The 115,343-nt window shown below is 47.7% G+C and carries 94 protein-coding genes and 1 tRNA gene (2 of these 95 cut by a window edge); 38 read left to right on the top strand and 57 right to left on the bottom strand.

Annotated features, from left to right (window positions below; genetic code table 11):
* From ACNI29_RS13620 to ACNI29_RS13610, 3 genes are all read right to left on the bottom strand, one after another.
* On the bottom strand, window positions 1–1,923 hold the 5' portion of the coding sequence (locus ACNI29_RS13620; protein WP_419778915.1) for a methyl-accepting chemotaxis protein. 243 nt of this gene lie to the left of the window's left edge; only the first 1,923 of its 2,166 coding nucleotides appear in the window; it begins with the start codon at window positions 1,921–1,923; its stop codon lies off the left edge, out of view.
* Window positions 1,924–2,119: 196 nt separating this feature from the next.
* Window positions 2,120–3,226 (bottom strand): acyltransferase family protein, encoded by a 1,107-nt coding sequence (locus tag ACNI29_RS13615; RefSeq protein WP_419778914.1) that lies wholly within the window; start codon window positions 3,224–3,226, stop codon window positions 2,120–2,122.
* 161 nt (window positions 3,227–3,387) lie between these two features.
* Complete coding sequence (locus ACNI29_RS13610; RefSeq protein WP_419778913.1) at window positions 3,388–5,553, bottom strand: methyl-accepting chemotaxis protein; 2,166 nt, start codon at window positions 5,551–5,553, stop codon at window positions 3,388–3,390.
* A 220-nt stretch (window positions 5,554–5,773) separates the two neighbouring features.
* On the opposite strand from ACNI29_RS13610, the gene ACNI29_RS13605 reads away from it, so the two are divergent.
* Together ACNI29_RS13605 and ACNI29_RS13600 are read left to right on the top strand one after the other, a co-directional pair.
* Window positions 5,774–6,493 (top strand): phosphorylase family protein, encoded by a 720-nt coding sequence (locus tag ACNI29_RS13605; protein ID WP_419778912.1) that lies wholly within the window; start codon window positions 5,774–5,776, stop codon window positions 6,491–6,493.
* Window positions 6,494–6,612: 119 nt separating this feature from the next.
* Window positions 6,613–7,269 carry a hypothetical protein gene (locus tag ACNI29_RS13600; protein WP_419778911.1) on the top strand — a complete coding sequence of 219 codons (657 nt, stop codon included), beginning with the start codon at window positions 6,613–6,615 and terminating at the stop codon, window positions 7,267–7,269.
* A 65-nt stretch (window positions 7,270–7,334) separates the two neighbouring features.
* Here the strand turns inward: ACNI29_RS13600 and hpnH are convergent, their stop codons facing one another.
* From hpnH to ACNI29_RS13575, 5 genes are all read right to left on the bottom strand, one after another.
* Window positions 7,335–8,351: an adenosyl-hopene transferase HpnH gene (hpnH, locus tag ACNI29_RS13595; protein ID WP_419778910.1), complete on the bottom strand. Its 1,017-nt coding sequence runs from the start codon at window positions 8,349–8,351 to the stop codon at window positions 7,335–7,337.
* Between the two features lie 39 nt (window positions 8,352–8,390).
* Window positions 8,391–9,116: a tetratricopeptide repeat protein gene (locus ACNI29_RS13590; RefSeq protein ID WP_419778909.1), complete on the bottom strand. Its 726-nt coding sequence runs from the start codon at window positions 9,114–9,116 to the stop codon at window positions 8,391–8,393.
* On the bottom strand, window positions 9,116–9,895 hold the full coding sequence (locus ACNI29_RS13585) for a phosphate/phosphite/phosphonate ABC transporter substrate-binding protein (RefSeq protein WP_419778908.1): 780 nt from the start codon (window positions 9,893–9,895) through the stop codon (window positions 9,116–9,118). Before ACNI29_RS13585 ends, ACNI29_RS13590 begins: the two co-directional genes overlap by 1 nt.
* Window positions 9,896–9,898: 3 nt before the next feature.
* Window positions 9,899–12,592 (bottom strand): MMPL family transporter, encoded by a 2,694-nt coding sequence (locus tag ACNI29_RS13580; RefSeq protein WP_419778907.1) that lies wholly within the window; start codon window positions 12,590–12,592, stop codon window positions 9,899–9,901.
* Between the two features lie 138 nt (window positions 12,593–12,730).
* Window positions 12,731–14,113 (bottom strand): aspartate aminotransferase family protein, encoded by a 1,383-nt coding sequence (locus ACNI29_RS13575; protein WP_419778906.1) that lies wholly within the window; start codon window positions 14,111–14,113, stop codon window positions 12,731–12,733.
* Between the two features lie 209 nt (window positions 14,114–14,322).
* On the opposite strand from ACNI29_RS13575, the gene ispH reads away from it, so the two are divergent.
* Window positions 14,323–15,171, top strand: coding sequence for a 4-hydroxy-3-methylbut-2-enyl diphosphate reductase (gene ispH, locus ACNI29_RS13570; protein WP_419778905.1), 849 nt, complete (start codon window positions 14,323–14,325; stop codon window positions 15,169–15,171).
* A gap of 234 nt (window positions 15,172–15,405) precedes the next feature.
* Window positions 15,406–15,678 (top strand): DUF4242 domain-containing protein, encoded by a 273-nt coding sequence (locus ACNI29_RS13565; RefSeq protein WP_419778904.1) that lies wholly within the window; start codon window positions 15,406–15,408, stop codon window positions 15,676–15,678.
* 109 nt (window positions 15,679–15,787) lie between these two features.
* Here ACNI29_RS13565 and ACNI29_RS13560 read toward each other — a convergent pair whose 3' ends face one another.
* From ACNI29_RS13560 to ACNI29_RS13550, 3 genes are read right to left on the bottom strand one after another with little or no spacing between them, the layout of a single operon-like run.
* Window positions 15,788–18,871, bottom strand: coding sequence for an efflux RND transporter permease subunit (locus ACNI29_RS13560; protein WP_419778903.1), 3,084 nt, complete (start codon window positions 18,869–18,871; stop codon window positions 15,788–15,790).
* Window positions 18,868–19,947, bottom strand: coding sequence for an efflux RND transporter periplasmic adaptor subunit (locus ACNI29_RS13555; protein WP_419778902.1), 1,080 nt, complete (start codon window positions 19,945–19,947; stop codon window positions 18,868–18,870). Before ACNI29_RS13555 ends, ACNI29_RS13560 begins: the two co-directional genes overlap by 4 nt.
* A 13-nt stretch (window positions 19,948–19,960) precedes the next feature.
* A complete protein-coding gene (locus ACNI29_RS13550; protein ID WP_419778901.1) occupies window positions 19,961–20,626 on the bottom strand; it encodes a CerR family C-terminal domain-containing protein in 666 nt (221 codons plus the stop codon).
* Window positions 20,627–20,877: 251 nt separating this feature from the next.
* On the opposite strand from ACNI29_RS13550, the gene ACNI29_RS13545 reads away from it, so the two are divergent.
* Window positions 20,878–21,408: a cysteine hydrolase family protein gene (locus tag ACNI29_RS13545; protein WP_419778900.1), complete on the top strand. Its 531-nt coding sequence runs from the start codon at window positions 20,878–20,880 to the stop codon at window positions 21,406–21,408.
* A 58-nt stretch (window positions 21,409–21,466) separates the two neighbouring features.
* On the opposite strand, the gene ACNI29_RS13540 is transcribed toward ACNI29_RS13545, so the two are convergent.
* Window positions 21,467–23,635: a RelA/SpoT family protein gene (locus ACNI29_RS13540; protein ID WP_419778899.1), complete on the bottom strand. Its 2,169-nt coding sequence runs from the start codon at window positions 23,633–23,635 to the stop codon at window positions 21,467–21,469.
* A gap of 2 nt (window positions 23,636–23,637) precedes the next feature.
* Window positions 23,638–25,302: a peptide-binding protein gene (locus ACNI29_RS13535; RefSeq protein WP_419778898.1), complete on the bottom strand. Its 1,665-nt coding sequence runs from the start codon at window positions 25,300–25,302 to the stop codon at window positions 23,638–23,640.
* Between the two features lie 240 nt (window positions 25,303–25,542).
* Between ACNI29_RS13535 and ACNI29_RS13530 the strand changes: the two genes are divergently transcribed.
* From ACNI29_RS13530 to ACNI29_RS13510, 5 genes are all read left to right on the top strand, one after another.
* Window positions 25,543–28,752, top strand: coding sequence for a DEAD/DEAH box helicase (locus ACNI29_RS13530; protein ID WP_419778897.1), 3,210 nt, complete (start codon window positions 25,543–25,545; stop codon window positions 28,750–28,752).
* Between the two features lie 90 nt (window positions 28,753–28,842).
* Window positions 28,843–29,490: a PilZ domain-containing protein gene (locus tag ACNI29_RS13525; protein ID WP_419778896.1), complete on the top strand. Its 648-nt coding sequence runs from the start codon at window positions 28,843–28,845 to the stop codon at window positions 29,488–29,490.
* Window positions 29,491–29,637: 147 nt separating this feature from the next.
* Window positions 29,638–29,937, top strand: coding sequence for a hypothetical protein (locus ACNI29_RS13520; RefSeq protein WP_419778895.1), 300 nt, complete (start codon window positions 29,638–29,640; stop codon window positions 29,935–29,937).
* Between the two features lie 543 nt (window positions 29,938–30,480).
* Window positions 30,481–30,765 carry a hypothetical protein gene (locus ACNI29_RS13515; protein ID WP_419778894.1) on the top strand — a complete coding sequence of 95 codons (285 nt, stop codon included), beginning with the start codon at window positions 30,481–30,483 and terminating at the stop codon, window positions 30,763–30,765.
* Window positions 30,766–30,800: 35 nt separating this feature from the next.
* Window positions 30,801–31,331, top strand: coding sequence for a tetratricopeptide repeat protein (locus ACNI29_RS13510; protein WP_419778893.1), 531 nt, complete (start codon window positions 30,801–30,803; stop codon window positions 31,329–31,331).
* 204 nt (window positions 31,332–31,535) lie between these two features.
* On the opposite strand, the gene ACNI29_RS13505 is transcribed toward ACNI29_RS13510, so the two are convergent.
* From ACNI29_RS13505 to ACNI29_RS13470, 8 genes are all read right to left on the bottom strand, one after another.
* The gene (locus ACNI29_RS13505; RefSeq protein ID WP_419778892.1) at window positions 31,536–32,099 is read right to left on the bottom strand and encodes a single-stranded DNA-binding protein; all 564 of its coding nucleotides are present in this window, start codon (window positions 32,097–32,099) and stop codon (window positions 31,536–31,538) included.
* 11 nt (window positions 32,100–32,110) lie between these two features.
* Entirely contained in the window at window positions 32,111–32,464 is a 354-nt protein-coding gene (locus tag ACNI29_RS13500) for a hypothetical protein (protein ID WP_419778891.1), read from the bottom strand.
* Between the two features lie 72 nt (window positions 32,465–32,536).
* Entirely contained in the window at window positions 32,537–33,187 is a 651-nt protein-coding gene (locus ACNI29_RS13495) for a biotin attachment protein (protein WP_419778890.1), read from the bottom strand.
* A gap of 246 nt (window positions 33,188–33,433) precedes the next feature.
* Window positions 33,434–35,686, bottom strand: coding sequence for a carboxyl transferase domain-containing protein (locus tag ACNI29_RS13490; RefSeq protein WP_419778889.1), 2,253 nt, complete (start codon window positions 35,684–35,686; stop codon window positions 33,434–33,436).
* Window position 35,687: 1 nt separating this feature from the next.
* On the bottom strand, window positions 35,688–37,106 hold the full coding sequence (locus ACNI29_RS13485) for an ATP-binding protein (protein WP_419778888.1): 1,419 nt from the start codon (window positions 37,104–37,106) through the stop codon (window positions 35,688–35,690).
* 20 nt (window positions 37,107–37,126) lie between these two features.
* Window positions 37,127–37,492: a PilZ domain-containing protein gene (locus ACNI29_RS13480; RefSeq protein WP_419778887.1), complete on the bottom strand. Its 366-nt coding sequence runs from the start codon at window positions 37,490–37,492 to the stop codon at window positions 37,127–37,129.
* A gap of 136 nt (window positions 37,493–37,628) precedes the next feature.
* Window positions 37,629–38,378, bottom strand: a complete 750-nt coding sequence (locus tag ACNI29_RS13475; protein ID WP_419778886.1) for an OmpA/MotB family protein — start codon at window positions 38,376–38,378, stop codon at window positions 37,629–37,631.
* A gap of 3 nt (window positions 38,379–38,381) precedes the next feature.
* On the bottom strand, window positions 38,382–39,134 hold the full coding sequence (locus ACNI29_RS13470; protein ID WP_419778885.1) for a motility protein A: 753 nt from the start codon (window positions 39,132–39,134) through the stop codon (window positions 38,382–38,384).
* Between the two features lie 108 nt (window positions 39,135–39,242).
* Between ACNI29_RS13470 and ACNI29_RS13465 the strand changes: the two genes are divergently transcribed.
* On the top strand, window positions 39,243–40,070 hold the full coding sequence (locus ACNI29_RS13465; protein ID WP_419778884.1) for a purine-nucleoside phosphorylase: 828 nt from the start codon (window positions 39,243–39,245) through the stop codon (window positions 40,068–40,070).
* Between the two features lie 183 nt (window positions 40,071–40,253).
* Window positions 40,254–40,931, top strand: coding sequence for a hypothetical protein (locus ACNI29_RS13460; RefSeq protein ID WP_419778883.1), 678 nt, complete (start codon window positions 40,254–40,256; stop codon window positions 40,929–40,931).
* Window positions 40,932–41,044: 113 nt separating this feature from the next.
* On the opposite strand, the gene ACNI29_RS13455 is transcribed toward ACNI29_RS13460, so the two are convergent.
* The 5 genes from ACNI29_RS13455 to ACNI29_RS13435 form a co-directional block, all read right to left on the bottom strand.
* Window positions 41,045–41,854 (bottom strand): ATP-binding protein, encoded by an 810-nt coding sequence (locus ACNI29_RS13455; protein ID WP_419778882.1) that lies wholly within the window; start codon window positions 41,852–41,854, stop codon window positions 41,045–41,047.
* Between the two features lie 395 nt (window positions 41,855–42,249).
* The gene (hcp, locus tag ACNI29_RS13450) at window positions 42,250–43,851 is read right to left on the bottom strand and encodes a hydroxylamine reductase (RefSeq protein ID WP_419782111.1); all 1,602 of its coding nucleotides are present in this window, start codon (window positions 43,849–43,851) and stop codon (window positions 42,250–42,252) included.
* A 251-nt stretch (window positions 43,852–44,102) separates the two neighbouring features.
* Entirely contained in the window at window positions 44,103–44,294 is a 192-nt protein-coding gene (locus tag ACNI29_RS13445; protein ID WP_419778881.1) for a ferredoxin, read from the bottom strand.
* Between the two features lie 155 nt (window positions 44,295–44,449).
* Window positions 44,450–45,757, bottom strand: a complete 1,308-nt coding sequence (locus ACNI29_RS13440) for a 4Fe-4S binding protein (protein ID WP_419778880.1) — start codon at window positions 45,755–45,757, stop codon at window positions 44,450–44,452.
* Between the two features lie 28 nt (window positions 45,758–45,785).
* The gene (locus ACNI29_RS13435) at window positions 45,786–46,409 is read right to left on the bottom strand and encodes a 4Fe-4S binding protein (protein WP_419778879.1); all 624 of its coding nucleotides are present in this window, start codon (window positions 46,407–46,409) and stop codon (window positions 45,786–45,788) included.
* Window positions 46,410–46,519: 110 nt separating this feature from the next.
* On the opposite strand from ACNI29_RS13435, the gene ACNI29_RS13430 reads away from it, so the two are divergent.
* Complete coding sequence (locus tag ACNI29_RS13430) at window positions 46,520–47,200, top strand: Crp/Fnr family transcriptional regulator (protein ID WP_419778878.1); 681 nt, start codon at window positions 46,520–46,522, stop codon at window positions 47,198–47,200.
* On the opposite strand, the gene ACNI29_RS13425 is transcribed toward ACNI29_RS13430, so the two are convergent.
* From ACNI29_RS13425 to ACNI29_RS13405, 5 genes are all read right to left on the bottom strand, one after another.
* Window positions 47,197–48,201, bottom strand: a complete 1,005-nt coding sequence (locus tag ACNI29_RS13425) for a chemotaxis protein (protein WP_419778877.1) — start codon at window positions 48,199–48,201, stop codon at window positions 47,197–47,199. The two genes, ACNI29_RS13430 and ACNI29_RS13425, sit on opposite strands and share 4 nt — an antisense overlap.
* Window positions 48,202–48,324: 123 nt before the next feature.
* Window positions 48,325–49,731, bottom strand: a complete 1,407-nt coding sequence (locus tag ACNI29_RS13420) for a tetratricopeptide repeat protein (RefSeq protein WP_419778876.1) — start codon at window positions 49,729–49,731, stop codon at window positions 48,325–48,327.
* The gene (locus ACNI29_RS13415) at window positions 49,728–51,011 is read right to left on the bottom strand and encodes an HlyD family type I secretion periplasmic adaptor subunit (RefSeq protein ID WP_419782110.1); all 1,284 of its coding nucleotides are present in this window, start codon (window positions 51,009–51,011) and stop codon (window positions 49,728–49,730) included. The genes ACNI29_RS13420 and ACNI29_RS13415 overlap by 4 nt, the downstream gene beginning before the upstream one ends.
* Before the next feature lie 5 nt (window positions 51,012–51,016).
* Window positions 51,017–52,717 (bottom strand): ATP-binding cassette domain-containing protein, encoded by a 1,701-nt coding sequence (locus tag ACNI29_RS13410; RefSeq protein WP_419778875.1) that lies wholly within the window; start codon window positions 52,715–52,717, stop codon window positions 51,017–51,019.
* 107 nt (window positions 52,718–52,824) lie between these two features.
* On the bottom strand, window positions 52,825–54,162 hold the full coding sequence (locus ACNI29_RS13405) for a TolC family protein (protein ID WP_419778874.1): 1,338 nt from the start codon (window positions 54,160–54,162) through the stop codon (window positions 52,825–52,827).
* Window positions 54,163–54,347: 185 nt separating this feature from the next.
* Between ACNI29_RS13405 and ACNI29_RS13400 the strand changes: the two genes are divergently transcribed.
* From ACNI29_RS13400 to ACNI29_RS13390, 3 genes are all read left to right on the top strand, one after another.
* Window positions 54,348–56,708, top strand: a complete 2,361-nt coding sequence (locus ACNI29_RS13400; RefSeq protein ID WP_419778873.1) for a CHASE2 domain-containing protein — start codon at window positions 54,348–54,350, stop codon at window positions 56,706–56,708.
* 95 nt (window positions 56,709–56,803) lie between these two features.
* Window positions 56,804–58,042, top strand: coding sequence for an AAA family ATPase (locus ACNI29_RS13395; protein ID WP_419778872.1), 1,239 nt, complete (start codon window positions 56,804–56,806; stop codon window positions 58,040–58,042).
* Complete coding sequence (locus tag ACNI29_RS13390) at window positions 58,035–58,451, top strand: hypothetical protein (protein WP_419778871.1); 417 nt, start codon at window positions 58,035–58,037, stop codon at window positions 58,449–58,451. The genes ACNI29_RS13395 and ACNI29_RS13390 overlap by 8 nt, the downstream gene beginning before the upstream one ends.
* 302 nt (window positions 58,452–58,753) lie before the next feature.
* Here ACNI29_RS13390 and ACNI29_RS13385 read toward each other — a convergent pair whose 3' ends face one another.
* Window positions 58,754–61,048, bottom strand: coding sequence for a cysteine synthase (locus tag ACNI29_RS13385; protein ID WP_419778870.1), 2,295 nt, complete (start codon window positions 61,046–61,048; stop codon window positions 58,754–58,756).
* A gap of 182 nt (window positions 61,049–61,230) precedes the next feature.
* Between ACNI29_RS13385 and ACNI29_RS13380 the strand changes: the two genes are divergently transcribed.
* Both ACNI29_RS13380 and ACNI29_RS13375 read left to right on the top strand, forming a co-directional pair.
* Window positions 61,231–62,997 (top strand): motility associated factor glycosyltransferase family protein, encoded by a 1,767-nt coding sequence (locus ACNI29_RS13380; RefSeq protein ID WP_419778869.1) that lies wholly within the window; start codon window positions 61,231–61,233, stop codon window positions 62,995–62,997.
* A 181-nt stretch (window positions 62,998–63,178) separates the two neighbouring features.
* Window positions 63,179–63,700: a hypothetical protein gene (locus ACNI29_RS13375; RefSeq protein WP_419778868.1), complete on the top strand. Its 522-nt coding sequence runs from the start codon at window positions 63,179–63,181 to the stop codon at window positions 63,698–63,700.
* 41 nt (window positions 63,701–63,741) lie between these two features.
* On the opposite strand, the gene ACNI29_RS13370 is transcribed toward ACNI29_RS13375, so the two are convergent.
* Together ACNI29_RS13370 and ACNI29_RS13365 are read right to left on the bottom strand one after the other, a co-directional pair.
* The gene (locus tag ACNI29_RS13370; protein WP_419778867.1) at window positions 63,742–65,025 is read right to left on the bottom strand and encodes a sulfotransferase family 2 domain-containing protein; all 1,284 of its coding nucleotides are present in this window, start codon (window positions 65,023–65,025) and stop codon (window positions 63,742–63,744) included.
* Window positions 65,026–65,082: 57 nt separating this feature from the next.
* Entirely contained in the window at window positions 65,083–66,237 is a 1,155-nt protein-coding gene (locus ACNI29_RS13365) for a TMEM43 family protein (RefSeq protein WP_419778866.1), read from the bottom strand.
* 145 nt (window positions 66,238–66,382) lie between these two features.
* On the opposite strand from ACNI29_RS13365, the gene ACNI29_RS13360 reads away from it, so the two are divergent.
* The 4 genes from ACNI29_RS13360 to ACNI29_RS13345 all read left to right on the top strand — a co-directional run bounded on the left by ACNI29_RS13360 (window position 66,383) and on the right by ACNI29_RS13345 (window position 70,282).
* The gene (locus ACNI29_RS13360) at window positions 66,383–66,610 is read left to right on the top strand and encodes a hypothetical protein (protein WP_320005856.1); all 228 of its coding nucleotides are present in this window, start codon (window positions 66,383–66,385) and stop codon (window positions 66,608–66,610) included.
* 4 nt (window positions 66,611–66,614) lie between these two features.
* Entirely contained in the window at window positions 66,615–67,241 is a 627-nt protein-coding gene (locus tag ACNI29_RS13355) for a phosphatase PAP2 family protein (RefSeq protein WP_419778865.1), read from the top strand.
* A gap of 3 nt (window positions 67,242–67,244) precedes the next feature.
* Window positions 67,245–68,882, top strand: coding sequence for an ArnT family glycosyltransferase (locus ACNI29_RS13350; RefSeq protein WP_419778864.1), 1,638 nt, complete (start codon window positions 67,245–67,247; stop codon window positions 68,880–68,882).
* Between the two features lie 179 nt (window positions 68,883–69,061).
* Entirely contained in the window at window positions 69,062–70,282 is a 1,221-nt protein-coding gene (locus ACNI29_RS13345) for an HDOD domain-containing protein (protein ID WP_419778863.1), read from the top strand.
* A gap of 62 nt (window positions 70,283–70,344) precedes the next feature.
* Here ACNI29_RS13345 and ACNI29_RS13340 read toward each other — a convergent pair whose 3' ends face one another.
* Window positions 70,345–71,994, bottom strand: a complete 1,650-nt coding sequence (locus ACNI29_RS13340) for an NAD+ synthase (protein WP_419778862.1) — start codon at window positions 71,992–71,994, stop codon at window positions 70,345–70,347.
* Window positions 71,995–72,304: 310 nt separating this feature from the next.
* Here ACNI29_RS13340 and ACNI29_RS13335 point away from each other — a divergent pair, with 310 nt between their 5' ends.
* Window positions 72,305–74,986, top strand: a complete 2,682-nt coding sequence (locus ACNI29_RS13335) for a hybrid sensor histidine kinase/response regulator (RefSeq protein ID WP_419778861.1) — start codon at window positions 72,305–72,307, stop codon at window positions 74,984–74,986.
* Window positions 74,987–75,088: 102 nt separating this feature from the next.
* Window positions 75,089–75,439 carry a hypothetical protein gene (locus ACNI29_RS13330; RefSeq protein ID WP_419778860.1) on the top strand — a complete coding sequence of 117 codons (351 nt, stop codon included), beginning with the start codon at window positions 75,089–75,091 and terminating at the stop codon, window positions 75,437–75,439.
* A gap of 58 nt (window positions 75,440–75,497) precedes the next feature.
* On the opposite strand, the gene ACNI29_RS13325 is transcribed toward ACNI29_RS13330, so the two are convergent.
* Window positions 75,498–77,957, bottom strand: coding sequence for a glycogen/starch/alpha-glucan phosphorylase (locus ACNI29_RS13325; RefSeq protein ID WP_419778859.1), 2,460 nt, complete (start codon window positions 77,955–77,957; stop codon window positions 75,498–75,500).
* 210 nt (window positions 77,958–78,167) lie between these two features.
* On the opposite strand from ACNI29_RS13325, the gene ACNI29_RS13320 reads away from it, so the two are divergent.
* Complete coding sequence (locus ACNI29_RS13320) at window positions 78,168–79,811, top strand: DUF4301 family protein (protein ID WP_419778858.1); 1,644 nt, start codon at window positions 78,168–78,170, stop codon at window positions 79,809–79,811.
* On the opposite strand, the gene ACNI29_RS13315 is transcribed toward ACNI29_RS13320, so the two are convergent.
* The 3 genes from ACNI29_RS13315 to ACNI29_RS13305 all read right to left on the bottom strand — a co-directional run bounded on the left by ACNI29_RS13315 (window position 79,745) and on the right by ACNI29_RS13305 (window position 82,043).
* Window positions 79,745–80,392 carry an ABC transporter ATP-binding protein gene (locus tag ACNI29_RS13315; RefSeq protein ID WP_419778857.1) on the bottom strand — a complete coding sequence of 216 codons (648 nt, stop codon included), beginning with the start codon at window positions 80,390–80,392 and terminating at the stop codon, window positions 79,745–79,747. The two genes, ACNI29_RS13320 and ACNI29_RS13315, sit on opposite strands and share 67 nt — an antisense overlap.
* Window positions 80,392–81,087: an ABC transporter permease gene (locus tag ACNI29_RS13310; protein WP_419778856.1), complete on the bottom strand. Its 696-nt coding sequence runs from the start codon at window positions 81,085–81,087 to the stop codon at window positions 80,392–80,394. Before ACNI29_RS13310 ends, ACNI29_RS13315 begins: the two co-directional genes overlap by 1 nt.
* Window positions 81,088–81,218: 131 nt before the next feature.
* Window positions 81,219–82,043 (bottom strand): ABC transporter substrate-binding protein, encoded by an 825-nt coding sequence (locus ACNI29_RS13305; RefSeq protein WP_419778855.1) that lies wholly within the window; start codon window positions 82,041–82,043, stop codon window positions 81,219–81,221.
* A 255-nt stretch (window positions 82,044–82,298) separates the two neighbouring features.
* On the opposite strand from ACNI29_RS13305, the gene fdhD reads away from it, so the two are divergent.
* From fdhD to ACNI29_RS13285, 4 genes are all read left to right on the top strand, one after another.
* Entirely contained in the window at window positions 82,299–83,084 is a 786-nt protein-coding gene (gene fdhD / locus ACNI29_RS13300; RefSeq protein WP_419778854.1) for a formate dehydrogenase accessory sulfurtransferase FdhD, read from the top strand.
* Window positions 83,085–83,283: 199 nt separating this feature from the next.
* Window positions 83,284–84,225, top strand: a complete 942-nt coding sequence (locus tag ACNI29_RS13295; RefSeq protein ID WP_419778853.1) for a formate dehydrogenase accessory protein FdhE — start codon at window positions 83,284–83,286, stop codon at window positions 84,223–84,225.
* 1 nt (window position 84,226) lies between these two features.
* On the top strand, window positions 84,227–85,219 hold the full coding sequence (gene moaA / locus ACNI29_RS13290) for a GTP 3',8-cyclase MoaA (protein WP_419778852.1): 993 nt from the start codon (window positions 84,227–84,229) through the stop codon (window positions 85,217–85,219).
* Window positions 85,186–86,112: a transposase gene (locus ACNI29_RS13285; protein ID WP_419778851.1), complete on the top strand. Its 927-nt coding sequence runs from the start codon at window positions 85,186–85,188 to the stop codon at window positions 86,110–86,112. Before moaA ends, ACNI29_RS13285 begins: the two co-directional genes overlap by 34 nt.
* 96 nt (window positions 86,113–86,208) lie before the next feature.
* Here the strand turns inward: ACNI29_RS13285 and ACNI29_RS13280 are convergent, their stop codons facing one another.
* From ACNI29_RS13280 to ACNI29_RS13250, 7 genes are all read right to left on the bottom strand, one after another.
* Window positions 86,209–87,072 (bottom strand): AraC family transcriptional regulator, encoded by an 864-nt coding sequence (locus ACNI29_RS13280; RefSeq protein WP_419778850.1) that lies wholly within the window; start codon window positions 87,070–87,072, stop codon window positions 86,209–86,211.
* Between the two features lie 169 nt (window positions 87,073–87,241).
* Window positions 87,242–88,693 carry a sensor domain-containing diguanylate cyclase gene (locus ACNI29_RS13275; RefSeq protein WP_419778849.1) on the bottom strand — a complete coding sequence of 484 codons (1,452 nt, stop codon included), beginning with the start codon at window positions 88,691–88,693 and terminating at the stop codon, window positions 87,242–87,244.
* Window positions 88,694–88,767: 74 nt separating this feature from the next.
* Window positions 88,768–89,754, bottom strand: a complete 987-nt coding sequence (ruvB, locus tag ACNI29_RS13270; RefSeq protein WP_419778848.1) for a Holliday junction branch migration DNA helicase RuvB — start codon at window positions 89,752–89,754, stop codon at window positions 88,768–88,770.
* Between the two features lie 24 nt (window positions 89,755–89,778).
* Window positions 89,779–90,390: a Holliday junction branch migration protein RuvA gene (gene ruvA / locus ACNI29_RS13265; protein WP_419778847.1), complete on the bottom strand. Its 612-nt coding sequence runs from the start codon at window positions 90,388–90,390 to the stop codon at window positions 89,779–89,781.
* Window positions 90,387–90,893 carry a crossover junction endodeoxyribonuclease RuvC gene (ruvC, locus tag ACNI29_RS13260; RefSeq protein ID WP_419778846.1) on the bottom strand — a complete coding sequence of 169 codons (507 nt, stop codon included), beginning with the start codon at window positions 90,891–90,893 and terminating at the stop codon, window positions 90,387–90,389. Before ruvC ends, ruvA begins: the two co-directional genes overlap by 4 nt.
* Entirely contained in the window at window positions 90,894–91,640 is a 747-nt protein-coding gene (locus tag ACNI29_RS13255; protein ID WP_419778845.1) for a YebC/PmpR family DNA-binding transcriptional regulator, read from the bottom strand. It lies immediately after the preceding gene.
* A 223-nt stretch (window positions 91,641–91,863) separates the two neighbouring features.
* On the bottom strand, window positions 91,864–92,469 hold the full coding sequence (locus tag ACNI29_RS13250; RefSeq protein ID WP_419778844.1) for an RlmE family RNA methyltransferase: 606 nt from the start codon (window positions 92,467–92,469) through the stop codon (window positions 91,864–91,866).
* A 107-nt stretch (window positions 92,470–92,576) separates the two neighbouring features.
* Here ACNI29_RS13250 and ACNI29_RS13245 point away from each other — a divergent pair, with 107 nt between their 5' ends.
* Together ACNI29_RS13245 and ACNI29_RS13240 are read left to right on the top strand one after the other, a co-directional pair.
* On the top strand, window positions 92,577–94,055 hold the full coding sequence (locus ACNI29_RS13245) for a glycosyltransferase family protein (RefSeq protein WP_419778843.1): 1,479 nt from the start codon (window positions 92,577–92,579) through the stop codon (window positions 94,053–94,055).
* An 82-nt stretch (window positions 94,056–94,137) separates the two neighbouring features.
* Window positions 94,138–94,788, top strand: coding sequence for a BON domain-containing protein (locus tag ACNI29_RS13240; RefSeq protein ID WP_419778842.1), 651 nt, complete (start codon window positions 94,138–94,140; stop codon window positions 94,786–94,788).
* Window positions 94,789–94,810: 22 nt separating this feature from the next.
* Here ACNI29_RS13240 and ACNI29_RS13235 read toward each other — a convergent pair whose 3' ends face one another.
* The 3 genes from ACNI29_RS13235 to ACNI29_RS13225 all read right to left on the bottom strand — a co-directional run bounded on the left by ACNI29_RS13235 (window position 94,811) and on the right by ACNI29_RS13225 (window position 100,319).
* A complete protein-coding gene (locus ACNI29_RS13235) occupies window positions 94,811–95,440 on the bottom strand; it encodes a GntR family transcriptional regulator (RefSeq protein WP_419778841.1) in 630 nt (209 codons plus the stop codon).
* Between the two features lie 447 nt (window positions 95,441–95,887).
* Window positions 95,888–97,975, bottom strand: a complete 2,088-nt coding sequence (locus tag ACNI29_RS13230; protein WP_419778840.1) for a methyl-accepting chemotaxis protein — start codon at window positions 97,973–97,975, stop codon at window positions 95,888–95,890.
* Between the two features lie 181 nt (window positions 97,976–98,156).
* Window positions 98,157–100,319 carry an ATP-binding protein gene (locus ACNI29_RS13225; RefSeq protein WP_419778839.1) on the bottom strand — a complete coding sequence of 721 codons (2,163 nt, stop codon included), beginning with the start codon at window positions 100,317–100,319 and terminating at the stop codon, window positions 98,157–98,159.
* 367 nt (window positions 100,320–100,686) lie between these two features.
* Between ACNI29_RS13225 and ACNI29_RS13220 the strand changes: the two genes are divergently transcribed.
* Window positions 100,687–101,730 (top strand): hypothetical protein, encoded by a 1,044-nt coding sequence (locus ACNI29_RS13220; RefSeq protein WP_419778838.1) that lies wholly within the window; start codon window positions 100,687–100,689, stop codon window positions 101,728–101,730.
* 17 nt (window positions 101,731–101,747) lie between these two features.
* On the opposite strand, the gene ACNI29_RS13215 is transcribed toward ACNI29_RS13220, so the two are convergent.
* Complete coding sequence (locus ACNI29_RS13215) at window positions 101,748–102,209, bottom strand: Lrp/AsnC family transcriptional regulator (protein WP_419778837.1); 462 nt, start codon at window positions 102,207–102,209, stop codon at window positions 101,748–101,750.
* Between the two features lie 231 nt (window positions 102,210–102,440).
* Here ACNI29_RS13215 and ACNI29_RS13210 point away from each other — a divergent pair, with 231 nt between their 5' ends.
* Together ACNI29_RS13210 and tdh are read left to right on the top strand one after the other, a co-directional pair.
* A complete protein-coding gene (locus ACNI29_RS13210) occupies window positions 102,441–103,631 on the top strand; it encodes a glycine C-acetyltransferase (RefSeq protein WP_419778836.1) in 1,191 nt (396 codons plus the stop codon).
* A gap of 17 nt (window positions 103,632–103,648) precedes the next feature.
* Complete coding sequence (gene tdh / locus ACNI29_RS13205; RefSeq protein WP_426803762.1) at window positions 103,649–104,686, top strand: L-threonine 3-dehydrogenase; 1,038 nt, start codon at window positions 103,649–103,651, stop codon at window positions 104,684–104,686.
* Window positions 104,687–104,866: 180 nt separating this feature from the next.
* On the opposite strand, the gene ACNI29_RS13200 is transcribed toward tdh, so the two are convergent.
* Entirely contained in the window at window positions 104,867–105,136 is a 270-nt protein-coding gene (locus tag ACNI29_RS13200) for a hypothetical protein (protein ID WP_419778835.1), read from the bottom strand.
* Window positions 105,137–105,292: 156 nt separating this feature from the next.
* On the bottom strand, window positions 105,293–107,479 hold the full coding sequence (locus tag ACNI29_RS13195) for an AsmA family protein (protein ID WP_419778834.1): 2,187 nt from the start codon (window positions 107,477–107,479) through the stop codon (window positions 105,293–105,295).
* 226 nt (window positions 107,480–107,705) lie between these two features.
* On the opposite strand from ACNI29_RS13195, the gene ACNI29_RS13190 reads away from it, so the two are divergent.
* Window positions 107,706–108,494: a hypothetical protein gene (locus ACNI29_RS13190; protein ID WP_419778833.1), complete on the top strand. Its 789-nt coding sequence runs from the start codon at window positions 107,706–107,708 to the stop codon at window positions 108,492–108,494.
* Between the two features lie 61 nt (window positions 108,495–108,555).
* Here ACNI29_RS13190 and ACNI29_RS13185 read toward each other — a convergent pair whose 3' ends face one another.
* Window positions 108,556–108,960, bottom strand: coding sequence for a MerR family transcriptional regulator (locus ACNI29_RS13185; protein WP_419778832.1), 405 nt, complete (start codon window positions 108,958–108,960; stop codon window positions 108,556–108,558).
* Between the two features lie 246 nt (window positions 108,961–109,206).
* On the opposite strand from ACNI29_RS13185, the gene ACNI29_RS13180 reads away from it, so the two are divergent.
* A tRNA-Val gene (locus tag ACNI29_RS13180) sits at window positions 109,207–109,281 on the top strand.
* Window positions 109,282–109,642: 361 nt separating this feature from the next.
* On the opposite strand, the gene ACNI29_RS13175 is transcribed toward ACNI29_RS13180, so the two are convergent.
* From ACNI29_RS13175 to ACNI29_RS13165, 3 genes are all read right to left on the bottom strand, one after another.
* Window positions 109,643–110,656, bottom strand: a complete 1,014-nt coding sequence (locus ACNI29_RS13175; protein WP_419778831.1) for a tyrosine-type recombinase/integrase — start codon at window positions 110,654–110,656, stop codon at window positions 109,643–109,645.
* Between the two features lies 1 nt (window position 110,657).
* Window positions 110,658–110,909 carry a helix-turn-helix transcriptional regulator gene (locus ACNI29_RS13170; RefSeq protein WP_419778830.1) on the bottom strand — a complete coding sequence of 84 codons (252 nt, stop codon included), beginning with the start codon at window positions 110,907–110,909 and terminating at the stop codon, window positions 110,658–110,660.
* Window positions 110,910–111,141: 232 nt separating this feature from the next.
* Window positions 111,142–111,699 (bottom strand): tyrosine-type recombinase/integrase, encoded by a 558-nt coding sequence (locus tag ACNI29_RS13165; protein WP_419778829.1) that lies wholly within the window; start codon window positions 111,697–111,699, stop codon window positions 111,142–111,144.
* 824 nt (window positions 111,700–112,523) lie between these two features.
* Between ACNI29_RS13165 and ACNI29_RS13160 the strand changes: the two genes are divergently transcribed.
* Complete coding sequence (locus ACNI29_RS13160; protein WP_419778828.1) at window positions 112,524–113,459, top strand: hypothetical protein; 936 nt, start codon at window positions 112,524–112,526, stop codon at window positions 113,457–113,459.
* Between the two features lie 706 nt (window positions 113,460–114,165).
* Here the strand turns inward: ACNI29_RS13160 and ACNI29_RS13155 are convergent.
* Window positions 114,166–114,597, bottom strand: coding sequence for a hypothetical protein (locus ACNI29_RS13155; protein WP_419778827.1), 432 nt, complete (start codon window positions 114,595–114,597; stop codon window positions 114,166–114,168).
* 282 nt (window positions 114,598–114,879) lie between these two features.
* Here ACNI29_RS13155 and ACNI29_RS13150 point away from each other — a divergent pair, with 282 nt between their 5' ends.
* Window positions 114,880–115,343, top strand: the start of a protein-coding gene (locus tag ACNI29_RS13150; protein WP_419778826.1) for a hypothetical protein. The gene runs 763 nt beyond the window's last position; the window shows 464 of its 1,227 coding nt (coding positions 1–464); its start codon is at window positions 114,880–114,882; its stop codon lies off the right edge, out of view.

Here is a 115,343-nt window from a genome sequence, read left to right as displayed (position 1 = left end):
GGCCTTGCTTGCGAACTCGGTGCTCTGTTCAACTTCACCTGCCGCACGAGACATGCCTTCAATATTATCGCGGGTTCCTTTCTGGATGGCATTAATAAATCTACCAACCTGACCAGTGGCATCCATGGTCTTTTCTGCCAGCTTACGGACTTCATCGGCAACGACAGCAAAACCGCGTCCGGCTTCACCTGCCCGGGCTGCTTCGATTGCTGCGTTCAGAGCCAGAAGGTTGGTCTGGTCGGCAATATCAGTAATCACATTCATAATCTGCCCGATACCTTCAGCCTGTTCACCAAGCTTGCCAAGTCCGGTTTCCATTTCAACAGTCATTTCCTGAACACGATTAATACGATTCACAACGTCATTTACAATTTCACCGCCGTTTTCAGCTTCAGATTTAGCATTATCTGCCAAATCTGCTGCCTGCCCGGCATTACGGGCGACTTCCATGACACTGGCATTCATCTGCTCCATAGCGGTTGCGGACTCGGCTGTTCGCTCACGCTGACTCTCTGAACCACGGCTGGACTCATCAATCTGAGCGGTCAATTCCTGAGTAGCACTGGAAACCTGCGAAACAATGCCGGAAAGTCTCTCTGCTGCCTGCAACATGCCTTCACGCTTGGCAGTCTCAGCTTCAGCTCGGGCTTCATCAGCCTCTTTAAGTGCTACTTGAGCCTTATCAGTCTGCTCCTGGGCCTCTTCCCTCATTTTATCAGCGTTGGATATGTTCTCCACAAGTGAAACAAGCATGTCCCGCAAAGAAATGTTTAAATCATACAACTCACCACCGAACATTCTCTCATCAAGTCGGACATCGAAATTACCACCCGCAACTTCTTTTGCGGCATCGGTAATTACAACAATAGGCTTGGAAATGGAGCGGGCAACGAAGAAGATTGCAATCAGGACCAAAATCAGGGCAACACATCCGATTACCAGTAAATCAAAATTCAGTGCAGTTGCATCGGCAAGGATCTTATCCATCGGAGCGGAAACTACAAGATACCAGCTTTGACCGGTTCCAGTAAATTTGATGGGAACGTATTGGGCCATTGAAACATCGCCGGTGGCGGCAGAAACACGGATTTCCTGAAACCCCTCACCACCGCGCATGGCAGATTTCAATCCTTGTTCATCTTCAAATTTAGCGACATCGAACATATTCTTTCCGATTATGTCCGCCGAGGGATGATAAAAAATGCTGCCATCAGAAGACATGAGCGCAACGTACCCGGTTCCGTAAGGACTGATACTTGCGAGCATCTCATTAACTTTGTCAATCGGGAGGTCAGCACAAACCACCCCTTTGAAAACCCCCTCAGATATGATCGGCGAGCACAGGCTGACCATCTTTATTTCTTTTCCACCTACATTATAAGAATAAGGAGGGGTGATGTATGTTTTGAGCCGCTGTTTGGGAATCTGGTAGTAATCTCCATCGCCGGGAGTATCGTACCCAACCAGAGGCTCAACTTTAATAGTTCCTCCATCGCGGTAGATATATGGAACAAAGCGACCTGAACTATCATGGAACTCTTTACCGGCATATTCACTGTCTTTACCATCAAAAGCATCAGGCTCCCATGCAATGCAGGCCCCGACCACTGCCGGATTACTCTTCACAAGACTCTTGAACATTGAAATGACCATTGCCCGGTCCATCAAAACATCATCATTGTTCAACCCGGCAAAAAGATTCGCTACGGCTTCAACCTCATGTTGTGTTTCTGCTATGTATTCATATACTTTTGCGCCATATTCATTGGCAAGCGCTGTAACCTCCCGGCGTGCGACACTTTCAATCGCATCAGAGCTTTTCGAAGTTGCAAAATACTCTATCCCCAACAAGGTTGTCGCCATCAAGACAGCGACTGGCAGCATAATCTTATAAACCATTTTAAGATTATTAAAAAAAATCATACACTCTCCTTTAATCAAGAAAACCTAAAAATAACCTCCACCTAGCATAGTCTCACATAGCAACTCACAAACAAAGAATAAACAAAAATATCAATATTACTGCTAAAAACTTTTCATTTATCAAAAAAAAGCCCCGCCCTTAAAAAAGGCGAGGCATAAACTGATAATAGTGATGAACTGGAGAGGGTAATTCTGATTACAAAATCCCGGACACTCCCTTGACCTTCTTCAACGCAACAGTCAGCACCCAGCAGCTGAATGTAGAAACCAGCAATAAAAGAGGAGCCTTGATAAACGGCGAGGCTTCCACTCCGACCAGGTAATAAGCTCCGTAATAGACTGCCAGAGAATGGAAAAGATATATTCCGTATGAACTGGCGGAGAATGATCTCCAGAAACCGTTCGAACTGTTCACATAAGACTTGAATAGAGCAGTCCCGGTCATAAGCACGCTATAGGCAAAAACGTTGAAACCGAGGGCATTCCCGAGTTGCACAGGAAATTCACCACCCCGTGTAGCCATCATGCCCTTGAAAGTCAGATAAAAAACAGCTGACACAACTGCAACAATCAACCATGGCAAAGCTTTCGGCGTGTACCCCTGCCGAGTAAACCAGTTTCGCTTCCAAGCAAGGATACCGAGCCAGAAATAAAGCAGGTACACAAAAAACCTCAGAGGCTGAAAAACGAGCAGGTAATAGTCGGATATCCATGTATCAACAGGATAGAACTGATTCATTCCCAAAAAAAAGCCCGCTGCAACAGAGATGTACAGAATGGGGAACAAGGGAGAAGGATTGCGGCTTTTCCGCGGAGGAGTCTGCAAACTGGGTAAAAACCTGTAACAGATGCTGAGCATTAAATAAAAAACGGTCAGCAGCCCCAGAAACCAGAACACGGACTGGCTGTACATGGAACCCCAGAACTGACCGGACCAGAAATCCAGATAACCGGGAGCCTTTCCGCGCGAAAGCAGGATCATGTACATGGCTGGGGGCGAGAGGAAAAGCACTCCAAGTACCCAAGGAATAATAATCCGTTTAAATTTACCGATCCAGAATCCGGGCAGACCATGTTTCTGCAAAGACGGCAGGGCAAAGTATCCGGCCAGAAAAAACATTACGGCCATGATGGGTACATCTATAAGCATGACCGCATAGGTAAAGAACATGCTTTGGGCCGGATCAATTACAAACCACCACGCAGGGGCAAACTTCATATAGCAAAGCGAAACATGCAGCACCACGACCAGCAAAATGACCACAGCCCGCAGGTTATCCAGAAAGTACATACGTTGATTCATAGCAGTTACACCTTTTCGTTATTCACGTGAGTAACAGACTGTTTTTTATGCTTCCACAGGGACTAAGTCAAACTTAACAACCCAATAAAAGGCACTCCCCAGCTACAAAAAAGGCCGGAGGAATCTCCCCCGGCCCTGATTTCAACTTATCCGGCCCGCTGTTATGAATTGCGCAGTTCTTCAATAAGAGCGGTCAGTTCTTCACCAAGACGCATGAGTTCTTCAACTGCTGTTGTTGATTCACGCATGGCCTGAGCATTGTCGTTGGCAATAAGGTTAACTTCCTCAATACCACGGTTGATCTGTTCACTGGCTGCGGACTGTTCTTCAGAAGCAGTTGCGATACTGCGAACCTGACCAGCTGTTTCCTCAACAATCTCGACGATACCCATCAGAGCATCCCCAGCCTTGTTGGCAGACTCGGTGCTGGCAGAGACCTCGGCTGCAGCCTTGGTCATGCCATCAATGTTTTCACGGGTTCCACTCTGGATGGCAGAAATAAAATCACCGACTTCCTTGGTGGCATCCATGGTCTTTTCAGCAAGCTTGCGGACCTCATCAGCAACTACGGCAAAACCACGTCCGGCCTCTCCGGCACGTGCAGCCTCAATTGCAGCATTCAAAGCCAGCAGGTTGGTCTGATCGGCAATATCAGTGATAACATTCATTATCTTACCGATTCCGTCGGCCTGTTCACCCAGTGTACCCAGACCTTTTTCCATCTCAACGGTCATTGCCTGAACACGGTTGATGTGTGTGACAACATCGTTGACAATAGTCCCGCCTTTCTCAGCTTCACCACGTGCATTATCAGCAGAATCTGCTGCTTCGGCAGCACTGCGGGCAACTTCCATGACACTGGCGTTCATCTGTTCCATGGCTGTTGCAGATTCGGAAGTGCGCTCACGCTGGGTTTCAGAACCCCGGCTGGATTCATCAATCTGGGCGGTAAGTTCCTGACTGGCACTAGCCACCTGCGAAACAATTCCTGCCAAATGATCAGCAGCCTGCAGCATACCTTCACGCTTGGCATTTTCCGCCTGGGCACGTGCTTCGTCAGCTTCTTTGAGTGCAAGCTGGGCTTTTTCGGTCTGCTCTTTAGCCTGCTCCGCCATTTGTTCAGATTTGGAAATATTCTCAACCAGACCGGTCAGCATATCACTCAGAGCTGTATTGAGCTCCAGAAGTTCACCGCCGAACATAGACTCATCAAGACGCACGTCCATCTTGCCCCCGGCAACTTCTCTTGCGGCATCAGCCAGAACCCCGATAGGTTTCGAAATGGAACGGGCGACAAAATAGATGGCCAGCATGACCAGCAGGAGGGCAACCCCACCCATGACCAAAAGATCTCGAGTGAGAGTATGCGCATCGGCCAGAATTTTATCCAAGGGAGCACTTACAGCCAGATACCAACGCTGCCCACTATCCTTGAATTCAATAGGGACATACTGAATCATAGACCTCTGCCCGTTAGCAGCAGCTACACGTATTTCAAAGAAAGATTCCCCGTCCTGCAGCGCCCGACGCAGATTGGTCTTGTTTACAGACTCGTCAACATCGAACATATTTTTACCGATGCGTTCTTCAGACGGATGATAAATAAAGTCTCCATCTTGCATCATCAGCCATGCGTAGCCTGTTTCATAAGGACGTATTCTGGAGACAATATTACTGATGTTTGTAATGGGCATATCCACACAGACAACACCAAGCGGACGGCCATCAAGCATGATAGGCGCTCCGATGGTAGTCAGCATTAGCCTTTTGCCATCAACATCATAAGGATACGGCGGTGTAATGTATGTCTTGCGCCTTTCAATCGGCTTCAAATAATAATCGCCGTCCCCGGGAACAAAATATTCTGCAAGGGGAACAACTTCTATACCGCCGCCGGCACGGAAAACATAGGGAATATGACGACCGGTTTTGTCATGCAACTCAGTGTTTGCATACTCGGCATCACGACCGTCAAAAGCATTAGGTTCCCAGGCGTTACTACCGCCGATGAAGTTATCATCACCCTTTATAAGGCCGATCAGCATGGAAATAGCGTCTTTCCTGCTTAAATCAATATTTTCACGCCTGAACTGTGCAAAGGTACTGGCCAACCCCTCGGCCTGCCCCTGAGCATGAGTCATATAGTTAAGAATCAGGCCGCTGTACTCACCGGCAAGAGCAGAAATCTCTTTCTTTGCAACCTTTTCAATAGCTTTCGAGCTGCTGTCGGTTGCGAAAATTTCCATACTGCCTACAGTAATCAGGAGCAATGCTCCTATCGGCAGCATGATCTTGTACATCATCCGTAAATTTTTATACCATCTCATTCTAGGCACCACCTTAATTAAGTTATAAATGGTCCCCTCACGATACCCCATGAGGTTGTTATTTTCATTTTCGTTCCATGTCAACTTTTGATACTTTACGACGTATATGGCATATAAAACTGCTTTTTATGCAAATATACATGCTATTTATTAATTATATACATGCGTTGCATAATTATTCACCCGACTAAAAATACATGCAAGCCACCAAGGATATACCATGACTACAAGAAAAATTGCCATCGTCGCAGCCATGGAGCAGGAAGCTCAAGCAATCTGCCCTGCCCCAAAAAATGAAACCATCGGAAAATTCGCAGCCCTAAGCGGAAAACTCTCAAATGGAGCCGGTTACCGCTGTATCGTCTCCGGCATAGGGATAGCACGGGCTGCAGAAGCTGCGGCCCTGCTTTGTGCAGAGAAACCGGACCTGCTGCTCAGCATCGGAGTTTCCGGCGGTCTGGCTCCGGGCATTGATACCGGATGCCTCATCGCAGCGACAGCTATCCATTCCGACATTGCAGATTTCGATTCGTGGCATGAAGCAGATAGTGATGCAAAACTGCGCAGTGAGCTGATCTCAGCCTGCGGAAAAATTCAATGCGGCAAACTAATAACCGCAACAGAACCAGTCCTCACACCGCAGGATAAACTTTTCATGTTTGAACGCACCGGGGCAATGGCTGTCGACATGGAGTCTATAGCTGTTGCTAAGGCCGCAAAACAGGCGGGAATCCCTTTCAGCTGCATCAGGGCCATCAGCGACGACGCCAAACGTGGCATTCCTGAAGAGTCTCTGGCAGGAGTTGATGAAAGCGGTAAAACACAGCTTGGCCCGATTCTGAAAGCAATCGTGAAAAAACCCGGTCTGATTCTTGAGCTTATCCCTATGGGGCGTGATTATTCCAAGGCTTTGAAAGCACTGGGGCGGATATTCAAATAAGCACCATATCTGTGGTGCTATTTTAGCCCGCCGGACTTTACATATCTAAACAATTCTTTACCTTGACTCGCATTGCATGCACATATAAATATAGACAAAACTATTGTACGGAGACCCCAATGAAAAGAATTTACGTTCTTGTTTTGCTTCTGCTTACAATCACGTGCACAGGATGTGTTGAAAAAAAAATTGCCGTCAAAAACACGTTTTGCTCCACGCAAGCACCGGCCCTGAGTGTAACAATGCCGGAGGATGTACAATTCATTGGTGAAACTTCCAGCTATGCACATAAATCAAGCATCAAAAGATATTATTATGCAGCAGAGAACGAGACCCACCATGCTGACAGGATCAGTATTTTCGAAACCCTGACAATACCGCGAGGATACTATTGGCAGCCTAAACACCTACCCGTTGGAATAGGACCGCACACTAACATCTACACCAAGGATGTTGACGGGGAGCCTTATTACTGCCGCCTGTTTTTGACTACTCCCGAAGATGAATTGTATGATGAATTTAGCAACGAATTCGCAATAAGAATCCCCGATGTTGCAGATGTTATGGTCTGCACCAAACTCATATCAAGCACTAAAAAAATCATGTTTGCTTACATACGCGAAACGGATACCGATAAACTCGATGGCGTATTCGATTACAAACGGTACAATCCCAACGCCATGACCAGCGAACAGACTCATTACTTCAATGACGTTGACGAAGAGTTGTCTTCGGAATTCATCATGAATAAATTTCAGGATAGCGATCTGAACTAATCGTTTTTAACCATAAAAAAAGGCCCGTTGAAGCAAACTTCAACGGGCCTTTTTAATTGTCTGAATTACTTAACACTGACACCCTTAAGGGCCAGCAGTGCTCCTTTGATGGGACGCCTTACGGAATCGGCTACCGCAGTGGGTTCGAAACCGCAGTGAACCATGCAATTTGCGCAGCGGGGATCGTTACCCACGCCGAATTTATCCCAATCGGTCTGCTCCATGAGTTCCTTGTAGGAGGAAACGAAACCGTCTTCAAGCAGGTAGCAGGGACGCTGCCAGCCGTGAACGGAACGGCAGGGGTTACCCCACGGGGAGCATTTATAATCCGGCTGGTTTCCGGCAAGGAAATCGAGATAGAAACTACTATGGCTGAAATCCCAATTCTTGTTCTTGCCGATGGTGAAAATTTCACGGAAAAGCTTTTCACTCTGCGGGCGGGTCAGGAATGCATCCTGATCTTCGGCAGCTTCGTAGCTGAATGCAGATGAAAGGGTCATACCGTCAACTTTGAGGTCCATGAGAAAATCAAAGAAATCAGCTGCTTTTTCGGCAGTCTGTCCACCGAACAGGGTGGTGTTGGTGTTCACACGGAACCCCTTGGACTTCAGCAGCTTGATGGTACGCACAGCGGAATCAAAAACGCCCTGCTTGCAGACAACCTTGTCATGAACTTCTGCCGGTCCGTCCAGATGAAGGTTGAAAGTCAGGTAAGGGCTGGGCTTGAACTCATGGATACGCTCGGGCATGAGGATGCCGTTGGTGCAGAGGTATACGAATTTCTTACGCTTAATCAGTTCGCTGACGATGATCGGGATTTCCGGGTGCAGCAGAGGCTCACCACCGGGAATGGAAACGATAGGTGCGCCGCACTCTTCCACCGCCGCGACACATTCATCAACGGAAAGACGCTTATTGAGGATTTCCGGCGGCTGGTTGACTTTACCGCAGCCCTTGCAGCGCAGGTTGCACTGGAAAAGGGGTTCGAGCATAAGCACCAGCGGGTAATGCTTGTTACCCTTCAAAGTCTGGGTGAGAATGTACTTGCCGAGTCTAGCTACTTGAATTGCGGGAATTGCCAAGGTCTTAACCTCTTTTCCGCCACGTGGGGACGGGTTTTATTATTCACCGGCCTTTTTGCCTGCACAGGCTTTAGCCAGCTTTTTATAAAAATCAACTTTTAATAATTTGTCACTGAAGCCATCAGCACTTTGAGCTTTTCCATACTGAACACAGGCTTCCTCCGTCTCATCATCTTCCAGCAGAGCGGAAGCAAGCCCGAGACGGTTCAATGCGAAGTCCGACGCGACCTCAACGGCCTTTTCATAATGCTCCAAAGATTTATCCATATCTCCGATGCTGATCGGCGCGGAAGGTGCTTTCAAATAAAGTTCGCCCAGAAAACGATCCGGGCCTCCGCGGTCTAACTCCGGGGAAAATCTGGAAGCTTTGAGTGCTTCTTGCTCCATCAGAGGGACAAGGTCAATCCCCTTCATGGGAGCAAGCTGAGCCTCTTTAGCAATTAAATAAGCCAAAAGATAGTGTCCCAGACCTGATTGGGGATTTTTATCCAGAAATTTCTTCAGCCGGACCTGAGAAGATTTCGCATAATCAGCGGAACAGACCACCCCACTTTCCAGCAGCCATGACGAACATGCAGCCCCCTGCAGGATATCCTTATCCTTCACTGAACCGGAAAGGACCTCAGCCTGAGCAGGAGAACATGATTTCCAGAGTATTACACCATCGGCATCATATTCATATAGCGGCAGCCCGGACGTAGCCGAACATCCGCAAAGCATAACCAGCAGAACAACCAGCAGGACAGGAATGCGTAAAGTCTTCATTAGTGCAGAACCTTATCAGCAGGATTGAAGCCGGAAGTCTGCAACAGTTTAAGCAGTCCTTTTGCTTCGGGGTCTTTGTTCATATCAAGCAACACGCCCTGTAAACGCAAAGAATCATCGTTCGTCTTACCGAACCAGACCACAGGACTGGTCGGAAGCTCCGGGGAAGTATAAATAACCTTGGTATTGGCGTAACGGTCCGAATCCTTGATCACAGAATACTGGACTGCATCAAGCACCACTCCGGCAATTTTCCCTTTATTAACCTTGCGGAGCATGCGCAATGCCTTGTGTGTTCCTTCTGCGTTAATGTCCGCACCTTTGGTTCCTTGAAACAGGATTTCCATCCCCTTAGGGGTATAAAGCATGGAACCGTAAACAGTACCCTTCACACTCTCCGGATTATCCATCCCAGCTGCGGGAACAATTAAACGCCACACATCTTTTTTCATACCCTGTGGTAGAGTTGAAGCTACCGGAATCATGCTGAAATCGTTTTTGTAGGATTCAAAAAAAGTCAGCCCGGCAATTGCCCATGCAGGAGTCCCCCTGCTAAGAGCATCAAGGGTCGCTTTCAGATCGTTGTAATAAACACCTTGAACATTTTCACCCAGCTTGGCGGAAAGGTATTTTGCCAGTTCATCCATCACCGGCTGGGCATCAGCAGTACTACCCGGCTGACCGGGCTGGATAATGGCAAAATCAAACCTACCTGCAGATGCAACCGAACTGAGCGCAAGCACCATAATAAATGCGCATACAATAACTCTTCTGAACATAAACTACTTCCCTTTAATCCTTTCAATCAGTCTGAATACTGCGGGCAGAACCACCATACACCCCACAAGGCAGGTAGCAGATCCGGTGACCATGATACCCCCAAGGGAGGCGAGCCCTCTATGGTGGGCCAAAAGCAGCCCGCCAAAACCGATCATGGTGGTACAGAAACTAAGCCCGACCGCCACAGGAGTGCTGGTATAGTACAACCGTTCTCCTTGGGAGAGCTCTTTCCAACGAGCCAGAAAATGAACACCGCCGTCAACACCGATAGCTATAAGCACAGGAATAGCAAAGAAATTGGCTAAATTGAAGCTCAACCCGGTAATACCCATGATCTCCAACAGCCAGAATATCCCGGCAAAAAGCGGCACAAGGGTCAACAACACGTAGCTGATGCTGAATGAGCTTAAGAACAGGATCAGCGAAACCAGAAGAATGGTCAGCCCTGCGGCCTCCAAAAAAGTCTCGCGCATGAGCAGGGAAGATTCATAAACCACCACCGGAACCCCGGTAACTTCGGGGTCAATATTGCGCAGATCAGCCACAAATCCGGTCAATTCATCAAAATCCCAAACATTGCCCACCGGGGAGACCTTGACCATGAAACGGCCGTCCTTACCGACATAAAGTGATCGCAGTTGTCCGGGCAGATCATCTGGAGTGACGGACTGAACCTCAAGAATTTCCTTGAGCCAGGCAAAGGAGCTGGAAAGTTCACTGATCATGCGCTCCTGAAGCGGGGTCAAATTGACTCCTTCTGCCGGATTTTTATCCAGAATATCCAGACACATCTCCGCACGGTCAATAATTACCGAAACCTGCTCCAACTCCTCTTTAGCTCCGGCGGAAAAAAGTTTTTCCTCCAGATTTTCAAGGGCATCAATCAGGTTTTCAAGTCCGGCAATAACATCTGCCGGAACAAGCGATGAATTGCGTACTTCGAAATTAAGACCCTGCAATGCAGTTGCTTCACCGCGCAGAATTTCCGCTTTCTCTCTTTGTCCTTCAGGCAGAAAATCAAGAATGGAATCAATGCGCCCCACAGACGGAATTTCTTTCAAACGCCCGATCAAAGCTTTAACAGACTCAAGATCCGGGCAGGTCATGACCGCGAACCATGTGGATTCATCGGATTCATTGATCAACACATGCTCGTATTCAACGGACTCGAGGCCTTTCGCCTGCAACTCAAGCAGGTTATAGTTGAACCCGGCCTTCTGGAATCCGGGGAAAGCCAGTGCGGTCAGTGCTGCGAAGACTAACAGGACAGTCACCGGACGGGAAATAACCTTTTCCATGAACGGCATGGTCGCCATGCGCGGACGAGAAGAAGGAAACCAGTTGCGCCGTCCGGCAATGAGCATCGCGGAAGGCAGCACGGTAAGCATTGAAATCAGGCAGAAGATAATCCCTGTTCCGCCGACCAAACCCAGCTCGGCAAGTCCGACAAACTCCTGTCCCAGAACGGCGTAGAATGCGCAGACCGAAGTCAGACCGCCAAGCAACACACCGGGACCGGTATGAATTAAAGCTTCTTCAACAGCTTCATCCGGGGTCATACCCGAATCGGAAGCCTCTACATAGCGCATGACAATATGGATACCGAAATCCACCCCGATACCGACAAGAACAAGAGCGAAAACGATAGAGAGCAGGTTCAGGCTGCCCAGCGTGACCAGAGTAAAACCGAAGGTCCACGCCATAGCGCAAAAAAGCGAACACATGACCAGCATGGGCCGCAACCAGCCATGCAGGATAAACATGAACAAAAGCCCGACCACCACAACGGAAATGACAGCCGCAATGGTCATATCCTGATCCGTAGTGTGCATCTCATCAGCGGAAAGCACCGGGCGTCCGGTAAGTCCGGCTTCAACTTCCGGATACTGCGTCCGCACTTCTTCAAGTGAAGAGCGTACAAAATTAAGTGACGGCCCGATCACATCCATAGCCCCGAAATCTTTCTTGGGCAGGATGCGCATGATCAGCAGTTTACCGTTGTCAGTGAAAAAATAATGGATTCCGGCTTTGTCGAGGTCAAACACCGGTTCACCCATTTTTTCAAGATCGGGACCGGACACAAGCGATGTCTCCATCTCGGAAACCACTTTATCCAACGCTTCCATGAACGGTCCGAACATTTCAGGATTGGCTCCGCCGTCCTCATTGCCCTTTTCGCCATTCAGAAGTCCGGCGGTCATATTCAGAAAACGGGACAAACCCGGCTTCTCGAACCACTCCCGGCCCAAGGGACCGAAATCACGGGCAAGAGCGACAAATTGGCGCAATTCATCCGGGGAGGCAAACATGAGCACTCCCGGTCCCATATCACGGGCGGACATGGCGTAGTGCACTTCCCTGACCAGATCAGGATGTTTCGTAAGCTTATCGGCAAGCGTACCTGCAAACTTAGAAGCCTTGACCTTGCCTTCTTCAGTCCCTCCGGTCTTGATGACCACGAACATATATTCCTGATCGCCGAAATTTCTAATCTGCTCGATATTGCGTTTCTGGAAAGGAAGTTCATGAGAAATAAGGTTGTCCTGATCGCTGTCCAGCTTCAGCCAGAGAGCGGATGAACCGGCACAGACCGTGGCGAGCAGCACAGCACAAACAACGACGGCAACAGGTGCTTTACGGACCAGCTTCCAGATAGAACGGATTATCTTTTCCAGTACATTGTAGAAAATATTCATTAAAATATGCCCGCTGCGGATTAAATAACAGGGGTCTTTTTTAGTGGCAGATAATTAAAGGAGGCAAACCATGCATATTTGTACAGTCTGCCTCCCATAAATTCCACGTATTTCGATCTTCGCCTGCAGGCGGGACAGCTATGAAGTCTTTGCGGTGCGTATGCCGAGATCCTTAACGGTTTTCCATGCCGATCCGGTGATCTTATGCGCTTCTTTGAGCACATCATCCATAGCGCCGAGGAATTTATCGACATCATCGTCATTAATCATCAGCGGGGGCAGGATTTTAACAGTATCAAGACCGTGTCCGGCAACCTGACTGAGGATATTGTGTTTTTCCAGCAGCGGCATGGTGATCATCTGACAGAAAAGGTCATCATTCATTTTATGCAGCAACTTCCAGCTGGCTTTAAGAGCCATGGACTTGGGTTCGCCGAACTGCATACCGACCATAAGCCCCTTTGCACGAACCTCGGTCAGCATCTCATACTTATCGGCAAGTTTCTGCAGACCTTCTTCAATGCGCGCGCCCATTCTGGCAGCGTTCTCCACCAGATTCTCCTTCTCGAGAATCTCAATTGTTGCCAACCCGGCCGCCATAGCCAGATCATTCTGCCCAAAGGTATTGGAGTGGGCAAAGCAGCGTTCCATGGAATCGAATATCTTACCGTGAATTTCACGGGTAGTGATGATCGCGCCGACGGGAATGTAACCGCCGGAAAGGGCCTTGGAGATAACCAGAATATCAGGCTTCACGCCCCAGTGGTCAACAGCGAACATCTTCCCGGTACGGCCCATGCCGCACTGAACTTCATCGGCAATCATGTAGGTTCCATATTTATTGCAAAGTTCGCGCACGCCTTGGAGGTAACCGTCTTCAGGGACAAAAACACCCTTGCCCTGCACAGTTTCAAAAATAAAAGCGCCCACGTCGCCGCCTTTCAGCGCATATTCCAACGCCTCAAGATCATTGAAAGGCACAGGTACGCAGTCAGGAAGCAAAGGTTCATTGCGATCCCTGAATTCAGGGTTCGCATTGACGGAGAGGGAACCGAGGGTCAGCCCATGGAATGCGTGGTGACAATGAACCAGCTTGTGCTTGCCACTGGCCTGACGGGCGAATTTAAGTGCACCTTCCACGCCTTCTGTACCTGAGTTGGTAAAAAAGACAGCTTCAAGATCACCGGGAGCAAGCTCAGCCAGCTTTTCAGCCAGCATGCCGGACATGACACCGAGATCCATCTGCACGATGCTGGCGGTTTTCTCATCCATCACTTCCTTAAGCACATCAGCCACATAAGGATGGTTACGCCCGATATTATAAACACCGAACCCTGACAAAAAATCAAGGACCTTGACGCCCTTGGCATCGGTCAGGTAGGCGCCTTGGGAAGAAACATAGTTGCGGTCGTATCCGATAACTTCAAGAACCCGCACAAACTGGGGGTTAACATATTTGCGGTGCAGCTCGTAGGCTTCCGCCATTCTATTTCTGTATTTCTTTACAATCTCAGAACTCATACTATCAGGCTCCAATTTATTCCAAAATTAACTGCGAAATTTATTTTCGGGGAAAATACCCCCCTTCCCCCTTGCGGTCAATGGGTTATCAGCTTGTTCACCCAAAACTGTCCCATTGCCAAATGAAAGGATGAAATGTAATATAAACAAGTTAAATCGTGGAAGAATCAACATGGTCATAAAGACTATGAAATATTTGGAGGCCGTAAATGGTTGAAGTTATCAGGGCTAAGACAGCCGGATTCTGCATGGGCGTAGACCTTGCCCTCAACAAACTTGATTCCCTTATCGAAAAAAATGAAAACGGGAAAATATATATCCTCGGACCTATTATCCACAATCCGCAGGTTCTGGAAGACTATGAAAAACAAGGCGTTGTTACCGCCAAAACCCCGGACGAAGTTCCTGAAGACGCATACGTAGTAATCCGCGCGCATGGTGTTCCCAAATCTGTGGAAGACGATCTGCGCCAACGCGGAGTATATGTAATTGACGCCACCTGCCCGAAGGTAAAAAAAGCCCAGCTGCTCATCCAGCGCAATACCGAAGATGACCGTATCCTGCTTCTCTACGGCGAAGACAGCCACCCGGAAGTAAAGGGGCTGCTCAGCTACGGTCCGGCCGGTCCGCACCTCTTCGACTCGCTTGAAGAACTTCAGGCAATCAATCTGGACCCGAACAAGAAATACTGTCTGGCTGCCCAGACCACGCAGGACCGCGCAGTCTATGCCGACTGCATTCAGTACCTTGAAAGCAAAGGCATCGACTTCGTAACCCTGAACACAATCTGCGATGCAACCCGCCAGCGTCAGGATGAAGCGATCTCCCTTTCCGGCAAGGTCGATCACATGATTGTTGTAGGCGGACGGATTTCCGGCAACACCCGCCGCCTTGTACAGGTGGTTGAAACCGCGGGAACTAAGTGCACCCACGTTGAAATTGCCGATGAACTTCCTCTGGATGAGCTGAAAAAGATTAGTAGAATCGGCCTCACCGCCGGAGCTTCCACTCCTAAACGTCTGGTGGACGGTATCCAGCAGATTCTGGAAAATTTGTAGGAAAAATTAACATCCGTTACTCAAAAGCCCGAAGCGCAATATGCGCTGCGGGCTTTTTCTGTCTAAAAAAACTTCCTCAATTTCTTGCCTTTCAATCGCTCCTTCGTTGACAACTCCCCGGCTCTTCACTACCTAAAATAACAGGCCCTAGTCTTATCTACTTATTAACACATGTCAGAGAACAGACCTTAGAGCCGACCGGCGAACAACACTTACCGTTATCAGGAGTGTCAAATGCCTAAATATGTCATCGAGAGAGAAATTCCGGGAGCAGGAGATTTAACACCGGAAACTTTGCAGGAAATTTCGCAAAAATCATGTTCAGTCCTGAATGAGCTCGGACCGCAGGTTCAGTGGGTGCAAAGCTACGTTACTGACAACAAGATTTACTGCATCTACATTGCCCCGGACGAAGCGTCAGTCCGCGAACATGCAGAAAAAGGCGGATTCCCCGCTAACAGTGTTGCCGAAGTACGGACCATGATTGACCCGACCACAGCTGAATAAAAAAATCGCACACAGCAGAAAGAAGAAACCCCCGGCTTTGAAAAGCCGGGGGGTTCTTAATTTGAGGGTCTGCTATAAATAAGCAGGCATTTTTTAGCACAATTAGTTTTTACAAATCACTGCCCTGCTCAACCACAGCCTGATCCCATTGGTACTTCTTAAAACTCTGTTTGAAGAAGAGAGAATAGAGCACCGGGCAGAGAATCAGCGTCAGTACGGTGGCGAACATAAGCCCGGACATAATGCAGTTGGCCATGGGACGCCACATCTCACCACCCTGCAGGGACAGCGGGACCATGCCGATAATGGTCGTGGTGGCGGTCATGATAATCGGCCTTGCACGCTCAAGGGATGCTAGCACAATGGAGTTATCAAGCCCCATCCCGCGACCGCGCAGGATTTCAATACGGTCAATGAGCATAATTGCATTGTTAACGATAATCCCAAGCAGACTGATCATCCCCAGCATGGGCATGAATCCGAAAGGCGAATTGGTCAGGATCATCCCCGGCGTAATACCGCACATCATCGGCGGCAAAGTAAGCAGGATGATCAGCGGACGGCGGAAGGAGTTGAACTGAAAGATCAGCACCAGCACCAGAAGCCCCATGGCAAGAGGCATGTTGGCGTTGATGGCTTCCTGGCTTTCCTGACTCTTCTCGAACTCACCGCCGTAAGCAACAGAATATCCCATAGGCCAGCTTTCGGAATGCATCATCTTTTCGATTTCAGGCCGCACCGCATTCAGGGTCTGCATGGCAAAATAACCGTCGAACAAGTCAGCCTTGACTGTCATGGTCCGTGTCTGGTCCCTGCGCCGGATATCCGAGGGCTGCCAGACCAATTCAGATGATGCGATCTGGCTCAGGGGAACATTTTTCTGATCCTGATAGGAATAGACATTCAAACTTTCAAGTTTATCCAGACGGTCACGGAAATCCCCTTCACTGCGCAGCATGATGGGAATATTTGTATCACCGTCGCGATAGGTTGAAGCCTGATATCCGCTCATACTTGATTGTAGACTGAGTGCCACATCGGAACTGGTCAGTCCGGCCTGACGGGCCTTATCCTGATCAACATTCACTTCCATCTTTTTGGTCCACTGTCCCCAGTCATCCCATACACGGGCAACGCCGGGTGTATGCTCCACCAGCGCGGCAACCTTATCACGCAAATGATAAAGGGTTTGCTGGTCAGGACCGGAAATACGAATCTGGACCGGAGCACCGACCGGAGGACCGTTCATCAGCTTTTTGAGACTGAAATCGGCATCCGGGAAATGGGCTTTAAGTTCATTACGGGTGCGGTCAATGACTTCATCAGTAGCTTCAACACTCTTGGTATTAACTACGAATGTGGCAAGGTTGTCGTTGCGCTGTTCAAGGTTCAGCGGCAGATACCAGCGAGGTCCGCCGTGACCGATAAAAGTTCCCACACTATCCACGCCCTCGTCAGCAAGCAGGAATCTCTCGAGCTTACCCACTTCGTCAGCGGTGGAGGTGATGTCAGTACCAAAGGGCTGCCAGAAATCAATAGTGAACTGGGCGCGCTCGTTGGGCGGAAAGAACATCTTGGGTACAAACTGGAATCCCCAGAACGCGGTCATGCAACCGATCAGCACCACCGCCAGAAAACTGGGGCGATGCCTGAGGCAGAAGAGCAGCATGGACCTGTAAATTCGGTACATGCGGCTGGAAAAGGTCTGTATAACGACCTTGGGCTTAAGCACGTAGTAGCAGAGCATGGGAACCATGGACATGGACAGCCCCCACGAGCAAAGTAGGGTCAGGCTGACTACGATGAACAGGGAAAAGCAGTATTCCCCGGTGGTGTTCTCTGCCAACGGAATGGGCAGAAAGGCGAAGACAGTGGTCAAAGAAGCTGCCAGCAACGGCATCCAAAGCTCGGATACGGCCCCGGCAACAGCCTTCAACCGTTCCTCACCGGAAGCAAGGCGCACCAGAATGGCCTCGGAAACAACAACCCCGTTATCAACCAGAATACCCAACGCGATAATCAGCGAAGCAATGGAAATACGCTGCAGTCCCACATCAAAAAGAGGCATCAGCCCAAGACAGCCGAGCATAGCCATTGGAACAAGTGAACCTGCAACCAGACCAGTCTTAAAACCGGCAAAAACGAGGATTACGATTACAACGAAGATAAATGATTCGAGCAGGTTGATCATGAAGTCGGTGACTGCCGTATCAACATAATCCGGCTGATAGACAACCACGTTGTATTCCATGCCGTGATAAAGATCTTTGGACAGTTTTTCCAGCTTGGCAGAAACTAGCTCACCAACTTCCATGATGTTGTTACCGTCGGCCATAGAGATAGCCAACATGATGCACGGATCGCCGTTGTAGCGGGCCATTACTCCCGGCGGGTCCGCAAAACCACGGGTAATATCTGTTACATCGGAAAGCTTAAGCGAGGTCCGCATGCCTTCGACGCGCAGGGACATATCTTTAATGTCGTCGACTGATTTAAATTCCCCGGTAGGCTCAATATAGATGCGCTCCGGCCCGACTTTTGCCGAACCACTTGGGCGGATCATATTCTGCTGGCTGAGCATCTGGGCCAGAGCAAAGGGCGTGATTCCCGCTGCAGCCATGCGCGAATTGGAGAAATCAACAAAAACCCTCTCATCCTGCAAACCCCAGCGGTCAACTTTACCGACACTTGGTATGGAAAGCAGTTCATCACGGGTATAGTCAGCAACATCTTTAAGCTCACGGTAGCTGAAACCGTCCCCGGTAAGTGCGACCACAATACCAAAAACGTCCCCGAACTCATCGTTGACTATCGGCTCATAAGCCTCGGCAGGCAGATCCTTTTTGGCATCGAGCACTTTGTTGCGCAGCCGCTGCCAGATCGGGGTCATATTTTTCTGGCTATCCTGAAATTCCACCTCAATGATGGAAAGTCCGGTCATGGATTGGGATTTGACGTTCTTGATGACATCAATTTCCCTGATCTTTTCTTCAAGTTTATCAGTAACCAGCTCTTCTACCCTCTGCGGGGAAGCTCCGGGAAAAACAGTCAGAATAACAGCGGTCCTGATGGTAAAATCAGGGTCCTCAGACTTGGGGATACTAAAAAAAGTGGACACCCCGGCAAAAGCGATAAGCACAAACAGGGCAATGGAAGTCCTATTGTTTTCTATGCACCATCTGGCGAGGTTCACGACAGCCCCCCGACATTACGGACCTTGAGACCTTCCTTAAGAGAATGGACTCCGCGAGTAACCACGGTATCGCCGGACTTAAGACCATTTTTAATCAGGATACCCTTCGCTGAAATGGGACCAACCTCAACATCACGGCGTTTAACTACTGAACCGTTCTCAACCACCCAGACATGTTTGGTTCCGTCAGGATTACCAACGATTGCAGAAGGAGCCACGAAGACGTTCGTTCCTGCGGAACGTCCATCAAAACGGACATTGCCGGACATACCGCTACGGACTATCTGCTTGGAATTATCAAGGTAAACTTTGACCGGAAATGAAGCTCCCTCGTTAGTACCGATACCAACTTCCATGATCACGCCCTTCATTACTTTACCGGGCAGGGCATCAAAAGCAACCTGTACTTCCTCGCCCTCTTCCACTGTGGAAATCAAAGTATCGGGCAACGAGATATGCATCTTCATCTGCTTACCGGCATTGAAACCGATGACTTTCTGACCGGATTGCACGTTCTGGTGAACGTTCACGGCTACGGCTCCAACCCAACCGTCAAAGGGTGCCTTGAGTACGGTATAGCGCAGGCGTTTGCGGGAAATATCTAGTTTCTTTGCTGAAGCATTCAGCTGCGCCTGATAGGATTTAAAGTCAGCTTCTGACTGGTCGAGTTCGGACTTGGAAACAACCTTGCGCTCGTAGAGCTGGCTGATACGCTTAACATCAGCCTTGGCGCGAACGAAGTTAGCGCGGACCTGCTCAAGATTTGATTCCGCCTGTCTAACTTCCAGCTCGTAATCTTCAGGGTCCAATCGGGCGAGAACTTCCCCGGCCCGGAACTTGCGTCCGATCTGGTCACCGGGGAAAGAAACAATCTTTCCACCTACACGAAAGGACAGATCAGACTGCAGGGCATCCTCTGCTGTGCCGGAAAATACCCAGTTTCTGCCGGAAGCACCTTCGCCAACCTGCATGGTTTTGACCGGACGCAAAATTTCCTGCACCGGGGCAGGCTTTTCCTTGCAGCCTGTCAAAGCAAAACCGAGTACCAATATTGAAATAATTATCAGTTTTTTCATTTTAAAATCCCTCCTAGCAGCAAACGAATGCCACGACCCTTCTGGACAGAATATTAATAAGTTCTTCAATCCGCTCCGGAGTCATTTCATCCCAGCCTACTCGATCAGTAAACGCCTTGGCCTTAACGAACTTCAGAACAATACCGATCAAAGCAGTCCCGGTAGCCAGAACCTCAGTATATGAAGCTCCCTCCGGCATGGCGGCTTGCAGCAAAACATTCATGGATTTTATGGAAGGTTCAAAGAAATCCTTATCCAAAATCGGGTATACTTCACTGGGAGCAGCCATTTCGCGATTTATCAGCATGATGCCCCAGATAGTAATCGGGTCACTAAGTATTCCTTCCATCTGTGAACGGAAAAACCATGCCACCATTTCTTCCTTGGAAATCTCACCGGACTTGTACTGCTCAACATGCTCCCGGACAACTTCAGGGCTGGGCATAAACTCATCACGAAATTTAATAATTTCCCTGAACACAGCTTCATAAAGCCCCTGCTTGCCTCCGAAATGATAACCGACGGTTGCAAGGTTCACTTCAGCCTCTGAAGCAAGACTGCGCATGCTCACGCCGTTAAAACCGTTCATGGCAAATAGCCGCAGGCCGACTTCAATCAACTTCTCGCGGGTCTCTTCACCACGGGCCTTGTTCGTTTTTCCTTTTGGATGGACTGTCATATTTAAACCTCTCAGCTGAGAATTTCTCATTCTTATTAATGTGAGATTTAAACGCAGGTTAAACCAAAGTCAAACGTTTGTTTAAATAATTCGTTTTAATTAAATGTTTAAAACTTTTGTTTATCTAAATTAATGCTTGATAACAGATAGTTAAGAAATAAAATCTAAACTTTCATTATGGATAAAAATAAAATAAGTACTGCTTAGAATCAGTTTTTCAATCAACTATCCCGAAAAAACAGGAAATCAGCATGAAAGCCCTACTGGTCATTGATATGCAAAAAGCATTGTTCGCTGCCGGAAACCGCTATGACGCAAATGGCGTCATCGGCAGAATCAATCAACTCATCGAAAAGTTCCGCAAGGATGGGATGCCGCTGATATTTATCCGCCACAACAGCGAAGAAGATGGACTAGGGGCAGGAACGGAAGGTTGGCAAATTATGAGCGAACTTGATTATCGCAAAACAGATTTAACCGTCGAAAAAGTCCACTGCGATGCTTTCTGTGAAACTCAGCTTGCCGAAACACTGGCAGAATTGAAGATAAACGAGTTGATCATAAGCTGCTGCTGCACCGATTTCTGCATTGACACCACAGTCCGGCAGGCCGCAAGCATGGACTACAAGGTTCGTGTTGTCTCTGACGCACACACCACTGCGAACAAACCGTACCTAAAAGCAAAAACAATCATTGAGCACCATAATTTCGTCTGGTCTGAATTGTACAGCCCGCAGCTAATCGAAGTTCTGCCCACGCAAACCATTTTGGAAGAGCTATAAAAAAAATCCCGCCGAACCTGGTTCAGCGGGAGTTTTTATTCTCTATGATGGTGGATGCTTAACTTAAACGAGTAGCTTCCAGCACATTCTCAATGGTCTTGAGTTTATTCAGGGAACGATGCAGGTGACCGAGGTCGGTAACTTCAACTGTGAATTCCAATACGGAACTACCGTCGAGGTCGGACTTGAATTCACCGGAATCAATGTTCACATCCATCTCGGTGAGCACGGTACAAATCTTTGCCAGCATACCCTTGCTGTTACGGCAGCGGATACGGATCTGAGCCGGGTGCTGGGATTCTTCCTGCCCGCCGGTCCATGAAACATTCAGCAACCTTTCCTCTTCAAGGCTCTTGATATTCGGACAGGTGGCGGAGTGGATAACAACTCCACGCCCACGGCTGATGTAACCGATAATCGGCTCACCGGGCAGCGGAGTACAACATCCGGCAAAACGAATCAGAACATTATCCACACCTTCGATGTCGATAGAGCTGGCTACGCCTTTACTTTTATCCCCGTCATGTTCCTGATGCTGCTGCTCCTGCTTTGGTTCTTCTTCAATACCCTCAGCTTCGTTAAGGATAGCATGCAGCCTCCCCAGCACCTTACGCGGAGTAATGCGTGAGTAACCGATATTTGAGAGCAGATCGTCAACATGCCCAAAGTTAAACTCATCAGCCAGCATGATGAAGTAACCGTCTTTCATGGCCTTAGCCACATTAATATTCATGCGGCGCCCTTCTTTTTCAAGCAGTTCCTTGGCAAGGATAATGGAACGGGTCCTCTCCTCGGTGCGGATATAGTGCTTGATGCGGGTTCGGGCCTTGGCTGTTTTTACAAACTTAAGCCAGTCGCGGCTGGGCTTACGCTTTTTATCGGTGAAGACTTCAATGGTATCACCATTCTTGAGTACCGAATTAAGCGGAACCATGCGGCCATTAACTTTGGCCCCGGTACAGTGGTTACCGACTTCGGTGTGAATTGCGAAAGCAAAGTCCACCGGGGTGGCACCGTCCGGCAATTCCTTGATCTCCCCTGCCGGGGTGAACACATAGACCTCATCGTTGAAGAGATCGAAACGCAAGGAAGCCATGAATTCGCGGGGGTCTTCAAGTTCCCGCTGCCAATCCATAATCTGCCTGAGCCATGAAAAACGCTCGGCATCGCGGTTCTGCTTGGAATCACTCCTACCGGATTCCTTGTACTGCCAGTGCGCGGCAACACCGTACTCTGCTACCTGCTGCATCTCTTCGGTCCTGATCTGGATCTCGATACGCTCACCTTCCGGTCCGATGACCGTGGTGTGCAGGGACTGGTACATGTTGGCCTTGGGAATGGAAATATAATCCTTGAACTTGCCGGATACAGGCTTCCACATGGAATGGACCAGACCGAGCACGGAGTAACAGTCCTTCACGGAATCAACGATTACCCGGAACGCAATGATGTCATGAACCTGATCAAGGCTTAAGCCCTGACGCTGCATCTTCTTGTGGATGCTGTATTTATGCTTGGTCCGTCCTTTGATGCGACCTTCAATCTCGTTATTTTCAAGAATACCGGTTAGCAATCCGATGACGTTGTCCACATATTCTTTTCCGACAGTGTGCTGCCGCTCCAGACCGTCAGTAATATCCTGATATACATCCGGCTTGAGGTAGAAGAGACAAAGGTCCTCAAGGTCGCGCTTGACCATGTACAGCCCCAGCCTGTTGGCAAGCGGGGAATAGATATCCATAGTTTCCTGCGCAATGAGCAGCTGCTTGTAATTCTTCTGAAAATCAAGGGTGCGCATGTTGTGCAGACGGTCGGCCAGCTTCACCATAAGCACGCGGATATCCTCCGCCATAGCCAGAATCATCTTACGGATATTCTCCGCCTTGGCGATGGCCTTGGATTCAAAATCCATCATGCTGATCTTGGTCACACCGTCAACAATATCAGCAACTTCTTCACCGAAAAGATCAGCAATCTCATCAATGGTGGTATCGGTATCTTCAACTGTATCATGCAACAGGCCGGCGGCCACAGTTGGCTCATCAAGGCGCATGTCAGCCAGAATCTTGGCCACATGCAAGGGATGGGCAAGATAAGGTTCACCGGAAAGACGCACTTGCCCTTCATGTGCCCGTGCGGAAAAAACATAAGCCCGCTGGATCAGGTCCAGATCAGGGTCATCAATATAGGAACTGACAACGTCAGTGATTTCATTAATGCGTATCATAATTACTGCTGTAAACTCGGTTTCTTCTGTAATTGTGCGGGAATCCACCACCAGTCGGCATTGTAGCCCAGACCAGCGGGTTCCACTTTCAAACCTTTAATCCGGCTGCTGTAAATCGGCAGGGCCATGGGAACATAAAGAAAACAATACGGCTGCTCTTCATGCATTATTTCCTGAATGCGGTCATATATGACTTTGCGCTCAGCCTGATCAAGAGTGGAACGCCCACGATCCAGTAATTCATCAAGCTCGCTATTTTTATATTTGATAAAATTAAGTCCGCCGTCTACGGCCTTGGATGAATGCCAGACAGTATAGCTATCAGGGTCCTGCAATATATTCCAACTAAGTAAAGTAGCATCAAAACGACCTTTCAAAATAAAGTCATTAAGGAACGCCGCCCACTCCACAGTCCTGATTTTAACTTCTATTCCGACCCCCTTCAGACGGTTCTGAATAATTGTTGCAGCCTTAATACGCAAGGAGTTTCCCTGATTAATAAGAATAGTAAAGGAAAACGGCCTGCCATCCCGATCCAGAATACCGTCTCCATCTGTGTCAGCCCAACCCGCTTCCTTGAACAAGGCTTTTGCTTTTTCAGGATGGTAACCATAAGGCTTGAGCTTGTCGTTATACACCCATGTCCCGGGTTTGTATGGTCCCATAGCCGGATACCCAAGGCCGAGAAGCACACCTTTAACTATTTCCTCTTTATCAATGGCGTAATTTATGGCCCGACGGACCCGCACATCTTTGAAAAAAGGACTCTCCATATTAAATCCGAGATAGGAATAAGAAAAGGAAAGATATTTAAATTTATTAAAATCACGTTCCCAATTCGCGCTCTTGGTCTGAAAAAGGTATTGCTGCGGTGTCAGTCCCATGTTGTCGAGACTACCACTTTTAAGCTCAAGGAATTGAGTTGAAAGATCGGGTATGACCCGGTAGACCAACTCATCAATATAGGGCCGCCCCTCAAAATAATCATCGTTAGCCTCAAGTATCAATCGTCGTCCGGGAACCCACTCCTTAAGTTTATAGGGGCCTGCACCTACCGGATTGCGTCTGTACTTTGTAGTATTCAGGTCTTCATTTTCAAGAATATGCTTGGGCAGAATATCCGAGGCCCAGGTAATCAGGGAACGGGCGAATACTTTATCGTAACGCACTTCGAAAGTATATTTCCCGGTCAGTTTAAATTCTTTTATATTCTGGAAATCCCCGGCATATGCGGTCGGCGTATCCGGATCAACCATCATTTTATACGTAAACTCAACATCTTCGGCGGTAAGGGGTTCTCCGTCAAACCACTTGATATCCTCACGCAACTTAAATTTAAGCAGCTTTCCACCTTCCAGAACTTCAAAAGATTCTGCTGCGTATGGAACTAATTCAATATCTTTATTGTATTTAAGCGGAGAAACAAATATCTTACTGGCGACTGCGTGACTGGCCGCATCAGTGGAAAGGGTTGAAATAAGGCACATGGGCTCAGCCAGAGCAGGTTCCGTAAGCCTCCCTCCATAAATCGGTTCAGAACTATCGGGACTCTCCACAACCGGGGCTGAAACCTTATTTTTAGGAGAATCCTGAGCACTATCCTGTGAACAGGCGGGAAACACCGCCAGACAACAGAGGATCACCAGAACTACAATCAATCTATTCATGTTATCCTTATTTTTTTGAATAAAAATCTTTCATTAAGCCAACTACATTGATAATATATGCAGTATGGACTATTGTGGATTAAAAGCCAAGTAATCAACCGATACAGATTGACCGGAAGCGCTTTTTACCTTACGGATTCAGCGAAAGCGATTCAATTCAATCTATTATTTATATAAGACATTTATTTCATATAAGATATAATTAACTAAGGAAAGTTACAGTTCGGGGAAAATGTTATTATGTCTCAAAACGAAGAAGCTGTAGTAAAGTCAATTCTCAAATCATTTGTCTCGGACACTGTCCCGGAATACATTCTGGACGGTGCGCGCACTATCGTTAACTCTGACGGGGTCCAAAAATTAGACCTTAAAAAGCGCGAAAGGTACTGGGACGTTGATGCCTCCATTCAAGGCGACGATTTTCAAAACTACTCCTCGGAGCTGGGTCTCAACCTAGCCGAGGAAAGCATTAACCATTATTGCAACTGCCCGGAATCATTTTCCGGCGTATGCAAACATGTAGGTGCTGCCGCGCTGAAACTGCTTCTCTCCCTCGATTCCGAGGAAGAAAAGGCTGAAAACCAGAAGCAGAGTGACTGGCGCCAGAATTTCCGTTCCTTTTTCGCAACGGAACTGGAACCGGAAGCAGGCAAACACTACATTCTTTACCGCATGTATCCGGAACCGGAAAGATTGCAGGTGGCACTTTTCCGTGCCCGCCAGAACAAATCCGGCCTCTCACAGGTGCAGAATGAAATAGAACTGCAGAATGTGATTGATAAACCGGAATGGAGCGAAACCTCCCCCAGCCTGCCACAGGTAGCCGAACAGATCGGGCACTACCTTGATTATCGCGGCCACCGGGTAGAAATTCCTTCCGGCCTGCATGCATGGTTCTTCACAGCCATTAAAGATGAATACTACATGTTCCTGCGAGACACGGATATTCCAATCCGCATCGAAAGCAGGACCATGCAGCTTAAGCTCTCCCCGGAACTTTCCGAGGAAGGCCTCTCTTTCGACATTCTCCTTTCCGACGAAGGCAAGCCGCCTTTCTCTATTATGGATGATGACGAAGTATTTTTCTATGGCCGCCTCCCGCTCTGGGTATACTGGAAACAGGGTTTCTACCCCGTCCAGACCACCCTCGCGCCTAAACTGGTGCAGGAAATGCGCATCCAGAACCCGGTTATTCCTCCCGGAGAGATCCCGGAATTCCTTGACCGCGTATGGACCCAGATTCCGGTTTCCGACCTGCATGACCATGAGGAATTCCTTGAGAAGATGCAGCCGTTCTTTGTTCCGGCTACATTCAATCCCAAGCTCTACCTCAACGAGGAAGGCTCTCTGCTGACCATCAGGGTCGACAATATTTACGAGACCGAACATGGGGAAATCTCCATGGGCGAACCCAACCCCGACCTGCAGACCGGCAGCTACAAAGATGGCGAGAAATCCTATCTGGTACGCCGTGCCCAGGACGAGGAAGCACAGCTCTTTGCCGAGCTTCGAGACATGGGTTTCCAGCCGCGGAACAACTCCATATGGTTTATGGAACAGGAAGCAGCTATCACCTTCCTGCTCGACCATTACCCGCAGCTGGTTGAAGCTTACCGGATCTACGGAGAGAAGAACCTGACCCGTTACAAGGTAAGGCTCACCTCCCCGCAGATTGTCGCTGAAGTTGAGACCGATGAAGATAATAAGTGGTTCAACCTCGACATCAATGTCGAATACGATGACCAGCGCGTCCCCATTGAAAAAATATGGGAAGCATGGAGTCAGGGCAAACGATACGTCCAGCTCAAAGACGGTTCATACACCAGCCTGCCGGAATCGTGGCTCAAAAAACTCAGCCACAAGCTCAAGGCACTCGGTTACGATCCCGAGCAGCCTCCGCGCCAGCAGTTCGAGCAGTATGAAACTCCCGTGCTGGATAAAATCATCGAGGACCTTCCCGACGCAAAAACCGACGAACATTTCGTCAAGCTGCGTGAGAAAATCCACAACTTCGATGAAATCAAGATGCTCAACCAGCCCAAGGCTCTGAATGCCACCCTGCGTCCCTACCAGGTACAGGGCCTGAGCTATCTGAACTTCCTGCGCGACTACAAGTTCGGCGGTATCCTTGCAGATGAAATGGGGCTAGGTAAAACCATCCAGACCCTGTCCTTCATCCTTTCCCTGTACGAACGGGGCATTACCGGACCGAACCTGATTATTGTACCGACTTCGGTTATGCCCAACTGGGAACGTGAAGCGCAGAAATTCTGTCCGCACCTACCGGTCTTGACCATTTACGGATCAAGACGCGAGGATCTGTTCAAGAAAATACCGGACTCCACAATCGTAATCACCACTTACGCATTGCTGCGCCGTGATCTTGAAGAGCTGCTCAAGCACGAATATACTTCTGTAATTCTTGATGAAGCACAGAACATCAAGAACCCGAACACTATCACCGCCAAGTCGGTGCGCAAACTCAAGAGTGATATGCGCCTCTGCCTTTCCGGTACGCCCATTGAAAACAACCTCTTTGAGCTTTGGTCCCTGTTCGAGTTCCTTATGCCCGGCTTCCTCAGTTCACAGCACGCTTTTCAGCGCGGTATCGTCAAACCCATCAAGGATGGTGACGAAGACACCCTCAACTACCTGCGCACAAGGGTGAAACCGTTTATCCTGCGCCGTACTAAATCCGAGGTGGCCAAGGACCTGCCGCCTAAAATCGAGACCGTCCATTACTGCGATCTCATCGAGGAACAGCGCGAACTTTACAACGCCCTTGCCAAGCGCCTCAAAGATCAGGTTCTCAGAGACGTGGACGAAAAAGGCATGGCCAAAAGTCAGATGTCTATTCTCGACGCCCTGCTCAAGCTGCGCCAGATCTGCTGTCACCCGCGTCTGCTCAAGCTGGATATGCCCGGCCTGTCCACCAACCTGCCCTCAGGTAAATTCGATGCCTTCAAGGATCTCATCTTTGATATTGTCGAAGGCGGGCACAAGGTTCTGGTCTTCTCCCAGTTCGTCCAGATGCTGCACGTGATCCGCTCCTGGCTGACCATTAAGGACATCCCGTTTACCTATCTTGACGGTTCCAGTAAGGACCGCTTCGAACAGGTCGACCGCTTTAATGACAGCCCGGATATCCCTATCTTCCTCATCTCGTTGAAAGCGGGTGGTACCGGCCTTAACCTGACCTCTGCCGACTACGTTATCCACTACGATCCGTGGTGGAACCCCGCAGTGGAAAATCAGGCTACTGACCGAACCCACCGTATCGGCCAGAAACGTCAGGTCTTCGCCTACAAGATGATCTGCCAGAATACTGTGGAAGAAAAAATCCTCGGACTGCAGGAAATGAAGAAAAGCGTAGCGGATGCCATTATCCCCGGCCAGTCTGCACTCAAGTCACTTACCCGTGACGATCTCGAAATGTTGTTTGAAATTTAATTCAAATGTAACACTCTAAATCATTCCTCATGATTAAATTGGCCCGGAACCAGACATTGGTTCCGGGCTTTTTATATTCAGGAGGACCCCATGAACAAAGCAATCAAATTATCCATTCTTGCTTTCACTGATAACCAGCTTCCCTACCGTAATTTACAGACCCACTCACAAATGGACATAAAGTTCTGCACTGAACTGGAACATTTTTTTCGCGAAGCCTTAAGTAAAGACTTTTCCGGCATGCTCCTTGAGATGAAAAAGGTTATGGATATACCATCACGTGAGCGCAACAAGATATTTACCATGGCTTCCGCAAAGCCGCTCATGCGCACTCGGGTCAACAGAAATGCCGCTTATTATGTTGATGACCCTGACCAATTTTACAATGACTGTACCCTCAAAACCAAAGCCCAACTTCGTCGCCATCGTCGTATCAATGTAGAACTACCTGTCATAATCAGCTATGAGGATGACCATGTCATGGCAAAGGAATACAAAGCAATGATCGTCAACCTCTCCGAGTACGGGTGCTTCATGAAAACAAGCACCGATCTTTCTGATAACCACCTTGTAAACATCCGCATAAATGATATCGACAACAAGCTGCCCATCTGCGGTGGAATCCGCTGGAGCAGTACTCCTCAAAGCGGAATATACGGATACGGAATCCAGTTCATGGATATTAAACCTGACCAGTCCAAGCAGATTCATAATAAATTGATCAAGCCTCATATATAAAATCAGCATAAAGCCTGACTGCTTTTCCCAACACAACATAAAATCATACTCTCAACATTTTTCCTTTTGTTGTTGACAACAAGCTGTCTAAAATTTAATTGATATTGAAACTCAACTTCAAATCATAACAATAAACCGGAGGAGCATATGTTTATCCCAGATTCAATGTGCGGATGCGCAGAGGTAAAACTCAATGAACGAAAAGCGGTCAGAATTTCACTGTTTGAAGTCCAGTTCAAAAAGGAAGCAATGATTCTGATCGGCATGGGCATAAAACAACAGGCAGCAAAACACGGCCTTCCAGAAGGCATTATCAAAGCACACATGAAAGGCAATCTCTTTATCGCGCCTCCCTCAAAGCACCTCTACTTTCTTTTTCATCTACCGGAAATAGACGCAGACATGCACATATCTATTCCCCCCTGCCATTTTGATTTCGTAGGCTAGGCGAATAAATCCTTATTTCACGGGATGAAACCTGGCCAGACTTTCCACTTGATCGTGTGAAGGGAAGTCCGTCTCCGACACCTGCTCCGGCCTGCAGGTGAACAGGTTTCTCCCGTGTTTATTACACCCTACAAGCTATAAATCTGGTGGAGTAAAATGAGTTACCAAAACAACCAGGTCATCATCTACACCGACAATCCTGAGCAATATTCTGATTCTAGTATTTCGAAATATATGGAACTTAAGTTTTGTTCCTGCCCTATGAAATTCTGCAACACGATGTTGGAAAAAGAATATTCCGGGATGATTCTTGATGTGCGGAAAATTATGCAGACCCCATGCGGAGAGCGAAACCGGATACTAAGCATTTCAAAAGCAATACCTACCATCAGAAGCATAGAAAAACATAAAGAAACTGTCTTCTTAGACGACCACGAAAACTTCATATGCGACTGCCTGAACCGAAAATGCAGGCTTGCAAAATCGTCATGCCCAATAAATGTAAATATCCCGATTGAAATTAGTTTCGAAAATGACCCCGCAATGTCTAAAAGTGTCAACGGTGCAGTGCATCATCTTTGTGCTGAAGGCTGCTTCTTCCACACTGACGCGGACCTCAAAGACAACAATTTCCTGAACCTGAAGATATACTCATTAAAAAACAGACTCCCAATTTTTTGCGGAATATGCACAGAGCAAAACAAAACGCAATGCTCCTGCGGTTACAGGGTCAAATTTCTGGACATCAAGCCAGACCAGAAAGCAGAAATCGATACGATCGTAGGTGACTGCGATGAACGGCAACGAGTAGTGCTGCCTAATCCGTAGACACCCGGCCTCAGGCTGTGCGATAATCTTTCATTATGAATGCAACTGCACAAACATTCCGCAGCCTGACCGCCGTCCTAATCATGCTACTGCTGGCTGCGCCGGGATGCTCATTTTTCTATAAACCAATTGAGCAGGCGCACGTTTACGCTCTACAAAAAGAATATGATGCAGCAGTTGCAAAGCTGACCGACATAATTGATTCCGACTACACAGAAGAAAAGAAAGCGCAGGCTTTCATGCTTCGTGGACAGGCCTACACCTCGCTAAAAGAATATCGTAAAGCATACAGAGACCTGCAGGTGGCATGGAAGCTCTCGTGCCATCTGTACCAGTCAAAGCCTCTCGAACAGGTTGATATGGCCCAAGATGCGCAGATGGAGCAGCAGACGACAAATGCAACAGGGCAAGGCCCGATGCCTTTCAGCTCCGCGAAAGCCTGCATAGAAGACCTCCCGTTTCTCATCGACGAGCTGAAACCCTTCACCAGTGAATTCGGCGCTATCATGGCTACACAGGAAGCCTCAGCTATCGTGAAAGAAATGTTTCCTGAATTGCCTAGATAAAATACCTGCAGTTACCCTTCGGGGGAGCCTCCCGGCAGGCACTTTCAGCGGGACCAAAAAAATTTATTGGAAAAGTTTCTCTGAACTCTTCAAAAACTATTATTTGGGCTTCGCTGCTCTGTTTTCATAAATTCTGCTTTGGAATAAAAAAATCCCCAATCTCGTTGAGATTGGGGATTTGATTTTGCTGGTTTGCAAGCCTGCTTAGAACGGAACTTCGTCCATACCGCTGGCTTCGGAAGGGAATGCAGGACCGAGATCCTCTTCTTCCTGAAAACCGCCGCCCTGCTGCTGAGGCTGCTGGTTGTTGTACTGCTGCTGCTGGGGCTGACCCTGATAGCCGCCACCCTGCTGCTGGTTGTTGTTGTACTGACCACCGCCCTGCTGCTGGTATCCACCCTGCTGCTGGCCCTGAAAACCGCCTGCATCCTGTCTGCTGTCCAGTCCCTGAACATTGTTAGCAACGATTTCAGTTGTGTAGCGGTCCTGACCGTTCTGATCCTGCCATTTGCGGGTCTGCAATTTACCTTCAACCATAACCAGTCGGCCTTTGGAAAGATACTTGCCCACGAACTCAGCAGTGTGTCTCCATGCGGTAACACGATGCCATTCGGTCTTATCAACCTTCTGTCCGGTGTTGCGGTCTTTGTAACCTTCGTCAGTAGCAACTGAGAAGTTTGCAAAAGCCTGACCGGATGTTGTATATGAAAGTTTCGGGTCCTGCCCGATACGGCCTATCAAAATTACTTTATTCATGCTTCCAGCCATTTAGGCCCCCATTATCTGAATTTTCTTTTGGATGCGATTTTTTCCGCGGAACTCAGCTCGTCTTCAAGATCGTAGCTGATAGTATTGGCTTCCGAAGCCTTCCAGTCGCCAAGAGCTTTTTCCATGCGCAATTTTAGATCGTAAGCCTTACGGATCGAATCCGCCATGGCATCGGCCTTTTCATCCGGGATCATGCCCAACTCCAGCCTGTCCTTAAGGTCCTCGACAAGTTCGATAACCCCGTGCGGACGGCCTTCAACGTGCGGTTGTTCCCATGCAGTCTCAACCAGATAAGGCCATTTTTTCTCAACTTCCGCCTCATCATATGTGCGTGCCATGACCCTGATCTGAAGAACATTACCCATGTCAAAAATCCTTTATTAATACGGAAAAAAAGAGTCCGTCAATGGCAAGATTTAAAAAGGCAAAAGCCCTTATTAATCAACCTCTTCCCATTCACTCTGAACTCGGTTCACCACTTCCTGAATCTGCTTGAGCTGGTCAGCGGGGCAGATCCCGATCAGCGGCTGCGCTGCATCAACGTTGTCACCGTTATGGAAGTAAACGGAGTAAATCAGGCCTTCGGGACCGCTGTAGTTCAGCGGGGTTTCCCTTTTCATACGGGAAACAATGAACAAATCCATACCCTCGGTAACTTTGACAGAACGTTCACCGGAGCCTTTGATTTTAGCATCAACTTCGGGGGTGAAATAATATTTGGCTTTTTCGGGAGCATTGAACAGGAACAGTGCTTTTTTGAGAATCAGCTGAATAACTTCTTCTTTGGAAAGAAAGTGGCGGATTTTGATCAGCACTTCACCGGCTTCTACAAAGCTGCCTTCCAGATCTTCACGAATGGCAACAATCTCACCTTTCTCAGGAGCAGTAATACTTTTGGTATTACGCTCACGGGTAAGCTTAGCGAGCACAGTGCCGGGTTTTTCTTTCCATTCACCGGAAGGACCATTAACTTTATCCCCTACTTTGAGTCCGGAAAATTCAACAGTTCCGGTATGGGGAACGGAGATTTCAATTTCTTCATAGGGAGAAGCCTTGATTTCTTCAAGCAGTTCCTTAATATTAAGCATTATATAAACCTCTGAATTATTTTCACTTATATTCCGCCACAATGGGCGAATATCATTTTCTTACATATAAAAACCGGAAACCTTGAAACCAGAATCCGGTCCGGGCAATTTGCAGACATTATCAGGCAAAGTCAACCTGCTGCGACACTCCCTAACACAGAAATCCAGATACGATAAGAACCTACACAAACGAAGGTATATTCCAAACAGCTTCGCACAATTTCTAAAACAAAACGTGAAGCCATCCTACCTATAATATAAATTCCGGCCCCCCATGGTCATGAAGGCCTGCCCGATATTGCGGGCCATTTCACGGCGGTCCCAGATACCCTGAATGTGTCCCCGAGAAAGTGCATTCCATGCATTGTGGTAATCAGGAGGCACGGGAATTCCGATAGTTTCAGTGATAACCCGCGGTCCGGCAAAACCGATTTTCGAAGAACGAATGCCGAACTGGTAAGGCGAACAGCCCAGAAAACTGGCCACGGACCCACCGTAGGAATTTGTATCATAAATGACAAGATACAACCCACCGGCATCAACGTAACGGCGAAGGGCCATAGTACAACGAGGCATTTGCAAAACACCATTTGTACCTTCCTGAATACGAATCCCGGCTGTTCCATGCGCATAAAAAATAAGCGGCAACTGCTTACGCTGTGCCCGTTCTGCAGCCCGGATAATCTTCTCTCCTTCGGCAGCCCCGACAGAGCCACCCCGGAAAGGAGCAGCAAGGCAGATAACCACGGCATTAATCCCATCCAGACGGGTCTCAAAAGTAATACAGGATGAACGCAGCCCGGTCTTCTTGCGGGCCTCATCGAGCTTGAGATCAAACCCTTCGTAACCGAGTGGATTGGCAGCTTCTATGCCGGAATTGAATTCAAAACCCTCGGCATAGTTGAAAACATTATACAGATACCACTGATATTCCATGGGAAAATGGTGCCCGCAATTGCTGCATACCCCGGCAAAATCGCCGAAAAGATCCGGAGCCCAGAGATCAAGACAACCTTCGGATGCAGAGTTGGGACAGGTGAAGGTACGGTCATCCCTGCATTTGGGGCTGCTGTACTTCCAGCGTCCTTCCTCAAAGCATGGTGACTGGTCAGAGGTAGATAGGCAAAGCAGCTTTTCACGCACATCGCTGGAAATTTTCGGTGATGAACCGTTACCGGGCTGACCTTTTTTCAGGAGCCGCGCAGTACGTTCCTTAACCAGATGGGCCTCGGCCTGAATCTCTTCCATACCCTGCTTGGCCGCACGCACAGTACGTCCCACAAGATTGTAAACAAATAGCGACTTGGTAGACCAGGCCACACCCTGCACAGCCGCGCCCATCTTAAGGAAAAATGACCGCTGATCCATATAGGCATCTGTGGAAAGATTGCGGAATTTTTCATACCGCTTATCGACCAACCGCGCACGGGCTCGTGAGCTGAGTGCCCAGCGCATGAAAACATCCTCGCCCTCTTCCGGACCTTTCTGCTTGAGAGCCATGGCCCGGAAAAGCTTAAGCCCTTTCACGGAAATACAGACCTCGTTGGTGGCCCGGATAACTTCCGACCGCAAATTGCGGAAAAAATCATAACTGGCGGGCTTGGCCCCGAGATGGGGTTCCTGAATCACCCGGTCAATATAACCCATGGAAAGATTTTCTTCGGCTGTGATGCCGAGTTTGCGGGCGCACCCGGCAATAAGCGAATCGTCAACCCGGCTGCCGTCGCGAAGATTGGCCTCGATTGCCGCCGCTCCTTCGGGGGAAATAACGGAATAGTAGCCGTGGGAAAGCATGAGCCTGCGGTCAGCAAAACCGATAGCTTCAGCTCCGCCTGACCCACCCTCGGAAATAATGGACACAATAGGCACATCAATCTGGCCCATCTCATAAAGATTCTTAGCAATCTGCTGCGCCGCGCCGGGATAATCCTCCACCGGATAGGAACCGGGGGTAAAAACATAGGTATGGATGGGAATACCTTCGGCCTGCGCGACTTTCATGTAGTGCAGAGCCTTGGCATTACCCCAGGGTTTTACTGAACCACCGTTGCGGAACTCCTGCCCGTGTCCTTTTTCCTGACCGATGACCATGACCGGCTGATGGACGACCTTCTGCCCCACCCGGCGGGTGATATAAGCCTGAGCGATGAGCATAGATGGATCAATGCTGAATTCACCCAACCCGCCAAGCTCTGTATAGTTATCGTAAACATTTTCCAGAATATCAGTCAGGCAGATGCGCTGTGGATGACGTACAATACGCACCCGGTCCATGGGCGTAAGATCTTTTTCCAGCTTGGACTCAAGAAAAGAAAAAAGATCCTCAAGCCTGAGAAGTCTGGCCAGAGAATTTTCAGTGGATATTGTCCCACGCAGACTGCGAAACTCCGCAAGCTCCGAATTAAGCATGGAAATATTGGCATTTTCGAGATTCCCGAAAATGTCCTTAATGTAACTTAGCCGCTCCGCAAGAGCGTCGATGCGCTTATCAATATTCATACTAAAATTCCAGCAAGCCGGAAGTTTTATCGATCAAATAGGAAATATTGGACTCAAGTTTTCTGCCCGCCCTATCCTGCCCCTGCAGCACCAGATTGGACAAAAATTCCTGCCCCCGCCGTTTAGCATGATCAAGGTTTTCCCCACGCACAATAGCCAGCGCAAGGTTGGGATCGAACTCTGTAGGAATCTCATAAGCCCGGTCAGTAGGAACCTGCGTATAAACTTCCAGCCAGTCCTGTTCCTGCCAGCCGAACTTCTCAATCGTGCCTACCCACGGGGCAAAATCTTTATCCGGATTTTCTGCAATAATGCGGTACTCAATAGCCACACCGGAGAGTTCAACATCCTGCTGACTGTAAATTATGGGATCACCAAGTCCGAGCCTGATCTGTTCACGGATAATGTTTACACCGTGCTCACCCTTGATGGCAGCGATTGCAGCTGAAACACCGTTTTCCACCTGAATGCGGGTGTTAACCTCCATGAGGAACGGCTCACCGCGCGGAGTTACAATCCATTCCCATGTGCCCACGTTATCATAATTAACAGCCCGTGCCATGGAGAGGGAGTGCTCGGTAATGCTTTCCAGCACCTCGGCCGCATTGAAAATGTAGTGTATTTCATTAGGAGCGAAACCGGGCGCAACCTCAATTCTCTTCTGGTTTCCACTGCTCTGAACCGAGCAGTTGCGGGTTCCGAAGTGAACATGTTTCTTTCCGCTGCGCTCGCAAACCACCTGAACTTCCAGATGGTTGAAGCCGTAGATGCGCTGCTCGATGAGCACGCCTTCATCATTGAACTGACGTTTGGCATAGTTGCGTATTCGGCGGTACACGGAGCGAAATTCATCCGGGTCATTGACTTCTTCAATGCCCATCCCCCCGCCCCCAGCCGAGGCTTTAACCATGACAGCAGGAGCCTGAAAGCCCTGCTCTCTCTGAAATGCAAAAAGGCTGTCTGCAAGCTCGACAGCCTCAAGTTCATCATAAATAGGACTGTCGGACCCTGGAACAGTGGGAACACCAAGCCTGCGTGCCAATCGTTTAGTATTGATCTTGTCGCCCAGCTCCTGAATAACCCGCCACGAAGGCCCGATAAAAATTAAAGGTTTTTCACGTCTTATCACCCGCCTCGCAAACCGGAAATCTTCGGCAAAAAAACCATATCCCGGATGAATAGCCGAGGCTCCGCTACAGTCCGCGACACTGAAAATCTCATTTGCGTCCCGGTATGAACTGATGCGGAAAAGACTTTCTTCTCCACCATGTTCGCGCGCAAACCGCACATGCCCACTCTCGCTGTCCGCCTCTGTATAAACGCAGACAAAATTCTGGTTTAACTCAAGACATGCCCGGGCAATACGAATCGCAATCTCGCCCCTGTTAGCGATAAGAACCTTGTGTTCACCTTTATACACAGCTCAACACCAACCCACTATCAAGACACGCCTTTTTTCTTGCGCAGCTGAATCATACGTTTCTGAACTTCAAGCACCAGTTTATCCAACCGGGCTTCCTGATATTTATCCAAATCGACATAAATACAGCCCATCAGCCCCTTACCGATATCGCGGACAATCTTAATATCGAGACCGGTCAAAAGCTCTTTTTTGCCAAGGACAAAATCCACTTTGAACTCCTCTTCCACTGAAAAAGAATCCTCTCCGGCAGAAAAAGCCAGACCGTTAACACTAAAATCCTTCACACTGTACGGTGCGGGACGCCCTTCAATCCTGAGGCCAAGCCCAGGAAGACTTGTCCTGAAAGCCCCTCTGGCCGAATTGCTCTCAAACGAAATATCCATTATTCTCTCCAATCATAAATTCAATAGATCAAAATCACCATTTTTTTACAGGCAATCTTAACAAAATCCCCAGCGATAAGACCATGTTTACCGCTTAAGTGAAATTTTAATTTTCATTAATTTTACAATCGTGCCTCTATGGCCCGGTCATCATCTTATCCAGAACAAATTCAACCCGGCGGTTGCGCTGGCGGTTACGCGTCGAATTATTGGGAACAAGAGGATCCATTTCTCCAAGCCCGGTTGCAGTGAGTCTGTTCGGCTTAATTCCGATTTTCATGAGGTATCGCAGAACATTTACCGCGCGTAATGAGGAAATTTCCCAATTGTCTTTCAACCTGCTCTTGCTGCTGGGCTGGGTATCGTCAGTATATCCTTTAATGTTGATATACTGGTCAGGATGCGTCACAAAAAAATTCTTCAAGGCCTTAACGGCAACGCGCCCTCTCTTGCTCAGCTGAACCTGTCCGGGCTCAAAAAGAACATCGGCCGGCAGTTTGATCGTAATTTTCCCATCCTCGAATTTTGCGCTCATTATCCCCTCCACACCCTTGGTAGTCTGGAGGTACTTAACGTCTTCAAATACCTTGCGCTGGGCCTTAATGATCTCCCGGCGGGTGACCACCTGATTGAGAATGGCACCAGCTTCTTCGCGGGAGACCTTGCTGGTGGCAATTTTCTGCAATTTGCCGCTGATGGATTTGCTGACGGACTGAAAAGTCATATCAAACTTTTTCGCATCAATCTCAGACATGGAATAAAGCAGGATAAAAAAGACCAGCAGCAGCATGGATAAATCCGCAAAAGTGGTTATCCACTCATTAGGCTCATCCTCATCATCTTCCTCTCCTACCAGCAACGATCCTTTCAGGAGTTCATCATCCATGGCTTAATCTCCTGATCTGTCCTTGGGTGCCTGAAAAGAAGAAAGCTTCTCATAAACCAGACGGGGGTTATTATTCTCAAGGATGGACTTGGCGCCTTCAAAAATGATCTCAAGATGCAGTTGTTCCTGCAATGTTCTGGCCTTAAGCTTTGCGCCGATGGGGATAAAAAGCAGGGTTGCCAGCAGGGAACCATAAAAAGTAGTCAGAATCGCAACAGCCATAGCCGGACCGATGGACGCGGGGTCCTGAAGGTTGGACAACATCTGGACCAGACCGATAAGAGTACCGAGCATTCCGAAAGCCGGAGCCAATCCTGCAAGACGTTTGTATACATCCTGAGCGATTTTATGACGCCTTCTCATGGCAGAAATTTCAATCTGCAAAGTGGCGCGGATGAGTTCGGGATCAGCGTTGTCCGCAATAAGCTGGCAGGATTTACGCAGCACAACATTTTCAGTCTGCACATTCTCAAGGGCGATCAGACCTTCACGACGGCTGATTTCAGCAACCTTGACCATGATGTTGACCACTTCGTTGACTTTAACCTTTCTGGAAGAAAAAGCCTTGAATCCGGCGACCATGGCCTGAATAACTTCTTCAAAAGGAAAGGCAACACAAATGGAAGCCAAAGTTCCACCGATAACGATCATCATACCGGGAACGTTGACAAAGACATCTACCGCCCCGCCTATAAAAATCGCACCGACAACAAGGGAAAGCCCGACCAGCATCCCGATTAAAGTGGAAAAATCCATAGAATCCCGTTCTCTTTTAAGTTACTAGTTAAGACGGACGACTGAGGAAAAGGCGCTGTTGATAGCTCCATCCGTACATTAAACCCGAAACTACGAGTAAAATAACCTATGACCTCCCCGGAATCTATATATACTATTAGCACCCATATACTAGAAAAGATAGATAATTTTCAAGCCTCTGCAATCGGGATCATTCTCGGCTCCGGTCTTGGAGAAGCAATAACCAAGCTGGATTCGGCAATTGAAATTCCCTACAGCGATATTCCCGGCTTCCCGCAGTCAACTGTGAAGGGACATTCCGGCAGTCTTGTATACGGCTTTATAGAAGGAAAACCAGTACTTGTATTCAGTGGACGTTTCCACATTTATGAGGGATACACCGCCCAGCAGGCCGTCACCCCGGTCCGTGTTATGGGGCAGATGGGCATCAAAAGAATTTTCATCACCAATGCTGCGGGCGCACTCAATCCCCAGTTCGACGCCGGGGACCTGATGCTGATCACGGACCAGATCAACTTCACCGGACACTCCCCGCTCACCGGACCCAACAATGATGACTGGGGACTGCGCTTCCCGGACATGAGCAAGGTATACTCCAGCGACCTGTGTGATATCGCCGTTGCCGCCGCCAAAGACAAAGGCATCCGTCTGGAACGCGGCGTCTACGTGCAGGTAACCGGGCCGAACCTTGAAACACCTGCCGAAACCCGTATGTTCAAAAGACTCGGAGCTGATGCGGTAGGTATGTCCACCGCTATTGAAGCAATCGCGGCCATCCACATGGGCATGGCAGTCATGGGCATTGCATGCCTGACCAACAAGAACCTGCCCGACTGCATGGCCGAAACCACCCATGAAGCGGTAATCGAACAGGCTGCCAAATCTTCAGCTTCCATGTCGGCACTGATCAGAGAAATTATTTCCCGGATGGATTAGCTTCGGACTGGCCGGGATGCCAGTTTTCCGGCTTTATCTGCCTGTTTCCCGATGTAATAAAAAAAGCCACGGAATCAATAGGCTGTATAAACGGTCCTTTTGATCCGTGGCATTTTCATTGCATCTGATTAAGCGTCGGCAAACTCCTGCAATATTGCTCATATTTAAAAACAGGAAACTTTCATGAAAGGCAGAAAAACAAGTTTAATCATAGCACTTGCCGCGCTTCTGGCTCTTGGTGCCTGCTCCGGTTTTCAGGACCGCACTCTGGACTATCTCGGAAAGCGTCCCACAACCGGCCCTTTTTTCGAAGAAGACAACACCCCGATGGTGGAGCTCAACTACGCTGCTGCGGATAGAATTTCCGACCAACTGTCGGAACGCCTACCTCTCGGCTCCCCGATTACTGTGACCATGTTCAGACTTCGCAGTAACCCCATACAAACTGATTTTGCCAAAATCCTCACCGAACAAATGGCCTCACGGATTGCCCAACAAGGATTCGCCATCGTTGCTGACAGCTCCCGTTTCCCCATGGCTCCCGTGGCGAAAGATATTGCCCCGCCCGAAAAATGCGTGCTTGCCGGAGCCTACTCTGTCGGAAAAACAAAAATATTTATTACCGCAGCAGTGACCACAATTTCTGATGGTGAAATTCTCGGTTCATGGGACTGGGCCGTACCGCTCAACTCGAAGACCAGATCGTTGTTGCCTATCAAGGAAGACCCGTTTATCACGCCCATGGTTAACACTTCCGGGCCTATGGAAAAAAGAGATTCAGCAAGTGCTCACCCGCAATCGGATTACATTCCTGATGAATTCAATAACCAGCCCAGCTTTGAGCAAGACATCATGAATTAGCTGATTGTTTTCTGCCAGCCTAAAAATCCACGGGGAGTTTCCAGTCACATTGACCGGAAACTCCCCGTTTCTGTTTATTAGTTGGTAGGAGGTAGATGAAACTTGGTAATATTTTAAAGCGGAACAGGCTGGTCAAGAGTTGTCTTGGCCTTAAGCTGCCCGGTCCTGGTGAAAACAATTTTCTCGGCCGGGATATCCGCACCGGAATTCTTCAGTGCCTTCATAATAATGAGGCTGAAGTTAGCACAACAGGGCACTTCCATTTCCAGCACTGTGATGGAATTCAGGCCGCTGGTGGCAAAGATCTCGGTCAAACGCTGTTCGTAAAGGGCCACGTCATCAAACTTGGGACAACCCATCAGTACCTTCTTACCCGGCAGAAAACGCTCATGGTAACCGGGAACTGAAACCGCCACACAGTCAGCGGTCAACAACAGATCTGCGCCCTTGAGGAACGGCGCGTCCGCAGGAACAAGTCTGATCTGGATAGGCCAGTGGGTCAGCTGTGAAGGCCCTGCTTCAGCATCGGTAGGCACATTTGCCTGCTGGCAGGGAGAAGCAGCCGGAGCGAAAGCTTCAATTCTGGAACCGGAACAACCGCAGCCGCCGTGCGCAGGCTTAGCACTGCCCAGACGCAGGCTCTCAGGCTCAGGCATGTGGTTAGGAATTGCACGCCCCTGCTCGGTCAGCAGTTCTTTAACTGCTTCAGGATCAAAGTCGTCCGCTTCGACTTCAATAACCTTGAGTGCGCCGGTGGGGCATTCGCCTAGACAGGCACCAAGGCCGTCACAATATTTTTCCGCCACCAGCTTGGCCTTGCCATCAATAATCTGCAATGCGCCTTCTTCACAGCCGGGAACACACTGGCCGCAACCGTCACAAAGCTCTTCGTTAATGCTGATCATCTTACGTAATACTTTCATTTTATATATCCTCCTGTGCCGTGCCATGTAGGCCTCCGGCGGCCCTGCGGGACTTAGGATTTGATGCGCTATGCGCTTTTTTGTTGAATATGCCTTCGGCGACCCTGCCGGGGGCCTTAAACCCTTTTTGAAAAAAGGGTTTAAGAATCCCAAAAACTTTTAGTTGTTTAAGGCTAGTATCAATTCTTAAATTGTGCCGTAGGGGGATTAAGCCCTGGGCGAAAATTTGTATAAAATCATTTACTGGCGGTCTACCGGGTAAAAATAAATTGAGAAGTTAAATAAAATCTTCCGGGACAAAGAGCGACAGCTTGTTAAAAGGTTCTGAAGGGGTGGGGTCTGGGGAGGGGAAACTCTTGCAAGAGTTTCCCCTCCCCAGCCGCCGGAGGCATTCTCTAACCGAGAATTGCCTTGAGGTCTTCTTCAGGTGTGCTGATAGGCATAATGTTGAAATTTTCAACGAGGAAGTTCAGCACGTTGGGGGTTACGAATGCAGGCAGAGAAGGCCCGAGGCGGATGTCCTTGATGCCGAGGTGCAGCAGGGTCAGCAGGATGGATACTGCTTTCTGCTCGTACCAGGACAGGATCATGGACAGGGGCAGGTCGTTGACGCCGCATTCAAATGCATCAGCAAGAGCTACTGCGATCTGGATTGCGGAATAAGCGTCGTTGCACTGCCCGATATCCAGCAGACGGGGAATGCCGCCGATGTCGCCGAGCTGCTTGTCAAAGAAACGGAACTTACCGCAAGCGAGGGTCAGGATGATGGTATCCTTGGGAGCCTGCTCTACGAAATCGGTGTAGTAGTTACGGCCGGGCTTGGCACCGTCGCAACCGCCGACGAGGAAGAAATGCTTGATGGCACCAGCTTTCACGCCTTCGATAACCTTGTCTGCCACGCCGAGAACGGTGTTGCGTGCGAAACCGCAAAGAACTTTGCCGTTGTCGGTATCAGCTTCGAAACCGGGCAGTTCTTTTGCTTTTTCGATAACTGCGGAGAAGTCACCGTTGGCAACATGGGTAACTCCGGGCCAGCCGACGAGGCCGGTGGTGTAGATATTGCCCTTGTAGCTTTCAACAGGCTTCTGGATGCAGTTGGTAGTCATGAGGATAGCACCGGGGAATGCTGCAAATTCCTTGGCCTGATTCTGCCATGCGGTTCCGTAGTGGCCGTAAAAGTGATCGAACTTCTTCAGCTCGGGGTAACCGTGGCAGGGCAGCATTTCACCATGGGTATAAATATTGATTCCGGTTCCTTCGGTCTGCTCAAGAAGCTGGCGGAGGTCTTTAAGATCGTGACCGGAAACGAGGATGGCCTTGCCAGCCTTAGCACCGAGAGGTACTTCAGTAGGTACGGGATGGCCGTAAGCGCCTGTGTTACCTGCATCAAGCAGTTCCATTGCTTTAAGGTTCATTTCACCGCACTTCATGGCGAGGCCGACCAGCTCTTCCATGCCGAGCTGCTGGGGAACAGCGGCGAGACAGTCATGGATCTGGGCGTAAAGCTCATCGTCTTCCTGACCGAGGATAGCGGCATGGTCAACGTAGGCGGATACACCCTTAAGGCCGTATACAAGAATCTGCTTAAGGGAGCGCAGATCTTCATTTTCATCAAAGGAAGTTACGGGGAATGCTTCGCCCTGCTTGCTGAGTTCAGCGGCAGTAGCAGCAACAACTGTTACAGGACCACAGTCAGCTTTAACCTTGGAGGCCAGATCATCGCGTGCAGCTGCAACGTTCTTGATTACCGGAACGAATCTTTCGTCATCAAAGTTGACGTTGGTCAGGGTGGAAAAAACACCTTCAGCGGTCAGGCGGTTGATCTCGTTAGAAACTTCAACGCCCTCCTTGCGGGCAGCGGTAGCTACGGTTCCAAGCTCAACCAGAACCTGCACAAGAAGATCCTGAATGGCGGAAACTTCGTTGGTTTTTCCACAGACACCTTTAACGGTGCAGCCCTGTCCCTTTGCAGTCTGTTCACACTGGTTACAAAACATTTTCAACTCCTTTGAAGGTAATTGGTTTTCAGCTTCTTCATTACCGAATATGGAAACAACTTTTTTAAGAACTTGATTCAGGTCAAAACCCATAATTTTTTCTCCCTTCCCGTTTAATTTTTCCAAATTTAAACTGAAGGCGGTCTATCCGCCCCGCCTTCAGGATTGATCTCTCATTCGTTGAGTCCAAACTAGGAAAAGGAGCTGCAAAAGTATTTGATTCAGGTCAAAGATGACAATTTTTCTAAATTTTATTCTTCCCAGTGAATACAATTGGTCGGACAAATATCAATAGCCGACTCAATGCACTCTTCGTCTGCTCCTTCCGGATTATGTACCTGAGCAAGATCTCCGGGCCCCATGGTGAAAACATCGGGGCACTCTTCAACACACGCTTCACAGCCAACACATTCATCAACGTCGACAACAACAGTACGAGTCATAGTATTCTCCTTATTCAGCTTCACGCACTTTGCAACGGTATAACACTGACACAGCACAAAAGTGCCTGAAACTATTTTTCTCAATCTTCTTAACACTTGCTTAATAATAACTATTACTAAGAGATTGTAAAGAAAAATCCAGCAGTTAGAATACGCTAAATTCTCGCGACCCCTAAAAACAAGTCATGCAAAGAAATAACTGCGGTCAAAAATACTTTTCTGGAAATTTCGGATGAAAGAAACGGGAATTTATAACCGAGGCTGCCACCTTTACAGCTGGAAATACAATCCCCGCACAGGGTGCAGGATATTCCGGGACGCCCGGCTTCGATGTCTTTACGGTTGAGTGCACCATAACGGCAGACCTTAGTGCACTTCATGCATTTGCAACAGCTGCTTGCAATCTTCAACCGCCACGGAGACAACTTGCCCAGCAGATTTGAAACAATCCCCATCGGACAAAATGTGCTGCAATGGACCATCATGCCCATTTCGCGGGAGAAAACCAGCATAACCAAAACACTGATCAAGCCGAGTTGAGAAGCAGCCCATACCGCAACAACCGGAGAAATACCGCTCACACGCATTCTCCAAGCGATCCCGACAACAAGAATCAGTAACAAAAGCCGTACCCAGACCAGCCGGGGATTAAAATCCTTTGCAGGCTTTTTGCTCCCTTTACGGCTGAAATAGTCATCCCAGGCCCCGATGTAACAGAGATAACTGCACCATGCCGCACCGACCAGCAAAACCGAAACGGTAAAAAGAATAGGCATGAAGAAACCGGAACCGCGATAAACAGGTCCGGCTGCAATTAGTGCCGGTATGGGCAGGTGCAGACTTCCAGTCATGAGAAAAAGATCAAGCCCGGCCAACCCCAGTGCCAATTGTCCGAAAAAGACCACTGAGAAAAAAGCCCATATCCGGGGCCGTATTATTCTGGCCCCTTCAGGGCTAAACATTTTACTGCCGATCCACGAACCATAGAAAGCCAGCAGGAAGATCTCCGCCCTGCCCCAACCGGGGAAAAAGCGGTCGACGAGAAATATGGGAAAGGAAACCTTGGTCCGGGTTATCTCAAGCAGCAATACGCTGAGCAGAAAAATTGAAGCCCTGAAAATCCCCTGTTCATCATTGCGGTTGTATCGCTCCCTGCCGGACGGAGAAAAGCAATAGGCCGCCGAAAAAATTGTAAGAGCAAAAAGCCCCCCCATAATCACAGCCAGCCTGACCCAATCTCCTCCGGTAAAGATGCGCAGGCTGATCAGGGCTGTACCATTGTCCAGCCAGATCAAAGCCCCGCAGCCGAGCAACACCCCGCAGACATTTCCCGCCCAGCGTTCGCGGCTTAATGACAAAGCTGCCGAACCGAGCAGAAAAACACACAAACCGTTGTCGCCGCCGCGCAGCGCATGGGCTGCCAGCAAAATAAATGAAAGGGAGACAAAAATGAGGCCCGCCACCTTACCTTCCCGGGTTAAATTTCAGATTCTATTCAAGCAGGAGCTTATCATGACCGACACGTTCCATAACCCAACCGAACCTCTTTCCGTCCACATAATTTTCCATCCATATCTTCATACATCTGGAAATGAGGTCCAGCACTTCTTCACTCGTATAAACACCGGGAAGTTCCGATGCGAGACGGGGATGACGTCCCAGTCTTCCGCCCACCAGAAAACGCCATCCACTGCGCGAGCAGGAAATAACTTCAGTTGGGCAGACATTAGTACAATAACCACAAACTAAACATTTTTCACGGGTTATAACCACTTTTCCATCAACAATCTTCATGGCTTCATCTGGACAGGCTCGAACACACTCTTCACAGCCGATACAGCCGTCATGATCAATTACCGGAACACAGGCCCGGATTAACCCGATATCCGCAATATGCGGACGTGAACATCCATTGGGACAGGCAGCAGCACTGACAGAAACCATTTTGTGACGGTTGATTTGTTCCCCGAAACGCCCGTGCAAAAATTCAGGCCAACCGCTGGCGTTGATGGTTTCTTCAATAAGGCCGGCAAAGTCATCATCCACAAACAAGGCAAAACGGCATCCGTCAGTCCCGGAACCGCGACAGACATTAATAATTGATATTTTATCCATGATATTCCCTTTCTTCGTTTAATCAGTTAGTTAAGCATAGAACATTAATTTGACTCAAACCCTGACTTAAGTCATTTACCGCTCATCATTAATTATAAAAGAATATTGTAATGAAAAAGACACATAATCTAGACAAGATAAGCCTTTTTGCAGGACTGAGCAGCGAGCAGCAGGAAAAAATAGAACAAATCATCGTTCCACGTGAACTGAAGAAAGGTGAGCAGATTTTTACCGCCGGAAGTAACGCCACAGGATTCTACAGCATTGTAGCAGGCAAGGTAAAAATTTACCGGGAATCACTTGCCGGCAAAGAGCAGATTATCCACATTTTCGGACCCGGAGAAATTTTCGGGGAAGTCCCTGTCTTTCAAGGAACGAACTACCCCGCAAGCGCAGTAACTTTAAATAAATCCACCCTGCTCTATTTTCCGCGTGACCGTTTTGAAAAAGTAATCCGCGAAGACCCGGACCTCGCCATGTCCATGCTGGCCCTGCTTTCCGGCAGACTGCGCCAGTTGGTGAATCAGGTTGCAGCTCTCAGCCTGAGCGAAGTACCGGCAAGACTTGCCAGCTACCTGCTCCTGCTTAAATCAACCCAGAATTCCACCAAGTTGGAACTGGACCTGCCCAAAGGGATTATCGCTTCATATCTGGGAACCATACAGGAGACCCTGTCCCGCGTATTCAAAAAAATGAGCGAGCAAGGGCTTATCAAGGTTGAGCGTAAAACAGTCGAAATTATCGACGAAGCCGCACTGGAACTTATCGCCAGCGGCGAAGAACAGCTTTAGGAGCCGCACTTGTAAAGGTCGTTCAAATCCTCTCTGGCCTGCTTTACCAGTGTGGCGATCTGGGGTTTGGAGTACTGGCGGTTGGCTCCTACGGCCTCACCTTTGTGCAGCAGTTCATCTGTGATCAGTGAAGAGAAAAGATAGACAGTCAGGTCGCGCAGGTTGGGGTCTTCTTTAATGCTCTTGGTCAGGGCATGACCGTCCATTCCCGGCATTTCAATGTCCGAAACAACCAGCTGAATAAATTCAGAAACGTGAATACCGGTCTTGGCCACTTTCTGCGAAATTTCTTCGAGGGCTTTCCATATTTCAATGCCGTTATGATACGCATCTACTTCAAACCCGCCCCGCTCCAGCGACATTTTAACCAGATTACGCATGGACCGGGAATCATCGGCACAAAGAGCCTGATAAACACAATCGACTGACTCTTCCACTTCCTCTATAGCGGCTTTATCCCGCGCGGGATTCAAATCTTCCATTGCCTGCTCAAGGTCAAGAACCTGCAGGATGCGGTCAGGGTTGGTCAACTTTACAGTACCGATAATGGTCCCCTCAGCATATTTAGCCATATTTCCCTGCAGAGATTCAAGGTCCTGCCAACTGACCCGGTGAATGCGGTTGACCCCGGAAACAAGAAAAGCGCTGACAACTTCATTAAACTCTGTGACCAATACCATACGGCGGTCTTTGGAGACAGGTTCCATGCGCAGCCAGCCGCTGAGGTCGATAAGTGGAATGACAGATCCCATAAACTCAAACATGCCCATCACCAGCGGATTCTGCGGATCTATCCCGGCTGTTGCCTGAGAACTTAAACCTTTCTGCCTACGCCCGGAAAAATTTTTCAGGTCAGTCTCACGGACAATCTTTTTTACTTTCGCGACATTCAGCCCGAAAGACCAACGCTTATAAGTATCCCCCTCTCCTTCATCAAGATAGAGTTCCAGAAGTTCAACCTCATTGGTGCCGGATTCAAGCAGAATTCTGTTCCCCGTCATTATTGGCTTTCCCCTAAATTCACTTTAAAATCTTACTCGGGTTTTAAAATCACTTACTCAGTTACAGTACCAATGCATTACAGTCTAGCCCCCGCGCAAAAAAAGCACCAGATTGCCATATAGTTAACTGTTTATTTTCCTTTTGAGTTCACTTAATATTTTATTAAAGACCGGAGTCCAATCTCCCGGATTTTTCTGACGAAAGAGAGTCATGCTCGGATACCATGGAGAATCCTTGCGCTTGCGCATCCAGCGCCAATCAGGATTGTAAGGAATAGCAACCCAAACAGGAAGATTCAACGCACCAGCCAGATGTGCAACCGATGTATCCACAGTAATAATCAAATCGAGCTGAGCCATTATTTTCGCGGTATCAGCAAAATCTTCACAACCGCTGCCAAGCTCGCGAATCAGAAAACCACAGCCGGACTCTTCACGCTGTGCTGTTTCAGGACCTTTTTGCAAGGAATAAAGAGTCACCCCCGGGATACTGGCTAAAGGCAGAAAATTTTCAATACTTACCGAGCGATTATGATCATTCTTGTGAGTAGGTTTTCCGGCCCAGACAATACCGACCTTGAATTTAGTGCCCTGCGGTACATGCACCGGGAACCCGGCATCGCCGGGCGGCTTAATGTAAGGACATTGACGGGGAATACTGTCAATATCGTGCTGAAAAATACGCGGTAGGCTGATCAGCGGAATCTGCACATCAAAATCAGGAATCCTATCGCCTCCGGCAATAACTTTGTGAACCCCGTCCATGCCTTCCAGCAGGGAAAGCAACTCCGGCTGACATTCAAAAACAACCTTTCCTCCTCTCTCGGCCACAAGGGGTAGATAACGACAGAAGTTCAAAGTATCCCCGAAGCCCTGCTCGGAATAAACAAAAATAGTCTTATCTTTCAGGGAAGAGCCATCCCACAGCGGCTGGCGGAAATGGCGGGCAGTGATTTCCTCGCGTTTCCAACGATATTCGTACAGCTCAAAGCCATTCACAAAATCTCCCTTGGCAAGCTGCGCGAGTGACTTGTCCCAGTTGATGCGGTCATCACCGGGCTTAAACTTCAAACAGTGGTTAAACAGGCGAATAGCTTCATCCAGCTTACCCATATCCTGCAAAACAAGCCCGAGATTGTAGTAGGCATCAATAAATTTCCGGTCCAACTCAATAGCCCGGCGATGGCAGACAACAGCTTCTTTAAGCCGCCCCAACCTGCGCAGAACATTGCCCAGATTGCTGTATGCACCGGGACTGTCCGGCTTAACCGCGATGGCCCGGCGGTAGCAGGCTTCCGAAGCTTTGAATCTATCCTGCGCCCGTAAAGCCACTCCAAGGTTGGTCAGCAGAACCGGATCATCAGGTAAAAGGCTTAAAGCCATGGTATAATGGTTAATCGCCTCATTATATTTTTTCGCCGAATGGGCCTTAATAGCTGCAAGAAAAACTTCCTTCACCTTAGGCGGTACAGTATCAATCCAGTTCGGTTCTTGTTTCTCCGTCTTTACGGAAGCTGCTTTGCTGCTCATCGTTCCCTCATTGCATATGACAAGGAGCCCATAAACGGTTCAAGGATATACTCCATGACTGAACGGGTTCCGATATGAATCCCGGCTATCACGCGGATACCGGGGAAAAGCTTGTAGTAATTCCCTTCGTGCTCAAAATAGTCATTATCGGTTTCAATGCGCACCCGGTAGTAGGTCACTCCCCGGTCAGTGGAATCGGCATCCGGGCTGATATTAACCACATGACCGTCAATGTTACCGAAACGTGCGGCATCCCCGGAGGCCAGCTTTACCACGGCTTTCTGTCCATCCTTTACATATCCGATATCACTGATCGGCAGACGGGCTTCGATGACCAGTTTGTCCCCGGCCGGAACAATATCCATGATCGTTACACCGGGCCTTACGACCTCACCGATACTGACCACGTAAAAGGTTTTGATGACACCATCTACGGGAGAACGAATGATGGTCCGGTTCAGGTTATCCGCAAACTTCCGCTGACGCTGGGAAAGCTCATCAAATTCCCTGCGGTCTTCCTGTAATTCCTCTCGCACAGAGGCCAGATGCGAATTCTTTATCTCACCGATATCTGCCTTGGCCTGAGCCAGTGCAGAGCGGGCCTTACCAAGCTTGGCGGAATCTTCTTCAATAGCACTCTTGAGCTTCGATTCTTCTTTGAGAAAACCAAGGTGCTTGTAGCGCGAGGTCAAGCCGTCTTCCAGCAGTCCGGCACTGATCTTGATCTGCTCCCGCAGAAGCTTCAAGCTGTTAAGTGAATTTCGCTGCCGGGATGTAATCTGTTTGATATCCTGCTCCCGCTGTTTGATCTTCTCCCGCTCGGAAAGAAGATCGCTCTCAAGACGGGCCCTGCGGGTCTGGAACAGCTTCAGTGATCTTTCTATCAGGGATGGAAATTTTTCATAAATATCTCTGGGATATTCCGGGGCAACAAGTTCCTTATCTTCAGCCTCAAGACGGGCGATATTGACCCTCAGCGAAGTAACCCTGACTTCAAGTTCTTCAACATTGGAATCACTGGCGGTTGCTTCAAGAACGACCAATTCCTGTCCTTTGGTAACATTCTCACCTTCACGAACATTGATCTTTCTTATGATGCCGCCCTCAAGATGCTGCACGGGCTTAACCCTTGAACTGGGTATGACTTCACCTTCGGCCTGACTGACAATATCCAGCTGAAAAAAACAAGCCCAGCCAAAAAAGCACAAACACATGGCAATGCACAAAAAAAGAAAAAAATGGCTGGCGGCTTTAACCTGACCGGAAGATTCGGAATTCATATTGCTCACTGGGCAACTCCGTCCTTGGAAGATTCTGTTTCACCGGCCTGCATATCTTTTTTAGGGAAAAGTACCTGCGGCTTAGGCTTCTGGCTGAGGTCAATAATTATGTCGGCCCGCTGCATAAGGCGCATATCCTGCGAAACTATGATCATGGTCTTCTTGGCTTTGACCATACTCTGGATAATCATATCCATCGCCCGCAACCCTTCAATATCAAACCCCTCGGCAGGCTCGTCAAGAACAGCTACCGCCCCCTGCACAGAGAGCGCACGGGCAAGAGCCAACCGACGGCGGATACCGACCGCAAGCTCGGCCCCTCCATTCTTCACCTGTGCATCCAAACCTTCCGCGCTAGTATCGAGATATTTCTTAAGCCCGGCAATTTCCACAACCCTTTGCAGCCGCTCATCATCCATCTCAGGATTATTGAGACATATATTTTCCCTGATGGTGGCATTTAAAAATGTCGGTTCCTGCGGAAGATACATGACCTGCCTGCGCCACCACGGAGCCGCAAGCTGACGAATATCGACCCCCCCAGCCAGAATCTGACCGCGACCGGGATCAATAAGCCCCAGCAGCAGGCGGACAAGCGAAGTCTTTCCGGCTCCGTTATGTCCGGTGATAATCACGACGTCACCCGGCTCAATGCGAACATCAAGACCTTCAAAAAGCGGTCCGGTGGAGCCGGGATAAGCAAAACCGAGGTCTTTCATTTCAAGTGCTCCCCGGTAGCCTTTAAGCTCCGTTCCGGTCTCTGATTCAAGCGGCTGGCGCACAAACTCCTGCAGGGACTGCATCATCTGCCCGGCCTGCGCGATCATAACCCGTGACTTCATGAAGGAAGCGGAAACAGCAAGAGCCTTACCGGAAAGAATAGAAGCACCGATCAAGCCACCGGTTGTCATGGACCCGGCCACAACCTCGCGCGCACCGACAGCATAAACAGACACGCGTAACAACATAGCAAGACTCTGCAACACAGCCTGGCCACGGGTTCCGCTCTGGACCATATCACGCTTGATCTGCTGCAGTTTGTCCATCTGGGTCTGAAACATACCGTTCAGGAAAGAACGCCCGCCAAAGGCCCGCACAGTATCTGCCCCACTGATGGCATTGGCAAGATTTCCCCGGTGGACGACAGACTCGTTACGCATGACATCATTCATACGCTTGCCGCGCCTCATGTTCAGCCAACCCGCAAGAAGAGTACAGGCTATAGCCACCATGGTAATCAGGGCCAGCACCGGACTGAGAAAAAAAGTCGCACCCACAAAAAGGATGAAAAACGGCATATCCAGCACAGAACAGACAACCGAAGCATCGTATCCTGCCTGAACCACCTGAATTCCGCCCATGAGTTCATGAATTCGAGCCGCCGGGATGCGGCCCAAGGTATTCATTTTAGCACGGGAGAGGCAGCCGAGAACGGTATCGGCCAACATTTTATCAGGTCTAACGTTGATTGCCGAAGCAAGCTGAACCCGGACTACAGTAAAAGCATGGTTCATCACCCCGGCAATGAGCATCCCCACAGTCAGGGTAATCAGTGTGCCGTCAAAGCCATAACCCACGTAGCGATTCAGGACCTGAATTACAAAAATAGGCGAGGCCAAGGAAAGAATATTGATAAATAAAGAGGCAAGACAAATCTCAAAAGCCAAAAAAGGGTGTAGTGACAATCTTCTCAGCAATTCTCTCATACATCTCGTCCTCTGTACCTATGCAAAATTATATTAACCGGAAAAAGAAAATTCCATGAGCATGCACACATGGAATTTTCAATAAAATTTCAGCTGACGTTTAGAATCTATTTGAACACGTCAATATTCATCAGACCCATTTCATAAAGAAGTTTGTAGGCATAAGTAATGTTATCAATATCAGCGGTAACACTGGCACTGGTTGCTGTAGAGTAGTCTCTTTCACCGACAAGGATATCGAGCAATTCGACCTGTTCGCCAGTCGCCCTCTTTTTCTTGATCAGTTCAAGAAATTCCGCAGTGATATTAGCCTGAGTTCTGTACAGCTCGGCATTCTTACGCAAGGTCATGAGTTCCAGCCATGCATTACGGACTCTTTCTTCTACCTCGCGGCGGACATCAAGAGTAGCCTTGCGGACTTCGCGGACATTGGCCTTTGCAGCCTGCATGCCCTGATACTCGTAAAGACCGCTGAAACCGGAATAGCTGACTTGAAAAGTAGCTTTATTCTCAGTTCTAACGCCGTCTGCGCCCTGATCCTGCTCTCTTCTCTTGCCTTCCAGCACGAATTCAAACTTCGGGAAAAGGGATGCTTCCTGAACACCCACATCATGGTTCAATCTTTCCTGAGTGAACTTGAGCTGCAAAAGCATGGGGTTCTGAGCCTGAGCCTGAGAGATCGCATCATCAAGGGATGCGGGCATGTAGGTGGCAGGCATGGAAACGGGAACCATTTTCTCAATTTCTTCAACAGTCACCGGAAAGCCGTATACAGCTTTAAAACGGTTGCGTGCAGTCTGCAGCGAACGTTCAACTGTAACCCTGTATGAAGTTGCCCCGGCGAGCTGTGCCTTGATCTGCAATTCCTTGTAGGAAAGACCTGCACCACGTTTAACAAGGGTTTCTTCCATACCGGAAAGACGTTTCATGCTTTCTTCGGACTGCACAGCGTATTTCAGGGTTTCTCTGGCCCTGATAATATTCAGATAAGCTTCAACACCCTGAATCATGAGCTGCTGTTTGGTCTGCTCAAGCACAGCCTTATATTCGTTCAGCAATGCTTTGGTGCTATCGATATTACTGTTTACACCACCGAAGTCGTACAGCATCTGAGTTGCCTGAAGACGCTCTTCGTTACGGCCTTTTGTTGAACCGCCGCCGGGTTTATCGATTTCTTCACGACCACCTTCAACAGAGACATCAAAAGAAGGAGTCCAACCGGACCAGCTCTGCGAAACAAGGTGTTCTGCTGATTCCACGCGGGCTTCAGCGGACTTGATACGATCATGGGTAGATAAAAGATCCTGCAGGATATTTCGAAGGTAGGGAGCACCGTCAACCTGCTCCGGGTTCATGGGAGCCATCTCAGGCTGGGCATAGGCAAAGCTAAAGCTCCCCAACATTAGCAATGCAACCAGTCCAAGAATCAAAGACTTCATTTTCATAACAACCAAACCTCCAAAACATAAAAATATTAAGGACTTATCTCCTTAATAAATACACTTCTTTTTTATATCCTCTTTATATATATAAATTTCATTGAAAAATCTAGATGATTCATACATATATAAATAGTATTTAGTTATATTTACTAACATCATAACTCAAAATTAAAATCTTAGGAAATAAAATGCTGGGTATCCTTAAAAAGATCACTGGGGCAGACTCATTCTTCCTTATTATTACGGGCTTGGCGGTTTCCTTTCTGGTTGCTGCCCTTTATATTTTCCAGCCGCCCATCCTGCAATTTGTCGACTATAAAATATACGACCAATATATGCGCTCCAGCCCGGCAGGCAAGAAAACCAACATCCCCGTCATTGTTGATATTGACGATGAAAGCCTTGCGGAACTCGGACAGTGGCCCTGGCCGCGCTATCGTATGGCCCTGCTGCTGGCAAAGATCCAACAGGCGGGAGCCCTTTCCACCGGGCTTGATATTCTCATCGGTGAACCGGACCGAACCTCCCCGGCCACCATTAAGAACAGCCTGCGTCAGGAATTGGGGGTAACCGTTGATTTCAAGGGCCTTCCCCAAGGCTTGATGGATAATGATATGGTTCTGGCTGACGTATTGCGTCAGGGCCGCTATGTACTTGGATTTTATTTTGATTTTATGGAAGAGGAGAAAGATCCTTCAGTCAAGGCGCAGCCCTGCTTTGCCAAACCTGTCTCCATCGCCCAGATCAGAGCCAAGGGAGCCCCGGAACTCAAGGATCTGACCCTTAATGCTCTGGACGCAATCTGTCCGCTCCCGGTACTGGCAAAGGCTTCTCCTCTTTGCGGATTCTACAACACCATCACCGACTATGACGGTGTGGTCCGCCGTGTTCCGCTGATCATTTCCCTAAATGGTAAGCAATATCCGAGCCTCGCCCTTGCCACGCTCATGAAGGCTATGGGCCGCAAAAACATCCTCGTCAAAACCAGCTCCATCGGCATAGAATCCATCAGGCTCGGCAAAACAACCATCCCGGTGGATGCCAAGGGCCAGATGATGATCCGCTACCGCGGCGGCATGGCCGAGTTCCCCTACTACAGTGCCAAGGATATCCTGAACGGCAAAGTCGGCGAGAAGGAACTGAAAGGTAAAGTAATTTTCATGGGAACCTCCGCCGCAGGCCTGCGTGATCTCAGGGTTACACCCTTTGCATCTGACTATCCGGGCGTGGAAGTTCACGCCACCATCGTTGACAATATTCTGACCAAAGATTTCATCCTCAAACCGGACTGGGTTCCGGGTCTTGAGCTGCTGCTGGTGCTGGTGGCCGGTATAGTTTCAATGGCTTTGCTTACATGGTCCCGCTCATTATGGATGATCATACCTATTGCAGCCATGGGTGCATCAATTGTCTACGGTTCACTTTATATTTTCAGGGAATACGACGCCTACCTCACACCCATGTATTCGCTCATCGTACTGGGCCTCAACTTTACCCTGCTCACATTGATCAAATTCTGGCGCGAAGAAGGGCAGAAGAAATTCCTGCAAGCAACCTTCTCATCCTACCTCGCCCCGGAACTTATCGACGAGATGTTCAGCAACCGCGAGATGCCGGAGCTGGGTGGTGAAGCAAGGCAGATTACCGCTTATTTCACCGATATCCAGAGTTTCTCCACCTTCTCGGAAAAACTGACCGCGCCGCAGCTTGTTGAGCTGCTCAACGAATACCTGTCGGTAATGACCGACATCCTCATTGAAGAAAAAGGAACCCTCGATAAATATGAAGGTGATGCAATCATCGCCTTTTTCGGCGCGCCAATGGATGTGCCGGACCACGCCCTGCGCGCCTGCCGCGTTGCAGTAAAAATGCAACGGGCCGGGAACGAATTGCGCGACAAATGGGCCAAGGAAGTACAGCTCCCGGATGAACCGGACCGCAACACCAAGAACTTCCCCGAAGAGCAATGGGCCAAGGGCGAAAAATGGCCCAAGGTCGTGCACAACATGCGTACAAGAATCGGTGTAAACTCCGGTGAAATCGTAGTTGGCAACATGGGTTCATCCATGCGCATGAACTACACCATGATGGGTGATGCCGTTAACCTAGCCGCCCGTCTGGAAGAAGGGGCAAAGCAGTTCGGTATCTTCAATGCTGTTTCGCATTTCACGCTGGAACAGGAAGTGGAAGTAGACGGAGAAACCCGCAAGGTAATTAATCTGGTAGAAGCGAGACTTATCGATAACATTCAGGTTGTCGGTAAAAACGAACCCGTGCGCATCTACGAGCTGGTAGCCATGAAAGGCGAGCTGACCGAGAGCGAAGAAATCCTCTTCGATCTCTTCAACAAAGCCCGCGAAGAATACGTCGCCCAGAACTGGGACAAGGCTATCGAAATCTACACCGAAGCCAATAAATATGAACGCTACGACGACACCAAGCACACCCCCTGCGAGGTCTTCATCAAGCGCGCCGAAGAACACAAGATCAATCCGCCCGTCCCCGAAGGCGAAGTTTGGGATGGGGTTTATCGGATGACTAAAAAGTAAAACGCAACAATGCCCGTTTAGTGAAAAATTATCCGGTAATATTGACAATTGCCGGAGAATGAAGAACTTCACGTGTATAACTTTGCGAGGAAAACATGAAATTACTGATCGAGAATTTTTACAATATAAAGCACGCCGAACTGGATTTCAAAAAGTTCAACATACTAATCGGCCCGCAGGCTGCCGGGAAGAGTTTGATTGCGAAGGTGTTGTATTTTTTTGAAGAAAGCCTACTCACGCAAAATCTAGAAGAAACATTTGAATCCGACACGCACTTAACACAAAAGAAAATCCTTGATCTATTCAACAACATTTTTGAAACACACACTCTGAGCAATGATTTCGGATTAACATTTACAACTCGTGATGATGCTAAATACACCATAACATCAGAAGGTTTTCATAAACATGGAAATCATAAAACAGAAAAGCAGACCATCATAGAAACAAAACAGTTCATAGAAAAAGCCCTAGATGAATCTGTAAAGACAGAAGCATTGATGACAGGCAAAAGTGAAAATGAAATATTAGGCAAAAGAAAACAAAACATAATTGAGGATATCCAGAAAGAATTAATTCATGGAATCACAACGTCAATGGGGAAAATACACATATTTATCCCGGCATCAAGATCTTTAGTTAACATTATAGCTGATAATTCATTTTGGGTTGATAATGACAACATAGACATCTTACTAAAAAGATTTGGAAGAATTTATTCTCAAGATATTCATAAATTGACAAAAAATGATTCCTTCTCATGCCCTCCTTTAAATGATGTACTAAAAGGTAAAATATACAAACTAGATAAAAAATATATCGTCGCCAATGATAGTAACGCTGTAAGTTTAGGGAATGCGTCTTCTGGACAACAAGCTGTCATACCTTTAGTCGTTGCGTTAAATAGCCCAGACAAAAGAGCTACACATAAATATATAGAAGAGCCAGAAGCGCATATTTTCCCCGCAGCGCAACAACAACTCATCAAATATATTGCAAAAATACACAACAACGAACTTAGTATGGTAACCCTCACAACACACAGCCCCTACATCCTTACTGCAACCAACACCCTGATTTACGCTGGTACTGTGGGCAAACAGAGCGAAGAAAAAGCAGCTAAAGTCCGTGAGATTATCCCGGAAGACCAATGGCTGAATGCTGAAGACGTAGCCGCGTGCATGGTTGAAGCTGACGGAAGTGTAAGATCAATATTTGATGAAGAAACAGGCTTGATTGATGCAGACAGCATTGATGATGTCTCAGACGTCATAGGCAGCGAATTCAACAAAATTCTTGATATTGAATTTGAAGAAGAGGCTGGCGATGCCTAAGGAATGCGAAGAAAACCTCAAGAAAAAAATTCATCTTCTAGAAGATAGAAAAACAGGATCAAAAGCATCAGTCAAACTTGAGAATAAGTCCCAATCAAAATTCACAGTCATTAACTTTGACGGCTGCGAAATGAAAAACAAAACAGCCTGCGACTATGTGGTAACCACTGCTAAGCGAGCTATCTATGTAGAACTCAAAGGTTCGGATGTGCGCAAGGCTCACGAACAAGTACTTGTAGCTGTTAAGCACTACAAAAAAGATCATAATTCAAAAAACAAAACCGGAATAATCGCTTTTACAGGCAGGCCGAAAGAAACCAGTTTTTTGCAGAAGCAAAAGCGGTCATTAATGCTTAAGCATAAGCTGAAAATGATATGTGAACGTTCTCCAATCACACATAAGCTATAAAAACAAACTCCCCCCGCCGCAAAACGACAGGGGGAGTTCCTTTTAATCAGACAAATTGGGGAGAACAAATATTAAAAACCACGGCAACAGAAACCAGAACAGTAACGAAAGTAAAGAAACAGATTGCCGCTGAGGCTGCGCCACCGTGTAGGTATATCCATGCCCGCACTGCGGACACTTGTCCGGCAGGTCAGAAATGTCCGCGCCACATTCTATGCAATGAAACTCTTCCATAACTGACACTCCCCCAATTTTTTATTAAAGGGACTTGGCTACGACATACACCGTAGCGCATCAACTAACTACCGCACCCGAAAAACACGCGCCCCCTCGGAACTGTCTTCCACGTTGAAGCCAAGTTCGAGCAGCTTGTCGCGCAGGGCGTCGGCGGTGCTGAAATCCTTTTTGACGCGGGCAAGCTCGCGCTGTTCAAGGAGGTCTTGTGCTTCTTCGGGCAGGGAAACGAATGGTACTGGCATGGCTTCATGGTCGAGAATGCCTAGGATTTCATCAACTTCGAGCAGCTGGTCGAGGCAGAATTTAGCTTCCTTGGCAGAAAGTTTTCCGTTGCCGAGCTGCGAATTGATAGTCTTGGTAAAGCTGAACAGGATCGGCCAGAAGCGGTGCAGCATGAGATTATCGTTCAGGGCCTGTGAAAGACCGGACTTGAGGGTGAAAACCTCCTGATCGATATCTTCGGAAACCTCACCGGAATTCCCGGCATGGACGCTTAAGCCTGCGGCGAGATCCTGCAATTTCTGCTGATTCTTGACCCACATGGAAATGGACTGATCGCTGCAAACCAGAGGCTTTTTATATGAAGATGACAGCATCCACAGACGCACGGCAATAGGCTGACCGGACTGCTCGATGAGTTCATCAACGCAGGGCAATACCGAACCGCCGGGCAATACCGGCTGGGCGACCATCCATGCCTGAGGGGATACCCCTGCCCCGGCCCAGATGGCGCGCAGGTTTTCAAGATGCGGAAAACGGTGGATTTCACCGGCCAAAACGAGGCTGACACCGGGCAGACCTTCAAGGGCAGTCACCGCCTGCTGCATGAACCAGCTGGGACGCACGTTGCCCCACTCGGTTTCAATGATGTCTCCGAGCTTGAGGTCCTGCAAAGTCGCACGTTTGAGCAGGGTGAAATCGCGCGGATTTTCTTTGACGTAATCATCCATATCAACGGTCTTGCCGAGGCTGACCTTGTCGATATCCATGTTGGACATCTGCCCGTAGCCTTTGTCGCGGGAGATGTCGAAATATACGGACCGCAGCTTTTCATAAGCCAGACCGTGGGCCAGTAGAGCGCGGCAGAGTTCAACAGTGCGGTCCACGGATTCCGAAGCCCGCTCAAAACGCATGGTTTCACGCACTCCCAGCAGATGCGCTGCCTTGCGCACGGCAGTGGAGATCTCGCCGGCAAAGACTTCGCGGTTCACCCCCCGCTCGCGGGAGGCCGCCAAAGTCTGGTCCTCAAGGTCAGCCAGCCCGACCAGCGCGGAAACCTTTGTGCCTTCCCGTTCAAGATGGCGGGCCAGCACATCCAGCAGCACTATGCGCCGGAAGACTTCAGGATCGTAGGGATTATCAAAAGACGGTCCCATGGTGAACAATCCGGTCTCCGCTTCGGAAATGGAAAGCACCCGATCCTCACCGCTGCTGTGATCGAAAAGCTTGGGGCCTTTGAGCACCTGCGGGCGGAATAAGGGAGTGGAAAGATAACGCTCGCCGCCATCAGGGAAAATTGTAACCACCAGACCGTCTTCAATCTCGGAAGCAATGGCAGCGGCCCCGGCCATGGCTGCACCGGAACTCATGCCTACAAAGACGCCCTCCTCCTTGGCGAGACGGCGACAGGCTTCGAAAGCATCGTTATCCTGCACCCGGATAACGCGGTCCAGCTTCTGCTTGTCGTAGATGCCGGGAGGATAGGATTCCTGCATGTTCTTCAGGCCCTGAATCTTGTGGCCCGGTTCAGGCTCCACGGCGATCATCTGGATATCTTTATTGAGCTCCTTGAGCCGCTTGGTGATGCCCATAACTGTTCCGGTTGTGCCCAGACAGGCGACCACGTGAGTGACCTTGCCTTCAGTCTGATCCCAGATTTCCTGCCCGGTTCCTTCATAATGGGCATCAATGGACGCTTCATTATTATACTGGTCCATAAGCAGATATTTTTCCGGCTCCTCGCGGTAAAATCGGTAGGCCTGTTCAATGGCTCCGTCCGTGGCAAGGTGTCCGGGGGTGAGCATGATCTCGGCCCCGTAGGCTCGCATGATCATCTTGCGCTCTTCGGAGGCAGTCTCAGGCATGATCAGCATCAGCTTATAGCCGCGCACAGCACAGGCCATAGCCAGCCCGATCCCGGTATTGCCGGAGGTAGCCTCGATGATGATTTTATCCGGGGTAAGCTCCCCGCTACGCTCGGCTTTGCGGATCATGGCCCCGGCAGCGCGGTCCTTGATGGACCCTCCGGGGTTCATAGCTTCCAGCTTAGCCAGAATCTTGACATTTTTATTGGGATTGAGAACCCGCATTTCAACAAGAGGGGTTCCGCCAACGAGTTCAAGAATATCACGAGCAAACATTTTACTTAATCCTTTCAGCTATTTATCTTTAAGAAAACAAAAACAGACCGCGTCCTTTTTATTTCTGGCAATCATTTTGCATTTATAGGGCAGAGATCATCAGTCTGGTTGGAAAATCCGGGGCAAGGAATGAACCCGGCACAGCTACAGCTAATAAAAACAGTCTGCCAAGGACGGAACAAATGTCATCAGCCTATCCTTTTCTTAAAGACAACATCGAAGCTCTTGAAACATACAACCCGCCCTTTTACGCCTGGCTTAGCAGTCAGGATATTGACGAAGAGAAACTGAAAGAGTCGCTCTTCACTAATAAATTTCAAATTCTCGACTGGAAAATGGATAACGGTATCGGATTATTTGAAACCGTCCCGCCCAATGCCATTTACAACAGCTGGACCACCACTGAAAAGCCGGAAACCAGCGCCACTTTTATTGTAGGCTGTAACGTAGGCTACGGGCTTAACCATGTGCTGATGAACACACCGGACAGCCACAAAGTCATTGTTTCCGATCCTAACCCGGAAATGATCCTCGCCTGTCTGGGGCAGACCGACTACCGTCCTTTCATGAAGGCCGGCAAGCTCCACTTTTGCCCAATCGATGAAAACAGTCTGATGAGTATCATTAAAGACTTAGACCTTCAATTCGTATACGGCAGAATTTATTTGCGCCAGGACATGGCCAGCCAGCAGATTGGGCCTGAATACGCACGCTGGTCTACCGTAATCCGCAAGAGACTCGAATCGTTCACCGCGGAAATGACCACCCTGCGCCTTAAGCAGGACGTCATGGTCGGCAACGAACTTGATAATTTTTCACGCATCCTGAAAGACGGAAGCATCACCCCGCTCAAGGGAGCCGGACGCGGCATGAGTGCTGTGATCCTCGGTGCCGGTCCTTCTCTGGCCGAATTCGGGCCTGATCTGGCAAAAAATCCGGGACAGGCAATTTTCACAACCTCCTTGCAGGGTCTTCCAGCTGTGCAGAAAACAGGCATCAAGCCCCATTTCTGCATCGGTATTGACTACAACGCATCAATGGGCCGTGTTTACGATCAGCTGGACAGGGAATGGGCCAAGGACATCCCGCTCATCTACTCCTCCAAGCTGGATCACGAAGTACTCGCCAATTACCCCGGGCCGACCATTCCAATGTGGACCGTCGGCGGACTTGGAACTTTCGTTCTCGGCAACCATGAAGAAATTTTTGACGCAGGTAGTAACGTCAGTATCACACTGGCAAGATTCCTCGACTGGTGCGGATTCAACCACATCCTGATGGTCGGTCAGGACTTCGCATGGAAGGGCCGCAACTCTCACTCCGCAGGTCACCAGAACTCCGGTGCGAACTACAACCCGAACATGCTGGTTGAGCTTGAAAACGCAGATGGCGAGAAACTGACATCAACAGTGCAGTACATGACCTCCAAGAACGAGATGGAAGAGGATATCAAGAAGCTGCGCGCCCGGATATTCAACCTCTATGGTGGCTGTGCCGTGATTGAAGGTGCACGCAGTGTAGACATGCAGGAAGTGCATATGGAAGGACTGCTTTCAGCTGCTCCCGGAAGCATGGACTACTTCAAGACTGCCATGAATATGACTTCCACTCCGCGCCCGCTGCCCACTTTCGACCCGCGCAGCCCCAAGTGGACTTCATCGCTGAACCACGTAACCAAAAGGCTGGAAAAACTTTTCCGCAAACACGGCAAAAATCAGGAAGAAATCCACAGAGCACTGCATGAGGTCTATTTCTTCATCAGGCAGGACCTGCTCTACGTGCCTTACCTCTATAACGAAATTCTCGATATGGCAGGGCTGGCAAGGGCACAGTCCAACTACGCTCCCAAGGACCTGCCCCGCTACAAGCGGATAGTCAAAAAGATTCTGGGTAAAGTCCGCCACATGGACCGGGCAATCTGCATCAGCCCCAACCGCAAGGCGGCCTGAAAGGGTCAGCCCGAAAACAAAGTTCAATAAGCTTATCCATCATCATAGAAACTCCCCCGCAGCACCTGCCCGCTGCGGGGGAGTTTCGTTTTTTGATTTGCGGAAAAATAAACCCTCTTGACATTTATATCCAACAAGACATATTAGTCCAAAAATAATAATTTAAATATAGGAGATATTCATGATCAAATTAATGAAGACTATGTTTTTGGTGGCGGCTATGTTGTGTTTTATTACAGGTAGTGCTTTTGCACAGTGCACTTCGTGCGATTTCAATGCTCAGGGAAGTGCGCTTATTCCGCATATCAAAGGATATCGTACAGGCGGTTCTGGATCATTTTACACACGGCTCCACCTTTCAAACATTACCGATTGCAGCATTCAATGCAAAATCACCTTATATGATCAAAACGGAGCAGACGCTTCAAATCTCGGCAGCTACTACACTGTCGCATCCAATAATACTTGGCAATGGGCGGGTGATGGAGGAACTGCACTTACACTCCCCCCCCACTCTACTGTTATTTTTGAATTCACAAAAGATGCCATCCCAGACAAAATCATTGGTTACGGAAACATTAAATGGAACTCCAGCAACGGTAAACTGCAAAAAGCAATGCTAGGATCTGCACGTTATAACGAAACAGCAACAAGTATGGCTATGGGTGGAACCGTATATCTGAACAACGGAGAGCCTTTCTAAAATCAATTAGTCGGAGTCGTATTCAGCGAATGCGATTCCGACTACAAAAAATCATACCCGAAATTTATAAAATCCTGCTCATACCGTCTATTTACCAGCTCAATCAATTCCGGTGTGTAATAATCGTTAATATAATCTACCGAATTGGGACGTGACTTATTCTCATGCGGCACTTCTACCTCTTCCCCGATCATGGCAAAAAAATTTTTTATTTCTTCAGCATAATTTTCCATGTGTAGCATGGTAATGCCCTTGAGTAGACCTTCCGGGACAGTAAAAAATGACGTTTGGGAGATAAAATGTTCATCAGCAAATTCATCGGGGCAATTGCATACAAACCGACAAAATTCATCAAAATTAAAAGGTTTCACTACCTTCCCAAATGCACCATGAAATAAGCAGTCACTACCACACCGTTCAATGTAGGCATATAGTGAGGCAAGCCTTTCATAAGGATTACGGACAATCGCGAACTTATAATAATCTGCAAAAGAAGGATCAGTCACATCTACTTGGCAACGCAAATTATGATATAAATCACTTTCAACTGCATACTTGGCATGTAACTTCTCTAACAGACTAACAGCACTGGAAGAACCGTTCTTCGCAATTTCGAAGAACATAATCTTTCTGCTTTCAATCAAAGAAACCTTCTTAGTCCGCGCTGGCAGTTTAAATAATGATACAGACTTGCCATAATCAGAAGTCAAAACACGCAAAAGTTCTGCCAGATAGAACTGGTCACCGTTCACATCAATAAGAAAGACTTCAGTACAGGGATCAGAACCTATTTTTTGCAGCACAGCATCCAGCGATGATTTGGATGTATCAGGAAATAAACTTATTTTTTCAGCTGAGCCCAAGCAGGGCAATTCCTTTTTCAAAGCAGCAATACGTTCATGACTGTTGATGATTCCCAATGATTCTTCAGCAAAGCCAGTGGGTAAACCTGAAATAACTTGAACTTTATTAAAATCAACTAACCTCAACGACAGGTAAGTTTCAGCGAGGTCGACTTCTTTCCAATAAGCCAAGATATTCAATACTCCACGTTCTTCCAAACCATCTGCAATCTCTTTATAATGCATGGAAGCAATGACAACTTGCTGCTTATCAATATCCTTAACATCAGCCACATTTATTATTGGCAAAGTGAACAGCTCACCTGAATGCATAAAGCTGTCTATGAAACCCTTAATACGTATATCCGGACGCTTCCACCTCATATCCATAAATAAACGGCGTGCAGCCAACCCTACTCCGTATATATAAAGCTCGGAATTATCATCAATACGTTCAAAACCATCTATTATTTCGAATCCCAAAACAAACTCCTAAATGACCATAAAACTATATTTACGTATCAAAAAACTGATTACTAACTAAGAATCAACTTTCCTAATCCTAACCCCATACACTATCCCGGCACAAACCAGCATAGCCGCAACAACCACCCCGGCTGCGATTAACAGCCTGTAAAAAAGCCAGCCCAGCGCAATCACCAAAGCACCGAACAATAATCCGGCAATGATTGAAAACACGCCGAGTCCGAACTCCGTAATATTTCCCAGCAAAGGCAGAACATCAAAAAATACGGACACAGGTTTAAGGACCAGAAAGCAGCCGATTACGAGCGACAGAACTCCGAGTCCGCGTAATCCCCAAGTCAGACCCCGGTTTTTATCCATGTCATGGGCATACATTTCTGTTGCAGAGATATTCCCACGTTCCAGCATATAAATCTGGTAATCATCGGCAGTATTGTATGGCACAAGCTTGTTACCGCGCTGCTGAGCTACTACGCTGAACTGTCCCGGCTTTAGAATCGAAAAGGAAATACGCATGTCACCCAGCTCAGGAGCAAGCATAGAAGAATCACCGCTATGGCTGATGTAAATATCCCCTTCTTCCAAAAGCTTCGCCCCGCTGATGCCGGGCGGAAGTTTTTTAACCGGATAACTTTCATAATCATCCAGAGTATCGAACAATTCCGGGGCAAGGTCGAACTTCCCGATTTTCACGTTTTCAGCAATCCACTCCCTGTTTTTGTAAGGCATGGCCTTGGGATTCCCGTGCCCGGCCGGGACTTCAAACGTAGCTGAATCATTCAGTTCAGACGACCAGCCCTGAGTGTATGTGTAAGTAGTGGTTGTTTCAGTTCCACCGCCCGTCTTCTTTTCTGTTTCAGATTCAATATCTTCCTGCCACTGATACATCTGCACTTCGCGCTTAAGCCTCAGGGCTTTCAATTCAATACCGAAATCCTTATCCCGCAGCGGAGACGCAACAACTGCATCGCCGCTCATATGGATGACTTTCCCGTTATTTTCAGGATTCAATTCACCGGGGACAGCCTCAACTGTCATGGCTTCGCACTTTTCAAGATTATGGACGTAATCCAGATAGCGGCCCTCATTCCAGAACAGCAGCCAGCACCCGAAAACAAGCAGCGCAACACCCAGCAATGCTCCGGCCAGCGCAAAACCAAGCCGCTCAAACCATGAAGAAGATGTCACTTTGGTATAAGAATCGGTCATGCGAAAACCCTCCGGATAATAAGTTATCAACTAAGCAGCCACTTATCCAGCCAATAACAAAACTTAAGCGAGCAGTTAAATACCGTTCTGGAAAGACAGCAAACATTCCCTTGAATCCTCTCCCGTCAGCGTGTAAACCGTGCCCATGAGTGATAATAAGCAAGACATGCCATATATTATGGAAGACGGCACACTGGTTATCCCGTTCTCCTGCCCGGATCATGAATACAAGTACTGGAAAAAAGAAGGTAAAAAGCTTTCTGAAGTGCTTGCGGAACTAAATATGGACAAGGAGACATGGTATAAATTCACCACCGACAAACACCCGGACGATGCTCCTGCCAAGGAAGAATCCGCTGACGGCGAGGAGTAGGCAGTTGAATTCGTTCATTCATAAAAACCTGACCCTCTGCCACTATTTTCTGGGTTCCCTGCCGTTGATGATTATTTTCGCGGCCCTGTATTTCAATTTCGGCAGTGAAGCGGAAGTACTGGCTTTTTTCAAAGCCCATGCACAGGCCAACCCGGATCTTAAATCTTTTGCCAAAATCGTGACCAACTGGGGCAATGCCTGCTTTTACCCCATCTACCTCTGGTTTCTGATCACCGGCATCAGGCAGCGCAAAACCGATAAATCCCGGTTGCGCTTTGCTCTTGTATTTCTTGCGGTACAGCTGATTGTCAGTCTGCTTACCGTGCGCTTCCTGAAGATGGCTATCGGTAAACCCCGTCCGGGCGAAGGACCGTTCTTCGAGCCTTTTTCCACCCGTGGATCATACCACTCCATGCCTTCGGGCCATACTTGTGAAATTTACGGGGCCAGCCTGCCCCTTATTCTGCGTTACCGGAACCTGCTGCTGACTTTAGGGCTGGGTATTTTTGCCGCAGCTGTGGCTTTCAGCCGCATTTACCTCAACTGGCACCACCCCAGTGACGTTCTCTGCGGCTGGATGCTTGGATCAGTGGCCGGATTCGCAATTCACCTTTTCTCCAGAGAGGACTAGCCCATGCGCTACGAAAAAAGACCGTTTATCTGGGACATCATGGAAACCAATCCATGGCTCAGCGTCCTGTTCATTCTCTTCCTGCAGTCCATCTTCACCATGGACTACCGTTCCCTGTGGTTTTCCGATGAAGTCCGATATGCCGATGTCTACACCCAGATGAAGGATGCCGGGCACTGGCTGGTCATGTACCTGAACGGTGTGGCCTACCCGGACAAACCTCCGGTTTACTTCTGGTTCATGGCACTGGTCGACACCCTGACCCCGGCAGACGGCAATGCCGTATTCTTTCTCAGCTCCGCCCTGTCTGCGGCTTTCTTCCTGTTCTCCACTGTATGCCTTGCCCGTACTCTGGGCTGCGGACGAAAGACGGCACTCGCTACCGGGCTGGTTCTGCTGAGCAATGTCTTTTTCATCGGCATCGCCCATTATTCACGCATGGACCTGCTCTTCGGCGGTTTCATCCTCTGGGCCAACATCTGCATGTTCAAGGGATTCCAGAAACGCGAATCCGGGAAATACTTTCTCTGGGCATTCGGATTCATGGGTATCGCCACACTGACTAAAGGACCTCTTGGACTCATCTTTCCCCTGCTCACCGCAGCCTGCTTCCTGATCTGGAAAGGTCAGGCAGGACTCCTGCGTGACAAGGCACTGCTCAAAGGACTTGGTGTCCTGCTGGCAATCCTGCTGGCCTGGGTTGTGGGTGCGATTATCGTGGACGGCACAGCCTTCATCCACAATATCTTCTACAAGCAGATCTACCAGCGTGCGGTCAGCTCCTTTCACCATGAAGAACCTTTCCAGTACTACCTGATTGCCTTTCCGCTGGCATGGCTGCCGTGGACTCTGGCGATATTTGCCGCTCCGGTGAAAAAAATATTCAGCATCGAGCACTGGGTGAAAGTCACTGCCGAACGCAAGGACACCGAGAATGCGGGGCGTGACTGGGCGTGGATCATGTTCATCAGCGGTTTTGTTCTGCTGACCTGCCTGAGCATCAAGGTACTGATCTACATCCTGCCCCTTTTCGCTCCCCTTGCCATGCTCACCGCACGCGGCCTGTTCGGTGAAGGCGGAGAGGAGCCTGTCCTCAACTCCAAAAAACTCTGGACCGCCATCGGCGGATTCTACCTGCTCCTCGCAGTGGCTGCACCTTTTGCGGAAGTATTCATTCCCTTTGATATCACACTGAACGGACTGGGCTTCACCGTCCTGATCATGGGACTGGCCGGACTGGCCCTGCTCAAATTCAAGGAAAGCGGTGCTTACAAAGGCCTGCTGGTTATGACCGCAGCCATGGTGCTCTGGCTCCAGCCGCTGGCCCTGCTGACCCTGCCTTCCCTTGATCCGCTCATAAGCCCCCGCCAGACCGGAGAAATGATGAAGGAATACATCGCAGAGGGCAGCTATCCCATGGCGCATAAGATTTATTCCGGCATATTCTCTTACTACGCCGGGACCAATATTCATGAGACCAGTGACTACGCGGATATCGAGAAAGCCCTTGCGGAAAAGGATAACGTAATTCTGGTCATGCAGAAAAAATACTATGACCGCTGGGAAAACCGCCCGGAAGGACTGACCATCGTCAATGAGCAGTTCATCTCCGACCGGCCTTACCTGCTGCTGAAAAAATAAAACAGACTTGCTGTACCGCAGGCAGACGGTACTTTCTAAAAATCATAAATCCCCGCTCCGACATGTTCCGGAGCGGGGATTTTCATTTACCAAAACAGCTTGGGCGTGGTATCGTTCAATTATCAACTCAGAATCCAACGACAACACATCCAATACATTTCATGTGCGCGGGGAGTACCATGAGCCGATCCAAGAATATCCTGTTTATTGACACAGATAAATCGCAACTCAAAAATCTGGAAAATAATCTGTCATCCATAAACAAAAGGTGGACCATACACTTCGCGTCCACAGCAGATGAGGCCATGGCTCACTTACGGACCTGCCCCTTTGATGTCATTGCCTCCGACTTTTGCGTTGAAGGATTTCAGGGCAGTGAACTGCTTGATGAAATCAAAAAGAGACAGCCGGGCAGCATAAGATTCATTATCTCCGAAACCATCAATTCGGAGAACTGTCTGCAATATATCGGCTATGCGCATCAGTTTGTAACCAAACCGTATGAACCTTCAGAACTCATCTTACTGATCAAAAAAAGCCTGCGCCTCAAAAATATTTTCCTGAATGAACGGGCAGCCAAGGGTGTGGCTTCCATTGAAGACCTGCCTTCCCTGCCGGACCTTTACATCACCCTTGAAAAGGAACTTCGCAAGGAAGATGTAATAATCAGCGATATCGGCAAGCTCATCGGACAAGACGTGGGCATGACTGCGGGACTGCTGAAACTGGTTAATTCACCATTCTTCGGACTATACTCCAAAGTAACCAAGCCGGAACAGGCTGCTACCCTGCTGGGTCTGGACAACCTAAAAGGGCTGGTTCTTGGAATCCACCTTTTCAACTCCACCAAGGAAGTCAACATCGACTTCTCAATCAAGGATCTCGGACTGCACTGCCAGTACACAGCACTGATGGGGCGGGCTATCATCAAGGCCGAGGGCGGCAGCAACGAGCTTGCCGAACACACCTTCCTTGCCGGGTTCATGCATGACATCGGCAAGCTGGTACTGGCCACGTCCTACACTGAAGAATACGCCACCATCCTGAGCATCGTACGCGGTGAAAACATGCCGATTCAGGAAGCGGAAAGGGACATCCTCGGTTTCACTCACGCCGAAGTAGGGGCCTATCTGCTGGCAATCTGGGGATTTGACGAGGATATTATCGAGGCCATTTACTGCCACCACGAACCGCAACGGCTGGGCAGTACGGATTTAAGCCCGGCAGTAGCCATCCATGTGGCCAATTCCTTTGACCACGAGCTACGCGTAACACATGACAATTATGCCCCGCACCTGCTTTCTGCCGAATGGCTGGAGCAGAACAACTTCAGCCATAAACTTCCTGAATGGCTGCAAATCTGCGCTGAAATAATGGAAGACTCCACTGCCGAACAATAGGAAACGCCCATCAAATCCATATGGATAAGATGGGCGCATTTTTTGTACTCAAATCCGGCCTGCTATCCGGTAAAACGGCAGGCAATCGGCATTCTCCAACCTGTGCCAAATGCCCGCGAAGTTATCTTGAGGCCCGGTGCGGCCTGTTTGCGTTTGAATTCCGAGATCCTGATCAGACGCAGAACATGCTGCACGGTTTCAGGATCAAATCCTGTCTCGGCGATGATCTCACTTTCAGCCTTATGGCCCTCTACACGCAACTCAATGATACGGTCCAGAACATCATAAGGCGGCAGGGAATCTTCGTCTTTCTGCCCCGGACGCAGTTCAGCGGACGGCGGCTTCTCAATGATCGCAACCGGAATAACTTCACCCCTGCCCTGCTCGTTGAGCCAGCGGCAGACCCGGAAAACAAGGGTCTTGTAAAGATCGGAAATAACAGCCAGCCCTCCGGCCATATCACCATAGATAGTGCAGTAGCCTACAGCCAGCTCACTTTTGTTACCGGTTGTGACCAGCAACGCACCAATCTTGTTTGAAATCGCCATGACCAGATTACCGCGGATACGGGACTGAATGTTTTCCTCGGTCACGTTGGCCGGCAAACCTTTAAAGGTCGGGGCCAGAGCTTCTTCAAACTGCCCCATAAGCTTATCGATGGGAATCGTGGTACAATTGATGCCGATATTTTCCACAAGATCGAGGGAATCATCCACACTGCCTTTACTGGAATAAGGAGAAGGCATAAGCACTCCGGTGACATTTTCCGGACCAATGGCTTCGGCGGCAACAGCAGCGGTCAGGGCTGAATCGATTCCACCGGAAAGCCCAAGCACAACCTTGCTGAATCCGGTCTTACCGAGATAGTCGCGCAGTCCCAGAACCATAGCCTGCCAAGCTTCAGCTTCCTCACAGAAATCATCGTCTTCAATACGCCCCGTAGAGCAGTCAGACTCCACGATGACCACATCAGCCTTGAACCCATTGCCGCGTGCAACCAGATCTCCATCAGTGTTGAAAGCACAGCTGCGTCCGTCAAAGACCAGATCATCATTACCGCCGACCTGATTGGCATAAAATACCGGAACCTTATACTTGGAAGCAATGTCGCCGAGCAGCTGTTCGCGAACCCGCTGCTTGCCGATACTGAACGGCGAAGCGGAAAGGTTGACCAGCACATCGGGTTCCATTTCCATGATTTCGGGTATGGGATTGCTGCCGTAGCGGCGACCGTTGCGGTTCTCACGGTCATTCCAGACATCCTCACAGATGGTCACACCGATTTTCACGCCGTCATATTCAAAGAAATTTATATTCTCGGTAGGCTCAAAATAGCGTTGCTCATCAAAAACATCGTAGGTGGGCAGCAGCCATTTATAAAAAACCTTGGGAACTGCCCCGCTCTCAATCAACCATGCAGCGTTTCGCAGGGGATTACCTATCCCTTCATGGTTGAGATCCACACCACCGGCCAGCAGAGCCACACCATCAGGCATGCGCCGGGATATTTCAGAAACCGCTTCACGGCAGCGAGCAACAAAATCAGCATTAAGCAACAGATCCCGCGGCGGATATCCGGTCAAGGCCAGTTCTGAAGTAATACAAAGTCGCGCACCACGTTCAGCCGCTTTATGCACTCCATCAAGAATGAGTTCCACATTACCTTCGAGATCACCAACTGTCAGGTTGAGCTGCAACAGGGCTATTTTCATTGATTCATGTCCGTCCTTAGATATTTGGAATGCAGAATAACTAACGGTTGAAGCAGAACTTGTCCATCGTCAGCATTCAAATAATTTCCAAAGGCGGAAACTGTTTACCTTGCACAGAATATTCCGGAATGCTAAACAATTGTCTATATCTATATCAGGATTGAAACTTTACTGCCAACTTGTCACCACTGGATTCAAATTGATAAAAATAGATAAAGTACAAACCAAAATCGGGATACTGATTGTTGCTATCTCGCTAGTTTCATTCATTGTCTCAGGGGCTTATGACTACAGCGCCATGCGGAGGGACATGCTCAATGAGCTCAACCAGAAAGCCGACGGACTGGTTGAAAGACTTTCTGAATCACTGATCACCCCACTCTGGAACGTTGATCAGGCAGCTATCAACCGCATCCTACTATCTGAAATGAACGATAAACGCATTAAGGCCATTCTGGTAACCGAAGATAACGGAAACAATGTTTTTGCTGGAAAAATTCGTAACGAATCATGGAATATAGTTGATTTTAAAACATGGCCCATCGGTAAATTCGTTAAACGAAAAGCTGAAATTTCCATCATGAACCAGCCTATCGGGGCTGTAGAAATATTCCTTTCTCCAAAATTCGTCGACGATGAACTATACCACTCCATTCTCAGCTCGCTGTTACGTACGGTCATGCTTGTTTTACTGATTAACTTAGCCCTGTTCATAACCATGCGCCGGGTTCTAATCTCGCCCATTGCGAAACTCAGCCAGACAGCGCGGCAGATTTCACTGGATAAAAACTACAGCGCATGGGTGCAGATTGAATGTAAAGGTGAAATGGAAAGCCTTGTAGCAAACTTCAATAATATGCTGCAACAGATTGAAGAACAGGACCTGAAACTGAAGCAATACAGTGGACAGCTACAGGAAAAAATCCACCAAAGTAACAAGAACCTCGAAAACAGCTACCGGGAACTGAAAATTATCAACCGCGAACTGGAAGTGGCAAGGGACGCCGCAGAGGCCGCATCAAAATCAAAAAGTGAATTCATGGCTAACGTGAGCCATGAAATACGCACTCCGATGAACGCCATTATCGGTATGGCGGACCTGACTATGGAAACTCCGCTCTCCCCCAAGCAGCGTGAATTCCTGAATATAATAATCAGCTCCGGTAAGGTTCTGCTGCGACTGATCAATGACATCCTTGATTTTTCAAAAATTGAAGCAGGCAAACTCAATCTGGAAGAAGTCAGCTTCAACCTGCACCAGCTCATCCACGACATCAGCGACCTGTTTGTTGAGCAGATGGTTGCATCGCAGACTGAGTTGGTAATCGACATCAGACCGGGAGTACCACAACGAATCATAGGCGACCCCTTGCGCCTGCGTCAGGTACTGATCAATATAACTGCTAACGCTTTCAAATTTACAACCAAAGGTGAAATCATCATCACCGTTTCTGCAGATAAATTAAATTCCCGCAAGGCTGAAATAGTTTTCGCCATCAAAGATACCGGAATCGGGATACCTGAAGACGTGCAGCCGCACCTTTTCGAAGCCTTCAAACAAGCCGACGGTTCCACTACCCGCAAATACGGCGGAACAGGTCTGGGATTGTCTATCTCGAAACGTATTGTCGACCTTATGGGCGGTAATATCTGGTTTCGCAGCAAACCGGACGAAGGCAGCACTTTCTTCTTCACTATTACACCCAATGTGGCAGCCGAACCCGTAAATAAGGAATTCACCCTGCCTGAGAATCTGCAAGGAGCACCTGTTCTTGTTGTGGATGACAACTTCGCAGTACGCAGTGTATTAGTCCGCTATCTCAAGCTGTTCGGCCTCAAGCCCGTAAGTGTTCCCGATGCGGAAAAAGCAATGGAACTCATTCGTGAGCATGAAAACAATCAATTCAAGCTGGTCATCATAGACCTCAGACTCCCCGGTATGAACGGCGACGAAGCCAGCATTGAAATCCGGAAGTCATACAGTAAAGAAGAACTGCCAATCCTGATGATCACCTCCACGGAGTTGAACACTGCTATCGTCAAAGCCCAGAACGCCCAGATCAACAAAATGATCAGCAAGCCCCTTAAACAGATAACCCTCTTCAATTCAATACTGGACACTTTTGGCTATGATATCCCCAAAGAATACGCGCAAAAGCCTTCCAAACCGGTTAAAAACGAGCTCAAAGATTACCGTCTGCTTCTGGTTGAAGACAACCCCATCAACCAGCAGGTAGCCGAACAGATTCTGCTGCCGACAGGGATTGCAATTGATTCTGCCTCCAATGGTAAAGAGGCCACCAGAATGGTGCAGGAAACAAAGTACGATATTGTCTTGATGGATATCCAGATGCCGGAAATGGACGGTTATGAAGCCACAGCCAAGATCAGGAATGAATTGGGAATGACAGAGTTGCCGATCATTGCCATGACAGCCCACGCTATGCGCGGGGATAAGGAAAAGTGCCTTGAAGCGGGAATGGACGAATATATCCCCAAACCAATTGATAAAGAGCATATGATCAACACTCTCCGTGCCCAGATCGCAAAACGGAACCCCATAACCCCAGGACACGTTAAGCAGGAGTCTGACCATACACCTGCCCCGGAAACAATCTCCACGGAAAGCTCCGTCAATAATGCCGGGGGCAGTAAAATAAACATGGAAGAAGTGCTGGAACGCATTGGCGGCGACATGGATATTCTGGTCAGCATTCTACGTAACTTCCGGGATTACAACCGGGATTTCAACAAAGATATGCGCATACTGCTGCAAAACAACCAGCTCAAGGAAGCCGGAGAAAGAGCCCACACCTTGAAAGGCTCTGCAGCAAACATATCTGCACAAGAGCTGGCTATGGCGACTCTTGAGCTTGAAAAAGCCTGTAAATCAAACCTGAAAGATGAGGCTATGCAGGCTTTGGAACAGACTTCCACTCAACTGGACCTGCTGTTTGAAGAGATAACAACTCTGGAAAAAGATTATGTCTGATTTCGTAGCCCAGTCCGGTCAGCATATTCATGCAGTTGAAATAAAATCATATTTGAGGCAGAAATCATCAATCAATCTTGACTGTAAAAAAGGATTTCAAATATGGCATTAATGTTCGGAAGCCCGAGTCGCAAGCCCAGCAGAACCATTGAGGACGCCAAAAAAGACCAGCGTCTTGATATGGCCCGCAACCTGTATCTGGGCGGCAAAGTGAAGATAGTAACCACCGAGGAAGTTCCCAACCGGGAAGTACTCGGTACATTCGGCCTCATAGTCTGCCGGAGCTATAATTTTGACAACGCTTTTTACGGCCTCATCGCACAGGCGATTGATGCCAATGCCGACGCCATCGTCTGCTACCGTGAATCTGTTTCCTTCCACCCTGAAGGGGACAAATTTTATTCCTGTTATGGAACAGCCGTACGCTTGAAAAAAGTAAAGCAGCCGAAATAGTAAAAAGCAGGGGATGCTTGCCAACATTCCCTGCTTTTTGTTTCGAGACTTTCAACCATTAAACCGGTTTAATATTCCATATATCTTCTGCATACTCGCGCATGGTTCTGTCTGTTGAGAACTTGCCCATGCGCGCTGTATTCAAAATAGCCTTTCCTGCCCACAGCTCTCTGTCTGCATAATCCTTATCAATTCGTTTCTGCGCCGCAACATAAGCTTTGAAGTCTGCCAGATGCATATACTGCTCATTATCCGAGAGCAGCTTATCCACCACCCAGTTAAACAAGCCCGGCTCATCAAGTGAAAACCTGTTCTTCAGCATGGCGTTGAAGACCTGACGTAATTCCGGGGCCTGATTGTATATTTCGCGCGGACGATAATCTCCATTGTGCAAGGCCTTTTCGACCTCCTCCTGCTTCAGCCCGAAGAGATAAAAATTATCCTCCCCGACCTCTTCCAGCATCTCAATGTTCGCTCCGTCATAAGTGCCGAGGGTCAAAGCGCCATTCATGGCAAACTTCATATTACCGGTTCCCGAAGCCTCAGTTCCGGCAGTTGAAATCTGTTCGCTTACATCACAGGCCGGAATAATTTTCTCGGCAAGTGAAACACGGTAATCGGGAATAAAGGCCACTTTGATCAATCCCTTTACACGGGAATCGTTATTAACCACTTCGGCGACAGAATGAATCAACTTGATTATCTGCTTGGCCTCCCAATAACCGGGGGCAGCCTTGCCTGCAAAGATAAATGTCCGTGCACAGGAAGGTTCTACTTCGTTATCCACCAGCTCAAGATAAATGTGCATGATATGCATTATATTCAGCAGCTGCCGCTTGTATTCATGAATCCGCTTGGCCTGAATATCAAAAATTGAATCAGGGGAAACATCAATATCAAGCGTAGCCTTGATATAGTTGGCGAGACGGACTTTATTGGCCCGCTTGGCTTCCATGAAACGTTTCCTGAAACCTTTGTCGTTGACCAGACCTTCGAGCCTTCGCAATTCATCAAGATCAGTTATCCAGCCCTTGCCCAGAAAGTCCGTCAGCAGATCCGCAAGTTCCGGATTGGCCTTAAGCAACCAGCGCCGGGGAGTGACTCCATTGGTCTTGTTGTTGAATTTTTGCGGCTCCAGCTCACTGAAATCAGGAAACAGCCTCGTCTTGACCAGCTCCGAATGCAATTCAGAGACACCGTTCACTGAATGGGAACCGATTACTGCAAGGTTTGCCATGCGCACTTTTCTAGTCCCCTCTTCACAGATCAGGGACATACGCCGGAACTTTTCAGTATCACCGGGATATTTTTCTTCGACCTTCTTCAAAAAACGGCTGTTGATTTCATAAATGATCTGCAAATGACGGGGCAGAACCTTTTCAATCAAGGAAACAGTCCAAAGTTCAAGAGCTTCCGGGAGCAGGGTGTGGTTGGTGTAGGCGCAGGTGGAACGGGTAATGTCCCATGCCTTTTCCCACTCAATACGCCTTTCATCCACAAGGTAACGCATCAGTTCCACAACGGTCAGGGCCGGATGGGTGTCATTAAGCTGGATGGCAACGTAATCCGCAAGCTCTTCAAAATTCTTGTTCTGAGCCATGAACCTGCGCGTAATATCACGCAACCCACAGGCCACCAGAAAATACTCCTGCACCAGCCGCAATTCCTTACCAAAAGAAACAGACTCGGTAGGATACAGAACCTTTGAAACCATTTCGGACTCAATCTTGCGCTGCACCGCGCGGATGTAGTCACCGTGGTTAAAAATATCCATATCGAAATTTTCAGAAGCACGGGCAGCAAACAGACGCAGGTAATTGACCGTCTTACCACCATACCCGACAATAGGAATATCATACGGAACACCGATAATATCATCCCAGTCCACCCACATGGGCAGATACTCACCGCTTGGTGACACAGCATTCTCCACCCTCCCGTACAGGGGAACAATCACAGACTGGTCAGGGCGTGCAATCTGAAGGGGCATACCGTCTTTCATCCAGTAATCAGCCAATTCGCGCTGGTATCCGTTCTGTATAGACTGCCGGAACAGGCCGTACTCGTAGTGGATACCGTAACCGCAACCGGGCAAATCTAGTGTAGCTAGGGAATCAAGAAAACAGGCTGCCAGTCGGCCAAGCCCCCCGTTTCCAAGAGCAGGATCACGCTCACTGGCCCGAACCTCATCAAGGTCGAACCCCAGATCTTTGAAAATATCCTCGCACACATCCAGCAATTCCATATTGCAAAGGGAATTACCAAGACAACGGCCCAACAGGTACTCAATGGAAAAATAGTACATCCTCTTGGCTTTAACCTTGCGGTAGCGGTCACGGGTATCAATCATCCGCTCAACCAACCTGTCACGCAGGGCCAGCGCCAAAGCCTTTCCGACATCCCATTCACTGGCATCCTTCACTTCCTTGCTGAGTGAATAGATTACGTGATCCCGGATATCCGAGGTTAAACTTTCGCGGTCATTTTTCTTTCTAACCTTAAAACTACCCTTCTTCATGGCTCCTCCTGCTGCTCCCGCATTCCAAAATTATTCAGATGATAACAGCTAGGAAGAGCTAAATCCACTTTAAACATTCAGTCCAACAAAGAATAAACATTTTCATTTCGAGTAATAGCGCACGGCTTAGTAAAGTGTTATAAGCGAATTAACAAAAACCCAAATTACAATAAAAAAAACGTAAGACATACCCAGCGCAGGAGAAACCTGATGAAATCTTCAAACAAAAAAGACAACAACAAAGACTTTGAGTCCGTCATCAGAGAAGCCGAAAAAATCATCCAGCAAATCATCCACAGCGGCGTGGCCGAAGAGACCATTGTTGAGCAGATTCGAAGATTCCGTTCAGGATTTCCCAGCACCCCGTTGCTCCGGCCATGCACTCCTGGCGATGGGATAACCGTCATTGATGTACAGCAACAATCCGCACTGCTGAAGTCATACAAACAGGCAGTAAATGAAGGGCGGATCACAAAATTCGTTCCCGCTTCCGGAGCAGCTACACGCATGTTCAAATCACTGCTCGCAGTCTATAATTCTGACAAAGACGAACTGCCCGACCTTAGCGGAAATGATGAGAACACACTTTTCTGCCGAAAATTCATTGCTTCTCTTCCGAAATTCGCTTTCTACGGTGAGTTAAAAAAACTGATGGCTGATAACGGAGCTGACCTTGAGAATGCCTGTCGGGACATGGATTTCAGGACCATACTGCATTACGTACTCAGCCCTGAAGGAATGGACTTTGGAAGCCTGCCCAAAGGCCTTATCCCGTTCCACAGCTATGACGAATATTCCCGAACCCCGTTCGCAGAACACATTGCCGAGGCAGTAGAATATGCTCAAGACACCGAAAACAAAGCCCGCATGCATTTCACAGTAGCTCCGCAACACCGGGAAAGAATTGAAAAGCATGTAGCCGAAAGTATCAAAAGATATCCGGAAATTGAGTTCCACATCACATATTCAGAGCAGCGCAAGCAGACCAACACAATTGCAGTGGACCTCAACGGGGAAGGATTCCGCACCGATGACGGGAAGCTACTATTCAGGCCCGCAGGTCATGGTGCGCTGTTAATCAACCTCAATGAACTTGAGGGGGACATCGTATTCCTTAAAAACATCGACAATGTCGTCCCGGATCATCTGAAAGCTGACACTTTCAAATACAAAAAGCTTCTGGGCGGTCTCTTGGTCAGGCTGCAAAACGAGACATTCGGATATGTGCGCCAACTCAAAGAAAGTAATGTCAGCAGAGAAGGGCTGGCTAAAATAGAAAAGTTCACCACGGATAAATTAGCGATACCGCTTCCTGATAATTACGACTCCATGACTACGGAACAAAAACAGGTCTGCCTGCTTTCCAAACTGCATCGCCCGATCAGGGTTTGCGGAATGGTTGAGAACACAGGAGAACCCGGCGGAGGGCCGTTTTGGGTTGCTGATTATGAAGGAATTCCAGCAAAACAGATTGTGGAAAAAAGTCAGGTCGACCTTGATGATCCCGGTCAGGCCGAATGCATGAAAAAAGCCACGCATTTTAATCCGGTGGACATCATCTGCGGACTGCGTGACTTTGAAGGCAAGCCTTTCAACCTGCTGGAACGGATAGACCGCGACACAGGGTTTATTTCGGTAAAATCAAAAGACGGCAAGAATCTGAAAGCAATGGAACTTCCCGGGCTCTGGAATGGCTCCATGGCGGACTGGATAACTATATTTGTTGAAGTACCGCTGTCTACATTTTCACCGGTAAAAACGGTCAACGACCTGCTAAAAGCAGAACATCAACCGTCAATGCGACCGGCGGAAAGCTTGAAAATGGTATCCGAGACCTCTTCCAACCAAAGGTGATCGTGACTCACGATAACTAGAGTGGTCCCCTGATCTTCACGGGAAGAAACAGCCGCATGGTGAATCAGCTGCGTTGATTCCATATCAAGGCTGGCCGTAGGTTCATCGAGCAGAAGAACACGCGGCCGCAGTGCCAGACGAGCTGCCAGCGCAACCCGCTGGGCTTCTCCACCGGAAAGTTCAAACCAATTGCGGTGCATGAATTTATCCGGCTCCAGCCCAACGCGTGAAAGGGAATCACAAACCTTGTCGCTGATATTCTTTTCACCGCGAAGCTCAAGGCCGTAAGCCACGTTTGCAGCAACGGAACGCTTTAGAAGATAGGGTTCCTGAGTGAGCATGGTGACTTCACGCCTCAGCCACAATTCGGGTTCGGAAATATTTTTACCGTCGTAAAATAAATTGCCGGAATCTGGACTCTCCAGAAAGGCAAGCATGCGCATGAGTGTACTCTTACCGCTGCCATTGTGCCCTGCAAGCCCGACGATAGAGCCTTCGGCTACTCTGAAATCACTTATGCAAAGGACCAACCGTCCGTTGTAGCGCTGACTGATATTGTCCAGCCTGTACAAATCCTTCATTACTGGCCCGCCCTTTTTCTGACCCCGGACATGGAATAGTTAACCGCAAAGGCAATCATCATAAGCACCAGCCCCAAAGCAATGCCCATGGCAAACTCCCCCTTGCCGGTTTCAAGGGCAATGGCAGTGGTGATGGTCCGGGTATGCCATTTGATATTCCCGCCGACCATCATGGAAATTCCGATTTCAGAAACAATACGCCCATAAGCTGCTGCTGCCGCCAAGATGAGGCTGTAACGCGCTTCCCAAAGAGTGGTCCGTAAAATCTGGTTATGGGAAGCACCGAGAGTAAGCAGGGTATGTTTAAGGCGCAGATCAAGATTCTCCACCGCGGTCGCCATCATGGCGATAACAATGGGCAAACCGAGCAAAGTCTGTCCCACAGCAATACCGGGAATGCTGAACAGCAATTCCATTTCGCCCATAGGGCCACGGCGTGACAGCATCGCATAGACCAGCAGACCAATCACAACTGTCGGGAAAGAAAGCAGGGTATCGGCAATCAAGCGTAATGCTCTTTTGCCGGGAAATTCGTGATAACCGAGGAGAAAACCCAACGGCGCACCGATGATCAAGGTGGCACTAATGGAAATAGTGGTTACGCAAATAGTGGTATAAATGGCGGAATATGTTTCGGGATCAGCCGAAAACAATAAAACAAATGCCTGCCAAAAACCGTTTAAAATGAAATCCATAAATTAAGTAAGCCTCCCCTTTATCTGTAAAACACCAAGTACCAAACGACCGTTCCAACCACAAGAGCGAAGCTTTATTAAAGGGGAGATAAGTGGAGCTTCAAAAGAAGCTCCACTTACTGATTCACAACTTATTTTGCGTTAGGGATGAAGAGTTTTTTGCCAAGCAGCTTGAAATCGCCGATAGCTTTCTGAGTTTTTGGGGAAGCCATCCACTCGGAAAACTTGGTAGCAAGGTCGTATTTTACGTTATTGCAGTTTGCGGGATCAACAGCCAGCACGCTGTACTGGTTGAAAAGGGACTTATCGCCTTCAACCAGAACTTTCAGTTCAGGAGAACCGTTTTTGGTTGCGCTGTATTTAATGTAAGTACCACGGTCGGTCATGATGTATGCATCGCGCTCTTCAGCAACGGTGATACTTTTGATCATGCCCTGACCTGTCTGGATGTACCATTTTGCTTTATCAGGAACAGCCATGCCGGCTACTTTCCAAAGGGAAATTTCTTTTTTGTTGGTACCGGAGTTGTCACCACGGCTGACAAAAGGAGATTTAGCCTTGGAAACAGCTTTCATGGCCTGCACAACGGGAAGCCCTTTGATACCTGCGGGGTCAGATGCGGGACCGATAATTACGAAGTCATTGTACATAACTTCGCGGCGATCTTTAAGTGCGCCCATATCAACGTATTTTTTTTCAGCTGCGGGAGCGTGTACCATCAGAACGTCAACATCGCAGTTTTTACCCATTTTAAGAGCTTTACCGGTTCCAACTGCAGTCCACTTCAGTTCAATGCCGGTATCCTTTTTAAACATGGGAGCCAGTTCATCCAGCAGACCGGTGTTGTCTGTGCTGGTGGTGGTAGCCATCATCAGGGTTTCGGCCTTGACCAGTCCCGGAGCAACAAGCAAGGAAACGAGAGCGAGAGCAAGCAGTAATACTTTAAGTTTTTTCATTTTTCCTCCAAAAAAAGAACTCTGTTTTAAAAACACTTAATCAAGATCATCCGCAATTATTGTAACGCCCATTTCAGGCATTAGCAGGGTAAAGATAGATCAGAAACGCACCTCTATGTCAATACAAGCACAATTATACTCTTATTCTTAACCCGATTTTGCACTAAAAATGTGCTGAAACTGACGCAAATAGAAAGCACTTGCCCGCAAACAGCGTTGCGCATATCCTAAGTAAAATATATCAGGTGGAGCATGATGAAAGAAAGCTTGGACTTTACAATCACAGAATTCTCAGGCGGGAGTTTCCGGGAAAAAGAGATCGAAAGCATTCTCGAAATCCCTCTGACCATCAACCTTAACGGACGCGAGGTTGTCACCCTGCTGACCACCGCTCGCTTTCCGGACTATCTTACCATCGGCTTTCTGAAATCTGATGCCTACATATCCTCCCGCGACCAGCTCACCGACCTGAAGATAACTGAATTCGAAGACCGTATCGTCGCCGATGTAAGCACTGTCCACGATCCTTGGAAGGGGCGCGTTCTGGAGTATTCCATCACTTCCGGCTGCGGAAAGGGGACCAACTTCGGGCGCAATGTTTCCACCATATCCAAGCGGACCATCCAATCAGAACTTACCGTCACCCCGGAACAGATCCTGACCCATGCCAACGAGCTGCATTCACGTTCCACACTCTATTCAAGGACGCGTGGCTGCCATAATTCCTCACTGTGCACTCCGGATGAAATGCTCTACTTTCGTGAAGACATCGGCCGCCACAATGCTATCGACATGATCGTGGGACAATGTTTTCTGGAAGATGTGCCGACTAATGGCAAAATGATTGTTTCCACTGGGCGTGTAGCCTCAGAAATCCTCCTCAAAGCAGTCCGTATCGGTGTTCCCATACTGGCTTCGACTGCTGTGGCGACCAGCTTCTCAGTTGAACTCGCACGAAAAATAGGAATCACCCTGATCGGAAATATTAAAAAAGATAGTTTTTGGATCTACAATGATCAGGGCAGGATAAAAGGTATGTAAGGAGAATTCCAGACACTTACACGTATTATGTCTCTTTCACCACAATATCCAGCGATACTAATCGATTAGACTTTGTGCCAAAATAAGACTAATTAATACTCCTATGCAGCGGCTGCAGATTAGGCATATGCTTTTTTTAACAGGAATGAAACAAGCTCGGCCACCCTACACCGAGCTCCCTTAAGGAGTGTGTTTTACAATGAATTTCGATTACAACAGTGCCAAAGAGCAGCTGGATAAAAAAGTATCTGAACTGCGGGAAAAACCTTTTCTCCCTGAAGAACTCGTTAATTTAATCTATAATGTAGCTGCAATCCAGCTGGAAGCGCAGCAGCACTCCACGCCGGATATCCCGGAAGAGCTGACCCCGGCTGATCAGAATCTTCAAGGACGTCCTCTCCTTGAACGTGCAAATTTCACCTATGATTACGAGCAGGCCTGCAAATTGCTTGGCGAACTGGCCGAGCTGGTCGGCAAAGAAGAAGGCCCTATTGCTGAATCCACTACCCTGATTACCGCAAGCATCAAATCCGGGGAACTGGACTTGAAGCAGGCTTTCAAAGCTTATCTTGAAACTGACGACGATTTTTTCCTCGGCTGGGCGGAGAAGATGCCGGAAGCACCACGCACACTTAGCTTTCTTGTTCAGTCGGCACTTACTCCCTCCATTAAAACAGTTGCTGCAGCACTTGCGGACAAGCTTCCTGAAATAGAAGCAGACACCACAAAACGCCCCGACAATGCTGAGCTTGATTTCGAACTGGAGCAGCCCGCACCGCGCAATCACGGACACTGTCCCATTTGCGGGTCCGTGCCGTTTATGCACACCCTGCACCATAAGCAGGGATTCCGCTATGCAAGCTGTTCTTTCTGCCACACTGAATACCGCGTGCGCAGACTGGCATGCGCCTACTGTGATGAGAACAACGCAGGCAACCTCAAGTTTTTCACCGTTGAAGAAGCACCTGGATACAGGGTGGATGTCTGTGATTCCTGCAAAACATACATGAAGACCACAGATTTCCGGGAAATTGACAAGATATCGATCCCGGCCCTGAACGACCTTGAGTCGCTCCCCCTTGATTTCGTGGCAGTGGAAGAAGGCTACAATCGCGGCACTCTCTCAGTATGGGGGTTCTAAAATGGTACTTACCGACAAGATAGGACGTACAGTCAGCTATCTGCGGCTTAGTGTAACAGACCGTTGCAATCTGCGCTGCATGTACTGCGTGACCAAGGATTTCCAATTCATTCCGCACCCGAACATCCTGCGTTATGAAGAGATGCTCAGGCTGGTGGATATTGCAGCCACCATGAATATCTCCAAACTCCGGCTCACCGGGGGAGAACCCTTTGCGCGCAGAGGATTCATGGATTTCATCAATACGGTAATGGACAACCATCCCGAGATTGACCTGCGCATCACCACCAACGGTACACTTATCGAGCCTCTGGTCCCCGAACTTAAGAAGATCGGAGTCAGCAGACTGAACATATCGCTGGATACACTTAACCGCGATACATTCAAGGAAGTGACCGGGCGTGATCATTTAAATGATGTGTTGGCGTCAATTTCTGCCTGTCTCTCAGCCGGAATCCGTATAAAAGTGAATGCCGTCGCCATGAAGGGAGTCAATGACAAAGAGTTGGGGGAATTCCTTAACTTCGCCAAAGAAAATCCAATTGACATGCGCTTCATTGAATTCATGCCCATGGGCGATGACACCAAGTCCGACAACATGCTCTGGACCGCAGACGAAATCCTTGAGCAAGGCCGTGAATTAGTAAACCTGACAAAGATCAAAGTAAGGCCGGAGAACCATGGCCCGGCGCGCATGTACGCCATCGAAGGCGGCAAAGGCAGGCTGGGACTCATTTCCCCGGTCAGCTCGCATTTTTGCGCCACCTGCAACAGGCTACGCATAACTTCCGATGGCCAGCTGCGCACATGCCTATTTTCTGACAAGACTTACGCTCTGCGCGATATTTTAAGGAATCCCGACCTTGGTGACGATGACCTCAAACAGGTCATTGCGGAAGCCACCATGGATAAACCACTGGGCTACCATCTCTTAGAACAAAGATCAGGATGTGAAGGTGTATGCGAAACACAGATGTCGGCCATAGGCGGATAGATGATTCCGGACCGGTTTCTACTCAAAGCAGGGACGAACTGTTGCAGCATTTGACATCCTCCGAAGAAGAAGCCAGAAACTTTCTGTTGCACAAAGCTCTGGGAGACCGCAAGCCGTATTGTCCCCGCTGCAGGGAGCACAAGCTCTACAACTTGAGCGGAAACCGCTACCGCTGCTCTTCCTGCAAGTACACCTTTCAGGATTTCAGCGGACGTTGGATCAACAACGGCGGACTTTCCTGCCGCGAATGGGTACGCCTGATCCAAATGTTCGCCGAAGATCACACTGCACACGCCATCTCTATCGATCTCGAACTGTCCTACAACGCCACCTACAAGGCTATCACTGCCCTGCGCTTTGCAATCTTAGCGCAAGCGATAGACGCCCAACAACTGCTGAGTTCCGAGACTGGGCTGCATAAGCATCTCAAGAATAAAAAGCTGACCGGAGTGCCTTCCAAGAAAGCCACCGGAACCATCCCCGTATTCGGAATCATGGAAAAAAACGGTTGGGTGTTCATTGATTTAATGCAGAACATCACTGCTGAATCGGTCTTTCATTTCAACCACAACTTCCATCTTAAGCTGGTCCGCCACGGGTCTATCATCCACACCGACCGCTACCAGAAGTATGATTCTTTGATCCTCTGCGGAGATGACTCATTACCGCTGGATTACATCCGCAAATACCCGGATATCACCCCACACATCGAAATATCCGGCGGTGAATTCTGGCAATTCGCCCGTCAGCGTTTCAAACGCTACAAAGGAATCTCCCCGCACCGCTTCCCGCTGTACTTGAAAGAGCTGGAATTCAGGTTCAACAATAGAAAAAAAGATTTATTCGATCTTCTGACCAGTTATATCTGCAAGATTGTTCCTGACGTGGATTAAGAATGAGATTGATCTAATAGAAAAAGGGTTGACCCGGAACACCGGGTTGACCCTTTTTATTATAAAATCAACCAGCCCGCAGGCAGCACCCGCCAATTACGGCTGACACAGCGGAACATAAACTTCCGTCAGCAAATCCTCCGCAGGGGTTGTGTTGTAATTGTTGAGGTAAATCTGAATACTCGCTTTGGCGTCCACTTCAAAGCCGTTCTGGGGAGCCCACTGACCGCAGAGCATAGCGTAGGTTTCTGCCAGATTCATGTAAGATCCTTTGTGAACGGTAACGGCGTAACATCCTGCTTCGATAGTTTTCTTGGCAACCGGAGCCGCGACCTCAATTGCGGGGTCTATCTCCATGCAGGCATCATGGCGGATCTTTTCCCTGGGCGTAATTTTCGGATCATCATGGCAGAGTGAGAGAAACCTTGCGGACGGTTTCAGAATTCCGTTACCCCCTGCCCACTCGCAAAGATTTTCCCAAGCGGGCTTGCATTCTTCATACGGACCGTTATGACGGACATAGGCAACATTCATATCTTTAAGTTCAACAACTTTAACATCCATAGAGACCTCCTTCCAGAACACGACCCTTGCGTGCTCGATATTACTTTGGTTCGTTTTTCTAAACACCTGTGGAGACACTCCAAACATATTGGAAAAGGCCCGTGTGAACGATTCATGCGTGAGAAAGCCGGCATCAAACGCAATGTCGGTCACTGATAATTCCCTACGCTTAAGCGTTACGGCTGCACGTTCCAGCCGCAGCCGCTTGATATACGACTTCACCGACTCACCGACCATACCGCTAAAAATACGATGAAAATGATACGGCGAGAAACAGGCTATTTGCGCCAGTTCATCAAGTGACATGGGATCATCAAGATTAGCCTGAATATACTCAAGCACATGACTCATGCGCTCAGCATAGTATTGTTTGGTTGTCTCTTTCAGGTTGCTCATGGAGGCATAATGCGGTTTTATGGAGATTAAGACTTGATCATTTTTGCGATTATTAAATTAAAAACCGCAACAGCTGATTGCCGTTGCGGTTGAAGATTGATTAGTCCCCAAAAAAAACTGGTCTGTTTTTACTTAAAAAGACATACAAACCCTAAAATTCGTTATGATATTACCCGGCAACAACCTTATCCTTGCCCTGCATCTTGGACTCATACATGGCTCTATCTGCACGCTGGGCTAATGAATCAAGAGTGTCGCCACTCTTAAATTCAGCCACACCGCAACTCACGGTAATCATGATTCCATCAGCTTCAGGAGAATCAATGTTGCATTTGTCGTTGCAGCATACAGAAGAACGAATACGCTCGGCAACATTCATGGCAACATCAACCTCACCTGCGACCAGCACGATAAACTCATCTCCGCCCCAACGTGCACAAAAATCATCGTCCCGGATTGCGAAGCGAATTGTCGAGGAGATGTCTTTAATGATCTCATCGCCCTTAACATGGCCGCTGAAATCGTTGATACGCTTGAAATCATCAATATCCAGCAGAATAATTGAAAACTTAGTTTTATTACGGCGAAAAAGGGACATGGCAGCATCAAACTGGCGTTCAAACAAGCGGCGGTTGGCTAGCCCGGTCAAGGCATCTGTTCCGGCTTGCCTCTCCAGACGCAATTGAAAATGGTTGATGGTCAGAACGCTTAGGATAATAACCAGCAAAGTCGCTGCTCCACCAACCATCAGCGTACGAGCAAGGTTGCCCCGCGCTGCGCCAAGCGAAATTTCCTCGCTTTGCTGGACGACCAGAACCCATTCAAATTCAGGAATATAGCGAGCGGTTAAATATTCTTTTTCCCCATCTTTTGAGAAATCAAAAGTAGCTGGTTCACTGTTAGGAGCCAACAATTTGTCAACAATATCCTCAAGTCCCGGTAGATTCTTAATATTCATATTTTCGATCAAATCCACATTGCAGTGCACCTGGACGACTCCGGAGAGATCAACAAGAAATATTTTTTTTGAATATTTTTCAGAAAAAAGGGCTACAAGTTTAGCAACTTTATCCATGTTAAGCCCGACACCGGTTACCCCCAGCAGCTTACCGTTCCGATCTTCAACCCTGTGGTTGATAAAGATAGTCAGGAGGTTTTCTTCCGCTTCGTTGGTATCTACATCAAGAGCATAGCTTTCGCCTGATTTTACAAAATCATAATACCAGACATCATGGCTGTCCTGCTTCGAAACCTTTTTCAGGATACCTTCGGGAATATAATAATTCCCGGTTTGAGCGGAAACAAAAAAGGCACTAAAGAAGCCGTACTTCTCTTTAATTTCTGCTAGATATCTTTTAATAGCTTTTGGATCAGGCTCTTTTTCGCCGGCCCAGTCCTGAAGGAAGGTGTCATTGGCCATGAGAGATGAAACAAAGATCGGGCGCATAAGTCCGGACTGAATCTCGGAATAGATATTATCACGGGTCAGAGGTAAGGCGGAGTAGACAATTTCATCATGAATCTTCTGACGGGAGACATTGTAGTTAAGCAGGCTCAACAAAGCAAAAGTCCCGACAAGAATAGCCGTTACCGCCATTATCAATTTCATCCGTATAGACATTTTCACCCCGCAATAAAAAAACAAAGACCAAACGGACTTTGTTTTTATATATTAAATTTCCTCTCACCAGCCCTTTAAAAAAGACTACCCTGTCCCCCGGAAGCCACTTTCTGAAGATGCTGGTAGGCCCGGGCTGTAGCAACACGCCCACGCGAGGTGCGCTTCATGAAACCGCACTGGATGAGATACGGCTCGTAAATTTCCTCAATAGTGCGAACTTCTTCAGAGCAGGCTACGGCGATAGTCTTTACCCCCACAGGTCCGCCACCGAATTGATCTATCAGGATGCTCAGGATCTTGCGGTCCATGTAATCAAGTCCCAAAGGATCGACATCCAACTTGTTCAAGGCCATATCAGCCAACTCTTCGGTGACCACACCGTCACCGTGTACAGTGGCAAAGTCCCGCACACGGCGCAGCAAACGGTTGGCGATACGAGGAGTACCACGTGAACGCTTACCGATAACCAGTGCACCTTCGTCGGTTACTTTGAGGTCAAAAATTCTTGCCGCGCGGGTAACAATGAGGGCCAGTTCTTCGGGAGAGTAAAATTCAAGACGGAAAAGACAACCGAAACGGTCACGCAGGGGCGAAGTAAGCAATCCCAAACGGGTTGTGGCGCCGACCAGGGTGAACGGCTCAAGATCAATCTTCACAGTACGGGCAGCTGGTCCCTGACCGATGATGAGATCAATGTTGAAATCCTCCATAGCCGGATATAGCACTTCTTCTACATTGGCAGGGACACGGTGAATTTCGTCGATAAAAAGGATGTCGTTGCGCGAAAGGTTGGTCAGGATGGCAGCAAGGTCCCCGCTGCGCTCCAGAACCGGACCGGAAGTGGAAATGAGGTTAACCCCAAGTTCGGAAGCGATGATCCGCGCAAGGGTAGTTTTACCCAGACCGGGATTGCCGTAAAAAAGGGCATGGTCCATGGCATTGCCGCGCCCACGCGCTGCCTGAATGAAGACATCAAGGTTGTCGCGCAGATCATCCTGCCCGATAAAATCGGTTAGCCGTTGCGGCCTGATGTGATCGTCTGAACCATTTTTTTCCATCATATTCCGGTACTGCCTGCTGAAAAATTACTTGTTCTGGGAAATTTTTTTCAAAGCCACGCGGATAGCTCCACCTGCCTCGAGATCAGGTTCTTCTTCGAATATTTCCTTAAGCAGTTCGCGCACTTCATCATCCCCGTAGCCAAGATTGCGCAGACCGGAGAGAGCGTCAAGAAATTCACTGCGGTCGCCTTCTACAGGACAAGCTCCGCTGCGCACAGTGGCGGATTTGAGATTTTCCATCTTATCTTTGAGCGACCAAAGAATCTGACGCGCGGACTTGGGTCCGATGCCGGGCACTATGGACAGGGTCTTGGTATCCTCGCGAAAAACGAGATCCTGTAATTCCTTGGGACCGAACTGGGAAAGAATCGCCAACGCCTTTTTAGGGCCAAGGCGGTCTACGGAAATGAGTGTACGGAACACTTCACGATCATCAAAACAGGGAAAGCCGTAAAGATCAAAGGCATCTTCACGTATCACGGAATGAACGTAAAAGGTCACATCCGAACCTGATTCAGGCAGGGTTGAAACAGCTGTGAGAGTCAGAAATAATTCATACCCCACTCCGCCGGGAGTGAGAATTATGCAGGACCTATCTGTGGCTTCAAGCAGCTTACCGTGGATATAGGCAATCATTTTCCGGCCATCCTTGAAAATCTTCGTTCGTTGAGGTGGCAGATCGCAATGCCCAGCGCATCGGTGGTATCATTGGCCCACTTGGTATTTTTCACGCCGAGGATGCGTTCCACCATAAAAGCGACCTGAGATTTATCAGCCCGTCCACTGCCGACAAGGTTCTGCTTGACCTTGGTTGGCTCGTAGCCGGAAACCACAAGGCCAGAGACTGCGCAGGCAGCCATTGCTGCGCCACGGGCCTGTCCCAGCTTAAGAGCCGAAGCCGGATTAGAGGCGACAAACGCGTTTTCGATTGCCGCCTCATCCGGTGAATGATCTTTTATAAGCTCAGCAATGCGGGAATAGATCTCCCCCAACCGCGAGCACATGGGCTTTTTGGTATTGGTGCGGATTGTCCCGGCGTCCACAAGGGATACCTGCCCGGAAAGTTCTCGCACGATTCCGTATCCGGTCACGCGGGTTCCGGGGTCAATGCCGATGATTACAATACCGGACTCGTCCATCTAGCCTTCCATTTCAGCCATAAGTTCATCGGGGAAGTCAGCGTTGACGTGTACATTCTGTACATCTTCATTGTCTTCCAACTTTTCCATGAGGTTCATGAGCTTCTTGGCAGTGGAAACATCAACTTCCACGAGGTTTTTGGGGACGAAAGCGAGGTCTGAGCTGTTTGCTGTGCACTCTGCAGCTTCAAAAGCCTTCTGAACTGCGGTGAAATCTTCGGGCATGCAGTGAACTTCAAGAGAACCGTCTTCTGCGATTACGTCTTCTGCACCTGCTTCAAGGCCGATTTCCAGCAGCTGGTCTTCGGTGTACTTTTCAGCATCAAAAACCATGACGCCCTTCTTATCGAACATCCACGCAACGCAACCGGCTTCCCCCATGGAACCGCCGCCTTTACCAAGAGCATGGCGCACTTCAGCTACAGTACGGTTTTTGTTGTCAGTAGCAGCTTCGATCAGAACAGCAACACCACCGGGACCGTAACCTTCGTACATGACCTCGGCAATATCACCACCGGCAAGTTCTCCAGTACCTTTTTTGATTGCAGTGTCGATCTTGTCGTTGGGCATGTTCACTGCTTTTGCCTTGGATATGGCAAGACGCAGGGAGGGGTTCATTGTCGGATCGCCTCCACCCTTGGCTGCAAGGATGATGTCCTTTGCCATTTTGGTGAAAATCTTACCGCGCTTGGCGTCCTGTCTACCTTTTCTGTGCTGGATGTTAGCCCATTTACTATGTCCGGCCATTTTTTCCTCCTAGAGAATATCAAAGTCCCGCCTTATATTTTTTTGATGGGACAGTATTTATATATAATGATGTAGAGCACTACTAACTGAGTTTGTCTTCAAAGTAAAATCTCGCAGACAGTCAAAACAGAGCCAAATGCGAGGCGCAAGAAAAAGACTGGAACGAAGCGTATAAGTAATACGCGAGTTTCAGTCTGTCTCGCAGCAACTAAGCAGATGCTGTTTATTGGCTGTCTGCAATGCCGCGAAAGCCAAGCCCTACTACAAAGAACTCCTTGCTTTCCTCACGGCAACTCTTCGGCTTGAATCTTTTCACCTTGGAAAACATCTGGCGCAGAGAGTCAATGTACTCTTTTACATCCGGGCCATCGAAAATCTTAACGATGAAATGACCACCTTTTTTAAGCCTGCTGGGCACGATATCACGCGCACGTTCGCAAAGCTCAAGAGAGTTGGCCTGATCAGCAAACTTAACCCCGGTTGTCTTGGGTGCCATGTCGCTGATGATCAGGTCATACGGCAGCTGCTTATCCATTGCAGCCAGAAGTTCAGGAGAGTCCTCGAACACATCGGCCTGCAGAAAAGTTGCGTTATCAGGAAAAGCGGTGTCAGTGGACTGGATATCCACAGCCAGCACACGGCCATTGTCCCCGACTTTCTTGGCAGCGAAAAGGGTCCATGAACCGGGAGCGGCCCCAAGATCCATAACATTCTGGCCTTTTGCAAAAACCTTGAAGCGCTTATCCAGTTCCTGAAGTTTGTATACGGAACGGGCAGGATAGTTTTCTTTTTTAGCCCTTTTAAAATAATGATCGCGATATTGTTTCATAATCTGATTTAGTTTCGCAGTGATCCGCAAAAGACTTTTGCAACCGACTGCGTTATAAGGTGATTGAAATTAACTTATTACGGCCCGCAAGCCAAGTATCGTAAGAAATGCAGCGACCCGAAAGAATCCGCATAAAAAATGAATCCGGCCAACCGCAAGCACTGCCCGAAGGTGAAAGGTATTTTCAGGACCTCGGCGGCGCTGGGGAAATACTATTCCTCGGACTCGGCCCTAACCCGAAGTTGGCGGCAGCCTTATGCCCACAGGCAAAAGACTTATATTATATGGATTGCCCGGATCTAAGCGCGCAACTGCCCGAAGGGTATACAATCCCGGACCGATTTAAGCAAATTGGACCGGAAGAAGCAGACCTCTCCAAATTCAGGACCATTCTCTACACCCCGGGCAAACGTTTCTTTCCGTCTTTCTGGGAACCTATGCTCTCAAGGTTAAGCATTGCCCGCGCAGAAATCATGCGCAAACCACGCTCCAAAACCGTCTGGATTCCAGGAAACGATAATTCCCTGCTCCTGCCGGAACTCTGTCGCGCTTTTGAAACTGAGGGGTTCTCTTACAGGGTAATCGAACCGGATGCAATGCGCAAAGAATTGCTCTCCCTGCTACACAAAGAATTGCCGGAACTTGTCGTTAGCGTAAATTTCAATGGACTGGATAATGCAGGCGAAACTTTTTTCATGCTCCGGGAAGCAGGAGTCAAAGTTGCGGTGTGGCTGGTAGACAATCCATTTCATGTAATCTCGGGTATCAAATCAAATTACTGGCGCGAAGTCCCGCTGCTGGTGACTGACCATTGGTTCATCCCCGTCCTCGAAGAGCACGGAGCGCATAAAGTAGGTCACATGCCTCTGGCTACTGACCCGCAAATTTTCAAAAAAGAAGTACCCCCGTACCCTTTACTCAAAGACCGCACGGTTTTTGTAGGACGTTCCAGCTTCCCGGCCAAGGACAACTTTTTTTCAGGCTGTACATTCAATGCGCAGGACGAAACCGCAGCCATGCAGGCCATCGGCAATAAAAATAAACCTGATTTTGAGTGGTGGACTCAGAAAGACAATCTGAATAAATTCTGGCCGGATAAGAAAATTAGGGCAACCGGATTCAAGGCCGAACAATCAGGACTGCTCTGGCGCATTCTCTCATTACAGTATGCAGGAGACAAACTTACCGTCTTCGGAGATGAAGGCTGGAACCAATACCTGCCACAAGCTGATATCAGACCACCCGTGGACTATTTCACCATACTGCCATCTGTCTATGCCGGAGCCGGGATAAGCCTGAACATGACCAGCCCCCTCCTGCCCTGCGGCCTGACCCAGCGCAACTTTGACGTCTGGGCTGCCGGAGGCTTTCTGCTTAGCGACTACACTGAGGGTTTATCCATCTTCCCAGAAGAGCTGGTTGAGCATTGCAGCTTTAAAACCCCTGCTGAGCTACCTGCGAGGATTGAATTTATACAAAGCCGCCCGCAATTGGCGAAAGAACTTTCAAAAATTTGGCACAAAGTTATAATAGAAAAACACACTTACACAAACAGAATTCATAAACTGCTAAGTTTTATCAACTAAATACGTTTAAAACAAAACGGCACGACTCTTGCTTTTTCTGATCTCAGAAACTCCAATCAAGGATGATGACGAGATGCGGAAAATGTTTATATGCCTTACCCTCTTCGCCATTTATTGCCTGAGCGGCTGCTCCGCTTCAGTGCTTCTGCCGCCTCTGCCCGGCCCGATGATGATACCGTCTTCGGTGGGCACTTTTTATAATGCCTACGCCATAAGCACAGACGAACGTGGATTCCAGACAATCATTGAAGACGAAATTCTTGAAACAAACATCCAGTCCCAAATCATTGATGAAAAAGAGTTGAACATACTGGACCTGAGCACTTACGCATACAATGGACATGTTTATGTCGTCGGGGAATATGACGAAAAGGAAGACTTTCAACGCATCCGCAAAATAGTCAAAAAGAACAAGAAGGTAAATTCACTGACAACTTATCTTTTTGCAGAAGATAAGAATGCATGCAACAAGACAAACGATTACATAATCCAGATGGCAATAAAGAGCGCCCTACTCAATGACAATTCAATCTGGGGGGCCAATATAGCCGTAAAATCTGTGCAATGTAATGTTGTACTTGTAGGCAGGGTTGCGAGCATAAACGAGGCGATAGCTGCCAAGAGAATTGCTGCCAGTACTGATGGGGTGAAGGGGGTAAAATCTTTTATCCGTTCCACCAGACAGCATAAATACATAAAGCAGGAACAAAAAATAGCAGCAGCACTGCGCTAGCCTGCAACGGCTAAAAACAATCCTAAAGCGCGAAGTGGTCGCGGAGCTTTTCTTTCATCTGATCAAGATTTCCGGACTCGATAGCAGTAACAATCTGCCTATGCTCATTTGCATGCGCACCAAGATCCATACCGTCCTCAAGATTCTTCTTTGCAAGGGTGAATATCCAGTAATCATTGGCCAACGCCTCCCATGAACGGACGAGCGAGCCATTGCCTGAGCATTCTACGATAGCACGGTGAAACTCAAGATCTGCCAAGCCGATGGCCGTCATATCTCTTTTTGCAACACCGGAAAACATTTTTTCAACACTATCCGCTAACTGAGCAACATCAATTTTATCCAGCTCAAAACCCCACCCAAGAGCCAAAGGCTCAAGTTCGCTTCTAACAGCATAATACTCGTACAACTCTCCCGAAGAGAGCACTTTCACTCTGGACCCTTTATAAGGTTCAGTTTCAACAAACCCACGTGCTGTCAAATCCCTGATAGCCTCCCGAACAGCTCCCTGACTAACCTGTAACTCGCGAGAAATTCGTGTCTCAACAATCTTATCTCCAGGCTTGAGATATCCATTCAAAATACTATCTACTATATGTTCTACAACATCATCGCGCAAAACGCGTCTTTTCAGGCCTGCATTGGCAACCATAAAAAAATCCCCCTAAAAATTAGGCCGGACTAGTGCATCCCCTCGAAAATGCATTTAGTCATTGAGTGCGAAATCTAACCACTTTTCAATTCAATAGCAAGACCGTAAGCAAACGCCCCAACAATATATTATCTCACATACCATGCAACATAACACGCCACGAACAATGCAGTTAAATCAACTTCTCACACATGACCAGCATTAAATCATCTAAATGCATAATTTTATAAAACATATCATTAAGTACAACAATTGAAGTAAACAATAAACAACAAACAAGTCGTTATAAAAACCCCATTAAGACACTAAGACTTGCATGATTTTAAAGATCAATTCCGTACCCCTGAGCACCAAAACAATCCAATCTTCATAATTCTTAGAGAACATCAAAATAAAGGCCGCTCTTTGTTAAAAGAACGGCCTTCATAGTTACTATGCAGAATAATTTTATGCTTGCTTCAAGTCATCAATAACCCTCTGCAGTTCCTCAGAAAGATTTGACAACTCATGTACTGCTTGAGCAGACTGCTCCATCGCCTGTGCAGTTTCACCTGCGATCCTGTTTACTTCATCTGTGTTGCGGTTGATCTCTTCAGAAGCAGCAGATTGCTCTTCTGAAGCTGTAGCAATTGCCCGCACCTGATCGGCAGTAGACTCAACAATAGTCACAATCGATGCAAGAGATTCACCGGCCTCAGAAGCATAAGAAGTACTCCGTTCGACCATGCCGGAAGCTTTTTCCATATCGTTTATACTGTTGCGTGTCCCTGACTGAATGGCGGAAACAGCATCACCAACTTCCTTGGTGGCATCCATTGTCTTCTCGGCAAGCTTCCGCACTTCATCAGCAACAACAGCGAAACCACGCCCGGCATCACCAGCACGGGCTGCCTCAATAGCCGCATTAAGGGCCAACAGGTTAGTCTGATCGGCAATATCAGTGATCACGTTCATAACATGCCCGATCCCTTCGGCCCTTTTGCCCAGATTTTCCAAGCCAACAGCCATCTGCCCTGCAGCGGAGTCTACCTCGGCAATACTGGAGACAACATTGCCCACGATACCGCCACCGTTTTCAGCCTGCTTGCGGGCATCATCTGCACTTTCAGCTGCCTGCGATGCATTCTGGGCAACCTCAAAAACCGAAGCGTTCATCTCTTCCATGGCAGTTGCGGCCTCTGCGGAACGTTCCCGCTGGACCTCAGCCCCGCCCCGGGACTGCTCAATCTGCGCAGATAATTCCTGGGAAGCACTGGTAATCTGATCCACAATTGTTTCAAGATGATTAGCGGCCTGCAGCATACCTTCACGCTTTGCGGCTTCTGCGGCTGTTCTGGCTTCTTCTGCCTCTGCTAACGCATCCTTGGCCAACTTGGTCTGCTCTTCAGCCTCAAGATTTTTTTCCTCAGTTGATTTCAAAAGCATACCCAACTCGACGACCATCCCCTTCAAAGCCTGCTGCAAAGTCAGCAATTCACCGGAAAAACGGGACTCATCAGGAATAGCATCGAAATCACCATTGGAAACAGACTGCGCCGCACCGACCAGCATCTGGATTGGTGAAGCAATGGATTTTGCAACAAACCAACCCAAAAGGCAGAGCACCAAAGCAATTCCAAGCCCTATGAACAAGGTGTCCTTTACGGTGCTATGCGCATCAGCCATAATCTCAGACTTATCAATCAACAAAGCAAGTTTCCAACCAAGAGACGGGGAAGTGTACACACGGACAAACTTTTCCTTACCGTCCAGCATGACCTGCGAAAAAGCATTTTCCATCCCGGCAAGTTCCTTCATACCGGGATCTTCGAGTTCATCTGCCTGCTTGAATGCGTAATCCTTATTAACCGGATCAGAAAGAATGGTGTTATCACCTTCCATTAATATAATGTAGCCGGAGTCACCTATCCTGACTGCCGAGACCACATCCGTAAGAGTTGAGAGGTTAATATCAAAGCCGACAACACCAACCACCCTGCCACTTTTAAGTACTTTTGCAGTAACAGTACTCACCGCACCACCTGTGGTGGACTGATACGCCTTACTGAAAGAAGTAGCCTCCGAAGAAGATACTGCCTCCTTATACCAAGGTCGCTGTCTTGGATCGTAGCCCTTGGGCAGAGCATCTTCCGGTGCCATGTTAAAACCGCCATCTTCCATGCCGACATAAACATTAGCATAAACTGAATGGCTGCTCTTCATCTGCAGGAACAGATCAAAGACCCTTTTCCCGTGTTCATCCATATCTTTTCTATAAATATGATCAATATCATCAACGGTGAAGTTAGGATTATGACCTGCTGAATCCTGCACACCGGGGTCCATGCTCAGAAAAAGAGCATTCAACTCAGCCTCATGCATGAACTCAGATATAAAATTATCCACCTGCTGCAACTCGCTGAGCGAGGACTGCACAAAAGCGGTTTCTGCCATATCAGTCATTTTGACAAAAGAAATAGACGCAATACCACCTGCGCACAACAACACTGCGGCCAGAATAAGCAAGATCAGCTTATTTTTGATATTCAACCTCATCTTAAAACCTCCCTGAAAGGTTTGAGCTGAAACACAATTACAGCCATTATAATCTCTCCCCGCAATTTAATTAACCCAAACTTAAAATTATAAAAAATATAAAAACAGTCATTTAAAGAAAAAGGTCTTCCACTACACGAGAGGAAGACCTTAATAACTCAAAACATATAATCTTAATTATTTAGGTTTTCTCTCCGTCGGCAGGTAATCGGATGATAAACTTAGAACCTTTCCCCTCTTCTGATTCTACGAGGAACTCACCTTCATGGTTACGGGTAATAATAAAATATGAGACTGAAAGCCCCAATCCGGTCCCCAAACCAACTCGCTTAGTGGTGTAAAACGGTTCAAAAACTCGCTTGCGGACATCTTCATCCATACCCGGACCATTATCTTCAACTTCGACCCGGACAAACTTACCATCCCTACGGGTCCGCAAGGTAAGAGTCGGCCGTTCATCGCCATAGTCCTTTTCAGACATAGCCTGAGCCGCATTTTTGAAGATGTTAAGAAAAACCTGCTCAATCTCGGTTTCTGTTATACCCACGGCAGGAAGCCCCTGCTCATAGTCCCGCCGGATTTCAATAACCTTAAAGTCGTACTTTTTCTTGAGGTCGTAATCGTTCTCAGCAAGGCTCAAGGCTTTTTCAAGAACGCCTTTTACCTGTGCATGGGTACGGGAAGACTCACTCTTACGGCTGAATTCAAGCATATTTCGGACAATGGAAGCAGCCCTGCGTCCGGCATCGCTGATACCACGCAAATAGCCGAGAATACCGCGTTGATCCATATACTGGTGGACTTTATTCAGATCTAGCCCCAGCTCAGCTGCAACTTCAACATTCTTCCTGAGCGAAGGGGAAAGCCTTCTTTCAGTGCCCTGTACCCCTGAAAGGACTGCACCTAGCGGATTGTTGATTTCATGAGCCATACCGGCAGCCAGTCCACCGACAGACATCATTTTCTCCGTCTGAATCATCATGTCTTCAAGACGCGACTTCATGGTAACATCATCTATCAAAACAACAGCATCACGCCTTTCCGCACTTTCAAGCAAGGGATAAATTTTAATATTTTTATATTGGATATGCCCATCAGTATTGAAAGGAATCTTATTCTTTTCACGGACTTCAAGATTAACTACTGAATCTGAAATAAGATCCATTTCGCTTTTAAGCTGCGGAAACACATCAAAAAGATGGGTTCCACGGACCTGCTCGTAAGTATAGCCGGTATCTTCTTCCGCTGACCTGTTCCACTGGTTTATGCGCAATTCCTCATCCACCCCGACCAGCATGGTAGGCATGGAATCAATGGTATTTTTAAGAAGATTACGTAGACGGGCCAGCTCATTCTCGGCCGCCTTTTTTTCTGTAAAGTCGTAAGTAATTCCCATGTAGGAAGTAACTTCTTCGTCAATATTGCGGACAACTACAGTACTGTCAGCAATCCAATAAACACTCCCAGAAGGATCGACAATCCGGTACTCATGATTGAAGTGCTCAACGCCTGAATTTACAAAGTCCTGCACTTCTTTTTCAACCTTAGCCAGATCCTCGGGATGGATAATTTCACCGTATTTAATTTTCCCGGAAATAAAATCCTCAGCACGGAATCCAAGCTGACTTACATTCTGAGAAACCAGCTCGACCGGCCAGCCTTTTTCATTCTTCCATTTGAACAGAACCATCGGACTCTTTTCAACAATCATATTCGACTGACGCAAAGCTTCTTCGGCTTTTTTACGCTCGGCAATATCGCGAATAAGATTAAGCCGCATTTCATTGAAAGCATCTGCAACCCGGTCAATTTCATCAGGTCTGGAATGCTTCTTCCGCCGGTTGAGGACAAGTTTGCGGCCAAGATTGCTGATATCCATTTCCTGCACATATTCAGCCATATTCTGCAGATGGCGGGTGACCATGTAGTGAATAATCATGAGAATAAAGAGGGCAACCAAGAAAGTTTTTACCGCCTGCGTAAGCAAGACTACAAAAACACGCAATCGCAACCTCTTAAAAACATTATCCAAATCAGCAACAGCACGCAGTTGTCCTACTTCAACGCTCTTGCCATCGATCACGTGAATCAACGGAAAATTCTTTTCAATAATATTCTTTCCGTCCGGGACATCACCGATAAAGGCCACCGGATCAACCGATCCGAAAGACATCTCCACTACTTCAAGATACCGCATCCCGGGCAACTTCAAAGCACCTTCGAGCTGGATTTTTACGTGATCAATATTGATATCCCAAAGGCTGGCCGCAATGGTGTTTACATAACTATGTTCTATCTGCCCGAAACCTTTCTGAATCTCACTGACATCACTGCGGTATTCCATGTACAACTGCAGACTGGTACCAAGGATTGTAAAAAAGGAGCTACAGATTAAAATATAGACAAGAAGCTTATATGGAAGGACTTGTCCCTTTCTTATTCGGAAAAACTTGGCCATATTCTCCACCGGGATAAGATCAATTGGATAAAAGAAAAACTGTTTTAAGCATTAACACTTTAGCGTATATTGACATAAATCGCTAAAGGATAAAAGATTCTTTTGTAACAAAACAACCATGACAGAGAACTACGGACCAGAATCTATCAACTAGACAAACATACTCCGCAACGGACTCTCAGGATTGAATATGTCCTTTCCCCGAACATACTTTGCTACTCAACAAACACACACATTTGGTTCCGCTCTGTGCATGATGCTGCTTATCCTATTCTTCGCAATACATGCTGAAGCAACTCTGACGTCTTCAATCTCAATAGAAAATAACGACAAGGAAGAAGCAGATCAATTCTCACTGGACTTTAATATAAACGAAAACAACGAAACTACCGAAGCCAATCTGCTCACTCCCGATCTGGCCCCGATTCCAAGTAAAGAAGATGTAAAACCGCCCAAAGCCGACGACGTTAAACCGTCTGCAGAACTTCAAAATATTATCAAACGGGTAAAAAACGGAACCAAGCTAGAATTCTCCAGCAAGCCTGACATCAAAATCAACTACTCAGTCAATCAGGAGGACCTTGGAATAATTAAAAACGGAGGAAAGGTTAAACAGGCAACAGACGTCCAGCCTTCGCCGGCCCTTGAAGCAGTTCTGCGAGCATACCGCAACGGAAGCTTGAATTACGCACACAGGGACATTGCAGAAGTGGAAGAGGAACTTTTCTACCATCAACCATATGCAGAAGTTAACCTGGCTTCAATTTATGATCTGGTTGTACTCCAGACCGGGAAAGACGTCTTTCTTTCTATTGATTATCACGACCTTCGACAAAATGGAAAATCAGAAGAATACAGAAGATCCCGCCGCATAAGAGATTTGGAACAAACCATAATTGCTATCAAGGCAAAAGAAAGTAACAAGCAGGGTGAAAAAATTGACAAGCGGGTCGAACAACACAAAAATCCGCCGGTAACAATCAAGATTACACCCAAGCAGACTTTCGTCCGCAAGGTTCTCAACCTTTTAGGTATCAGGCGGAAAAATGAGGTCGTCGACTACCAACAGCTGAGTGTAACTTACCGGGCTTACAAAAGCTGGAGTAAACATATTGAAGACGTGGATGAGATGCTCCGCCGCAAGCGGAAACGAAAAATCCAGTTGATTCATCTGCGCCGGTATAGACCATCTCGTCAGCTTAACTGCGGAGATCCTGCGTACCGCGGGGTATGTCCGGACGGACAGATGAAGATCAACCCTTACAAAAACGGCAATATCAGATTTCTAAAACCATAAACAAGGAGCAGCGGAAGCTACTCCTTGTGCTCGGCCCATTTGTTGACCGCTTCCAAAAACATAAAAGACTCGGTGGATTTGATGCCGCCTATGTTTGAAAGGTCATCAACTAAGAACTGGCGAAAAGCATTTCGTGAAGGGACAAAAACCTCAAGCAGAAGGTCAAAACGCCCGGAAACATTCATTACAGACTGAACCCCGGGAACCTTTGCAATTTTTTTCATAATTTCAGGAGTTGCCCTTTCTTCAAGGTCAATGCCGATCATGGCAATAAGGCTGTTTTCAAAATAGAGAGGATTTACGGAAGCAGTAATTCTCAAGTAGTCATTTTTGATCATGCGCTCAGTGCGTAGACGCACGGTTCCATCGGAAACACCAAGTTTGCGGGCGATATTTTTGTAAGACTCGCGCCCATTACGCTGTAATTCTTCAATAATTTTACGATCTACTTCATCAAGTACCAAAGGACGCTCTTTCACTCGAAATCTCCTTCATTTAATATAAATTCTCTTTTTATCATTTAACGAAACATACATAGGTGAAAAATAACAATTCCGTCAATATCTGATTACATTGACACGTTTTTAGAAATTGACAGCATTTTTTAAATTATGCAAAAAATTTAATATCAAAATTTTGCTTGACACAATTTAGTGTATTGATTTTTAAATAACGCGTAGCAACACTATTTACGGACGGGAGAAACGTATATGAAAAATAATTTCCTTCAGGCACTTTCAGCCCAGACCGAAGAGTTGAAAGCAAACGGCCTTTACAAAGATGAAAGAATCATAACATCCCAGCAACAGGCTCTTATTTCGGTAAAGGGCGGGCAGGAAGTACTCAATTTCTGCGCTAACAACTATCTGGGACTGGCTAACAACCCCGATCTTATCGAGACAGGCAAAAAAGCCCTCGATCAGTACGGATTTGGTCTTTCTTCCGTGCGCTTTATCTGCGGAACGCAGGATGTGCACAAAGCGCTGGAAGATAAAATCAGCGAATTTCTCAAAACCGAAGACACAATCCTCTACAGTTCCTGTTTTGATGCAAACGGCGGACTCTTTGAGACCATCCTGAGCAATGAAGATGCAGTCATCAGTGATGCGCTCAACCACGCTTCCATCATCGACGGCGTGCGTCTGTGCAAAGCCAAGCGCTTCCGTTACAAGAACAACGACATGGCTGACCTTGAAGAACAGCTCAAGGCTGCCGAAGGATGCAGATACAAACTCATCGTAACCGACGGTGTATTTTCCATGGACGGCATCATCGCTGACCTCAAATCCGTCTGTGATCTGGCTGACAAATACGGCGCACTGGTCATGGTTGATGATTCGCACGCAGTGGGCTTCATCGGTGAAAACGGACGCGGAACCCCGGAATACTGTGGCGTAATGGACCGTGTTGATATCATCACCGGGACACTCGGCAAGGCCCTCGGCGGAGCTTCCGGCGGGTACACTTCAGGTCGCAAGGAAATCATCGAATGGCTGCGCCAGAGATCACGTCCTTACCTCTTTTCCAACACCCTTGCTCCGGTTATCGCTTCCACTTCTATCGCTGTGCTGGATATGATTGCCGAAAAACCGGAACTTCGTGAACGCCTTGAAGAGAACAGCCGCATCTTCCGCACCCGCATGGAAGAAGCTGGCTTTGACCTCGTTCCCGGCAACCACCCCATCATCCCGGTTATGCTTGGTGATGCTGTTCTGGCACAGAAAGTGGCTGCCGGACTGCTCAAGGAAGGAATCTACGTAATCGGATTCAGCTTCCCAGTTGTACCCCGTGGACAGGCCCGCATCCGCACCCAGATGTCCGCCGCACACACCCCGGAACAGGTCAATAGAGCTGTCGACGCATTCATTAAAGTCGGCCGCGAACTCGAAATTATCAAATAATAAGGCACAATATAGAAATGAGCACCATGAAAGCCCTCGTAAAGAGCAAAGCCGAAGAAGGCATCTGGATGGAAGAAGTTCCGGTACCGGAATGCGGGCACAACGATGTCCTGATCAAAGTAAAGAAAACTGCCATCTGCGGAACGGACATACACATTTACAACTGGGACAACTGGGCCCAACAGACCATCCCCGTGCCTATGGTTGTGGGTCATGAATTTGTCGGTACTATCGAAAAGTTGGGCGGCGAGGTTCAGGGTCTGGCCCTCGGTGACCGCGTATCCGCTGAAGGACACGTAACCTGCGGACACTGCCGTAACTGCCGCGCCGGTAAACGCCATCTCTGCCGCAACACTATCGGTGTCGGTGTTAACCGACCCGGATGTTTCGCAGAATATGTATGTGTCCCCGCTGCGAACGTTTTCAAACTGAATGATGCCATCAGCGACGATGTTGCCTCAATTCTCGACCCCCTCGGAAATGCGGCGCACACAGCACTTTCTTTTGATCTCGTTGGTGAAGACGTGCTCATCACCGGTGCTGGCCCCATCGGCATGATGGCTGTTGCCATTGCCCGCCATGCAGGTGCAAGACACATCGTCATCACCGACCTCAACGACTACCGTCTTGAACTCGCCGGAAGCATGGGCGCGACCCGCACTGTGAATGTAAGCAAAGAAAAGCTTGAAGACGTTATGGCCGAACTGGGCATGACCGAAGGTTTCGATGTCGGCCTTGAAATGTCCGGCAGCCCCATCGCATTCAACGACATGCTGGATAAGATGAACCACGGCGGCAACATTGCCCTGCTGGGAATTCTGCCCGACAACACCGCCATCGACTGGAATCAGGTTGTGTTCAAGGGCTTGAAACTCAAAGGTATTTATGGACGTGAAATGTTTGAAACATGGTACAAAATGGCATCCATGCTTCAATCCAGCCTTGATGTTACCCCTGCTATCACACATCACTTCAAAATTGATGACTTCCAGAAAGGCTTCGATGTGATGCGTAGTGGCCAGTCCGGCAAAGTAATTCTCGATTGGACTAAATAGCGGCATTAAGCAAAAGAGATCATCAGCTCTGCTCTCAGTAGCCATAAGGCTCACAGCAAAGCTTACCGCCTAACGGCTACACGTCTTCGCAATCCTCAATAGTTACTATTCATTAACTGCAAAAAGGCAGACGGTCTCAAAACCGTCTGCCTTTTTTAATATCCTCCCCTAATACCTTCATCAATTCTTCATCGACGCATAAAGCCTGCGCACATGTCGTTTGCTGATTCCCAGCCGTTCGGCAATGTCACATGTTTCTACGCCGTAATCTTTCAATTGAGCCACCTTCACAGCCAGTCCGGCATGCTTCAAAAATCTGGTTGAAACATAAACACTTTCGTGTGCGAACTCATTCATAACACTTAAAGCGGCCTTCTCCGGACATTTCATCCCTGACTTAACGTGGTTCATCTCACGAACCAAAACATCATAAAGTGCATTCTCCCTCATCCATTCAACTCCATATAGTTATACTTACTTAAATATAGACTACACTCTATACGGGACACTTTCTGCCAGAATCTGTCAGGAGTATTAAAAGAAACGGGCCATCTTACTTAAAAGACGGCCCGGAACATGATCTTAGATTGATATTAAACAACTAAATTAAAATAAGTTTTTAATTGCTCCACCAATTTCCTGAACAGGATTTTTCTTGGTTTCAGTTTCGGTATCAGACTTTTTGCTGCCGCTGAAGGTATTACCGATCCCTTGGAGGACATCGCCCACACCCTCAATAACGCTGCCTGCGATACTAAAGCCGGACTTAGCCAGAATCGCAGCAAACCGTGGCATATCGACCATAATTGATGGATCAGCTACATCACCTTTAATAGTTACCGGAACAGTCAGACCGATGAGATCTTTCATACCTTTGCCTCCCTGCCCTTCAAGGGTTCCGACAACCTTTGCGTCCAGATCATAATCAACCAGCATTTTGTTCAAATCGAGTTTACCGGCTCCGGCTGCGCGCAAAAGAGGCGATTTCATTAACAGGTCACGGTTATCCGCGATGCCATTTGTAATTTTAGCGGTAGCGGAAACCTCGCCGAACTCGGTACGCTTGCTGTCACGCTTGCCCCACGCTCCTCCGGTCAGAAGAGAAAATGCATCGCCAACAAGATAAACAAGGTCAAAACCGGAGACGTAACCGTCGAGCACCTTAAACCCGAGGTTACCATTCAGGTTAGCATACACAGCCTTCATGTCATTACCACTGGTTTTCAGGCCGCTGTTAAAACTCATCATGCCGGAGAACTTATCTTCGCCTGTCATCTGCCTGGCGAGATCCTCACCATCCAACCCGGTCAACCCGGCATTCAAGGACATCACCGGAGTCTTGCCGCGCACATCAACGACCGCCGAAGAAGTAAACGCTCCCTTAGCCAGATTAAATGATGCGGGCTTCACGGTGAGCACCCCGTCTTTTGCCCGGGCGCGCACTACTACTTCAGTTATGTTGGCTTTCTTAGCAATCAAGTGCTTGATATTCAGGTCAGCCTTAAGAGTCAGTTTACGAAGCGGCTCTACCGGAATCAGCCCCTCTTCCGATTTGGATTTGGTTTCTTTCTTTGTGGAAGCGGGCTTTTCCTCTTTGGAGGCAGCCTTCTGTTTTTCTTCCGGGGGCAGGTAGCTGTCTACATTGATCTTATCGATACCCAGTTGGGCCACAATGTTGGGTCGATCAGGATTCGAAAAGGAGAAAAGTCCTTTAACTGTTGTCTCATCAAGATTAATCAGCAGGTCGTTAATCTCAACAGACTTGGGACTACCTGCGTAATTGAAGTTCATACCCACAGAGGTAAGAGCTTTGCTGTCCGCAGTCTTGAGCTCCATGCCCATCTGCGCCATGGTTTCCTTCAGATTAAATCCGGGGACATTCATATCACCGGAAAAACTCATGGATTTGGAATTCAAACCCTTAGCTGCAAGACTTCCCTCAGCACTCATACCGTAGGCCTTTAAGATCAGACCCGAAATATCGGCTGAGCCTTTAAGCATATCCATAGCGGCGTCACCGCTAATGTTGATCATTCCTTTGCCACCGGGAACAGCCTGACCGGAAGCATCCACCACAACACTTAGGCCCTTTACGCCGATCTTTTTGAAATCTGAAGAAAGAGAAGCCTGACCGGTAGTTGTAATATCAGCTTTTACTTCTGGCTTGGTAGAAGAAAGAACAATGTGCACGTTGAAATTAAACGGAGTTCCGGGTGCAAAGCCTTCAATGTTGATATCGCAGTCATCAACAGCCTGACGAACATTTTCCTTGCGGTCATCCCACACTACGCTGGCGTTTTCTATATTCACCCCGCCCACGGAAAGACTGATCTGCGAGCTGGATTTATCTTTTGAGTGAGACTTTTCCTCTTTATGGCCTTTGTCCTCGCCGGAAGTCAGGTCATCCCAGTTAGTTACACCCTGCTTGTTACGCATCAAAAATAATTGTAAATCCACAACATCAACATTTCGCAATTCAACTTTACCGGAAATGAGCGGCAGCAATTTAAGACTTACGTCGGCAGATTTCAGGCTGAACATATTCTTTTCAGAAAAACCTGCTGCATTGGAAAGTGAGATCCCCCCGGTTTTAACCCCGATCCACGGGAAAACCGAAAGTTCAAGATCACCGTTAAACACAAGCTCCCGCCCTGTCTGTTCCCGCACAGCATTTGAAATGTCAGCTTTATAATCATTGGGATTAATCAGCATCACTGCCAGCACCATCGCCGCGCCCACGATCAAAACCAGCGCTCCCAGCGCTCCCAATATAATTTTTACCGCTTTACTCATCTGCAGAATCTCCGTTCAGCGTTGAATTTAGACTGCTATTATTAAAAATTTCACCCACAAGTGAAACTTGCATTTATCAATAAATACACTTTCTAAATATATCCTCTCCGGCTATAAAATCAAACTATAAAATAAAAAAACAGATGCTTCCATGATTCCCCTGCTTATTTAGGGGAAACAGCCAAAAGCATTTGCCAAGAGCGATGGAATAAGGCAAACAATCGACATGAAAAACAAGCGTTATCTACTTTTGGCGAGCATTGTCGCCTACGCATTATATCTCGTATCCATGGTCAAGCTTCCCGGCCTGCTGGACGCCATGTTCGGTTCCGAATGGCCTAAAATGGTCGGTCGCCGATTTGCCCACAGGATGAGCGACACCACTCTTTTTTATTTCTGTCTTGGGATGTCGATATTCGGGGCTGTCATTCCGCTTGCGATAGCCAGAAAGTTTCAGCTCAAGCCGCATAAAAAGGTTTCCGGAACCATTCTTTGGCCAAGCACAGCCGTTCTTTTAGGGGCCTTTTTATTCTATGCACAGTATCAGGGTTTTCTGGACAACATGCTTAATCCGGTACCAAACCCGGCCTACATGACTGAAGCATTTTTCTACATATTCCCCCTGACGCTGGGTATGTGTTTATACTCATGCTTTCTGCTGCCTCGCGCAATCATGCACATGCTGGACAAAAACAAGTTCTCCCCCATCCTTGAAGCCTTGATAGCAGGCGTAACGATGCTTATTTCATGGAAGGTATACACCTTGAATCCGCATCTGGTTCCCGAAAAAATATTCTGGACCGGCATCGTCATTGCTGCTGCCGGAGCCCTCTCCGGTTCATTTTACCTTTCTTTTCTGGCCTGCTTCGCAACTCTCTACGGAGCATCAATGGTCATTCCGGTTTTCCTTGAAATTCCATGGGAACCAATGCTGCCGGGATTCATTGCCGCTTTTGTGCCCTTCTGCCTCTACCTCCACTCAAGGGACACCCGCAAATTTCCACCCCAGCAGTAGAAAAACAAAAAAAGGGGGAAGGTTCGATGAACCTTCCCCCCTTTTTTATACAAAATATCAACTAACTAAGCAGTTTCTTAAGCTCCCGAAGCTCGGCACGTATTTCCTTTAAAAGCTCTTTCTCATGCCCGTAGGAGTCACACTCACTGCTGAATAGAGGAAGCTGGGAAACAGCCCCGGAGGCAGAACCAGCTAGCATCTGTGTACACTCCTTCTGTTCATCCTCAGGAGAATCAAGACGCTTGCGGGCTCCTTCAATCGTCAGCCCCTCATAATGGAGAAGAGTCTTTATCCGTCTGATCAACGCAATATGACCATCATTATATAAACGCTGCCCTGATTCGGTACGGATAGGCTCAAGTTGCTCAAACTCGCCTTCCCAAAACCGCAACACGTACGATTTCAGCCCAACAAGCTTAGCCGCTTGACCGATTTTATAAATTTTTTCTTCACTCTGCCCACTCATAAAAAAACTAGTATCAGAGAGCAATCCCTTAGAAAAGCCTAAACAGACAAATATCTTCCTGATAATAATAAATTTATCCTCAGGACGACGTTTAAAACCGAAAAGAAAAGCCCGTAAATGCTGGGGGCAAACCACTGATTATTTTAACAAAGAAACACAATCATAAAAAAAATTAAAAACCTGCTTGACAACAAAGCCCCTCTTACGTAGAACCATCTTCGTCGACAGCGAGTCGGCAGACCAAATAGGCGCGTAGCTCAGGGGGAGAGCACTTGCTTGACACGCAAGGGGTCAGCAGTTCAAATCTGCTCGTGCCTACCAGTAAATTCAAGGGTTTAGGATCAATTCCTAGACCCTTTTTTTGTGGACGGTCAACCGGATGGTCAACCATTGTTGACCCTATGTTGAAGAAAAATGATTGAGAAAATGTATGAATGGGTTTGTATGATCTGCTGATTCAGGGAAGTGATTACCAAAGTGTTAGAGCTTGTTTGAGCGAACAGTTTTCATCCCCTGATTACCCTGCTGCCTTGCACATTCTCCATCTGATTCCTCGAATTATCTCCGTCTCCCGCTACGGCAGCAAGTCCGATTTGATGTTTTATTTTCAATTGCCAAAAAGAAAGGGAGCATCATTTTCTGACACCCCCTTCTTTACCCGACAATCCGGCAGGTAATTTTTCTAGAATATATCCGGCAACCCTTGAATCGCCTGTGCTTCATCTCCCGGGATAAAGTGCCCATACACATCAAGCGTCATGCGGGTTGAACTGTGATCCATGAGCATACTCACAGTCTTCACTGGGACTCCCTTTGCGAGCAGCATCGAGCAAAACCAGTGGCGAATATCGTAGAGTTCAACAGCATCATCGACACCGATCTTCCTGCATGTCCTTCTGAAACCTTGGTTAATACCATCAAGATTTCCACGACCATTGTATTCGATCATATAGTCGGTTTTGGCCTTCTCCTTCTGGATCATCAATTTCTCCAGAAACTCCGGCTTCAGAGGTATTATCCGCCACTTGCGGTTCTTGCCCAAAACACTGACTGTCGAGTCTTTCCAGTTGATATGTTCCCACTTGACTCCCAGCAGTTCTACCGGGCCAGGGCGAACGCCAGTGTTGGCAATGAACTCTACACCAAGCGCAATGTGCGGGACACATGCATCACGAATATTCAGAATCAACTCCTTATCTACCAACAAGTCCTTCTGGGGGGAGCTTTTCCGGGTAAAATGAGCTAAAGGATTTTTCTCAATCAGCTCCATTCTAACACCCCATGAAAACATCGCCTTCACATACCCCACATATGTCGAGCGCGTCACAAGGGATGCTTCAGGGAACTTTTGCTTTACAAGACGAGAGATAGTATCCCCCTTAAGATGAGAGATTGGTATCTGACTCAACTCTGGAAGAAGACGCTCATTGAACATTTTGAGCCAATCCCTGCGCCACTGCTTGCTCATATCTACATCATCCGAAGTGTAATAACGCTGGGCAAGCTGATCAATGTATTCGATGTTGTTAGCCAACAATTCCTGATCATCATTCTTCTTTCCATTCACAGAACGGTCAAACTCCTCTGCACGAGCTTTGCCTGCTTCACCGGAGCCAAAACCACTCTTCTGCTTCTGCTTACCATTCTTCCTATATCGGACGAAGTAGCTGCCACTTTTCCGCATGTGAATAGACATACTAACCTCCTTTAATTTTTACGGTTTTAAATTTTCTTTTTCTCTTGCTGGCTACTGGAACTTCACAAAAGAAATTGGGATTAAGCATCCATTCATCCAGATCGCTAAGTGCAAATCTGACTTTGGATGGACCGCGTCTGGGTATCCGATATTTTTTCACCAGCTGGCGAAAGTGATCATATGAATACCCTGCGTATTCTGCGGCAGCCTTAGCCGAGATGTAGGGACCTTTCGGTTCGTAATTTTCATTCATGACTTAAGAACTAAGGTCAGACAAAAAATCGTCAACACCCTTAAATCAATATAGATTTCACACCTGAATATACCATTTTTTTCTTGCTCATACATCTCTCAATCATTAGCCTCTGCTTCCTCCAACACCCTTCGACATCAAAAAAAGTTAAATTTTTTTAAATTTTCTTCTGACACTCAAAAATGGAAGAGCACCTGCACAATCGTCATGCAGATGCTCCTACAAACCAGCCTCAAATATTGTTCAGCAAGATTTCTTCAACTTCTTCGTCCTGAACACCGATGTAGCGGCGAGTAACACTTGGGCTGGAGTGGTTAAGACGCTTGCTCAACAACTCCCATGAAACCCCGAAATGGACTCGTTGGTGATAACAGAACGTTTTTCTCAAGCTGTGAGCACCGTAGTTTCCTTTCAGGTTAATTGCAGCCGTCCACTCCTTCAGTAATCCGGTAACCCTGTAGGTCGTGATCGGATAATTCTTTCCTTTACGACTCTGGAACAGAAACTGATCTTCATCCGGTTCGTAATGTTCAAGATAATTCTGGAAAGCTTCAGCAATCTCCTTATTGATGATCGCAACATTTTGCTTCCCGGTTTTCTTCTCAGTGACCACGATCCGGTCACCGACCTTCTTGTCCAGTAGGTCTACCACTCGCAGAGTTAGAATATCCTGCGCCCTCAGACCTGAGTTAATTCCCATAATGAAAAGTAACAGGTTTCGAGGATGCTCCTGTAACAGCCGCTTGATGTTTTTAACATCCTTCATTGAAGTAATCGGTTCAACTTTCATTTTCCCCTCCTTAATGTACGAATTTATTGGTATTATGGTAAAACCAACCATTCAAAACGGCACGGATGAAACTGAAATTTCAGCTTCGCCTGTAACCCGTTAAAGTTCGTAAATTTTTTATGGATGAACTGTGGAATGTACGATTCTCGCAGAAAACGTTCATTGGTTCCTTGAAGGAAAATATCTATATTGGTTCAGAGTAGATGACGGGAAATCAGGCTGACGATCTTGCCGTTCACAATAGAATTCAGGAAGGGACAGAAAAACAAACTACAAGAAGAAGATACTCCGAAAAGTACCTCCCTCCCAGACACTCAACGAATTTTCTCATTGATAAGAACGATTAAAATTGACTTGAGTATCTTTTTGGCAACTTTGGACTTAATAATCTTGAGGACTGCCCCTTTCGAAACAGTCACTATTCGGTACATACGCCCTCCTTCTGCAAAAGTTCTCACCATTAACTTTTAATATCTCTATCAAATATTAAAATAGATCGTACTTGTATTGTCCTGATTTTTCATGTCAAAAAATTATAGATATAATATACGTGAAATAAATTTATGAATTTTAAAATTTGAAATGAACATTAAATACCAATCTAGTAAATTTTATATAATTATTGGGTTTTATTTAAAATAAGAATTTTACAACACACAGCTATTAACTAAGCCATGTATGAAAATTAATTACTTAGACTAATATGTCTCAATATTTTTTATTATTCTATTTTTATTCAATTTTAATCGTCAATAGTTGTTATATTTTTGTTGCAGCAAGAGATTATACATAATTGCTGTAGAATTTTATTGAAGGAAATTAGTATGCACGTACATTTACCACATTCATTTGAATATTATGACTACTTATTAGGTGAACCATTGCAGAAGGATCAGGAGCTTTACAGAATTGAAGCGAGCATCGACTTCATTAATATCACTGTGCCGTTCGAAGTGATGAATTCTAATCGTATGGACCTGTTTATAAAGGATAATTTTGAAGTACTTAGCAAAAGATTTTATTCCAATTCCGTAGAAGAGGTATATGAAACAAACGTACCGGTTTTAGGAATGTCAGATAAAATGGTAGCTGTTCAACATTACGGCAGATATGGCACGACATTCCAGTTCAAGGATATAAACCAAGAGGTTATTTCCTATATGATTAAAATTTTTAATGGTTTTTACCATCGTGTCTCTAGGGTCGAGTATACTTTAGATTTTTATACTGCTGATAACGGCGAGTTTTTCTCGTTCTTAGCTTCGTCTGCTACTCTGAAGCATCGTAAAGGTGAGTTTACGCCTCAAACTGATTTCGAAACAACTCGATATTTGAGCAATGTGAGAAATACCAGAACGATGGGTGGTCGAATTTATATTAAGGAAGAAAAGGAAGGATGCCCTGTAAGAATAGAAGCCAAATTAGGTAACAGGAAAATTTCAGCAAACGGTCTGAGGACAATAGAAAAAGCTGTCACTGTGTCTCCTAGCGTACCATTTGAAAGATATATGTTCAAAAAATTCAATCATGAAAAATACTTGAAAAATACATATGTCAAAGATGTGGGATTGTTCGAAAAAGAATTCTTCGAAGCGATGAATAGCAGTGCAAAATGTGGTGGGTTTACACAGGCAATGAAGATTGCTCGTGAGTACAAGCCATCGGTAGGATATTACGTTGAAGACCATTACTTCTCCGGCTTCTTTACTGCCCTGATAAACGAACCAATTTATGAAACCATTTATGGAGCAGCAGTATAAACAAACCATAGTGACAGAGTCGATAACGGGGAGGGGCATTAGCTTGTCTCTCCCTGTTTTAATCTGCACACAAAGCAGCTCCAGCGTATAGGCAGCAAACGCGCAAATCCTGCCGTTCAATATCAATATAGTCATGCACAGAATCCAGAAAACAACTCCAACAAACAACAGCCAGTATTGAAACCAATCACATTATTTAAATCAAATAAATCCAGACAACTATTTTAAATAATGATATAAATTCAAAATATATATTCCTCAAATATACATCTTATTAATCCGGTAATAATATTGATCAGATAATTTTAAACCATAACCATCTAATAAATATTATCTTTTCAACATAGACATGTTTCATTTCCCTGTTTTCTGAAATTTCATCGGTGAGATAAAAGATGATAACATCCTAATTTAAATATATTTCTTCTATCTATAACGGCAACATACTCCTGATTAAGCTTTACTGGTCTGCTGACGGTTTCTGCTGTAACCATGTAGGTGACATTCGATTTTGTTACTCCTGTAACGTACCCACCATATGATGGGAAAATCGAGCCCTGCCACAGAATAAATCAAGTTTTTTGATTTTCAGGGGGAGAGGTACCGCACTCACATGACCTATAAAAGAAAATTTATTTCAACCGGCCCCAAAAAAAGTAAAAGCCGCAGAATTTCTTCCACGACTTTTTGAGAGATAAGAGGGGTCTTATCCTGCGAGATTATCACCTTCGCCTTCAGGATCGGCAACCGGAGTTTCCTCTACAGGGTCCTCGGCACCGTCCGCAGAGATCATCTCCAGAATGATCTGCCCTCCATCAGCTTCAACGGTAAACTCGGTTCCTTCCGGGAATTCACCGAGCGTGTCCAGCTTCTTTGGACTGAGCTTCAATCCATGTTTGCCAACTCGAACAGTATTACCGGATCTTGTATAAAGCCCTTCGACCTCATAAAACATCCTGTCATCATTGACCAACCTCATTACGTGTTGACGAAGAGATTGTTTACTTGCAATCCCTATTGCCTTCTGAATCTGATCTGCTGTCTTACCGGCATTGATCATTTCCCGCAGCTTCTTCGGATCGTACTTACTTTCAAACACTTTTTTGATTTTAGCTTCATCGCTTTTCTTCTTTGTCATTTGCAACCTCCTTAAATGGTTTAACTTATATATACCTATAAACCATTTAAAAAGGACGTTAACGATAGTTCAGTGATTCATCTGTGCTGGCGGCAGCCTAAACCTAAATATCCGAGTACTTGCTAAATTCTCTGTACGGATATAATTTCTTATCCAGACAATTAACCATAATAATTTGAGATTCATCTTATGCACTATGTACATGTCGAGTCGCCAAAGCCAGCAAAACAAATTGATTACTCTGTAGCCTCTGCGAGACAATCAGAACGGGTTTTATTTTCCTTGATTCATGCTCTGGGCCGAAAAGAGTTTGATTTTACATCGACACCCGGATTTGCCCAAAAGCTGAAAAGCTACCGCAAACAGATGAACATAGGCGCGTTGAAGCTGTATGTTGACTCTGGTGGTTACAGTATGATCACCGGGGATGTGCCGTTCGAAAAGACAACAGATTTTATCGACTGCTATAATAGATTCTTTGAATATCATAATGACAGCTTCGACTACATTTTTTCACTCGACATACCAATCTGGGGCGGAGAAAAGAACACAAGGCATTTGACTAAGAAAAACCTTAAACGTTTTAACGAAAAATCGATTCAGGATTCTTTGTCAGTAATTAAAAAAAATCCTGTTCTTGCTGATAAATGGTTTTTCGTCTGGCACTTCAAGTTTCAATCCCAATTCGATATTTGGTCTGATATCTTCATGAGCCAGAATGTTTCTCAATATACTTCTAATTATGC

The sequence above is a fragment of the Maridesulfovibrio spiralis (SeqCode) genome (assembly GCF_048571135.1).
GTDB lineage: Bacteria > Desulfobacterota > Desulfovibrionia > Desulfovibrionales > Desulfovibrionaceae > Maridesulfovibrio > Maridesulfovibrio spiralis.
The sequence above is the reverse complement of the archived record's forward strand: the minus strand, read 5'-3'. Positions and strand labels throughout refer to the sequence as shown.

What these genes read in the sequence shown, in the direction of transcription:
- ACNI29_RS13615 (WP_419778914.1), bottom strand. Translation starts at nt 3,226, where the DNA reads ATGAATCAACGTATGTACTTTCTGGATAACCTGCGGGCTGTGGTCATT.
- ACNI29_RS13610 (WP_419778913.1), bottom strand. Translation starts at nt 5,553, where the DNA reads ATGAGATGGTATAAAAATTTACGGATGATGTACAAGATCATGCTGCCG.
- ACNI29_RS13605 (WP_419778912.1), top strand. Translation starts at nt 5,774, where the DNA reads ATGACTACAAGAAAAATTGCCATCGTCGCAGCCATGGAGCAGGAAGCT.
- ACNI29_RS13600 (WP_419778911.1), top strand. Translation starts at nt 6,613, where the DNA reads ATGAAAAGAATTTACGTTCTTGTTTTGCTTCTGCTTACAATCACGTGC.
- ACNI29_RS13590 (WP_419778909.1), bottom strand. Translation starts at nt 9,116, where the DNA reads ATGAAGACTTTACGCATTCCTGTCCTGCTGGTTGTTCTGCTGGTTATG.
- ACNI29_RS13585 (WP_419778908.1), bottom strand. Translation starts at nt 9,895, where the DNA reads ATGTTCAGAAGAGTTATTGTATGCGCATTTATTATGGTGCTTGCGCTC.
- ACNI29_RS13580 (WP_419778907.1), bottom strand. Translation starts at nt 12,592, where the DNA reads ATGAATATTTTCTACAATGTACTGGAAAAGATAATCCGTTCTATCTGG.
- ACNI29_RS13575 (WP_419778906.1), bottom strand. Translation starts at nt 14,113, where the DNA reads ATGAGTTCTGAGATTGTAAAGAAATACAGAAATAGAATGGCGGAAGCC.
- ispH (WP_419778905.1), top strand. Translation starts at nt 14,323, where the DNA reads ATGGTTGAAGTTATCAGGGCTAAGACAGCCGGATTCTGCATGGGCGTA.
- ACNI29_RS13565 (WP_419778904.1), top strand. Translation starts at nt 15,406, where the DNA reads ATGCCTAAATATGTCATCGAGAGAGAAATTCCGGGAGCAGGAGATTTA.
- ACNI29_RS13555 (WP_419778902.1), bottom strand. Translation starts at nt 19,947, where the DNA reads ATGAAAAAACTGATAATTATTTCAATATTGGTACTCGGTTTTGCTTTG.
- ACNI29_RS13550 (WP_419778901.1), bottom strand. Translation starts at nt 20,626, where the DNA reads ATGACAGTCCATCCAAAAGGAAAAACGAACAAGGCCCGTGGTGAAGAG.
- ACNI29_RS13545 (WP_419778900.1), top strand. Translation starts at nt 20,878, where the DNA reads ATGAAAGCCCTACTGGTCATTGATATGCAAAAAGCATTGTTCGCTGCC.
- ACNI29_RS13540 (WP_419778899.1), bottom strand. Translation starts at nt 23,635, where the DNA reads ATGATACGCATTAATGAAATCACTGACGTTGTCAGTTCCTATATTGAT.
- ACNI29_RS13535 (WP_419778898.1), bottom strand. Translation starts at nt 25,302, where the DNA reads ATGAATAGATTGATTGTAGTTCTGGTGATCCTCTGTTGTCTGGCGGTG.
- ACNI29_RS13530 (WP_419778897.1), top strand. Translation starts at nt 25,543, where the DNA reads ATGTCTCAAAACGAAGAAGCTGTAGTAAAGTCAATTCTCAAATCATTT.
- ACNI29_RS13525 (WP_419778896.1), top strand. Translation starts at nt 28,843, where the DNA reads ATGAACAAAGCAATCAAATTATCCATTCTTGCTTTCACTGATAACCAG.
- ACNI29_RS13520 (WP_419778895.1), top strand. Translation starts at nt 29,638, where the DNA reads ATGTTTATCCCAGATTCAATGTGCGGATGCGCAGAGGTAAAACTCAAT.
- ACNI29_RS13515 (WP_419778894.1), top strand. Translation starts at nt 30,481, where the DNA reads ATGTCTAAAAGTGTCAACGGTGCAGTGCATCATCTTTGTGCTGAAGGC.
- ACNI29_RS13510 (WP_419778893.1), top strand. Translation starts at nt 30,801, where the DNA reads ATGAATGCAACTGCACAAACATTCCGCAGCCTGACCGCCGTCCTAATC.
- ACNI29_RS13505 (WP_419778892.1), bottom strand. Translation starts at nt 32,099, where the DNA reads ATGGCTGGAAGCATGAATAAAGTAATTTTGATAGGCCGTATCGGGCAG.
- ACNI29_RS13500 (WP_419778891.1), bottom strand. Translation starts at nt 32,464, where the DNA reads ATGGGTAATGTTCTTCAGATCAGGGTCATGGCACGCACATATGATGAG.
- ACNI29_RS13495 (WP_419778890.1), bottom strand. Translation starts at nt 33,187, where the DNA reads ATGCTTAATATTAAGGAACTGCTTGAAGAAATCAAGGCTTCTCCCTAT.
- ACNI29_RS13490 (WP_419778889.1), bottom strand. Translation starts at nt 35,686, where the DNA reads ATGAATATTGATAAGCGCATCGACGCTCTTGCGGAGCGGCTAAGTTAC.
- ACNI29_RS13480 (WP_419778887.1), bottom strand. Translation starts at nt 37,492, where the DNA reads ATGGATATTTCGTTTGAGAGCAATTCGGCCAGAGGGGCTTTCAGGACA.
- ACNI29_RS13475 (WP_419778886.1), bottom strand. Translation starts at nt 38,378, where the DNA reads ATGGATGATGAACTCCTGAAAGGATCGTTGCTGGTAGGAGAGGAAGAT.
- ACNI29_RS13470 (WP_419778885.1), bottom strand. Translation starts at nt 39,134, where the DNA reads ATGGATTTTTCCACTTTAATCGGGATGCTGGTCGGGCTTTCCCTTGTT.
- ACNI29_RS13465 (WP_419778884.1), top strand. Translation starts at nt 39,243, where the DNA reads ATGACCTCCCCGGAATCTATATATACTATTAGCACCCATATACTAGAA.
- ACNI29_RS13460 (WP_419778883.1), top strand. Translation starts at nt 40,254, where the DNA reads ATGAAAGGCAGAAAAACAAGTTTAATCATAGCACTTGCCGCGCTTCTG.
- ACNI29_RS13455 (WP_419778882.1), bottom strand. Translation starts at nt 41,854, where the DNA reads ATGAAAGTATTACGTAAGATGATCAGCATTAACGAAGAGCTTTGTGAC.
- hcp (WP_419782111.1), bottom strand. Translation starts at nt 43,851, where the DNA reads ATGTTTTGTAACCAGTGTGAACAGACTGCAAAGGGACAGGGCTGCACC.
- ACNI29_RS13445 (WP_419778881.1), bottom strand. Translation starts at nt 44,294, where the DNA reads ATGACTCGTACTGTTGTTGTCGACGTTGATGAATGTGTTGGCTGTGAA.
- ACNI29_RS13435 (WP_419778879.1), bottom strand. Translation starts at nt 46,409, where the DNA reads ATGGATAAAATATCAATTATTAATGTCTGTCGCGGTTCCGGGACTGAC.
- ACNI29_RS13430 (WP_419778878.1), top strand. Translation starts at nt 46,520, where the DNA reads ATGAAAAAGACACATAATCTAGACAAGATAAGCCTTTTTGCAGGACTG.
- ACNI29_RS13425 (WP_419778877.1), bottom strand. Translation starts at nt 48,201, where the DNA reads ATGACGGGGAACAGAATTCTGCTTGAATCCGGCACCAATGAGGTTGAA.
- ACNI29_RS13420 (WP_419778876.1), bottom strand. Translation starts at nt 49,731, where the DNA reads ATGAGCAGCAAAGCAGCTTCCGTAAAGACGGAGAAACAAGAACCGAAC.
- ACNI29_RS13415 (WP_419782110.1), bottom strand. Translation starts at nt 51,011, where the DNA reads ATGAATTCCGAATCTTCCGGTCAGGTTAAAGCCGCCAGCCATTTTTTT.
- ACNI29_RS13410 (WP_419778875.1), bottom strand. Translation starts at nt 52,717, where the DNA reads ATGAGAGAATTGCTGAGAAGATTGTCACTACACCCTTTTTTGGCTTTT.
- ACNI29_RS13405 (WP_419778874.1), bottom strand. Translation starts at nt 54,162, where the DNA reads ATGAAAATGAAGTCTTTGATTCTTGGACTGGTTGCATTGCTAATGTTG.
- ACNI29_RS13400 (WP_419778873.1), top strand. Translation starts at nt 54,348, where the DNA reads ATGCTGGGTATCCTTAAAAAGATCACTGGGGCAGACTCATTCTTCCTT.
- ACNI29_RS13395 (WP_419778872.1), top strand. Translation starts at nt 56,804, where the DNA reads ATGAAATTACTGATCGAGAATTTTTACAATATAAAGCACGCCGAACTG.
- ACNI29_RS13390 (WP_419778871.1), top strand. Translation starts at nt 58,035, where the DNA reads ATGCCTAAGGAATGCGAAGAAAACCTCAAGAAAAAAATTCATCTTCTA.
- ACNI29_RS13385 (WP_419778870.1), bottom strand. Translation starts at nt 61,048, where the DNA reads ATGTTTGCTCGTGATATTCTTGAACTCGTTGGCGGAACCCCTCTTGTT.
- ACNI29_RS13380 (WP_419778869.1), top strand. Translation starts at nt 61,231, where the DNA reads ATGTCATCAGCCTATCCTTTTCTTAAAGACAACATCGAAGCTCTTGAA.
- ACNI29_RS13375 (WP_419778868.1), top strand. Translation starts at nt 63,179, where the DNA reads ATGATCAAATTAATGAAGACTATGTTTTTGGTGGCGGCTATGTTGTGT.
- ACNI29_RS13365 (WP_419778866.1), bottom strand. Translation starts at nt 66,237, where the DNA reads ATGACCGATTCTTATACCAAAGTGACATCTTCTTCATGGTTTGAGCGG.
- ACNI29_RS13360 (WP_320005856.1), top strand. Translation starts at nt 66,383, where the DNA reads ATGAGTGATAATAAGCAAGACATGCCATATATTATGGAAGACGGCACA.
- ACNI29_RS13350 (WP_419778864.1), top strand. Translation starts at nt 67,245, where the DNA reads ATGCGCTACGAAAAAAGACCGTTTATCTGGGACATCATGGAAACCAAT.
- ACNI29_RS13345 (WP_419778863.1), top strand. Translation starts at nt 69,062, where the DNA reads ATGAGCCGATCCAAGAATATCCTGTTTATTGACACAGATAAATCGCAA.
- ACNI29_RS13340 (WP_419778862.1), bottom strand. Translation starts at nt 71,994, where the DNA reads ATGAAAATAGCCCTGTTGCAGCTCAACCTGACAGTTGGTGATCTCGAA.
- ACNI29_RS13335 (WP_419778861.1), top strand. Translation starts at nt 72,305, where the DNA reads ATGCTCAATGAGCTCAACCAGAAAGCCGACGGACTGGTTGAAAGACTT.
- ACNI29_RS13330 (WP_419778860.1), top strand. Translation starts at nt 75,089, where the DNA reads ATGGCATTAATGTTCGGAAGCCCGAGTCGCAAGCCCAGCAGAACCATT.
- ACNI29_RS13325 (WP_419778859.1), bottom strand. Translation starts at nt 77,957, where the DNA reads ATGAAGAAGGGTAGTTTTAAGGTTAGAAAGAAAAATGACCGCGAAAGT.
- ACNI29_RS13320 (WP_419778858.1), top strand. Translation starts at nt 78,168, where the DNA reads ATGAAATCTTCAAACAAAAAAGACAACAACAAAGACTTTGAGTCCGTC.
- ACNI29_RS13315 (WP_419778857.1), bottom strand. Translation starts at nt 80,392, where the DNA reads ATGAAGGATTTGTACAGGCTGGACAATATCAGTCAGCGCTACAACGGA.
- ACNI29_RS13310 (WP_419778856.1), bottom strand. Translation starts at nt 81,087, where the DNA reads ATGGATTTCATTTTAAACGGTTTTTGGCAGGCATTTGTTTTATTGTTT.
- ACNI29_RS13305 (WP_419778855.1), bottom strand. Translation starts at nt 82,043, where the DNA reads ATGAAAAAACTTAAAGTATTACTGCTTGCTCTCGCTCTCGTTTCCTTG.
- fdhD (WP_419778854.1), top strand. Translation starts at nt 82,299, where the DNA reads ATGAAAGAAAGCTTGGACTTTACAATCACAGAATTCTCAGGCGGGAGT.
- ACNI29_RS13295 (WP_419778853.1), top strand. Translation starts at nt 83,284, where the DNA reads ATGAATTTCGATTACAACAGTGCCAAAGAGCAGCTGGATAAAAAAGTA.
- moaA (WP_419778852.1), top strand. Translation starts at nt 84,227, where the DNA reads ATGGTACTTACCGACAAGATAGGACGTACAGTCAGCTATCTGCGGCTT.
- ACNI29_RS13285 (WP_419778851.1), top strand. Translation starts at nt 85,186, where the DNA reads ATGCGAAACACAGATGTCGGCCATAGGCGGATAGATGATTCCGGACCG.
- ACNI29_RS13280 (WP_419778850.1), bottom strand. Translation starts at nt 87,072, where the DNA reads ATGAGCAACCTGAAAGAGACAACCAAACAATACTATGCTGAGCGCATG.
- ACNI29_RS13275 (WP_419778849.1), bottom strand. Translation starts at nt 88,693, where the DNA reads ATGTCTATACGGATGAAATTGATAATGGCGGTAACGGCTATTCTTGTC.
- ruvB (WP_419778848.1), bottom strand. Translation starts at nt 89,754, where the DNA reads ATGATGGAAAAAAATGGTTCAGACGATCACATCAGGCCGCAACGGCTA.
- ruvA (WP_419778847.1), bottom strand. Translation starts at nt 90,390, where the DNA reads ATGATTGCCTATATCCACGGTAAGCTGCTTGAAGCCACAGATAGGTCC.
- ruvC (WP_419778846.1), bottom strand. Translation starts at nt 90,893, where the DNA reads ATGGACGAGTCCGGTATTGTAATCATCGGCATTGACCCCGGAACCCGC.
- ACNI29_RS13255 (WP_419778845.1), bottom strand. Translation starts at nt 91,640, where the DNA reads ATGGCCGGACATAGTAAATGGGCTAACATCCAGCACAGAAAAGGTAGA.
- ACNI29_RS13250 (WP_419778844.1), bottom strand. Translation starts at nt 92,469, where the DNA reads ATGAAACAATATCGCGATCATTATTTTAAAAGGGCTAAAAAAGAAAAC.
- ACNI29_RS13245 (WP_419778843.1), top strand. Translation starts at nt 92,577, where the DNA reads ATGCAGCGACCCGAAAGAATCCGCATAAAAAATGAATCCGGCCAACCG.
- ACNI29_RS13240 (WP_419778842.1), top strand. Translation starts at nt 94,138, where the DNA reads ATGTTTATATGCCTTACCCTCTTCGCCATTTATTGCCTGAGCGGCTGC.
- ACNI29_RS13235 (WP_419778841.1), bottom strand. Translation starts at nt 95,440, where the DNA reads ATGGTTGCCAATGCAGGCCTGAAAAGACGCGTTTTGCGCGATGATGTT.
- ACNI29_RS13230 (WP_419778840.1), bottom strand. Translation starts at nt 97,975, where the DNA reads ATGAGGTTGAATATCAAAAATAAGCTGATCTTGCTTATTCTGGCCGCA.
- ACNI29_RS13225 (WP_419778839.1), bottom strand. Translation starts at nt 100,319, where the DNA reads ATGGAATACCGCAGTGATGTCAGTGAGATTCAGAAAGGTTTCGGGCAG.
- ACNI29_RS13220 (WP_419778838.1), top strand. Translation starts at nt 100,687, where the DNA reads ATGATGCTGCTTATCCTATTCTTCGCAATACATGCTGAAGCAACTCTG.
- ACNI29_RS13210 (WP_419778836.1), top strand. Translation starts at nt 102,441, where the DNA reads ATGAAAAATAATTTCCTTCAGGCACTTTCAGCCCAGACCGAAGAGTTG.
- tdh (WP_426803762.1), top strand. Translation starts at nt 103,649, where the DNA reads ATGAGCACCATGAAAGCCCTCGTAAAGAGCAAAGCCGAAGAAGGCATC.
- ACNI29_RS13200 (WP_419778835.1), bottom strand. Translation starts at nt 105,136, where the DNA reads ATGAGGGAGAATGCACTTTATGATGTTTTGGTTCGTGAGATGAACCAC.
- ACNI29_RS13195 (WP_419778834.1), bottom strand. Translation starts at nt 107,479, where the DNA reads ATGAGTAAAGCGGTAAAAATTATATTGGGAGCGCTGGGAGCGCTGGTT.
- ACNI29_RS13190 (WP_419778833.1), top strand. Translation starts at nt 107,706, where the DNA reads ATGAAAAACAAGCGTTATCTACTTTTGGCGAGCATTGTCGCCTACGCA.
- ACNI29_RS13185 (WP_419778832.1), bottom strand. Translation starts at nt 108,960, where the DNA reads ATGAGTGGGCAGAGTGAAGAAAAAATTTATAAAATCGGTCAAGCGGCT.
- ACNI29_RS13175 (WP_419778831.1), bottom strand. Translation starts at nt 110,656, where the DNA reads ATGTCTATTCACATGCGGAAAAGTGGCAGCTACTTCGTCCGATATAGG.
- ACNI29_RS13170 (WP_419778830.1), bottom strand. Translation starts at nt 110,909, where the DNA reads ATGAATGAAAATTACGAACCGAAAGGTCCCTACATCTCGGCTAAGGCT.
- ACNI29_RS13165 (WP_419778829.1), bottom strand. Translation starts at nt 111,699, where the DNA reads ATGAAAGTTGAACCGATTACTTCAATGAAGGATGTTAAAAACATCAAG.
- ACNI29_RS13160 (WP_419778828.1), top strand. Translation starts at nt 112,524, where the DNA reads ATGCACGTACATTTACCACATTCATTTGAATATTATGACTACTTATTA.
- ACNI29_RS13155 (WP_419778827.1), bottom strand. Translation starts at nt 114,597, where the DNA reads ATGACAAAGAAGAAAAGCGATGAAGCTAAAATCAAAAAAGTGTTTGAA.